Source organism: uncultured Croceicoccus sp., from assembly GCF_947496385.1.
Taxonomy (GTDB): domain Bacteria; phylum Pseudomonadota; class Alphaproteobacteria; order Sphingomonadales; family Sphingomonadaceae; genus Croceicoccus.
This window is the reverse complement of the sequence record NZ_CANMCP010000003.1, coordinates 168,400-282,669: the sequence shown is the minus strand read 5'-3', so window position 1 is coordinate 282,669 and position 114,270 is coordinate 168,400. Positions and strand designations below refer to the sequence as shown.

The 114,270-nt window shown below is 66.6% G+C and carries 103 protein-coding genes, 3 tRNA genes, 1 other RNA gene, 1 pseudogene and 1 riboswitch (2 of these 109 cut by a window edge); of the genes and pseudogenes, 53 read left to right on the top strand and 55 right to left on the bottom strand.

The genetic code is table 11. The features are described from left to right. The 7 genes from Q0897_RS07160 to Q0897_RS07130 form a co-directional block, all read left to right on the top strand. Positions 1–599 carry the final stretch of a cytochrome b/b6 gene (locus tag Q0897_RS07160; RefSeq protein ID WP_239805009.1) on the top strand. 724 nt of this gene lie to the left of the window's left edge, so only the last 599 of its 1,323 coding nucleotides appear in the window; its start codon lies off the left edge, out of view; it ends in the stop codon at positions 597–599. Between the two features lie 30 nt (positions 600–629). Further along, positions 630–1,484 (top strand): cytochrome c1, encoded by an 855-nt coding sequence (locus Q0897_RS07155; RefSeq protein ID WP_299308527.1) that lies wholly within the window; start codon positions 630–632, stop codon positions 1,482–1,484. Between the two features lie 132 nt (positions 1,485–1,616). Next, on the top strand, positions 1,617–2,330 hold the full coding sequence (gene gntA, locus Q0897_RS07150) for a guanitoxin biosynthesis heme-dependent pre-guanitoxin N-hydroxylase GntA (RefSeq protein WP_299308526.1): 714 nt from the start codon (positions 1,617–1,619) through the stop codon (positions 2,328–2,330). Continuing rightward, complete coding sequence (locus Q0897_RS07145) at positions 2,327–2,917, top strand: urea carboxylase-associated family protein (RefSeq protein WP_299308525.1); 591 nt, start codon at positions 2,327–2,329, stop codon at positions 2,915–2,917. The genes gntA and Q0897_RS07145 overlap by 4 nt, the downstream gene beginning before the upstream one ends. Before the next feature lie 48 nt (positions 2,918–2,965). Beyond that, positions 2,966–5,050, top strand: coding sequence for a TonB-dependent receptor (locus tag Q0897_RS07140; protein WP_299308524.1), 2,085 nt, complete (start codon positions 2,966–2,968; stop codon positions 5,048–5,050). A 100-nt stretch (positions 5,051–5,150) separates the two neighbouring features. Next, positions 5,151–5,224 (top strand) — tRNA-Gly (locus tag Q0897_RS07135). Between the two features lie 791 nt (positions 5,225–6,015). Continuing rightward, positions 6,016–7,182 (top strand): nucleotide sugar dehydrogenase, encoded by a 1,167-nt coding sequence (locus tag Q0897_RS07130; RefSeq protein WP_299308523.1) that lies wholly within the window; start codon positions 6,016–6,018, stop codon positions 7,180–7,182. Between the two features lie 8 nt (positions 7,183–7,190). Here the strand turns inward: Q0897_RS07130 and acs are convergent, their stop codons facing one another. Next, positions 7,191–9,155: an acetate--CoA ligase gene (gene acs, locus Q0897_RS07125; RefSeq protein WP_299308522.1), complete on the bottom strand. Its 1,965-nt coding sequence runs from the start codon at positions 9,153–9,155 to the stop codon at positions 7,191–7,193. 112 nt (positions 9,156–9,267) lie between these two features. Then, a tRNA-Gly gene (locus Q0897_RS07120) sits at positions 9,268–9,342 on the bottom strand. A 180-nt stretch (positions 9,343–9,522) separates the two neighbouring features. On the opposite strand from Q0897_RS07120, the gene Q0897_RS07115 reads away from it, so the two are divergent. Beyond that, entirely contained in the window at positions 9,523–10,443 is a 921-nt protein-coding gene (locus tag Q0897_RS07115; RefSeq protein WP_299308521.1) for a tetratricopeptide repeat protein, read from the top strand. Positions 10,444–10,459: 16 nt separating this feature from the next. Next, positions 10,460–11,071, top strand: a complete 612-nt coding sequence (locus tag Q0897_RS07110; RefSeq protein ID WP_299308519.1) for an LON peptidase substrate-binding domain-containing protein — start codon at positions 10,460–10,462, stop codon at positions 11,069–11,071. Between the two features lie 28 nt (positions 11,072–11,099). Here the strand turns inward: Q0897_RS07110 and Q0897_RS07105 are convergent, their stop codons facing one another. From Q0897_RS07105 to Q0897_RS07045, 13 genes are all read right to left on the bottom strand, one after another. After that, entirely contained in the window at positions 11,100–11,720 is a 621-nt protein-coding gene (locus Q0897_RS07105; protein ID WP_202082848.1) for a MarC family protein, read from the bottom strand. Between the two features lie 7 nt (positions 11,721–11,727). Then, entirely contained in the window at positions 11,728–12,459 is a 732-nt protein-coding gene (locus Q0897_RS07100) for a hypothetical protein (RefSeq protein WP_299308518.1), read from the bottom strand. Continuing rightward, positions 12,459–13,343, bottom strand: coding sequence for a bifunctional methylenetetrahydrofolate dehydrogenase/methenyltetrahydrofolate cyclohydrolase FolD (gene folD, locus Q0897_RS07095; protein WP_299308517.1), 885 nt, complete (start codon positions 13,341–13,343; stop codon positions 12,459–12,461). The genes Q0897_RS07100 and folD overlap by 1 nt, the downstream gene beginning before the upstream one ends. Before the next feature lie 4 nt (positions 13,344–13,347). Further along, entirely contained in the window at positions 13,348–13,641 is a 294-nt protein-coding gene (locus tag Q0897_RS07090; protein ID WP_239804998.1) for a YggT family protein, read from the bottom strand. 109 nt (positions 13,642–13,750) lie between these two features. Next, positions 13,751–14,269 carry a hypothetical protein gene (locus tag Q0897_RS07085; RefSeq protein ID WP_299308516.1) on the bottom strand — a complete coding sequence of 173 codons (519 nt, stop codon included), beginning with the start codon at positions 14,267–14,269 and terminating at the stop codon, positions 13,751–13,753. Further along, positions 14,266–15,180, bottom strand: coding sequence for an acetylglutamate kinase (gene argB, locus Q0897_RS07080; protein ID WP_299308515.1), 915 nt, complete (start codon positions 15,178–15,180; stop codon positions 14,266–14,268). The genes Q0897_RS07085 and argB overlap by 4 nt, the downstream gene beginning before the upstream one ends. Positions 15,181–15,216: 36 nt before the next feature. Further along, entirely contained in the window at positions 15,217–16,197 is a 981-nt protein-coding gene (locus tag Q0897_RS07075) for a bile acid:sodium symporter family protein (RefSeq protein ID WP_299308514.1), read from the bottom strand. Between the two features lie 30 nt (positions 16,198–16,227). Beyond that, complete coding sequence (locus tag Q0897_RS07070) at positions 16,228–19,014, bottom strand: phosphoenolpyruvate carboxylase (RefSeq protein WP_299308513.1); 2,787 nt, start codon at positions 19,012–19,014, stop codon at positions 16,228–16,230. Further along, a complete protein-coding gene (locus tag Q0897_RS07065) occupies positions 19,011–19,625 on the bottom strand; it encodes a bifunctional 4-hydroxy-2-oxoglutarate aldolase/2-dehydro-3-deoxy-phosphogluconate aldolase (RefSeq protein ID WP_299308511.1) in 615 nt (204 codons plus the stop codon). The genes Q0897_RS07070 and Q0897_RS07065 overlap by 4 nt, the downstream gene beginning before the upstream one ends. A gap of 66 nt (positions 19,626–19,691) precedes the next feature. Next, a complete protein-coding gene (edd, locus tag Q0897_RS07060) occupies positions 19,692–21,521 on the bottom strand; it encodes a phosphogluconate dehydratase (RefSeq protein ID WP_299308510.1) in 1,830 nt (609 codons plus the stop codon). Between the two features lie 125 nt (positions 21,522–21,646). Next, positions 21,647–23,119: a glucose-6-phosphate dehydrogenase gene (gene zwf, locus Q0897_RS07055; RefSeq protein ID WP_299308509.1), complete on the bottom strand. Its 1,473-nt coding sequence runs from the start codon at positions 23,117–23,119 to the stop codon at positions 21,647–21,649. A gap of 105 nt (positions 23,120–23,224) precedes the next feature. Further along, positions 23,225–24,025, bottom strand: a complete 801-nt coding sequence (locus Q0897_RS07050) for a transglutaminase family protein (protein ID WP_299308508.1) — start codon at positions 24,023–24,025, stop codon at positions 23,225–23,227. A 103-nt stretch (positions 24,026–24,128) separates the two neighbouring features. Then, on the bottom strand, positions 24,129–25,502 hold the full coding sequence (locus Q0897_RS07045) for a lipopolysaccharide biosynthesis protein (RefSeq protein ID WP_299308507.1): 1,374 nt from the start codon (positions 25,500–25,502) through the stop codon (positions 24,129–24,131). Positions 25,503–25,651: 149 nt separating this feature from the next. On the opposite strand from Q0897_RS07045, the gene Q0897_RS07040 reads away from it, so the two are divergent. Both Q0897_RS07040 and Q0897_RS07035 read left to right on the top strand, forming a co-directional pair. Continuing rightward, positions 25,652–26,647 carry a diacylglycerol kinase family protein gene (locus Q0897_RS07040; protein ID WP_299308506.1) on the top strand — a complete coding sequence of 332 codons (996 nt, stop codon included), beginning with the start codon at positions 25,652–25,654 and terminating at the stop codon, positions 26,645–26,647. Further along, positions 26,644–27,585 carry a hypothetical protein gene (locus tag Q0897_RS07035; protein WP_299308505.1) on the top strand — a complete coding sequence of 314 codons (942 nt, stop codon included), beginning with the start codon at positions 26,644–26,646 and terminating at the stop codon, positions 27,583–27,585. The genes Q0897_RS07040 and Q0897_RS07035 overlap by 4 nt, the downstream gene beginning before the upstream one ends. Here Q0897_RS07035 and Q0897_RS07030 read toward each other — a convergent pair. From Q0897_RS07030 to Q0897_RS07015, 4 genes are all read right to left on the bottom strand, one after another. Continuing rightward, positions 27,558–27,983 (bottom strand): hypothetical protein, encoded by a 426-nt coding sequence (locus Q0897_RS07030; protein ID WP_299308503.1) that lies wholly within the window; start codon positions 27,981–27,983, stop codon positions 27,558–27,560. The genes Q0897_RS07035 and Q0897_RS07030 overlap by 28 nt on opposite strands. A gap of 64 nt (positions 27,984–28,047) precedes the next feature. Next, the gene (locus Q0897_RS07025) at positions 28,048–28,602 is read right to left on the bottom strand and encodes a DUF924 family protein (protein WP_299308502.1); all 555 of its coding nucleotides are present in this window, start codon (positions 28,600–28,602) and stop codon (positions 28,048–28,050) included. Positions 28,603–28,607: 5 nt separating this feature from the next. Then, the gene (tldD, locus tag Q0897_RS07020) at positions 28,608–30,032 is read right to left on the bottom strand and encodes a metalloprotease TldD (protein WP_299308501.1); all 1,425 of its coding nucleotides are present in this window, start codon (positions 30,030–30,032) and stop codon (positions 28,608–28,610) included. Positions 30,033–30,110: 78 nt separating this feature from the next. Further along, complete coding sequence (locus Q0897_RS07015) at positions 30,111–30,356, bottom strand: zinc-finger domain-containing protein (protein ID WP_239804985.1); 246 nt, start codon at positions 30,354–30,356, stop codon at positions 30,111–30,113. Between the two features lie 119 nt (positions 30,357–30,475). Between Q0897_RS07015 and Q0897_RS07010 the strand changes: the two genes are divergently transcribed. After that, on the top strand, positions 30,476–31,414 hold the full coding sequence (locus Q0897_RS07010; protein ID WP_299308499.1) for an ABC transporter ATP-binding protein: 939 nt from the start codon (positions 30,476–30,478) through the stop codon (positions 31,412–31,414). 13 nt (positions 31,415–31,427) lie between these two features. Here Q0897_RS07010 and Q0897_RS07005 read toward each other — a convergent pair whose 3' ends face one another. Genes Q0897_RS07005 through Q0897_RS06990 form a run of 4 tightly spaced genes read right to left on the bottom strand, consistent with a single transcriptional unit; the run spans position 31,428 to position 34,211 of the window. Next, the gene (locus tag Q0897_RS07005) at positions 31,428–31,985 is read right to left on the bottom strand and encodes an NUDIX hydrolase (protein WP_299308498.1); all 558 of its coding nucleotides are present in this window, start codon (positions 31,983–31,985) and stop codon (positions 31,428–31,430) included. Next, positions 31,982–32,662, bottom strand: coding sequence for a TPM domain-containing protein (locus Q0897_RS07000; RefSeq protein WP_299308497.1), 681 nt, complete (start codon positions 32,660–32,662; stop codon positions 31,982–31,984). Before Q0897_RS07000 ends, Q0897_RS07005 begins: the two co-directional genes overlap by 4 nt. Beyond that, positions 32,656–33,504 carry a YgcG family protein gene (locus Q0897_RS06995; RefSeq protein ID WP_299308495.1) on the bottom strand — a complete coding sequence of 283 codons (849 nt, stop codon included), beginning with the start codon at positions 33,502–33,504 and terminating at the stop codon, positions 32,656–32,658. Before Q0897_RS06995 ends, Q0897_RS07000 begins: the two co-directional genes overlap by 7 nt. 32 nt (positions 33,505–33,536) lie before the next feature. Continuing rightward, a complete protein-coding gene (locus Q0897_RS06990) occupies positions 33,537–34,211 on the bottom strand; it encodes a LemA family protein (RefSeq protein ID WP_299308493.1) in 675 nt (224 codons plus the stop codon). Between the two features lie 126 nt (positions 34,212–34,337). Between Q0897_RS06990 and mscL the strand changes: the two genes are divergently transcribed. Together mscL and ssrA are read left to right on the top strand one after the other, a co-directional pair. Next, on the top strand, positions 34,338–34,865 hold the full coding sequence (gene mscL / locus Q0897_RS06985) for a large conductance mechanosensitive channel protein MscL (RefSeq protein WP_299308492.1): 528 nt from the start codon (positions 34,338–34,340) through the stop codon (positions 34,863–34,865). A 7-nt stretch (positions 34,866–34,872) separates the two neighbouring features. Then, positions 34,873–35,218: a transfer-messenger RNA gene (gene ssrA, locus Q0897_RS06980) on the top strand. A 36-nt stretch (positions 35,219–35,254) separates the two neighbouring features. On the opposite strand, the gene Q0897_RS06975 is transcribed toward ssrA, so the two are convergent. The 8 genes from Q0897_RS06975 to lptD all read right to left on the bottom strand — a co-directional run bounded on the left by Q0897_RS06975 (position 35,255) and on the right by lptD (position 45,012). Further along, positions 35,255–35,467, bottom strand: coding sequence for a hypothetical protein (locus Q0897_RS06975; RefSeq protein WP_299308491.1), 213 nt, complete (start codon positions 35,465–35,467; stop codon positions 35,255–35,257). A gap of 137 nt (positions 35,468–35,604) precedes the next feature. Further along, the gene (locus Q0897_RS06970) at positions 35,605–36,858 is read right to left on the bottom strand and encodes an N-succinylarginine dihydrolase (RefSeq protein ID WP_299308490.1); all 1,254 of its coding nucleotides are present in this window, start codon (positions 36,856–36,858) and stop codon (positions 35,605–35,607) included. Continuing rightward, a complete protein-coding gene (locus tag Q0897_RS06965) occupies positions 36,855–37,868 on the bottom strand; it encodes an arginine N-succinyltransferase (RefSeq protein WP_299308489.1) in 1,014 nt (337 codons plus the stop codon). The genes Q0897_RS06970 and Q0897_RS06965 overlap by 4 nt, the downstream gene beginning before the upstream one ends. Then, positions 37,865–39,082 carry a hydrolase gene (locus Q0897_RS06960; protein WP_299308488.1) on the bottom strand — a complete coding sequence of 406 codons (1,218 nt, stop codon included), beginning with the start codon at positions 39,080–39,082 and terminating at the stop codon, positions 37,865–37,867. Before Q0897_RS06960 ends, Q0897_RS06965 begins: the two co-directional genes overlap by 4 nt. An 87-nt stretch (positions 39,083–39,169) precedes the next feature. Further along, positions 39,170–39,991, bottom strand: coding sequence for a 16S rRNA (adenine(1518)-N(6)/adenine(1519)-N(6))-dimethyltransferase RsmA (gene rsmA, locus Q0897_RS06955; RefSeq protein ID WP_299308486.1), 822 nt, complete (start codon positions 39,989–39,991; stop codon positions 39,170–39,172). After that, the gene (gene pdxA / locus Q0897_RS06950; RefSeq protein WP_299308485.1) at positions 39,988–40,983 is read right to left on the bottom strand and encodes a 4-hydroxythreonine-4-phosphate dehydrogenase PdxA; all 996 of its coding nucleotides are present in this window, start codon (positions 40,981–40,983) and stop codon (positions 39,988–39,990) included. Before pdxA ends, rsmA begins: the two co-directional genes overlap by 4 nt. 21 nt (positions 40,984–41,004) lie before the next feature. Beyond that, a complete protein-coding gene (locus Q0897_RS06945) occupies positions 41,005–42,408 on the bottom strand; it encodes a peptidylprolyl isomerase (protein WP_299308484.1) in 1,404 nt (467 codons plus the stop codon). Between the two features lie 204 nt (positions 42,409–42,612). Further along, positions 42,613–45,012 carry an LPS assembly protein LptD gene (gene lptD, locus Q0897_RS06940; protein ID WP_299308483.1) on the bottom strand — a complete coding sequence of 800 codons (2,400 nt, stop codon included), beginning with the start codon at positions 45,010–45,012 and terminating at the stop codon, positions 42,613–42,615. A 122-nt stretch (positions 45,013–45,134) separates the two neighbouring features. Between lptD and Q0897_RS06935 the strand changes: the two genes are divergently transcribed. The 3 genes from Q0897_RS06935 (at position 45,135) to ndk (ending at position 47,570) form a co-directional block, all read left to right on the top strand. After that, positions 45,135–46,595: a leucyl aminopeptidase gene (locus tag Q0897_RS06935; RefSeq protein WP_299308481.1), complete on the top strand. Its 1,461-nt coding sequence runs from the start codon at positions 45,135–45,137 to the stop codon at positions 46,593–46,595. A 20-nt stretch (positions 46,596–46,615) separates the two neighbouring features. Then, on the top strand, positions 46,616–47,044 hold the full coding sequence (locus Q0897_RS06930; protein ID WP_299308480.1) for a DNA polymerase III subunit chi: 429 nt from the start codon (positions 46,616–46,618) through the stop codon (positions 47,042–47,044). A 103-nt stretch (positions 47,045–47,147) separates the two neighbouring features. Further along, on the top strand, positions 47,148–47,570 hold the full coding sequence (gene ndk, locus Q0897_RS06925; RefSeq protein WP_202082905.1) for a nucleoside-diphosphate kinase: 423 nt from the start codon (positions 47,148–47,150) through the stop codon (positions 47,568–47,570). A gap of 60 nt (positions 47,571–47,630) precedes the next feature. Here ndk and Q0897_RS06920 read toward each other — a convergent pair whose 3' ends face one another. Continuing rightward, positions 47,631–48,848: a sulfotransferase gene (locus tag Q0897_RS06920; protein WP_299308479.1), complete on the bottom strand. Its 1,218-nt coding sequence runs from the start codon at positions 48,846–48,848 to the stop codon at positions 47,631–47,633. Positions 48,849–48,874: 26 nt separating this feature from the next. After that, positions 48,875–49,453 (bottom strand): annotated as a pseudogene (purN, locus tag Q0897_RS06915) (phosphoribosylglycinamide formyltransferase); the annotation flags it as partial. Between the two features lie 167 nt (positions 49,454–49,620). Between purN and Q0897_RS06910 the strand changes: the two are divergent. After that, positions 49,621–50,700 (top strand): AI-2E family transporter, encoded by a 1,080-nt coding sequence (locus Q0897_RS06910; RefSeq protein WP_299308475.1) that lies wholly within the window; start codon positions 49,621–49,623, stop codon positions 50,698–50,700. A 7-nt stretch (positions 50,701–50,707) separates the two neighbouring features. Here the strand turns inward: Q0897_RS06910 and purM are convergent, their stop codons facing one another. Continuing rightward, complete coding sequence (gene purM, locus Q0897_RS06905; protein ID WP_299308473.1) at positions 50,708–51,850, bottom strand: phosphoribosylformylglycinamidine cyclo-ligase; 1,143 nt, start codon at positions 51,848–51,850, stop codon at positions 50,708–50,710. Positions 51,851–51,912: 62 nt separating this feature from the next. On the opposite strand from purM, the gene Q0897_RS06900 reads away from it, so the two are divergent. The 5 genes from Q0897_RS06900 (at position 51,913) to Q0897_RS06880 (ending at position 56,506) form a co-directional block, all read left to right on the top strand. Further along, the gene (locus Q0897_RS06900; RefSeq protein WP_299308471.1) at positions 51,913–53,253 is read left to right on the top strand and encodes a heavy-metal-associated domain-containing protein; all 1,341 of its coding nucleotides are present in this window, start codon (positions 51,913–51,915) and stop codon (positions 53,251–53,253) included. Positions 53,254–53,261: 8 nt separating this feature from the next. Next, on the top strand, positions 53,262–53,876 hold the full coding sequence (locus Q0897_RS06895; RefSeq protein WP_299308469.1) for an ATPase: 615 nt from the start codon (positions 53,262–53,264) through the stop codon (positions 53,874–53,876). 43 nt (positions 53,877–53,919) lie between these two features. Continuing rightward, positions 53,920–54,630: a serine O-acetyltransferase EpsC gene (gene epsC / locus Q0897_RS06890; RefSeq protein ID WP_299308467.1), complete on the top strand. Its 711-nt coding sequence runs from the start codon at positions 53,920–53,922 to the stop codon at positions 54,628–54,630. 34 nt (positions 54,631–54,664) lie between these two features. Beyond that, a complete protein-coding gene (locus tag Q0897_RS06885; protein WP_202082914.1) occupies positions 54,665–55,000 on the top strand; it encodes a DUF2794 domain-containing protein in 336 nt (111 codons plus the stop codon). Positions 55,001–55,096: 96 nt separating this feature from the next. Next, complete coding sequence (locus Q0897_RS06880) at positions 55,097–56,506, top strand: porin (RefSeq protein WP_299308464.1); 1,410 nt, start codon at positions 55,097–55,099, stop codon at positions 56,504–56,506. 6 nt (positions 56,507–56,512) lie between these two features. On the opposite strand, the gene Q0897_RS06875 is transcribed toward Q0897_RS06880, so the two are convergent. The 4 genes from Q0897_RS06875 to Q0897_RS06860 all read right to left on the bottom strand — a co-directional run bounded on the left by Q0897_RS06875 (position 56,513) and on the right by Q0897_RS06860 (position 60,201). Further along, positions 56,513–57,208: an HAD-IA family hydrolase gene (locus tag Q0897_RS06875; protein ID WP_299308462.1), complete on the bottom strand. Its 696-nt coding sequence runs from the start codon at positions 57,206–57,208 to the stop codon at positions 56,513–56,515. A 161-nt stretch (positions 57,209–57,369) separates the two neighbouring features. Further along, the gene (locus Q0897_RS06870) at positions 57,370–58,053 is read right to left on the bottom strand and encodes a carbonic anhydrase (RefSeq protein ID WP_299308460.1); all 684 of its coding nucleotides are present in this window, start codon (positions 58,051–58,053) and stop codon (positions 57,370–57,372) included. A 118-nt stretch (positions 58,054–58,171) separates the two neighbouring features. Then, positions 58,172–59,491: an ATP-binding protein gene (locus Q0897_RS06865; RefSeq protein WP_299308458.1), complete on the bottom strand. Its 1,320-nt coding sequence runs from the start codon at positions 59,489–59,491 to the stop codon at positions 58,172–58,174. Then, positions 59,491–60,201: a response regulator transcription factor gene (locus Q0897_RS06860; RefSeq protein WP_299308457.1), complete on the bottom strand. Its 711-nt coding sequence runs from the start codon at positions 60,199–60,201 to the stop codon at positions 59,491–59,493. The genes Q0897_RS06865 and Q0897_RS06860 overlap by 1 nt, the downstream gene beginning before the upstream one ends. Positions 60,202–60,424: 223 nt before the next feature. On the opposite strand from Q0897_RS06860, the gene glmU reads away from it, so the two are divergent. From glmU to Q0897_RS06835, 5 genes are all read left to right on the top strand, one after another. Then, a complete protein-coding gene (gene glmU / locus Q0897_RS06855) occupies positions 60,425–61,786 on the top strand; it encodes a bifunctional UDP-N-acetylglucosamine diphosphorylase/glucosamine-1-phosphate N-acetyltransferase GlmU (RefSeq protein ID WP_299308455.1) in 1,362 nt (453 codons plus the stop codon). Positions 61,787–61,790: 4 nt separating this feature from the next. Continuing rightward, positions 61,791–63,614 carry a glutamine--fructose-6-phosphate transaminase (isomerizing) gene (glmS, locus tag Q0897_RS06850; protein WP_299308454.1) on the top strand — a complete coding sequence of 608 codons (1,824 nt, stop codon included), beginning with the start codon at positions 61,791–61,793 and terminating at the stop codon, positions 63,612–63,614. 105 nt (positions 63,615–63,719) lie between these two features. Next, a complete protein-coding gene (gene dps, locus Q0897_RS06845; RefSeq protein WP_202082930.1) occupies positions 63,720–64,214 on the top strand; it encodes a DNA starvation/stationary phase protection protein Dps in 495 nt (164 codons plus the stop codon). Between the two features lie 78 nt (positions 64,215–64,292). After that, positions 64,293–65,072, top strand: coding sequence for an SDR family oxidoreductase (locus tag Q0897_RS06840; protein WP_299308444.1), 780 nt, complete (start codon positions 64,293–64,295; stop codon positions 65,070–65,072). 83 nt (positions 65,073–65,155) lie between these two features. Further along, positions 65,156–66,790: a mechanosensitive ion channel family protein gene (locus Q0897_RS06835; RefSeq protein WP_299308443.1), complete on the top strand. Its 1,635-nt coding sequence runs from the start codon at positions 65,156–65,158 to the stop codon at positions 66,788–66,790. On the opposite strand, the gene Q0897_RS06830 is transcribed toward Q0897_RS06835, so the two are convergent. Continuing rightward, the gene (locus Q0897_RS06830) at positions 66,733–67,734 is read right to left on the bottom strand and encodes an alpha/beta hydrolase (RefSeq protein ID WP_299308442.1); all 1,002 of its coding nucleotides are present in this window, start codon (positions 67,732–67,734) and stop codon (positions 66,733–66,735) included. The two genes, Q0897_RS06835 and Q0897_RS06830, sit on opposite strands and share 58 nt — an antisense overlap. 138 nt (positions 67,735–67,872) lie before the next feature. Here Q0897_RS06830 and Q0897_RS06825 point away from each other — a divergent pair, with 138 nt between their 5' ends. From Q0897_RS06825 to Q0897_RS06815, 3 genes are read left to right on the top strand one after another with little or no spacing between them, the layout of a single operon-like run. After that, on the top strand, positions 67,873–68,655 hold the full coding sequence (locus tag Q0897_RS06825) for a Crp/Fnr family transcriptional regulator (protein ID WP_299308440.1): 783 nt from the start codon (positions 67,873–67,875) through the stop codon (positions 68,653–68,655). Continuing rightward, entirely contained in the window at positions 68,652–70,871 is a 2,220-nt protein-coding gene (locus tag Q0897_RS06820) for a DUF305 domain-containing protein (protein ID WP_366519910.1), read from the top strand. The genes Q0897_RS06825 and Q0897_RS06820 overlap by 4 nt, the downstream gene beginning before the upstream one ends. Before the next feature lie 39 nt (positions 70,872–70,910). Beyond that, a complete protein-coding gene (locus tag Q0897_RS06815) occupies positions 70,911–71,663 on the top strand; it encodes a fatty acid desaturase (protein WP_299308438.1) in 753 nt (250 codons plus the stop codon). Here the strand turns inward: Q0897_RS06815 and fghA are convergent. The 4 genes from fghA to Q0897_RS06795 are packed head-to-tail and all read right to left on the bottom strand — an operon-like array spanning position 71,660 to position 74,398. Then, positions 71,660–72,490 (bottom strand): S-formylglutathione hydrolase, encoded by an 831-nt coding sequence (fghA, locus tag Q0897_RS06810; RefSeq protein WP_299308437.1) that lies wholly within the window; start codon positions 72,488–72,490, stop codon positions 71,660–71,662. The two genes, Q0897_RS06815 and fghA, sit on opposite strands and share 4 nt — an antisense overlap. 28 nt (positions 72,491–72,518) lie before the next feature. Then, entirely contained in the window at positions 72,519–72,908 is a 390-nt protein-coding gene (locus Q0897_RS06805; RefSeq protein WP_299308436.1) for a VOC family protein, read from the bottom strand. A 31-nt stretch (positions 72,909–72,939) separates the two neighbouring features. Then, positions 72,940–73,278 carry a hypothetical protein gene (locus Q0897_RS06800; protein WP_299308434.1) on the bottom strand — a complete coding sequence of 113 codons (339 nt, stop codon included), beginning with the start codon at positions 73,276–73,278 and terminating at the stop codon, positions 72,940–72,942. A gap of 13 nt (positions 73,279–73,291) precedes the next feature. Beyond that, positions 73,292–74,398, bottom strand: a complete 1,107-nt coding sequence (locus Q0897_RS06795; RefSeq protein ID WP_299308433.1) for an S-(hydroxymethyl)glutathione dehydrogenase/class III alcohol dehydrogenase — start codon at positions 74,396–74,398, stop codon at positions 73,292–73,294. Positions 74,399–74,505: 107 nt separating this feature from the next. On the opposite strand from Q0897_RS06795, the gene Q0897_RS06790 reads away from it, so the two are divergent. The 11 genes from Q0897_RS06790 (at position 74,506) to Q0897_RS06740 (ending at position 90,875) form a co-directional block, all read left to right on the top strand. Next, positions 74,506–75,429, top strand: a complete 924-nt coding sequence (locus tag Q0897_RS06790) for a LysR family transcriptional regulator (RefSeq protein WP_366519909.1) — start codon at positions 74,506–74,508, stop codon at positions 75,427–75,429. A gap of 88 nt (positions 75,430–75,517) precedes the next feature. Beyond that, positions 75,518–76,636 (top strand): NADH:flavin oxidoreductase, encoded by a 1,119-nt coding sequence (locus Q0897_RS06785; RefSeq protein ID WP_299308431.1) that lies wholly within the window; start codon positions 75,518–75,520, stop codon positions 76,634–76,636. An 84-nt stretch (positions 76,637–76,720) separates the two neighbouring features. After that, positions 76,721–78,262 carry an NAD(P)/FAD-dependent oxidoreductase gene (locus tag Q0897_RS06780; protein WP_299308430.1) on the top strand — a complete coding sequence of 514 codons (1,542 nt, stop codon included), beginning with the start codon at positions 76,721–76,723 and terminating at the stop codon, positions 78,260–78,262. Further along, positions 78,259–79,077 (top strand): SDR family NAD(P)-dependent oxidoreductase, encoded by an 819-nt coding sequence (locus Q0897_RS06775; protein WP_299308428.1) that lies wholly within the window; start codon positions 78,259–78,261, stop codon positions 79,075–79,077. Before Q0897_RS06780 ends, Q0897_RS06775 begins: the two co-directional genes overlap by 4 nt. 2 nt (positions 79,078–79,079) lie before the next feature. After that, complete coding sequence (locus Q0897_RS06770) at positions 79,080–80,036, top strand: alpha/beta hydrolase (RefSeq protein WP_299308426.1); 957 nt, start codon at positions 79,080–79,082, stop codon at positions 80,034–80,036. Positions 80,037–80,098: 62 nt separating this feature from the next. After that, the gene (locus Q0897_RS06765; protein WP_299308425.1) at positions 80,099–81,751 is read left to right on the top strand and encodes a long-chain-fatty-acid--CoA ligase; all 1,653 of its coding nucleotides are present in this window, start codon (positions 80,099–80,101) and stop codon (positions 81,749–81,751) included. Positions 81,752–82,149: 398 nt separating this feature from the next. Then, on the top strand, positions 82,150–82,926 hold the full coding sequence (locus Q0897_RS06760) for an ABC transporter ATP-binding protein (RefSeq protein ID WP_299308423.1): 777 nt from the start codon (positions 82,150–82,152) through the stop codon (positions 82,924–82,926). A gap of 5 nt (positions 82,927–82,931) precedes the next feature. Further along, positions 82,932–84,476: an ABC transporter permease/substrate-binding protein gene (locus Q0897_RS06755; protein ID WP_299308422.1), complete on the top strand. Its 1,545-nt coding sequence runs from the start codon at positions 82,932–82,934 to the stop codon at positions 84,474–84,476. A gap of 119 nt (positions 84,477–84,595) precedes the next feature. Continuing rightward, positions 84,596–85,408, top strand: a complete 813-nt coding sequence (locus Q0897_RS06750) for a Crp/Fnr family transcriptional regulator (RefSeq protein ID WP_299308421.1) — start codon at positions 84,596–84,598, stop codon at positions 85,406–85,408. Between the two features lie 62 nt (positions 85,409–85,470). Beyond that, positions 85,471–89,898, top strand: a complete 4,428-nt coding sequence (locus Q0897_RS06745) for a chemotaxis protein CheB (protein ID WP_299308419.1) — start codon at positions 85,471–85,473, stop codon at positions 89,896–89,898. Further along, complete coding sequence (locus tag Q0897_RS06740) at positions 89,895–90,875, top strand: chemotaxis protein CheB (RefSeq protein ID WP_299308417.1); 981 nt, start codon at positions 89,895–89,897, stop codon at positions 90,873–90,875. The genes Q0897_RS06745 and Q0897_RS06740 overlap by 4 nt, the downstream gene beginning before the upstream one ends. A gap of 40 nt (positions 90,876–90,915) precedes the next feature. On the opposite strand, the gene Q0897_RS06735 is transcribed toward Q0897_RS06740, so the two are convergent. Beyond that, on the bottom strand, positions 90,916–91,845 hold the full coding sequence (locus tag Q0897_RS06735) for a 2-oxoglutarate and iron-dependent oxygenase domain-containing protein (RefSeq protein ID WP_299308416.1): 930 nt from the start codon (positions 91,843–91,845) through the stop codon (positions 90,916–90,918). 11 nt (positions 91,846–91,856) lie between these two features. Next, positions 91,857–93,191: a nucleoside transporter C-terminal domain-containing protein gene (locus Q0897_RS06730; RefSeq protein ID WP_299308414.1), complete on the bottom strand. Its 1,335-nt coding sequence runs from the start codon at positions 93,189–93,191 to the stop codon at positions 91,857–91,859. Positions 93,192–93,334: 143 nt separating this feature from the next. Between Q0897_RS06730 and Q0897_RS06725 the strand changes: the two genes are divergently transcribed. Next, on the top strand, positions 93,335–93,934 hold the full coding sequence (locus Q0897_RS06725) for a phosphatase PAP2 family protein (protein WP_299308413.1): 600 nt from the start codon (positions 93,335–93,337) through the stop codon (positions 93,932–93,934). Here Q0897_RS06725 and Q0897_RS06720 read toward each other — a convergent pair. The 10 genes from Q0897_RS06720 to infA form a co-directional block, all read right to left on the bottom strand. Beyond that, positions 93,931–97,518, bottom strand: coding sequence for a hydantoinase B/oxoprolinase family protein (locus Q0897_RS06720; protein WP_299308412.1), 3,588 nt, complete (start codon positions 97,516–97,518; stop codon positions 93,931–93,933). The two genes, Q0897_RS06725 and Q0897_RS06720, sit on opposite strands and share 4 nt — an antisense overlap. 65 nt (positions 97,519–97,583) lie before the next feature. After that, positions 97,584–98,309 (bottom strand): Crp/Fnr family transcriptional regulator, encoded by a 726-nt coding sequence (locus tag Q0897_RS06715; RefSeq protein WP_299308411.1) that lies wholly within the window; start codon positions 98,307–98,309, stop codon positions 97,584–97,586. A gap of 58 nt (positions 98,310–98,367) precedes the next feature. Beyond that, on the bottom strand, positions 98,368–99,144 hold the full coding sequence (locus Q0897_RS06710) for an ABC transporter ATP-binding protein (protein WP_299308410.1): 777 nt from the start codon (positions 99,142–99,144) through the stop codon (positions 98,368–98,370). Further along, positions 99,141–100,118: an iron ABC transporter permease gene (locus tag Q0897_RS06705; protein ID WP_299308409.1), complete on the bottom strand. Its 978-nt coding sequence runs from the start codon at positions 100,116–100,118 to the stop codon at positions 99,141–99,143. Before Q0897_RS06705 ends, Q0897_RS06710 begins: the two co-directional genes overlap by 4 nt. Then, positions 100,115–100,969 carry an ABC transporter substrate-binding protein gene (locus Q0897_RS06700; protein ID WP_299308408.1) on the bottom strand — a complete coding sequence of 285 codons (855 nt, stop codon included), beginning with the start codon at positions 100,967–100,969 and terminating at the stop codon, positions 100,115–100,117. Before Q0897_RS06700 ends, Q0897_RS06705 begins: the two co-directional genes overlap by 4 nt. A gap of 300 nt (positions 100,970–101,269) precedes the next feature. Continuing rightward, positions 101,270–101,483: riboswitch (cobalamin riboswitch) on the bottom strand. A gap of 65 nt (positions 101,484–101,548) precedes the next feature. Beyond that, positions 101,549–101,624, bottom strand: a tRNA-Phe gene (locus Q0897_RS06695). A 126-nt stretch (positions 101,625–101,750) separates the two neighbouring features. Continuing rightward, a complete protein-coding gene (gene yacG, locus Q0897_RS06690; protein ID WP_239804929.1) occupies positions 101,751–101,924 on the bottom strand; it encodes a DNA gyrase inhibitor YacG in 174 nt (57 codons plus the stop codon). Then, positions 101,921–102,895, bottom strand: coding sequence for a ribonuclease E/G (locus Q0897_RS06685; protein WP_299308407.1), 975 nt, complete (start codon positions 102,893–102,895; stop codon positions 101,921–101,923). The genes yacG and Q0897_RS06685 overlap by 4 nt, the downstream gene beginning before the upstream one ends. Beyond that, a complete protein-coding gene (locus Q0897_RS06680) occupies positions 102,888–103,463 on the bottom strand; it encodes a nucleoside triphosphate pyrophosphatase (protein ID WP_299308405.1) in 576 nt (191 codons plus the stop codon). Before Q0897_RS06680 ends, Q0897_RS06685 begins: the two co-directional genes overlap by 8 nt. Before the next feature lie 41 nt (positions 103,464–103,504). Continuing rightward, on the bottom strand, positions 103,505–103,750 hold the full coding sequence (infA, locus tag Q0897_RS06675) for a translation initiation factor IF-1 (RefSeq protein ID WP_202083068.1): 246 nt from the start codon (positions 103,748–103,750) through the stop codon (positions 103,505–103,507). A gap of 221 nt (positions 103,751–103,971) precedes the next feature. On the opposite strand from infA, the gene Q0897_RS06670 reads away from it, so the two are divergent. The 10 genes from Q0897_RS06670 to mmsB form a co-directional block, all read left to right on the top strand. After that, positions 103,972–106,434: a TonB-dependent receptor gene (locus tag Q0897_RS06670; RefSeq protein WP_299308404.1), complete on the top strand. Its 2,463-nt coding sequence runs from the start codon at positions 103,972–103,974 to the stop codon at positions 106,432–106,434. Between the two features lie 62 nt (positions 106,435–106,496). Further along, positions 106,497–108,455: an excinuclease ABC subunit UvrC gene (uvrC, locus tag Q0897_RS06665; RefSeq protein ID WP_299308403.1), complete on the top strand. Its 1,959-nt coding sequence runs from the start codon at positions 106,497–106,499 to the stop codon at positions 108,453–108,455. A gap of 64 nt (positions 108,456–108,519) precedes the next feature. After that, entirely contained in the window at positions 108,520–109,128 is a 609-nt protein-coding gene (folE, locus tag Q0897_RS06660) for a GTP cyclohydrolase I FolE (RefSeq protein WP_202083073.1), read from the top strand. Beyond that, on the top strand, positions 109,128–109,634 hold the full coding sequence (locus Q0897_RS06655; protein ID WP_202083074.1) for a flavin reductase family protein: 507 nt from the start codon (positions 109,128–109,130) through the stop codon (positions 109,632–109,634). The genes folE and Q0897_RS06655 overlap by 1 nt, the downstream gene beginning before the upstream one ends. Before the next feature lie 86 nt (positions 109,635–109,720). Next, positions 109,721–110,482: a Crp/Fnr family transcriptional regulator gene (locus Q0897_RS06650; RefSeq protein WP_299308402.1), complete on the top strand. Its 762-nt coding sequence runs from the start codon at positions 109,721–109,723 to the stop codon at positions 110,480–110,482. Between the two features lie 45 nt (positions 110,483–110,527). Then, positions 110,528–111,049 carry a hypothetical protein gene (locus Q0897_RS06645; RefSeq protein ID WP_299308400.1) on the top strand — a complete coding sequence of 174 codons (522 nt, stop codon included), beginning with the start codon at positions 110,528–110,530 and terminating at the stop codon, positions 111,047–111,049. A gap of 114 nt (positions 111,050–111,163) precedes the next feature. Beyond that, positions 111,164–112,309 carry an acyl-CoA dehydrogenase family protein gene (locus tag Q0897_RS06640; RefSeq protein ID WP_299308398.1) on the top strand — a complete coding sequence of 382 codons (1,146 nt, stop codon included), beginning with the start codon at positions 111,164–111,166 and terminating at the stop codon, positions 112,307–112,309. A 20-nt stretch (positions 112,310–112,329) separates the two neighbouring features. Next, positions 112,330–113,376, top strand: a complete 1,047-nt coding sequence (locus tag Q0897_RS06635) for an enoyl-CoA hydratase/isomerase family protein (RefSeq protein ID WP_299308396.1) — start codon at positions 112,330–112,332, stop codon at positions 113,374–113,376. Continuing rightward, entirely contained in the window at positions 113,373–114,155 is a 783-nt protein-coding gene (locus Q0897_RS06630; protein WP_299308395.1) for an enoyl-CoA hydratase-related protein, read from the top strand. Before Q0897_RS06635 ends, Q0897_RS06630 begins: the two co-directional genes overlap by 4 nt. Before the next feature lies 1 nt (position 114,156). Next, positions 114,157–114,270, top strand: partial view of a 3-hydroxyisobutyrate dehydrogenase gene (gene mmsB, locus Q0897_RS06625; RefSeq protein WP_299308394.1) — the 5' end (the start) only. 756 nt of this gene lie beyond the right edge of the window; only the first 114 of its 870 coding nucleotides appear in the window; its start codon is at positions 114,157–114,159; its stop codon lies off the right edge, out of view.

The window sequence follows — 114,270 nt, the reverse complement described above, 5'->3', positions numbered from 1 at the left end:
CCTATTACACGGCGAAGGACGGCTTCGGCCTCGCGGTGTTCCTGGTGCTTTACACGGCGTTCGTGTTCTTCCTGCCGAACTACCTCGGCCATCCGGACAACTATATCCCGGCGAACCCGCTTTCGACGCCGGCGCACATCGTGCCCGAATGGTATTTCTGGCCGTTCTACGCCATTCTTCGCGCCTTCACGCAGGATTTCCTGTTCATGCCGGCGAAGCTGATGGGCGTGATCGCGATGTTCGCCTCGATCCTGGTATGGTTCTTTCTGCCCTGGCTGGACAAGTCGCCCGTGCGTTCGGGTCTCTATCGCCCGCTGTTCAAGAAGTTCTTCTGGTTCGGCCTCATCCCCTGCATGGCGGTGCTGTTCTACTGCGGCGGTGCGCCGGCGGAGGAACCCTTCGTCATGTTGAGCCAGATCGCGGCGACCTATTACTTCGCCCATTTCCTGATCATCCTGCCGATCGTGTCGATGATCGAGAAGCCCAAGGCCCTGCCGCATTCCATCACCGAGGCGGTGCTGGGCGAGAAGGCGGGCGCGGACGATGCCGTGCCGCTGGGTGCCTCGGGCGATGGTGCCCACCGTCCGGCGACGGCCTGATCCGAACGAGAGAAGAGAAAGACGCGTAACATGGCCCGCATCATCGGTATCCTCGTCGGCGCAGGTTTCTGCATCGTCCTGCTCTACAGCTTCATCGTCGGCGCCTACACCTGGGCGACGGACGATGCGGAGGAAACGGCAGAGCATGTCTTCCACCTGCATCCGCGCGATGCGGATTTGCAGAGCGCCGGCTGGTTCGGCACTTTCGACGAGCAGCAGCTTCAGCGCGGCTACAAGGTCTACAAGGAAGTCTGCTCGGCCTGTCACTCGCTCCGGCTTGTGTCGTTCCGCAATCTGGAAGCGCTGGGCTATTCCGAGGCGCAGGTGAAGGCCGAGGCCGCCGCCTGGCAGGTGCCCGGCATCGATCCGACCACGGGTGAGGCGACCACGCGCCCCGCGCTGCCGACCGATTACTTCCCGTCGCCCTATCCCAACGACGTGGCGGCGCGTGCGGCGAACAACAATGCGGTTCCGCCGGATCTTTCGCTCATCACCAAGGCGCGGCATGACGGATCGAACTATGTCTATTCGCTGCTGACCGGCTATCGCGATCCGGCGACCTTCTCCGTCGATGGCGAGAGCCTCGCCGAAGAGTTCCCCGATTTCGCGACGCCGAGCGGGCTGCACTTCAACCCGTATTTCCCGAACCTCAACCTCGCCATGGCACCGCCGTTGACGAGCGAGGGGCAGGTGACGTTCGACGACGGTTCGCCGGCAACGATCGACGACATGGCACGCGACGTGTCCGCATTCCTGACCTGGACCGCGGAGCCCAAGCTGGAGCAGCGGCATCAGACCGGGTGGCCTGTCGTGCTGTTCCTGATCTTCGCCTCGGTCCTTGCCTACATGGCGTATCAGAACGTGTGGCGCGACAAGAAGCACTGATCCCTCGCGCTTCATCCGAATCGAAAGAGGCCGTCCGGGCGACCGGGCGGCCTTTTCGCATGGCGGGCCGATGGAACGCGGAACGTTCCGGCACGTTTAACTATTTCCACCCGGCAAGACATGGACCAGTCGATGTTTGAAAACGCAAATGCGTCGGACGGTGCCATCGCAGAATCGTTCGAGGCATTCGTAAAAGATCAGGAATTCCCGTGCGTCGGCGCGAAATCCGCGCTCGCCAGGGGGTGTCTGAAAGTGCTCGTCGCCCGCTCGATCGAAAGCGGATGGGATGATCTTCGCATTCACGAGGCCTTGCTCGCATGGGCGTGGGATTATCGCGCCGACCGCGAAACCAATGACCGCCCGGCGTTTCGCTCGCTCGCGGTGATTTTCCGCGATGTGCCCACCCTTTCGGAGCAGGGGTTCGAGCGCACGCTGTGGTCGCGGATTCAGTCGCTCTCGGACAAGGATGCCTGGCGCGGGCAGGATCACGACCATTCGGTCAGCGCGGACCCCGACGATCCGCATTTCTCGCTCAGCTTTGGGGGCGAGGCGTTTTTCGTCGTCGGCCTGCATCCGGCAGCGAGCCGGCCCGCACGGCGGTTTTCGCACCCCACCATGGTGTTCAACCTCCATGATCAGTTCGAGCAACTGCGCGAGCAGGGCCGCTACGAAACCATGCGGGAGACCATCATCGAACGCGACATCGCGCTTGCCGGATCGGCCAATCCGATGTTGTCGCGCCACGGGCAGAGCAGCGAGGCGCGCCAATATTCCGGGCGCGAGGTTGCCGCCGACTGGGAATGCCCGTTCTCACGTCCGGACCGGGCCGACGTGTCCATCGTATGACCGGCGCCGTGACCCGCATTCCCCCGCGCAGCGGCACGGGGTTTCGCCTCGAAGCAGGCCAGTTGCTGACCGTCATCGATCCCGAGGGGCAGCAGGTTTCGGACCTCCTTGCCTATAACGCGCATGACGTGGCGGAGGTCGTATCGTCGGGCCGGACGCTCGATTATGCCGAAACGATCCGGCTCACCACCGGGCACGCGCTCTATTCGAATCGGTCGAATGTCATGCTCGAGATCGAGGAGGATACGGTCGGGCTCCATGATTTTCTGCTCACGCCGTGCAGCACGGCGACCTTCGCGCATTTTTACATGGACAAGCCCGTGCATCGCGGCTGTTTCGGCAATCTGGCGGAGGCGCTGCGCCCGTTCGGGATCGGGGAGGACGACATCCCCATCGCCTTCAACTGTTTCATGAACGTGCCGGTCGATGGGGAAACGGGGCGCCTGCGCGTGCTCCCGCCGACCAGCAGGCCGGGCGATCACATCGCCTTTCGCGCGAAGATGGGCCTGGTCATCGGGATGACGGCCTGTTCCGCCTATGACAGCAATGGCGGAAGCTTTCGCCCGATCGATTACCGGATCGATTGAACCCGCTTTGGCTTGCGCATCATGCTGCGCGTGGCGCACAGGCGGGGCATGACCATTTCGCGTAAAGCCCTGCTCCTTCGTACCACCCTCTGCGCCGCGGCGATGGCCTTATCGCCGGGGGGTGGCCAGGCGTGGGCGCAAACCGCCGCGCCGGGCACGCAGCCCCCGCGTGCGGACGTCCCCCCGCGCGCGGATATCATCGTGACCGGGCGCGGACTCGATCCGACGCCGGGCGAAACCGCCTATGATACCGTGGTGCTGGACCGGGACGCGCTGGACCGTGCCGCGTCGGGCCGGATCGAGGATGTGCTTCAAGGCGTCGCGGGGTTTCAGCAGTTCCGCCGCTCCGACAGCCGCGCCGCCAACCCTTCGGCGCAGGGGGCGACTTTGCGCGCGCTCGGCGGCAATGCCACGAGCCGGAGCCTGGTCCTGCTCGACGGTATTCCGCAGGCCAATCCGTTCTTCGGCTATATCCCCTATAGCGCACTTCCGCCCGAACGCCTGTCGCGGGTGACGGTGGTGCGTGGTGGCGGATCGGGCGCGTTCGGCGCCGGCGCGGTGGCGGGCACGATCGCCCTCGAAAGCGCAGGGATCGAGGATAAAGGTTCGCTGCGCGCCGGGGCATTCGTGAACGACCGCGGCGGGAGCGAGCTCTACGCCGGCGCCTCCCCCCGGCTCGGCGCCGGTTTCATCGACATGTCGGGCCGGTGGGACAGCGGTCCGGGGTTTTTCACCACGCCCGTCGCCGATCGCGTGCCGGCAAGCGCACGGGCGGCCTATAACAGCTGGTCGCTGGCGCTGCGCGGGGTTGCGCCGGTCAGCCCGGATGTCGAGATGCAGATGCGCGTCGCTGCCTTCGACGATGCACGCACGCTCCGCTTCGACGGCGCCGACAGCCGCTCGCAGGGGCAGGATTTCAGCCTGCGTTTCATCGGTACCGGGGCGTGGCGTTTCGATGCGCTGGGTTACGTGCAATTGCGCGATTTTTCTAATGTGGTGATCTCGTCGTCGCGCTTCACCCGCGTGCTGGATCAGCGTGCGACGCCGTCGACCGGGCTTGGCGGAAAGCTGGAACTGCGCCCGCCGCTCGGCGTGTCGCACACGCTTCGGATCGGCACCGATCTTCGCATCGCGGACGGCGAGCTGCGCGAGGACGCGTATAGCGCCTTCACCGGGGCGCAGACCGCGCGGAGGAGCGCGGGGGGGCGCAATACCGATCTCGGCTCTTATGTGGAGGATGACTGGCGGCTCGGGCGGCTTGTCCTGACCGCGGGGGCGCGGGTGGACCGTTACCGGATCGCGGACGGATTCTATACCGAACGCGACGGCGCCAATGCGCTTACCATCGATGCGCGCTATCCCACCCGCGCGGGTTGGCAGGAATCGCTGCGTGGCGGGGCGGCGTTCGATGCGGGCGGCGGCCTGAAACTGCGCGCGGCGGCCTATAGCGGGTTGCGGCTCCCCACCTTGAACGAACTTTACCGGCCCTTCGTCGTGTTCCCGGTCGTGACCGAGGCGAATGCCGCGCTTCGCAATGAAAGGCTGAAAGGGTTCGAAGGCGGTTTCGATTTTCGCAAGGGGGGGGCGGGTCGGTCTTGGGCCGTGTCGCTGACGGCGTTCGACAACAGGCTCGAAAACGCGGTGACCAATGTCACCATCGGCGACAATCTGCGCCAGCGCCGCAATATCGACGCCATCGTGGCACGCGGGCTCGAACTCACCGCACAGGCGGGGATCGAAATCGTCTCGCTCGCGCTGTCGGCGGCATGGACCGATGCGCAGAACGAGGCGAGCGGGGCCGGTGCCGCGCTCGACGGTCTCCGCCCCGCGCAGACGCCGAAATTCGCGGCCAGCGCGACGGCAGGCGTGACCCCTGTGCGCGGCGTGGAGTTGTCCGCCACGCTGCGGCACGAAGGCGCGCGATTCGAGGATGACCGCAACACCGACATCCTGCCCGCGGCGACGACGCTCGACGCGTTTGCATCGGTGGCGCTTTCCGACCGGTTCCGCCTCGTGCTGCGCGGCGAAAACCTGTTCGATGAGGAGATCGTCACGCGGGCGCAGGACGGGCGCGTCGATCTGGGCACGCCGCGAACGCTATGGGTGGGGCTGCGCACCGAATTTCCGCGCTGATCGACCGGCACAGGCACGGTTCGGCGCATGTCGCGGCGCATTCGTGCAACTCACAGTTGACGAAGCCTGCCAAACGGTGGCAAGCCTCCGCATCGAGCGGGCGGGTATAGCTTAGTGGTAAAGCCCCAGCCTTCCAAGCTGGTTATGCGGGTTCGATTCCCGCTACCCGCTCCACCATTTCATATTCGCAGAACTCGCCACGTTCCGGATGCATCCGTGTGTATCACGGGGCCGTGGAGCGAGCCCCCGGACCAAGGCCGATCGCGTTACGAGCCGTTGATGCAGGCGGTCCGCGGCATCGTCGTGACCGGCCCGAGGCGCGTGGCAACAAAGGCTTCGTCGAGCCGCGCGCAGTGCCCGATCATCACGGCATCGGCGGAGTCTCTACGCCGTTGGTCAAACCACCGTCGGGATCGGTATCGGGAAGACCGGTGCTTGGGGCAACCGCTGCTGAGCGGATGGTGGGGGTGGTGGCTTTCCAGGGGGAGAATGGAAGGGCTGGCTATGCGGCAAGGGGCCTTACGGTTCGGAGATCGACACGACGGGATCGTGGCGCTTTCGTAACGGCCGGAAGCAATCCGTGCCCGCGCTCTCCCCGCACGCGGGAGCTGGGGGAAATTAGCCGCCGTCATCCTCATGGGGCCAGCCTCGCGCAGGTCGTATCGGCGCGTACCGGGGCGCGGCAGATTCGTCATGAAAGCGGTACAGCAAAGACGGATGCTGGCGACCGGGTCATGATGGCCTGGTACGTGCTGCACAACGGAAGCATCCTGCCCCGTGCCAGGTTTCCGCACGGACCGCCGCGCGCCGGCGGCCCTTCGCATCGACGCACCCGGCGTGCGTTCTGCTGCTGCCGCGATGGCCTTGACGCGCGCGGCCTGTTACCGGATTGGGGCGGGCGGCGGCAATGCGGACAGATCCGGGCGGTTCGATCACGCGGCGCGCATCAGGGTTGAGGATGATTGATGAAGATTGCGGTTTTTGGCCTCGGCTATGTCGGCCTGTCCAATGCGATCCTGCTGGCGCAGCACAATGCGGTGGTCGCCACCGATATTTCGGCAGAGCGCGTCGAGATGCTGAATGCGCGGCGCTCGCCGATCGTAGACCCGCGGATCGAGGAATTTCTGGCGCGCCGTGCGCTCGACCTCACCGCGACATGCGACGCGAAGGAAGCCTTGCGCGGCGCGGATTTCGTGGTGATCGCCACGCCCACCAATTACGATCCCGAAACGGGGAAGTTCGATACCTCGTCCGTCGAGCAGGTTATCGCGCAGGCGACCCGCACCAATCCCGATGCGACCATCGTCATCAAATCGACGATCCCCGTCGGCTTCGTCGATGACGTGCGCGACCGGCTGCTCGCGCCGCAGGTGATCTTTAGCCCGGAATTTCTGCGCGAAGGCAGCGCGCTCCACGACAATCTCAACCCGTCGCGCATCATCGTCGGCGAACGGTCGGAACGGGCGCGCGTTTTTGCCGACCTGCTCGTCCAGGGCGCGGAAAAGACCGACATCCCCGTCCTGTTCACCGATGCGCGCGAGGCGGAGGCGATCAAATTGTTCGCCAACACCTATCTCGCCATGCGGGTGGCGTTCTTCAACGAGCTGGACAGCTATGCGCTGGCGGGCGGGATGGATTCGCGGCAGATCATCGCCGGGGTTGGGCTCGCCCCCCGGATCGGCGACCATTACAACAATCCCAGCTTCGGCTACGGCGGCTATTGCCTGCCCAAGGATACGAAGCAATTGCTGGCCAACTATACCGACGTTCCGCAAAACCTCATCCGCGCCATTGTCGAGGCCAATCGCACGCGCAAGGATTTCCTCGCCGAACAGATCCTCGCGCGCGAACCGGAACGGGTGGGCATCTTCCGCCTCATCATGAAGGCGGGGTCGGACAATTTCCGCCATTCCTCGATCCAGGGAATCATGAAGCGGATCAAGGCGAAGGGCATCGAGGTCGTGATCTACGAACCCGCCTTCGAAGGCACCGAATTCTTCGGCGCGCGCGTGATGACCGACCTTTCCGCGTTCAAGGCGCAATGCGACGTCATCGTCGCGAACCGGCAATCGGCGGAATTGTCCGATGTCGCGGGCAAGGTCTTTACCCGCGACCTGTTCGGATCGGACTGAGCGCGGGTTCAGCCTTCCCGGTTGCCGCGCCCCGCAATCAGATCGTCGACCAGCGACGGATCGGCGAGCGTCGACGTATCGCCGAGCGCGCCGAAATCGTTCTCCGCGATCTTGCGCAGGATGCGGCGCATGATCTTCCCGCTGCGGGTCTTGGGCAGGGCGGGGGCGAACTGAATATGGTCGGGTGTCGCGATCGGCCCGATCTCGCGGCGGACATGGGCGCGCAATTCGGCGACGAGGGCATCGTCCTCCGTCACGCCCGCATTGGTGGTGACATAGCAATAGATGCCCTGTCCCTTGATGTCGTGCGGGTATCCGACGACCGCGGCCTCCGCGACCGTATCGTGCAGAACCAACGCGCTTTCCACCTCGGCCGTGCCCATGCGGTGGCCCGATACGTTGATGACGTCATCGACGCGCCCGGTGATCCAGTAATAATCGTCCGCGTCCCGGCGGCACCCGTCGCCGGTGAAATATTTGCCGCGATAGGTGCTGAAATAAGTCTGGATGAAACGGTCGTGGTCGCCGTAAACGGTGCGCGCCTGTCCGGGCCAGCTCTGCGTGATGCACAGATTGCCTTCGGTCGCGCCGTCGAGGACCGCGCCCTCGTTATCGACCAGCTGCGGGGCCACGCCAAAGAACGGCTTGCCCGCGCTGCCCGGCTTCATCGCGTGGGCGCCGGGCAGGGTGGTGATCATGATGCCGCCCGTCTCCGTCTGCCACCAGGTGTCGACGATGGGCGCCTCGCCATGGCCGACATGGTCGTGATACCACCGCCATGCTTCGGGATTGATCGGCTCGCCCACGCTGCCGAGCAGGCGGAGCGAGGTGAGGTCGTGCTTCTCCACATATCCGGCCCCTTCGCGCATCAACGCGCGGATTGCCGTCGGCGCGGTGTAGAAGATGTTCACGCCGTGCTTGTCCACGATTTGCCAGAACCGGTCGTGATCGGGATGGTTCGGCACCCCTTCGAACATCAGCGCCGTCGCCCCGTTGAGCAGCGGGCCATAGACGATATAGCTGTGCCCCGTGACCCAGCCGATGTCGGCGGTGCACCAGTACACCTCGCCCGGCCGGTAATCGAAGACGTAGCGGAACGTGGTCTCGGTCCACACGGCATAGCCGCCGGTGGTGTGGACGACGCCCTTGGGCTTTCCGGTCGAGCCGGAGGTGTAGAGGATGAACAGCGGGTCTTCCGCCGCCATCGGTTCGCACGGGCATTCATCGTCCAGCCCGGCGGAATAATCGTGGTACCAGTGATCGCGCCCGTCGCGCATCGCGACATCGCCGCCGGTGTGCCGGATGACGAGCACGCCGCGCACCGAAACCTTTTCGAGCGCCGCGTCGACATTGGCCTTCAGCGGGATCGTCTTGCCCCCGCGGAGCCCTTCGTCCGCGGTGATGACCCACTCGCTTTCGCAATCCTCGATTCGGCCGGCGATGGCATCGGGCGAAAAGCCGCCGAACACCACCGAATGCACTGCCCCGATCCGCGCGCAGGCCAGCATCGCGACCGCGCCCTCGACGATCATCGGCATGTAGATCGTGACCCGGTCGCCCTTGCTCACGCCCATTTTGAGGAGCGTGTTGGCGAACAGGACGATCTCGCCCTGCAATTCGGCGTAGGTCAGGCGGCGCACCGCCCCGTCAATCGCATCCGGCTCGAAGATCAGCGCGACATCGTCGCCGCGCCCGGCCTCGACATGGCGGTCCACCGCATTGTAGCAGATATTGAGCCGGCCATCCTCGAACCAGCGAATATCGACCGGGTCGAAGCTGGCGCCGCAACCCTTGGCCGGCGTGTCGATCCAGTCGATCCGCGCCGCCTGCTCCAGCCAGAACCCATCGGGATCGGACAGCGACCGCGCATGCATCTCGGCATAGGCCGCCGCGTCGCAGGCCGTGCCCTGGCGCGCAGCCGATGGAACCGGAACGATCGCATCGTCCGCGTCGGCTTGGGGGGCATCGGTCATGGCGGGCATCCTCCTGGTGTGTATCGTGGCAGCGATACATGACGCCGCCGCGCAGCCGCGTAAAGAGGCGGCGCGTGGAATACGCGCAACATGACGAAGGAAGCATGAGAAATGGAGCGGGCGAAGGGATTCGAACCCTCGACCCCAACCTTGGCAAGGTTGTGCTCTACCCCTGAGCTACGCCCGCTCGAACGCCTGCGCCGGAAAGTCGATGCCCTTCCGACCGGGGTGAGGCGCGCAGTTAGCATCGGTTCGATACCCCTGCAACCGGAAAATGACATCGCCGCGCAATTAATGCTCAGGCTTTAAAAGAGCGCCACGTCATCCCACATTATGGCACAACGAACACGCGACAGGAGAATGCACCTTGGCGACCCCCGGCCTGAATATCGAAGAGCAAAAAGCGGTGGACCGGTTCCGCACCAATGTCGTCGAACCCTCGATGCACAGCCTCGTCATCTTGGATTTCTGGGCCGAATGGTGCGGGCCGTGCAAGGCGCTGGCCCCGATGCTCGAAAAGGTCGCCGCCGAATATGCGGACAAGGGCGTGGTGCTGGCCAAGCTCAACGTCGACGAGGAACAGTTCATCGCCTCGCAATTCCAGGTGCGGTCGATCCCCACCGTCTATGCCATGTTTCAAGGGCAGCCGGTCGCCGATCTCACCAGCGCGCGCACCGAATCGCAGCTGAAGCAGATGCTCGACCAGATCTTGCAGCAATTGCCGGTGCAGCCCGGCGGCGCGCCGGCAGAGCAGCCGGAGCAGGATCTCGGCCCGCTCATCGCGATGGGTGAAAACGCGCTCAACGGCGGCGATGCCGAACGCGCGATGGGCATTTTCGCGCAGATCGTGGAGATGAAGCCCGACAATGCGAGCGCGCAGGCCGGGCTCATCCGCGCGATGATCGAGGCCGGCCATATCAACGAGGCCGAGGCCGCACTCGCGCAGATCGACGAGGAGACGGCGAAGGACCCGGCGATCGAACGCGCGCAATCCGCGCTGCAACTGGCCAAGGACGCGCCCGATACGGCGGAGCTCGACAATTTCCGCAAGGCTGCGGCCGAACGGCCCGCCGACATGGATGCGCAATTCGCCTTTGCCAATGCCGCCTTTGCCGCAGGCGAGCGCGACGAGGCGGCGGACACGCTGCTGCGCATGATCGAGAGCGACCGCGAATGGAACGAGGGCGCCGCGCGCACGAAGCTGTTGCAGATTTTCGAGGCAGTCGGGCTGGAAGACCCGTGGGTTGCGGCCACGCGGCGGCGGCTTTCCACCCTGCTGTTCGGATAAGCGGATGCGGTCCGACATGGAAACGGCGCGCATCTCGATCTTTCCGCTCGCGGGCGGGATCCTGTTTCCGGGTCTGCAACTGCCGCTGCATATTTTCGAGAAACGCTATCGCGCGCTCGTCACCGATGCGCTGGCGCGGGACCGGCTGATCGGGATGGTGCAGCCGCAGGGCCCGGGCGAGGGCGCGCCGCTGTTCGAGATCGGCTGTCTTGGCCGGATCGGCGAGGTGGAGGCGCTCGACGACGGGCGCTTTAACATCGTGCTGGAGGGCGTGTCGCGCTTTCGCATCATGCGCGAATTGTCCGTGCAGACGGAGTTCCGCCAGGTGGAGGCCCGCCTGCTCGACAATGGTGCATCCGATTCGCTGATGCCGGCCGAACGCGCCGCTTTCGAAAGCGAGGCGCAGGCCTTTGCCGAGATGCAGGGCTATGCCGTGGAGTGGGACGAGGTTTCCCGCCTCGACGATGAAACGCTGATCAACGGGGTGGCGCAGGTGGCGCCTTTCGACGGCGCGGCGAAGCAGGCCCTGCTGGAGGCCGACGGCATTCGCGAACGTTGCGACCTGTTGATACAGCTCATGCAGTTCTACGCGTTTCGCGGCGACGAGGACAGCGCCACGATGCAGTGACGGGCGGCAACAAGGGCCGCCGCCCGGCCTAGAAGAAGCTTCCGCGCAGGCCGTTGATCACGAATTGCGCCGCCAGCGCGGCAAGCAACACGCCGAGCAGGCGCGTGATGATCGCCTCGATCCGCGTGCCCAGCACCCGCATGATGGGCCGCGCCGCCAGCAATGCGGCCAGGCTCAGCCCCATGACCGCGACCAGCGCGCCGAGCACGGCAATCGTCTGCTCGATCCCTTCGGACCGCGCCATCAACAGCATGACCGATGCGATCGCGCCCGGCCCGGCAAGCATCGGCATCGCCATCGGAAAGACCGAGACATCCTCGTGCGCGGGATCGGCGATGACCTTTTCGGCGCGCTCCTCCCGCCGTTCGGTCCGCTTTTCGAACACCATGTCGAGAGCGATCAGGAACAGCATCAGCCCGCCGGCGATCCGGAACGAATCAAGCTCGATATGCAGCGCGCCGAGCAAAGCCTCCCCGAACAGCGCGAAGACGAGCAGGATCGCGAGCGCGATGGCGCAGGCGCGGATCGCCATGGAGCGAACAGCCTCCGGCGTGGCCTTCGCGACGAGCCCGGCATAGATCGGCGCGCAGCCGGGCGGGTCGATCACCACGAACAGGGTGACGAAGGCGGATACGAACAATTCTGTCACGTCTGGCTCACTGCTCTCTTGCGATGCCGGCGCCCGGCGGGGCCACCGTCTGATGCAGGACGCGGACGAATTCTTCCCCGTCGAACACATCGACCGTCACGATACGGCCGCCCCACGGATCGACCCGCCCGCCCCAGCGCAACGTGCCATCATCCGACGCGCCGCCGAACCAGTCGCCCTCCACCGGGGCGACGGTATTCAGCGCGATGGGCGGCAACCAGTCGCGATCCGGGCATTGCGCGACATGCGCGTCGAGCGCCTCCCCGGTGCGGACGCGCCCCCTCGTGGTGTCGCCATGGTTCATGACATAGCGATAGGAGCCGTCGCGCTGACGCTTCCACACGGTGGTGAACCATCCCTGCGTCCCGTCCCAGCGTTGCCAGCCCCCTTCGGTCACGGCGATGGAGCCGTCGCAGCTGGTCCACAATTCGCGCGGGCGCCAATCGGCGGCGCGGGGCGGGTTGGGGCGGTCGCGAAGCCATTCGCGCGCGCCCACCCGGCCCGGCACGAACAGGATCGCATCATCGGCGGCATAGTCGCGAAACGCCGTCCACTGCCCCTGTTCGCGGGCGGCGCGGGCAAAGGCGATCTCGGTCGCGGCGACGGCGCCCGGTTCCGCAATGGGGGGCAGCGCCATGAACGCCGCATCGTCGGCGCGGGTGGATGCGGCCCCGCCGCCCGGACCCGCGCAGGCAGACAGCGCCGCTGCGGCGAGCATGGCGAGGCCGACGCCCCGCATCACAGCGCCGTGCGGTCCACGCCCTCGCGCCGGCATGCGGCGTCGAGCGTATTGTGCAGCAGGCACGCGATCGTCATCGGGCCGACCCCGCCCGGAACCGGGGTGATGGCGCCCGCGACATCCTTGGCGGAGGCGAAATCGACATCACCGACGAGTCGGGTCTTGCCCTCTTCTTCGCCCGGCACGCGATTGATGCCGACGTCGATGACGGTCGCGCCGGGCTTCAGCCAGTCGCCCTTCACCATTTCGGGGCGGCCCACGGCGGCCACCACGATATCGGCGCCGCGCACCGTTTCGGGAAGGTCGCGCGTGCGGCTGTGCGCGATGGTCACGGTGCAGCTTTCGCGCAGCAGCAATTGTGCCATCGGCTTGCCCACGATGTTGGAGCGTCCGATCACCACGGCGGATTTGCCCGAAAGATCGCCGAGCGCATCCTTGAGCAGCATCAGGCAGCCGAGCGGCGTGCACGCGACGAACCCGGGCAGTCCGGTCAGCAGCCGTCCCGCGCTCGCCGTGGTGAAACCGTCGACGTCCTTGTCCGGGTCGATCGCCTGGATGACCGCGTTCTCGTCCATGCCTTCGGGGAGCGGCAATTGCACCAGGATACCGTCCACGCGGGCATCGCCGTTCAATTGCGCGACGAGGCTGAGGAGGTCGGCCTCGGCCGTATCGGCGGGAAGGCGATGTTCGAAGCTTTCCATGCCCGCGGCGATGCACGCCTTGTGCTTCGACCGGACATAGACCTGGCTCGCCGCATCCTCGCCGACGAGAACGACGGCAAGGCCGGGTTTGCGGCCCGTCTTCGCGGTAAATCCGGCGGTTTCGCCCGCGATCCGCTCGCGCAGCGAGGCGGCGAATGCCTTTCCGTCGATCAGCGTGGCCATCGGGTCAATACCCCGACGCGGCGAGATTGTTGAGCACGATCTGCAGGATCTGCAACCCGATGAGCAGGACCAGCGGGCTGAAATCGATGGCCCCGGTGCTGGGCATGATCCGCCGGATCGGGCGCAGGATCGGATCGAGCAAGGCCGTCACCGCGCTGTAGATCGCGGCGACGAACTGGTTCGAGGTGTTGACCACGTTGAACGAGATCAGCAGCGACAGCACGAATTGCGCAATCACGAGAAACACGATGACCGAAACCAGCAGGTCGACGATCTGTATGAGGGTCAGCAGCAGCACGGCGGCAATATCCTTGGGCTCGATGGCGGTCGGGGAACGGGCCTCGTCTAGCCGAGAAGACGGCGTCGCATCAACTCCGCAATACCCCTGCGTCGTGCGGGGCGGGGCCTTAGTTGTCGAACTTGATGCTCTCGATCCGCCAGCTCAGCTGTCCGGAATCGGCGCCCGGCACGTCATTAACCCGGCGCAGGGTCATCGTGCCCGCGAGCGTCTGATCCGTCTGATCGACGCCGCGGCCCGCGATTTTTACCGGGACCTGGTAATAGGACGAGCCCGCCGCACCCTCGGCCCGGCCTTCGCCGAAGGTCACGGTAATATCGCTCAGATTGGACCAGCGCGGCGCGGTGCCGCCGCCGCGCACGTCGCTGCGCCAGGCGCGCCGGGCGGCCTCGCGCTCGTTCGCTTCGACCGCCTGTTGCCAGTAATCGAGCAGCGCCTGCGGATCGGTTTCGTCCGGGCCGGGCAGATCGGCGTTGAATGCCGTGGGTGTCGGGGTCGGCGTGGGGGTCGGCGTCGGCGTCGGTGCGGGGGCGGCGCTTTCCTGCACCGGCGACGGGTCCGTTCCCCCGTCGCAGGCCGACAGGGCGAGCGCACAAAGCGCGAGGAAAGTAGCGTTTTTCACCATCATTGCGCTCTTATAAGCGTGCCCGCGCCTTTTTCGGTAAAAATTTCGAGCAACATGCCATGCGGCACCCGCCCGTCGAGCACGACGGCCGCCTCGCACCCGGCCTCGACCGCCTGTACGCAGGTCTGGAGCTTGGGGATCATGCCGCCTGAAATCGTACCGTCATCCTCGAGCCGGTCGATGTCCTGCGGCGTGAGATCGGTGAGCAGGGCGCCGTCCTTGTCCATCACGCCGGCCACATCGGTCAGCAGGAACAGACGCGCCGCGCCCATCGCCGCCGCGACCGCGCCCGCCATCGTATCGGCATTGATGTTGTAGGTATGGCCCTCGCGATCCGCCCCAATGGGTGCGATCACCGGGATCAGCCCCGACGACACCGCCGTCTCGATGATCCGCGTGTCGAGATGTTCGGGCTCGCCCACGAAGCCGAGGTCCACGGCCTGCTCGATATTGCTGTCGGGACGCTTGCGCGTGCGGGTCACCTTGCGCGCGGTGACCATGCCGCCATCCTTGCCCGAAATGCCGAGCGCGCGGCCCCCCGCGCCATGGATCCAGCCGACCAGCTCCTTGTTGATCGCGCCGGACAAAACCATCTCGGCGACCTGCGCGGTTTCCTTGTCCGTCACGCGCAGACCGTCGACGAAGCTCGATTCCACGCCCAACTTTTTGAGCATGGCGCCAATCTGCGGACCCCCGCCGTGGACCACCACGACATTGATGCCCACCGCGCCCAGCAATACGACATCCTCGGCAAAATCGCGGGCCGCCTCCGGATCGCCCATCGCATGGCCGCCATATTTGATGACGAAAGTGCGCCCGGCATATCGCTTCATATAGGGAAGCGCCTCGACAAGGATTTCCGCCTTGGCGAGCATGGTGTTCGTGTCGAAAGGGCTGTTTGCGGGTTCGGTCATGTCGGGGATCGGCTTTGCACCACCGGATGCGGCGAATCAATCGGCCTTTTGCGCGGGCGGCGGTCCCATGCGCGATGCGTAACGGCGGGCGAGCCAGGCGCAGGCGATCAATTGCACCTGGTGAAACACCATGAGCGGGAGGATGATGAAACCGACCGTGGCCGCGGGAAACAGCACGCCGGCAATGGGCACGCCGGCGGCCAGGCTTTTCTTCGACCCGCAGAATTGCACGACGATGCGATCCTCCCGCGCGAAACCGAGCCAGCCCGATCCGACCCACGACATGACGAGCACGACCAGCAGCAGCACGACCGACAGCCCAAGGATCAGCGCAATCTCGCCCGGCCCTGTGCGTTGCCACAACCCCTCCACCACCGCGGCGCCGAACGCGGCATAGACCACCATCAGGATCGCGCCCCGGTCCGCATAGGAAACGAGCCGCTTGCGCCCCTCGATCCAGGCGCCGATCCACGGCCGCATCGCATGGCCGATGGCAAAGGGCGCGACGAGTTGCAAGGCGATGGTCACCGCCGCCGCGCCCGACACATGCGCCCCGCCGTCCCCCCCGATCAGCGCGGTCACCAGCAATGGCGTCACCACCACGCCGAGCAGGTTCGACAGCGCCGCCGCGCATACCGCGCCCGCGACGTTGCCGCCGGCGATCGCGGTAAAGGCAACGCTGCTCTGCACCGTGGACGGCGCGGCGGACAGGAACAGCACGCCTGTCGCAAGATCAGGGTCGATCGCGGGCAGCGCGGCCAGTGCAAGACCCAGCAGCGGAAACACCGCGAATGTCATGGCCAGCACGGTGAGATGCAGCCGCCAATGCGTGACGCCCCGCACGATCGCCGCGCGCGACAGTTTCGCGCCGTGGAGGAAGAACAGGAATACGATGGCCGCATCGGCAACGAACGCCACGACGGGCGCCGCCCAACCGCGCGCGGGCAGGACCGATGCGATCCCCACGGTCAGCAGCAGCCCGACCACGAAGGGATCGGGGCGGAAACGCGCCCACATGCCCTGTGCCTCCGCCCCCTTTGCCGATCCCTACCCGTGCGCGCCGAATTCGTTGGCGATCGCCGTCCCGATGCGCAGGACGAGCGCGTAGGCCTGCTCGATCGGTTCGATATAGTCGCGGTGGATCGCGCGGTAGCCGCCGTCGCCGCCGTCGGGATATTCGCTCGGCGCGTCGACGTCGAAATCGTCGATGGACGGGAAGGTGACGGGAAAGGCGCGCCGCATCTGCGCCAGCGCATCCTCGATCCGGAGCGTGAACACCATTTCGAGCACGTCCTCGCGGCTGATGTCGTTCGACCGGCTGAAGGCCGGCATCTGCACCGCGCGCAGGAACATGTGCTGCAACAAGGCCAGCCGGATCGCCTGCAGGACGCCGATGGTGCGGCGCTTGTGCTCCCGGTCGGAGAGCGGCATGCCCCACTCCTCCTTTGCGCCGGGCATCGCCTCCAGCAGCCGGTGGAAATGCAGCGCATCAACGCGCAGACGCGAGGCTAGCCGCCGGAACACGCCCGTGCGGTCATCCTTGGTCAGCATTTCGGCAAGGTCGAGACACGCATCGGTCAGATGCGCTTCCGTGCCGCGATAGGGGCGGCTGGCCCAGTAGGCGGAATTGAACAATTCGCCGAAGGCCGCGACGGTCTTGATGCTGGCGAGCGCATCCGAACTGCGCACGAGGCGGAGCAATTGCTGCCCGCGCTCGCTTTCGCTCAAGAGGTTGGCGATTTCCTCGCGATTGGCGTCGGCGGCGGTGCCGAAACCGGCAATGATGTTCACCGGATAGCCCAGTTGCTGCAGAATCGCATTGTGCGGAATCGCGCGAATCTGGCGCAGGCTCATCTCACGGTCCGCGGACAGGTCGGACTGCCGCCGCGACCGGCGCGAGCCCGTATCGTTGAGCAGGCCGAGGCCAAAGGCCGTGATCGCGCGCGAATAGGTCCGGCTGATCAGATGGTTGTGCTGCACCCGCCGGATCGCGCGGTAGAAATCGAGGCTGAGGTCCGTCCGCCTGTAGAACATGTCGGTCGGCACGTCGGGGTCGGCGGTATTGGGCGGATTGTCCGCCATGCGCGCCAGCGTGGCGAGCGCGAGTTCGGGCGTTCCGAACCACATGTAGCCATCGCCCCCCTGGAAACTCACTTCCGGCTCCAGCCGGATCGCGCGCCGCACGAACCGCCGCCGCGCCCATGGCGACAACGGCCATTCCAGCCTGTCCTTCATCGAGGCGGGATGCGCGCCGCGGCCCATCCCCTCGCCATGGGTGTTGAAGATCAGCGCCGCGACCTCGTTCAGGCCGTTGGCGTCCATCGCCTCGGCCAGCCGCCCCTGCAGCCGTTCGATGGCGAGGCTTGCCGGGATCTGCCCCACGAAACGCCCGGCGTCGGAAAACCCGGTCTGGATCGCGATGCGGCCCCGGCGGCGGGCATATTTCTGAAACACCTCCTCGGCGAGGAGCGCATCGAGGAAGCGCCCCCCATGTTCGAGCGCGGCCTCCGTCTCGAACAAAGGCGACACATCGACCTTGTCCTCGACCCCGAACAATCGCGCGAAATAGAGCGCGGCAAGCACGGTCTGCGGCTGTTCGCATTCCGCGATCAACATGCGGATCGGCGCATCGGCGTCGATATGCGTGAGGATCTGCTGCATGGCGAGGAACTGGCGGATGGCCGTCGAGGCCTCGATCCCCAGCGCGGCGAAATTGCTCTGGAGCGGGGTCAGCTCCTCGATCGCGGTGCGGATCGCGCTGAGCGCCGCCTGGCTCGACAGGTCGAGGCGGTTTTGCGGATCGACGCGGCGGCGGATCGCGTTCTTCAGCTGCGAGGCGTTCACCCGGAAATGGATGTGCCCCATGCCGAGCCCGTCGGCCCGCATCGCCGCCACGGTCGTCAACAGCGTGGTCGCCGTGTCGTCATCGGCATCCTGCGCACGCCCTTCGAGCCCGGCGATGATCGGTTCCAGCGTGGTGATCTTCGCATCATCATCCGCGGTCAGCGAATTGGCCGCGTGCGACAGCGCGGCGGGGTCGGACATGTCCTTCCCGAACAAGACCGCCATGCGCGAGGTATGGTCGGCCGCGGCGGCAAGCTTGCCCGCAATGTCGGGCGCGGCGGCGGACAGCATCCCGGCATAGCCCGCGAGCCGCTCCGCCTTTTCCTGAAGCCGGTAGCGGATCGAGGTGTTCCACCCGATATCGGTGCGCCCGTCCATGTCGTAGCCGACCCATGTCGCCAGCCGCAGCGGCACGGGCTTGAGCGTGCGCCAATCCTCGGGCCAGCGATCGCGCGCGGTTTCGAACATATGGCGCACGACGCGGTCGCGGGCGCCCTGCGCGCGTTCGATGGCGCGCATGGCGGCATCGTGTTCGGAATCCAGCGTGATCTGCACCCGTTCGTGCGGGGCGGTACACACCTGGTCGCCGTCGACGTCGCCCTTGCTCGCCGCCTCGGTCACGGCATTCGCCTGCGCCGGGGTGAGCAGGAAGGTCGGGTGCGCGGTGAACACCACATGCATGAGCGGGGTGCCGAACCGCGCCGCGTAATCGGCGAATGTCTCACCCTCGCGCGGGTCGAAGCTGGCGAGATTGGCGTCGGTCGCGATGGGTTCGAGCATGCGGTGCAGCTTGTGCGCGCGCGCCTGCATCCCCTCGCACTCAAGCGCGGAGACCAGCCCGTCCAGCGCGCGAAGATCGGTTTCGCCCGACTCGAGGTCGCGGCTGAATTCGAGGCCCAGCTGAAACACCGGGTTGAACATCGGCGTTTCGCGCGTGCGCTGATGCAGTTCGCGCAGCCGTTCGTGCAGTTTCTCGATCTTCGGGCTCATGCGCCGAGCTCCGCGGCCTTCTGGGCGAGCGCCACGATCTTGCCCTTGTCCGGCGCACCCTTGGGCGCGACCCAGCTGCCGCCGACGCATAGGATTTGCGGATGGGCGAGCCATTCGGGCGCGGTTTCGGCCGAAATCCCGCCGGTCGGGCAGAAGAACACGTTTCCGAACGGCCCGGCGATCGCCTTCAACGCAGGCAGGCCGCCATTCGCTTCGGCCGGGAAGAATTTGAAATGGGTGAGGCCCATGTCCATGCCGCGCATGATGTCGGAGGCGTTGGCCGTGCCGGGGAGGAAGGGAATGCCGCTCGCGATCGCGGCCTTGCCCAGCGGCTGGGTCAGGCCGGGCGAGACCACGAATTCGGCGCCCGCCTTTTCCACCGCCGCAAGGTCGCGCTCGTTGAGCACGGTGCCCGCACCCACGATGGCGCCGTCGACGCTCTTCATCGCGCGAATCGCATCGAGGGCGCAATCGGTGCGCAATGTCACCTCAAGGCACGGAAGCCCCCCTTCGACCAGCGCTTCGGCCAGCGGGATGGCATGGTCGATATGCTCGACGACCAGCACGGGGATCACCGGCGCCTTTGTCATGATGTCGCGGATCTGGGTCAAGGTCGTGGCTCCTGTGTAGGGCAATCATATAGGCCCGGCGTCATCGCCCGGCGGCAAGGTGAGGCGTCAGAGCCCGGCGTGGGCGAGGATGGCGGAGGCGCCCTTTTCCGCGCCATCGGCACCGGCGCGCATCATGGCGAACAATTCGCGGCCCACGCCCATCGCCGGCTCGGGGGCGGGGGCAGGGGTGCGCGCGGACAGGTCGGCACTGGTGGACAAGGTGCCCGATGCCGCATCGACGCGCACGATATCGCCATCCTGCAACAGCGAGAGCGGCCCGGCATTGCCCGCGGCATCGGGCAGCGCCTCGGGCGTGCAGTGGATGGCGGCGGGCACCTTGCCCGATGCGCCGGACATGCGCCCGTCGGTGACGAGCGCCACGTTGAAGCCGCGATCCTGCAACACGCCTAGCGCCGGGGTCAGCTTGTGCAATTCGGGCATGCCATTGGCGCGCGGCCCCTGGAACCGGACGACGACGACGACATCGCGTTCCAGCTCGCCATCCTTGAACGCCTTGGTGACGGCTTCCTGCGTGTGGAAGACGCGGCAGGGTGCCTCCACCGTCCAACGTTCGCGCTTCACCGCGCTGGTCTTGATCGTCGCACGGCCCAGATTACCGGTGAGCAGGCGCATGCCGCCATCGGGCTGAAACGGGTCGGTCGCGGGTTTGAGCATTTCGTCATCGCCCGATTGCGCGGGTGCGGGGTGCCAGACCAGCGCGTCGCCCTCCATCGACGGTTCGCTCGCATAATCGCGCAGGCTGTCGCCGCCCACGGTGCGGATGTCCTCATGCGCGAGCCCGTTGTCGAGCAGTTCGCGAATGACATAGCCCATGCCGCCCGCCGCGTGGAAATGGTTCACGTCGCCCTGACCGTTCGGGTAGACGCGCGCGATGAGCGGGACCGCCTTCGACAATTCGTCGATGTCCTGCCAGTCGATGATGACCCCGGCGGCGCGGGCAAAGGCGGGGATGTGCAGCACGTGATTGGTCGACCCGCCGGTCGCCAGCAGGCCGGCAACCGCGTTGACGATCGCCTTTTCATCGACGCATTCGGCGAGCGGGCGGGGATCCTCGCCCTTGGTCGAGATTTTCGCGAGCCGGTGCACCGCCGCACGGGTAAGCTGCGTGCGCAGTTGCGTACCGGGCGTGACGAAGGCGGCCGCCGGCATGTGCAGGCCCATCATCTCCATCATCATCTGGTTCGAATTGGCGGTGCCGTAAAACGTGCAGGTGCCCGGCGAATGGTAGGACGCGTTTTCGGACGCCAGCAATTCGTCGCGCCCGACCTTGCCCTCTGCATAAAGCTGGCGCGTCTTCTGCTTCTGGCTGTTGGTGATCCCGCTCGGCATCGGGCCGGAGGGGACGAGGATGCAGGCAAGATGCCCGAACCGCAGCGCGCCGATGAGCAGGCCCGGCACGATCTTGTCGCAAATGCCGAGAAGCGCCATGCCGTCGTACATTTCATGGCTCAACGCGACGGCGGTCGACAAGGCGATGGTGTCGCGCGAGAACAGCGAGAGCTCCATGCCGTCCTGCCCCTGCGTCACGCCGTCGCACATGGCCGGGGTGCCGCCCGCGACCTGCGCCGTGGCGCCGACTTCGCGTGCGAAGAGCTTCATCTGTTCCGGGTACCGGCCATAGGGCTGATGCGCGGACAGCATGTCGTTATACGCGGTCACGATGGCGAGATTGGGCCGGGCCGCATCGGCGACGCCGCCCTTGTCATTGCCCATGCCGGCCATCGCGTGGGCGAGATTGGAGCAGGCGACCTGGCTGCGGTCGGGGGTGCGGTCGCCCTCGCGGCGCATCAGGTCGAGATAGCGTTGCCGGCTCTCCCTGCTGTTGGCGATGATCCGGTCGGTCACGCGGGCGACGGCGGGGTTCAGATCTGCCATGGGCCTCTTTCTTCAATCAGGGGGCGCAGGCCTTCATCGCCGGCGCCTTCGCTTTTAATGCAACACGCGCGGATCGGTGCCCCGAAAGGCGCCGGCATCCCGCGCTTTATTCGTATGCGTGCGCGTCATTCATGCCACGTCACGCCGTCCCGTTCGGCCAGCGCGATCGCGGCGGACGGGCCATAGCTTCCCGCGGTATAGGTCTTGGGCGAAATATCGTGTTCGTCCCAGGTGGCGCGAATCGCGTCGATCCAGTCCCACTGCGCCTCCACCTCGTCGCGGCGCACGAACAGGGTCTGATCCCCCTCGACGAGATCGAGCAGCAGCCGTTCATATGCGATGCGCCGTTCCGGCCCGGCGAACGCATCGGGCATGGTGATGTCGAGCGGGACCGAACGCAGGCGCAAGCCTTCGCGGTCGAGGCCCGGCACCTTCGCCATGAGCGAGAGGCGGATGTTTTCCTTCGGCTGGATCCCGATGACGAGCGTGTTCGGCTGCGTCCGCGCGCCGCGATCGGCGAAGATGGAAAACGGCACGTCGCGGAATTTCACGATGATCTCGGTCGTGCGTTCGGGCATGCGCTTGCCCGTGCGCAGGTAGAAGGGCACCCCCTTCCAGCGCCAGTTGTCCACATGCGCCTTGATCGCGACGAAGGTCTCCGTATCGGAATCCTTGCCCAGCTCCTCGTCATAGCCGGGGACCGCCTTGCCCGCGATGGCGCCGGCGCGATATTGCCCGCGCACGGTCTCATCGCGCGCGACCCGGCGCAGCGAACGCAGCACCTTCACCTTTTCATCGCGGATCGGGGTCGCATCGAAACTCGTCGGCGGTTCCATCGCCACGAGCGCGAGCAATTGCAGCATGTGGTTCTGCACCATGTCGCGCAGCGCGCCCGCCCCGTCGTAGAACCCGACCCGCCCTTCGAGGCCCACCGTTTCGGCGACGGTAATCTGCACATGGTCGATATGCGCCGCATTCCAGAGCGGTTCGAACAGGATATTGGCAAAGCGCAGCGCGAGCAGGTTCTGCACCGTTTCCTTGCCGAGATAATGGTCGATGCGGAAAATGCGGTGTTCGGGAAAGGCCGCGGCGACCGCGTCGTTGATCTGACACGAGGTGGCAAGATCGGTGCCGAGCGGTTTTTCGAGGCCGATGCGCACATTGCCCGACGCAAGGCCATTGGCCTGCAGCCCCGCGATCGTCGGTTCGAACAGGAAAGGCGCGGTCGACAGGAAGATGGAAAGCCCGCGATTGTCGCCGGTGTCGACGCCGCCGACCTTCTTTGCCAGCACGTCGAACCCTTCGGGCGTCGAGGCGTCGAGCGCCTGGTAACTCAGCTTTTCAAGGAACGGCTCGATCTTCACGGCGCGCCCGGCGGGCAGGAACCGGGTCAGCGCATCGCGCGCGAATTCGCGGAAACCGTCGTCGTCATATTCGGAGCGCGCGGTGCAGATGATGCGAATATCGTCGGGCAGCAGCCCATCGGAATCGAGCGCACAGAGCGAGGGCAGCAGCATGCGTTGCGCCAGGTCGCCCGTCGCGCCGAACAGGAGCAGCTTGTTGGCCGTGAAATGCGGTGCGGCTGCCGTTGCGGTCATAAAAGCGAGATACCCCCTTGTGTCGCGGGCCGTTGCGGCCTCCCCCGCGGTTGTTAGCAGGTGCGGCGCGCGGTGCAAGCGCCGCCCGCGCCGATCTGTCCCGGCTTATCCCCGCGTAACCGAAATGCGCTTGTCCTGCATTTGCGCGATGCCATAGCTGGTGAGGAAGCTGACGTCGGCGGCATCGCGCCCGACGCCGATCTTCACGATCTCGCCCGCGGTCGCCATGCGCGTCGCATCGACGAGATGCCAGGCACCCGACCCCGGCTCCCCCGTTTTATCGGCCAGGAACACCTCGGCGACGGCGTGGAAATCCTGCGGCGTGACATCGGGGGCATAGCAGCTGACGAAGCGGGCCGGGATCGCGGACGCGCGCGCCATGGTGCACACGACATGCGCATAATCGCGGCAGATCCCCTGCCGCTCGACAAAGCTGTCGAGCGCGGTCGTGGTCGCGTTGCTGCTGCCGGGGACGTAGCTGAAATTGTCGGCGACCCACTGCACCATCGCATTGATCCGCGCGCCGCCGGACAATTCGCCGAACTCCGCCTCGACAAAGGACTGGAACCGGTCGGCCGGGCAATAGCGCGAATCGAACAGATAGGGCACCGTCGCGCCCGGCAGCTGATGCGGGGGAAGCTGGTTCAGCGCGTCCAGATCCACCAGGTGCCGGTCGATGTCGGCCGTGATCCGGTAATCGGCGGTAAAGTCCCCTTCGCAGCGCAGCCAGGCGCGCGTGCCGATGGCATCCTCGCCCGAAATATGCGCCTCGTGCTCGCTCGCGCTGGTGGTGAGACCGGGGCCGGACAGGGCCTGCTCGGGAATGGCGGCGGCCTCCATCTGCAACAGGAAATCGGTCGGTTCCTCGAAACGATAGGCGATATGCGCGTCGACATGGATGATCATCGGGGGCTCGGGCTCTCTTCGAAAAGGGGGACGCGCGCCAGGGGCACGCTATGGGGTTAACGCGGGGCGGGGGCAAACTATCCGGGCAAAATGTCCGGGCGGGTCATTCGTGCGCGTCGGGATCGGGCGGCAGATCGCTGCCCGCGTGCGCCGGTGCAGGCCCCGCATCCCGGCCCGGCCCGCGCCAGACCGCGATCACGCGCAGGACGAGCGCCGCCACCGTCGAGACAAGCACCGACCACGCAATGCCGAGCGGGCCATGGCGTTCCAGCGACACCGCAATCCCGACGAGCATGATCGCGAGCGTCGCCAGCCGGATCACGACCAGCTGCCGCGTGCGGTCCGTCGCGAGGAGCAGCGGGTCGATCGACACGCTGCCCACCTCCAGCGCCGCGGAAATGCCGAGCAGCAGCAGCAAGGGATACGCCGGCAGGTACTCCGCCCCGCTCATCAACAGGATGAGCGGCTTGCCCAGGAACACGAGCGCCACCGCGATCACCGCCGCGGCCAGCCCCGCCGCCGCGCTCGTCCGTTTCAGCACGTGGGCGATTTCGCGCCGCGAAAGATCGCGGTCGGCATAGGCGTGGCTGCGCGCCATTTCGGTGAAGATCGCGCGGCTCAGCATCTGGCTGACCTTGGTCATGGAATTGGAAAGCTGCGCCGCGAGCCGGTAATAGCCCGCCGCCGCCGCCGCCCCGAAACTGCCCAAGAGCAGGATCGGCGCCTGCGAGATCAGCGTCGTCACGGTGAGGTTGATGTTCGAGGCGAACAGGAACCGCCACAATCCGGGGAAATTGCGATGGATGCGAAACGGGTTGGTCAACCGTATCCGCCGCACGATGCCCGGCGCATGGCGATAGGCCAGCGCCCAGTAGGCGACCGACGTGGCCAGCTCCGATGCCATCCATGCGAGGATGAAGCCGTCGATGCTCGGCGCGAAGGCGAGCGCCACGAGCGCGCCGATCATGCGCACCACCGGCATCGCCGTTTCCGCCGCCGCGCCCGCCCCGAACCGGTCGAGCATGCGCAGCAGCCCCGTCGGCGTCGAATACAGCCCCAGCAGGAGCACCGCGGTATAGATCGCGCCCCAAAGCTGCACCACAGGTTCCCAGCCGAGGAGATCGCCGAGCCCGAAACAAATAATCGGCCCTGCGACCAGCCCGATGGCCGAGGTCACCAGATCCACCGTCAGCGTCGCACCCAGCAGCCGGCCGAGCCGGCCATCTTCGTGCGCATCGCCATATTCGTGCCCGAACTTGACCACGCCCTGCCAGCTGTCGAAGGTGATGAACCGCTTGATGAACTGCGCGATGGTGAGCACGAGTGCGAACACGCCGAAGCCCGACGGGCCGAGCGTGCGCGTCACGATGGCGAGGTAGAACAGCGAGAGCACCGCGCCCACGCCCTTGCCCGACAACAGCCAGCCGGAATTCTTCGCCACGCGCAGGAGCGGGGACGTACCGGACCCGGATGCCATCAATCTGCGGAGCATTGCGAATGCCATGCGCGCCCCTATCCCGGCGGGGCGGAAAATGCCCAGCCTTTTTTCGCCCGCGCACGCACCCGACTTTTTCCGCCCGCGCGCGCAATGCGTTTGCAGGGGTGATTTGCGCATCGCTTGCCGCTATGGCGCGCAGGGTGAACGCCCGCCATCCCATCGAACCCGCCGCCGATCCGCGCAAGGGCCGGATCGTCGTCGTGTGCAATCCGCGCAGCCACCGCATCCGCGCGCGCGGGCTGGCCGTGCCCGACGGGGTGCGCGTCGTCGACCCGCGCACGCGCGGCGACCTGCATGCGATCCTCGCTGAACTCGTGCGCAGCGACGTGTCGCTTGTGGTCATCGCGGGCGGGGACGGAACCATCCGCGACGTGTTGTCCTGCGGCGGATCGCTGTGGGCATCGGGGGGCGGGCCGGCGGTCGCCATCCTGCCCAAGGGCAAGACCAATGCGCTCGCCATGGATCTTGGTATCCCGCGCGACTGGGAAACGGCCGATGCGATCCGCGCCTGGCATGACGGGCGCGGCGCCATTCGCACCCCGATCGAGGTGGTCCGCGACGACGCATCGCCTGGACGCGAGCCGGTTCGCGGGTTCCTGTTTGGCGCAGGGGCTTTCGTCGATGCGACCGACATGGCGCAGACGACGCATCGCCTGGGCGCGTTCAACAACCTCGCCGTGGCGCTGTCGACGGCGGGCACGGTCGCGCGCGTGGCGTTCGGGGGCGACAATTCCCCTTCGCGTGCGGGCAAGCGGATGCGAATCCACTATGGCGAGGATGCGGAACCCATGCACGGTGCTGCCCTCCGCAGCGATGCGATGCGCTTCATCATGCTGGCGACGACGATGCACCGCATGCCGATGGGCGTGCGCCCGTTCGGCGATCCGCGCGGCGGCTTGAAAACGCTTGTCGTGGATGCGCCGCCGCGCCGTTTCATGCGGAATTTCGCCGCCATCGTGCGCGGCAGCACGGCGGAGCGGCTGGAACGCGATGGCATGCACCGGGTCGATGCCAGGAGCATGGAAATCGATCTCGACGGGGGGTTCATTCTCGATGGGGAGCGTTTCGATCCGGGGCGATATACCTTGCGCGAAGGTGCGCCGATCCGGTTCGTCACGCCGTGAGTGCGGACCGCGCCGATCTCGCCGCGCGGGTTGCGGCGGGGCTGCGTGCGCCGGTGCGCGATGAAATCCGGGCGTTCGCCGCATGTCTGGCCCGGCGTTACGATGCGCGCGCGGTGCTGTTCTACGGGTCGAATTTGCGGAGCGGGTCGCTCGACGGGGTGCTCGATTTCTACGTGCTGACCGCCGGGAGGCGTGAACGCGGGTTGTGGCCGCGCGTCGCCTATCACGAATATGCCCATGCGGGGCAGGAGATGCGCGCCAAGGTCGCGGTGATGACGCTCGCCACCTTTGCCCACGCGGCCACCGGGCGCCATGTCGATACGACGATCTGGGCGCGCTTCGTGCAGCCGGTCGCGCTTGCCTGGACAGATGGGGAGGATGCCCGCGATGCGGTGCGCCGGGCGATCGGCGATGCGGTGATCACCGCCGCGACGGTCGCCGCCGCGCTCGGCCCCGACGAAGGGACGGAACGCGAGTACTGGCAGGCGTTGTTCGCCGCGACCTACCGCGCCGAATTGCGGGTGGAAAAGCCCGGACGCGAGCAGCAGATCCTCGATTTCGGTGCGGATCATTTCGACGGGCTGATGATTGCCGGGTGGACGGCGGCGGGGATCGCCCATGACCGGCGCGGCGCCATCCTGCATCCGCATATGCCGGAGGCGATGGGCGATGAAACGCGCGCCCGCTGGCACCGGCGGCGGCGGATGGGCAAGCCGCTCAATATCGTGCGGCTTCTGCGCGCGGCCACCACCTTCGATGGGGGCGCACGCTATCTTGCATGGAAAGTGCACCGGCACAGCGGGATCACCGTGCCGCTCACTCCCTTTCGCGAACGGCACCCGCTGCTATGTGCGCCGGTGCTCGTCGCGGGATATTGGCGCGAGCGGCGCCGGATGCGCCGCGCCGCGGATCAGCCTTCGTCCTCGACCCGTTCATAAGGGACGAATTCGCCGAGGAACACGACGCCGCGCATGAAGCCGGTCTGATCGACCATGCGGATGGTATCGACGCTGCACAGCTGGTTCAGCACCGTATCGGTGACCATGATGTCATTGTCGTCGAGCGCCTCCAGCCCGCTTTCCGGGCGGTTGACGTAAAGCCTGCTGCCGACCTCCCACACGATCGCGGTTTCGTCGTAGATCGTCGTGCGCTGATTGCGGTAATTGGGAATGCAACGGACGGGTTCGCCCGCGACGCGCCCTTCCAGCTTTTCGGCAAGCTTGGCCTCGGCTTTCGCGTTGACGCGGTCCTGCCGGGTTTCGTCGGTGTCGGCCATGGCTGGCGCAGAAAGCAGAGCGCCCGCGGCCATGGCGACGGTCAGTGTCTTCTTGAACATATCTCGCTCCTTCGTTTCGCAACCCTTACGCGATTCGGTGTTAACCATTCATGACGCGCAGCCCCTACCAATCGTTTCCCGCCGCGATGGCACGCCGTTCCGCCGCGCTGCTTTGCCGGCCCAGCACGTCATTGCGATGGGGAAAGCGGCCAAAGCGCGCGATCATGCGGTAATGCGCGCGGGCGAAGGACAGCACCTCGCGATCCCCGAGCCGCGCGAACAGGCGGAGGGAGCGGCGTTGATCCGCGATGGCCTCGCTGTGCATCAGCGGCATGAGGATGAATTGCCGTCCCGCCGTAGTCAGCCCCCGGTCCCAGCCGCGCCGCAGCATGCCATCGGTAATCGCGCGGGCCAGCGGATCGGTCGCAAAGGCGCGCGGATCGTCGCGGAACAGGTTGCGCGGCACCTGATCGAACAGGAGTATCGCCGCGCGCGCAATGTCGGGCGTGTGCAGGAACGCATGCGCCGGCTGCCCCCTCAACATCGCCCATTCGCGGGCAAAGCGCCGCCGCAGCAGGGCATCGACGCCGTCGCCGCCCCCGAACCAGTCGCGCGGCGACAGCACGCCGAACCACACATGCAGCATGTCCGCCGCCCAGGGCCGGGGTGCGAGCGCCACCAGCCTTATCCCGTGCCGCCCACGGTCAGCCCCTCGACCAGCAAGGTTGGCTGTCCGACGCCGGCGGGTACGCTCTGCCCGCCCTTGCCGCATACGCCGACCCCTTCGTCGAGCGCGAGATCGTTGCCGATGCCCTTGACCTGGGTCAGCACGGTCGGCCCGTCGCCGATCAGCGTCGCGCCCTTGATCGGCGCGCCAAGCTTGCCGTTTTCCACCTTGTACGCCTCGGTGCAGGAGAACACGAACTTGCCCGACACGATATCGACCTGCCCGCCGCCGAAGCTTTTGGCATAAATCCCGTCCTTCATCCCCGCCAGCATTGCGGCCGGATCGTCATGGCCGCCCTTCATGAAGGTGTTGGTCATGCGCGGCATGGGCGCGTGGGCGTAATTCTGCCGGCGGCCATTGCCGGTCGGTTCGACACCCATCAACCGGGCATTGAGCCGGTCGTGAATGTAGCCCTTCAATATGCCATCCTCGATCAGCACGGTTTCCCGCGTGGGCGTGCCCTCGTCGTCGATGGTGAGCGAGCCGCGCCGTCCCGGCATGGACCCGTCGTCCACCACCGTCACGCCGGGGGCGGCGACACGCTCGCCGATGCGCCCGGAAAAGGCGGACGTGCCCTTGCGGTTGAAATCCCCTTCGAGGCCATGCCCGACCGCCTCGTGCAGCAGCACGCCCGGCCATCCGGGGCCGAGCAGCACCGCGCATTTGCCCGCCGGCGCCGCCACGCTTTCCATGTTGACCAGCGCCTGGTGCAGCGCCTCGTCGATGGCGCGGTTCCATGTCGCCGGTTCGAACAGATCGTCGTAGAGACGGCGCCCGCCCATGCCGAAGCTGCCGGTTTCGCGCCGTCCGTTCTGTTCCGCCACGATCGAGACGTTGAGCCGGACGAGCGGGCGGATGTCGTTCGCCACTAAGCCGTCGGCGCGCACGATCTCGACCACCGACCAGCTCGCCGCGAGCGATGCGGTCACCTGGCAGACGCGCGGATCGCGCGCACGCGCCGCGGCATCGATGGTTTCGAGCAGGCGCACCTTGTCCGCAAACGCAATCCCGTCGAGCGGGCTTTCATCGGTGTAGAGATGGCGGTTGGTGCCGATCGGCGGCGGGGCGGGGCGGCCCGTCGTGGCATCGAGCAGCGACAGCGTTTCGCCCGCGCGGCGAATCGCATCGACGCTGATCTCGTTCGCGTGGGCGAAACCGGTCGTTTCCCCCGATATGCCGCGCAGGCCAAAGCCGGCCTCCCGCGAATAATCGGCGGTGCGCAGGCGCCCGTCGTCGAAGGCCAGCGCCTCCGACGCGGTGAATTGCAGGAACAGCTCCCCATCGTCGCAATCGCGCAACGTCTCGCGCGCGAGCATCTGCGCGCCATCGGGGTCGAGCAGGCCGGGTTTGTAAAGGAACGAGCGGGGATCGGTTGCTGTCATCCCGCCGATATAGGGGGCAAGGCGGCGTTACGCCAGACAGGGCGGAACGGATGCGGCCATGCGGTGTCCGTCAGGCGGTCAGGCGACGGCGGCATCGCCCGGTTCGGGAAGGTCGCCTGCGCTCAGCTCGTCGATCCCGCGTTCCGCAGGGCCGCCCTTCAACACGAAGCGGCGATCGCAATAGCCGCATTCGACATAGCCCTTCTCGTCGATTTCCATCCACACGCGCGGATGGCCGAGCGCCGCGCCGGTGCGGATATCGGTCGCGCCGTCGCATTTGACGCGGCGCGTGTCGGTATAGACGGTTTCGGGCGGCTGGATCATGGTTCATGCGATTAGCAATGCAATTTCCCGGCGGCAAGATGGATTGCGCGCTGCGTCTGCCGATACTGTCCGCATCGACCCCCTTGTCTCGCCGCGCACTTGCGCGCATGAGGCGATGCGTGACCGATACCGCCGCCATATCCATCCGCAACCTCACCAAACGCTATGCCCCCGCCGGACCGGGCGAGGAGGGCAAGCTTGCGTTGAACGATGTCAGCTTCGACGTGCCGCAGGGCGGGATTTTCGGCCTGCTCGGCCCCAATGGCGCGGGCAAGTCGACCTTGATCAATATCCTTGCCGGGCTGGTCGGCAAATCGTCGGGGAGCGCGTCGATCTGGGGCTTCGACATCGATTCGCAGCGCCGCAATGCGAAGCGCGCGATCGGCATCGTGCCGCAGGAAATCGTCTTCGACCCGTTCTTCACGCCGTATGAGGTGCTGGAGAATCAGGCCGGATTCTACGCCGTGCCCAAGGATGAACGCCGCAGCCGCGAATTGCTCGCCGCCGTGCATCTGTCTGACAAGGCGAACGCCTATGCCCGCACGCTGTCGGGGGGGATGAAGCGCCGGCTCCTCATTGCGAAGGCGATGGTGCATTCGCCGCCGGTGCTCATCCTCGATGAACCGACGGCGGGCGTCGATGTCGATCTGCGCCGGCAATTGTGGGAGCTTGTCACCCAATTGAACGACGAGGGCGTGACCGTGGTGCTGACCACGCATTATCTCGAAGAGGCGGAGCAGCTTTGCGACCGCATCGCCATCATCAACCATGGACAGCTGATCGCCGATACCTCGACGCGAGAATTGCTCGAAACCGCGCGGGAAAAAGTGGTGGAGGTCGTGCTCGACAACCCGATCACCGCCGCGCCGACGCATCCGGCGTTTCACAAGTCGGAGCTGATCGGCGAACGCTCGGTGGCGATCACCTATGACAAGGACCGGATGACCGCGGGCGAAGTGCTCTCCATCCTTCAGGATCAGGGCCGCGCCATCGTCGACGTAACCACGCGCGAGGCCGATCTGGAGGAAGTGTTCGTCAACCTCACCCGCGACCGGTAAGCGGCGCGGGGTTTCAGCCCGCCATTTCCTGCGCCCGGGCGAGCAGACCCGGCGACAGCAGCATCAGCAACCGCACGTCGATCCCCTTGCCCTGCGCGCGCTGTTCATCGAGGAAAGCCTCGATCCCGGAAAGCGGCACGCGGTGGACGGTGATGTTCTCCATGTCGGTGCCGCCGCCTTCGCCCACCTGGGTCAGGCCGCGGGCCAGCACCATGGTGAAGCTTTCGCTGACCATGCCGGGGCTGGAATAGAAATCGCCGATGTCGATGAGTTCTGCGGCGCGATAGCCCGTTTCCTCGATCAGCTCGCGTCCGGCGGCGGATAGCGTATCCTCGCCCGCGACGCTTTCGTAATCGCCGACGAGGCCAGCGGGCATCTCGATGCTGAACCGGCCCATCGGCACGCGATATTGTTCGACCAGGATCACGTCGCCCGCGTCAATGGCGAGGATCACCGCGGCGCGCATGTTGCGCGGGCGGGTGACATATTCCCACCGTCCGCGCGTCTTGGCGACGACGTAATCGCCCTGCCACTCGATACGTTCGGGGGCGTCGTGGTCGGGAACGCTCATATCTCGATCAACCTGTCGGGAATTTCATTGGGATTGGTGTGGTCGGCGGGCAGATGCTCGGTCAGGACCGCGCCCACGCGCTCGATCGCGGCGACCATGCCCGCCGTCGTGTCCCCGCGTTTCAGATGGATCAGCATCGCGGCCATCGCCTCGCCCCAGATGTCATCGGAAACCTTTGCGGCAATGGCCTCGTCGGCGAGGATTTCGGCGCGGTGTTCCTGCATGGAGAGGTAGATCAGCACGCCGGTGCGGCCGTGGGTGCGGCGTTCGGCCCCGACGCGGAAGATCGAGATGGCGCGTTCGTGCACCCGCTGCGTCCGCACGCGACCGGGCACCGTGGCAAAGCGCAGGCGGTCGAACCCCAGCGCGAGCCACAGCCCGAGAAAGCCCACGATGCCAAGCGCAGCCCCTGCCTCCAGCACGGGGCCGGGGGCATATTGCGTGTCCCATCCCCCCTGCACCATGTCGAGCAGGGCCAGCAAAGGCGCGGGAAACAACCCCGCCAGCACGATTAGGCCGAAGCCGAACAAGGCCGCCCAGGCAAGGGCAATATCGCTGTAACCGTCGGAGCGGTCGGCGAGCACGGTCACGATTTCGCCCGAGGTGCGTGCCTCCGCCCGGCTGACCGCCGCCGAAATCGCATCGTGGTTGGCGGGGGTAAGGATCGCGCTCACCATCCGCCCCCGGCGCCGCCGCCGTTAAAGCCGCCACCCCCGCCGCCGAAACCGCCGAAGCCGCCGCCAAAACCGCCATCGCCGCCGCCGAAGCCGCCCCCGCCAAAGCCGCCGCCACGATCATGGCCGCCGCCTACCGCATTGCCGATGGCGGACCACAGGATCACGTCGGCGACCGCATTGCCCGCGCCGTAACGCCGCCGCCGGCCGCGCCGCCCGCGACCCCCGCCGCGCCCGAACATGAACATGAAGGCCACGATCATCACGACCCAGAAAATCGCGCCGCCGATGGTGCCCGCGTCGACCTCGTCCTCCTGCGCCGCGGCGGCGGCCTCGGCCTCCGCGATGGCTTCGGCCTGCGCCGGCTCCATGTTCAGCCGTTCGATGATCGCGTCGACGCCCGCGGCGATCCCGCCGGGCAGGTCCCCTTCGCGAAAGGCGGGAAGGACGACATTGCGCACGATGCGCCCTGTCGAAATATCGGTCAGCCGCGTCTGCACCCCGCGCGATGTGGTGATGAACACCTCGCGTTCGTTCGGCGCGACGAGCATCAGCACGCCCTGCTCCGTTTCCTCGCCGCCGATGCCCCATGTCTCGGCCAGCCCCTGCGCATAGGCGAAGGGTTCCTCGCCATCGAGGCTCTGCACCGTGGCGACGATAACCGCATTGCCGGTTTCACGGTTGTAACGCCGCAGCCTCCGGTCGAGCGCCGCCTCTTCCGCGGTGGGGAGGACATTCGCCGCGTCCAGCACCGGGCCATCGGGGCGGGCGGGATAATCCTGCGCCCCGGCGGGTCCGGCAACCATCGCCACAACGGCGAGCAGCAGGGCGAGAACAAACCGCATGGGCAAACCCGCGGGCAAGGAAAGGCGGGCGGTCAATTCGCCGCCGCTGCGGACGCCTGCGTGCTGTTGTCGTTGGCGGGGGCGGCACCGGGTGCCATGCCGGGCGCGCCCATGTTGCCGAAATCGACATCGGGCGCCGTCTGCGCCGACGGTTCGGCGGTGAACGCCTGCATCGGTTCGGCGCCGTGAATGATCTTCGCCCCGATGACGGAGGGGAAAGTGCGGATCTCGGTGTTATATTCCTGCACCGCGTCGTTATAGCGCGTGCGGGCGGTGTCGATGCGGTTCTCGCTGCTTTCGAGCGAAACCATCAGATCGGCGAACCGGCCCTGGCTCTGCAGCTGGGGGTAGTTTTCGACCACCGTGCGCAGCTGGCCCAAGGCCTGCGTCAGCTGATTCTGTGCCTGTTGAAACCGTTGGAATTCCGCGGGGTCGGACAGGTCGTCGGTCGTGACGGTGATGCCGGTCGCGCGGGCGCGCGCCTCCGTTACATTGGTCAGGATCTGCGTCTCCGACTGCGCGGCGGCGCGGACCGTCGCGACCAGATTGGGAACGAGATCGGCGCGGCGCTGATACGCGCTTTGCACGTCGGCCCAGCGCGCCTTGGCGTTTTCCTCCGCCGTGGGGACGGAATTGATGCCGCACGCGGAAAGGCCGAGCGCGAGAAGACCGGCCACGGCGATGCGAAAGCTGCGCAGAACAGGCATTGACGAAAGATTCCTTGCAATAAAATCCGCCGCCCGAAAAACCGGCGCGGCAGGTGTATTGCCAATATAAGGCGGCTGTGCGCGCACGCAATGGTTTTCGCCCCGGATTGCATGGCTCGCGGGGCCATGCCACATGGTCGTTTCGACCAGACGGGCGTGCGGAACGCCGGCATACGGGGGACATCGGTGTTCAACGAGTTCAAGAAATTCATCGCGCGCGGCAACGTGCTCGACCTCGCGGTGGGCGTCGTGATCGGCGCGGCGTTCGGCAAAATCGTGACCTCGCTTACCGAGAGCATCATCATGCCGATCATCGGCGCGATTTTCGGGACGATCGATTTTTCCAACCATTTCCTGCGGCTCGGCCCGATCCCCGAAGGATATAGCGGCGCGCCCGACAATTATGCCGCGCTCAAGGAAGCGGGCGTGCCGATGCTCGGCTATGGCGATCTCGCGACGCAGGTGGTCAATTTCCTGGTGATCGCGGCGGCGCTGTTCCTGCTCGTGAAATCGGTCAATCGCGCGCTCGACGCGATCGAGGAGGAGAAGAAAGCCGCCGATTCGACCTCCGACACGAACAAGGCGCCCACCGATTCGCAGCTCGACGTGCTCAAGGAAATTCGGGATGCGTTGAAAAATCGCGACGCCACCTGACCGTCTTCCCCTTCACATTGCGCGCCGATGCCCTATATGGGGAAGTGCCGGTTTCGACCGGCTATGGCGATAAATTGTGATGTGCAATAGGCACAGCGGACCCGGGGGCAGTACCCGGCGGCTCCACCATATACCCCGTTTCGATGGGGTGCATGACGGGGCCGAACCAGGATCGACGTGTGTTGAAAGACATTATTTTTGCCCGGGCTGAGTAACCCGTAAAACTGTTCAAAACACACAAGTGCCAACGATAACGAAGCACTCGCTCTCGCCGCGTAATGTGACGGCCTAACGGCCTGAATTTACAAAGCTAAAGCGCGGTTGGACCCACCGGGCAACAGAAGTGGATTCCGGGGCTCCGGGGGTAGCTAGCAACAGAAACCCCCACCTTATTCCTGCATCGTCGTGCTTTCGTCCGCCTGGTCGGCCTCCGCCGCCCGGGCCGCGGCCTCATGCGCGAGGCAATCGAACAGCTTCACCCCCGCCATGAACACCGAACCCGTGCAGGCGAGGAACAGCAGCCGTCCGCCCCAGCCGGGATATTCGACGAGATAGGCCGAACCACGCTCCGCCGCGCCGAGCGCGAGGGCGTAGATCACCATCGACGCCTCGAACCGCGTCTTGATGACGAAAAGCCTGCCGACTTTCCTCAGCCTGTCCCGTAGCTTGCCGATTCCCGATCACCCTTTCGCCGTAGAATATGCGAAAGGATAGGCGGCCCACCGGCGTTGACAAGCTGTTAACCAAGCTCCTCGATATCGAGCGCGGTCAGAAGCGCATTTCGTGCCGTTTCAACGGTTTGCGCCAGCGCATCATCGCCCAGCCGGTCTGGCGCGATGGTTTCAGGCCAGTGTTCGGCAATGACCGATTCGATTCGCGCGGCCTTCTCCTCGTTCAGCAGAAAGCGCGGATCGACATGGGCGGGATCGCACGCTACGCGCAGGCGCAGGCACGCCGGACCGCCGCCATTGGCCATCGATTGGCGCACGTCCACGGGCAAGACCTGCCGGATCGGGCCATTGCCCGCCAGCACCGTGTCGAGCCATTGTCGCACCTCCGGATCCTCCCAGGTTTCGAGCGGTACGATCAAGGCCATGCCCCCTTCGGGAAGCGTGACGAGCTGCGCGTTAAAGAGATAGCTCGCCACCGCCTTTTCGAGGCTGACGGCGCTGGCGGGGACGATGACGAATTGCGCGGCCGGCAGGATGGCGCGGATCGCGTCATAGGTGCCTTCGGGATCGGCGAAGGCCTGTTCATGCGCGAACAGCACGGTTTCATTGGCCACCGCGACGACATCGTTGTGGAACGCGCCGGCCTCGATCGCCTCGGGCGCCTGTTCGACGAACAAGGTGCGTTCGGGGGAAAGGCCGTGCAATCGGGCGACGGCGTGGCTCGCCTGTTCATGCTGCCGCGCGGGAAAGCGGCCACCCTGACGCCCATAGACGAAGATTTCGAGCGCGCGATCGGCATGGCCGGTGCCCATCCGCATGTGATTGGCCGCGCCCTCGTCGCCATAGGTGGCGGGCACCGGCCCATGCACCGCGAAATGATCGTCGGCAAAGGCAAGCCGCAATTGCCGCAAGGTGTCGGGCCATTCGATCGAGCGATGCGCCATGGTGACGAGATTGGCGACGGTCAGGTGACAGCGTCCGTCCGCGGTATCGGGCGCGGGCGAAACCGTTGCGGCATTGGCGGTCCACATGGACGACGCCGACCATGCGGAGGCGAGCAGCGCCGGGTCGAAATCGCGCCCCTCCGTAACCCCCATCGCGGCGGGAAACGCACGGTTGGGGCGGGGCAGGGGCAGGAAAAACCCCTGCGCCAGGCCCAGCGCCATGTTGTGCCGCATTTTCGCCACGCCCTGCAACGCGGCGGCGCGCGGGTGCGAGACATCGCCCTTGTGCCGGGTCGCGGCCAGATTGCCGAGGCTCAGCCCCGCATAATTGTGCGAGGGGCCGACGATGCCGTCGAAATTGATCTCCCGAATGCTCATCGCGCCACGCTCCAGATTTCGTCGCCGGTTGTCACGTTCAGCAGGCGCTTCGCCTCCGCATCGATGGCGACGCCGTCCTCCTCCACCTTGCGATGGCCATAGCAGCACCGAAAATCGCCAAGCCTTCCCGTCGCGATCAGCGCGCGTTCCCCGTCCGCGCCATCGGCGTCGAGCAGGGGGGCGGCGTGTGCGTCCGCGATCGTGCGGACATTATCCGTGCGCGCCGTCATGGTCGGCCCGCCGTCGAAGATGTCGACATAGCCTTCCGCCGCGAACCCCTCGTTTTCGAGCATGCGCATCGCCGGGCGCCCGGTTTCGTGCGGCACGCCGATCGCCTCGCGCGCGCTGTCCGAAATCATCGAGACATAGATGGGATGGCGGGGAAACAGGTCGGCGATGAACTGGTTGCCGTGCACCGCATTGAACTCGTCCGCCTCGCGAAAGCTCATGCCGAAGAACCGCCCGGCGACCCCGTCCCAGAACGGGGAATTGCCCTGCGCCCCGACGATACCGCGCAATTCGGCGAGCAGGCGTTCCCCGAACCGGTCACGGTGCATGGCAATGAACAGGTACCGGCTGCGCGCCAGCAACATGCCCAGCCCGCCCGCGCGCGCATTGGGATGGAGGAACAGCCCGCCGACCTCGCTCGCCCCTTCGAGATCGGTGACGAGTTGCAGCGTCTCGTTGCGGAAGGTCCGGTCGAGCTCGCGGCTGTGCTGCGTCTGGCTCGTGATGCGGTAGGAATAGAAGGGGAGATCGCCGCCGATGCTGCTGAAAATCTGGCAGGTGCCGCGCACCGCGTTGTCCTCGCTATCCTCCAGCACCATGACGAACAGATCGTCGCCGACGCCCGTCGCCGCGCGGCCCGTCGCCTCCGCCGAACGGGACAGCTTCTTCATCAATGCGTCGCGATGCGGCGGCAGGTTGGTGAACCCGCCGCCCGTCAGCTTCGCCATTTCATAGAGATGCTCCAGATCGTCGGTGCGCGCGGGCCGGATGAGATAGCTCATGCCAGTTCCCCCGCGGCGATGCGGTGCAGGACCAGCGCCGACAAACCCGCACGCTCCGCCAGCGAATCGACGATCATGAATTCGTCCGCCGAATGGATGGAGCCGCCGCGCACGCCCATCGTGTCCACCACCGGCACGCCGCAGGCCGCGATATTATTGCCGTCGCACACGCCGCCTGTATCCTTCCGGCCGAATTTCTGGCCAAGGTCGCGGCCGGTGCGCTGCACCAGGGCGAAAAGTTTTTCCGCCCCTTCGTCGACCGGCTTGGGCGGGCGCGAAATGCCGCCGTGCAATTGCATGGTGACGCCGTGCGCACGCGCGATATTCGCGATCATCCCGTCGAGCGCGCGGGTAAAGCTTTCCGCCGCAGCGTGGCTCTTGGGCCGGATGTTGAAACGCAATATGGCAAGGTCGGGCACCACATTATTGGCCCCGCCGCCGTCGATCCGCGCCGGATTGATGGGAATGTCGGCGTTCTGCAATTCCTTCAGCCGCACGGCCAGTTCCGCCGCCGCCACGATGGCATTGCGCCCGTCGCCGGGGTTGCGGCCCGCATGGGCGGACTTGCCGGTGACGGTCACGCTGTAATTGCCGGACCCGCCGCGCGCGCCCGCGAGCGTGCCATCGGGAAGCGTCGCCGGTTCATAGGTCAGCGCCGCGTGCTTGCCCCGGGCGAGCCGGTCGATGAGCGCGGCACTCCCCGCGCTTCCCGTTTCCTCGTCCGAATTGATCATCACGTCATAGCCGAGCCGGCCCGCATCGGCGCTGCTTTCGAACGCCTTCAAGGCTTCCAGTATCACGCACAGCCCGCCCTTCATGTCGGCGAGGCCGGGACCGTTGAGCACGCCGGGTTCCAGTTCGGCAATATCCTGAAACGCGGAATCGGCGGGAAACACCGTGTCCATGTGTCCGGTGAGGAGGACGCGCCGCGCCGCATCGGGCCGGACGGAGAGGACCATGTGGCGCCCGCGCTGCACCTCTTCCTCACGGCCGTCGGGGGCGATGGCGGTGACGGGGTCGGGTTCGATCATCGTGACTTCGCCGGGCAATTGGGAAAACGCCTCGGCGAGAAGGTCCGCCTGGTGCGCGAGGCCGTCCAGATTGGCGGTGCCGGTGTTGATCCGGCTCCACGCCAATGTGCGGTCCAGCATGGCGGAGGCGTCGATGGTGTCCAGAAGCGCGGCTTCGGTCGGATTGAGTGATGCTGCTTTCATATGCGACCAACTCCTAAGCCGCGCGGAGCGAATTGGCCAGTGCGGTTGAATCAGGCGCGTGCCCGGATCAGGGGCGGATGGCGTGCATCACGACAGCGCGCGCGCGATCGCGGTGAATTCCGCGATGGTGAGCGTTTCGGCGCGCCGCTGCGCATCGATGGCAAGCGTGTCGAGCGCTGCCAAAGCGCCCGGCACACCCTTCAGGCTTTGGCGCAGCATCTTGCGCCGCTGGCCGAAGGCCGCCTCCGTCACGCGGGCGAGGACGCGCATGGACACGCCCGGCGGCGCATCGGCGGGGGTCACGTGGACGATCGCGCTCATCACCTTGGGCGGCGGGGTAAACGCGCTCCGGTGCACCTTCATCGCGATTTTCGCGCGCGCCCTCCACCCGGCCAGCACCGACAACCGGCCATAGGCACCCGTGCCCGGTTCGGCGACGATACGCTGCGCCACTTCCTGCTGAAACATCAGGGTGAGCGAGGTCCATTGTGGCGGCCACTCCTCCTGCCCCATCCAGCCCGTGAACAGCGCCGTGCCGACATTATAGGGCAGGTTCGACAAGATCGCATAGGGACCGGGAAAGAGCGTCGCCGGGTCGATGGCCATGGCATCGCCCTCGATCACGCGGAGTTGTCCGGGAAACGCATCCTGCAACTCGGCAAGCGCGGGGAGGCAGCGGCGGTCCATCTCGATCGCCGTGACCTGCGCGCCCGCCCGCAACAACGCGCGCGTCAGCCCGCCGGGCCCCGGCCCGATTTCCAGCACGTCGCGCCCGGCAAGATCTTCCGGTATCGCCGCGATACGGTCGAGCAATTGTTCGTCGAGCAGGAAATTCTGACCCAGCGCCTTGCTCGCCGACAAACCGTGCCGCGCGATCGTTTCGCGGATGGGCGGAAGGGTTTGCGTCACGCGGCCAGCCGGCGAAGGGCGCATTCGTGGGCCATGCGGATCGCGGCGATGGTTGGGCCGGCGTGGGCCGCATCGGTGCCCGCGATGCCGAAGGCCGTGCCGTGGTCGGGCGAGGTGCGCACGATCGGAAGGCCCAGCGTGACATTCACCCCGGCATCGAAATCGAGCACCTTGAGCGGGATCAGCGCCTGGTCGTGATACATGCACGCGGCGAGATCATAGCCTGCGCGTGCGGCGGCGTGGAACATCGCATCGCCCGGATGCGGGCCGGTGATGGCCATTCCCGCATCGCGCAGCGCGGCAATGGCGGGGGCGATAATGCGCGCTTCCTCGTCGCCCATGCGCCCGTTCTCCCCGGCATGGGGGTTGAGCCCGGCGACCGCGATGCGCGGGGCGGCAATGCCGAAATCGCGGGTGAGCGCGGCGGCGGCAATGGCGATCCGCTTCTCGATCAGCGCCGCGCTCAGCCGCCCCGGCACCTCGGAAAGCGGGACATGCACGGTCAGCGGCACCACGCGCAGCGACGGCCCGGCCAGCATCATCACCGCGTCTTCGGCCGGTACGCCGCAGGCCTCGGCGACGAATTCGGTCTGTCCGGGATGGGCGAAACCGACGTCCTGCAACGCTGCCTTCGCGATCGGCCCGGTGATCAGCGCCGATGCCTCGCCCGTGACGGCCAGCCGCGCGGCCTCCCCCAACGCGGCGAGGGCGAGGCTTGCGCCATCGCGGTCCGGGTGGCCGGGGCGGTAGGGGATGGCGCCGAGGTCCAGCACCGGCATCGCATCGCCCGCCGCGTCCATGTCGGACAGGCTGGCGATGGGTGCGATGTCGACCGCCAGCCCGTGATGCGCCGCGACGCCGCGCATCAATTGCGCGCTACCGACGATGGCGAAGGGCGGGAGACCCTGCGCCGCGCGGTCGCAAAATGCCTGCGCGAGCAATTGCGGCCCCACGCCCGCCGGATCGCCGACGGAGGCCACCAAGGGGCGCATGCGCGGCGTCACGTGCGCGGATCAATTATATTCGATGACGGCATCGCGGCGCAGGTCGCGCAGGTAGATCTGCGCCCGCTTGTTGATGCGCTCGTCCTCGATCTGCGACATGAGCTGATCGAAATCGGGGCCGGACGCGGCGGTCGGCTCGCTCCGCCCGCACAGCATCAGCACGCGCACGCCTTCCTCGACCGAACCGAAGGGCTGCGTCACGCCGCCCGGCGGCAGGGTCATCATCGTATCCTGCAACGGGGCGGGAAGATCGCGCACGCGGACATTGTCATTCGACACGACCTCTGCGCCCAGCTGTGCCGCCGCGGCATTGACGCCGCCGCAACCGCCGAGATTCTGCACCCCTTCGGAAAAACGTTCGGCCCGCGCCGCCGCTTCGTCCTGCGAAATGCCGGCGGGGAAGGCGATCGAAATCTGCTTCAGCGAGAGCAGCGCATCCTTCGGATCGGAGACGAGCACCTGGCGCTTGTCGATGAGATAGAGGATGGAATAGCCACCGGTGAGCGGGATCGGCCCGACGAGCTGCCCCTGCTGCATCTGTGCTGCGGTGCGGGCGAGTTCGGGCGGCAGCGTGCCGAGCCGGACCCAGCCGAGATCGCCGCCGACCGCCGCGGTCGAGGCCTCCGAATATTGCCGGGCATAGGCGACGAAACTGCCGCCCTGCTGAATCTGCTGCATCACCTGCTGCGCGCGCTGTTCGACGGCGGCGGCGTTTTCGCTGGTTGCCGAAAGGAAAATTTCGCCGACGCGATATTCCTCGGTCCCCTTGTCCGCCTCGAGCCGGTCGAGCCGTTCCTGGACCTCTTCTTCCGACACGTTGATGAAAGGCGCGATATTGCGGCGCAGCAGGCGCTGCCACGCGAGTTCGCCGCGGATCTGCTGCTTCATCGAACGGGGCGAGGAGCCGATGGATTCCAGATAGGCATCCAGCTCCGCCGGGGTCAGGTTGAAATTCTGCTGCGACACGCGGTTGTAGGTCGCCTCCACCTCGGCGTCGGAGACCGGGACCTCGGACGCGGTCGCTTCCTGAATCTGCAGCGTTTCGTCGATCAGGTTCGTCTGAATCTGCGCGCGCAGGCGTTGCCGGTCTTCGGGCGAAAGCTCCGTTTCATTCGCGGCCAGCACGATGGCGAGCCGGTGGTCGATATCGGTGCCGGTGATGATGTCGCCATTGACGATCGCGGTCGCGCCGCGGAACCCGCCGCCCGTGTCGCCGCTGGTGAAAACCTGCGGCTGTGCGGGAATGTCGAGCGGTTGCGTCGCGCCGGGATCCTCGCGATTGGCGGCCTGCGCCGCATCGGAGGCAACCTGCGACAGCACCGGCGTCACCGTGAGCGCCATCGCGCCCAGCGCGCAAGCGGTGCGGGAAAAGGCGCGCAGGCCAACGCCCATCGCCCCGGTTTTTTTCGGCAAGGAAGAACTGTTGCTCATCATGTCCATTCTGTCGTTTCGCCGCCCCATGGGCCGGCCCCTATCTGCCGTCATTTGCCGCGCCGGCGGTGAACGGCGCATGAGTGAACCGCCCCTGCCGCCGGGCGATAGCCGCTTTCACCCGGAGTGAACAGGCCCGCGGCATATATCGCCCGTCATCGCGCGCCCATCATCGAAGGTCGATGGTCACAGGCCGAGATTGCGGAGCGCGAAATCGAACAGGAACGTGCTGCCGCGCTGTACGTCGCCCGATTCGAAATTGTCGTAGCGCCATGTGACCGCGAATTGCAGGCACTCATCGTCATAGGCAACGCCGAGCCGCGTGCGCAACGCCTCGAACCCGTCGGAGGCGAATTGCGGATTGATCGCCTGATCGGTGAGGTTGATGACGGTCGATCCGAACACCGACCAATAGCTCGCGAAGGCATAGCGCCCGGCGAGGCGCAATTCCTCACGGTCCTGCAAATCCTCCAGCACGACGGGGATGTTGCGATCGAGCTTGAGATAGCCGATTTCCGCATAGGTTTCGCGCGTGCCGACGGTGAGATCCCATTCGTTGCGGCGAAAGGCGAGATTGTCCTTGTCGATGCGAAAGCGATAGGCCGCCTTGACGAAATCGCGGAACCGCAATTCGGCGCGCCCGACCACGTCGGAGGTGCGATTGACCAGCCCCGTGCCGTCGGGAAGCAGCGTATCGTCGCGCGTGATGCGATAGCTTTGCCCGATCGTCGCCAGCGCGCGCCAGTCCGGCCGGGTCCAGCGCCAGTCGAGTCCGTAGGTGAAGCGCGTCCCGTCCTCCACCCGGTCATAGCCGGGAAAGCGGTTGAGCGCGAAGAGATTGGAATCCTCAAGGTCGATCGCGCGCGAATCCTCGTTCGGGATGACGCGGTTGCGAAATTGCGGCGCCGCGACGAGCTGCACCCGCGGGGTCAGCACCTGCTGCCCGCCGAACAGCCCGCCGGTGAGCGGCCATTTCACGTCCACCGCACCGAGCGCGATCCCGCGCCCGTGCCAGCCCGGATCGCCGCGATATTGCAGGATCGTGCTGCGGTCGTTCTCATCCGAATGATAGACATCGCCGCGCAGCAAGGCCGTCGCCGTCACCTGCTGTCCCCAGGGGGTGACCGCGTGCCGGCTCCACGTCGCGCCGGCAAAGGCGCGCTGCGTATCCTGCCCGTCGGTGCGGACGAGCGCGAGCGAGTTCGCCTGCAGCATGATGCGCCCGCCCAGCAGCGGATCGTCCACCCGGCGGCGATAATCGATGAGCGGGAGCGCGAAGGGGACCTGCCCCTGATCGTCGCCGAAGCGCAGCGTCTGCGCACCCCAGCCGGTGAATTCGAAAAAGCTGTCGTCGTCGATCCGGCGCAGCGATACGGTCGAGCGGAGCCGGTCGTCCCGGCTGATGTCATAGCGGCGCAGGAACGTGCGGTCGGTCGTGACGCGCACCGAACCCGTGACCGAGAGATGCTCGTTCAGGTTGTAGCGCCCGTTCCCGTCGAGATAGCCGCGAAACGATTCCTGCTCCGTGCGGGTGGGGTTGTTGCCGACCGGCACGCGCGAACTGCTCGTCGCGTATCCGGTGACCTGATACGCGCCCTTTTCGGTCAGGGCGCGATAGCGGGCCGACACCATCGGGAGCACATCGGAATAGACGTTCGCGCCCAGCGTCAGCTCGCGATTGGGGGCGATGCGCATGTAATAGGCGGCGGAAACCTGCACCCCGTTCGATTGGGTAAAGCGCAGGTTCGGGCTGGTGATGCCGGACACGGCGCGGTCCGCCGCGAGGATGGACAGCGTCGGCAGCGGGAGCGCCACAGTGTCGAACAGGACGAGCCGTGCGCCGTCGAAATCGATCTTCTGCGTGGCGGGATCGTAATGCACCTGCCGCGCCGTGATGCGCCAGCTCGGTCGTTTGGGGCATCCATCGCCCGTCTCGATCGCGCAGGCGGTGTAATTCGTGGAATCGAGCGTGATGCTGCCATCGTCGGCGCGGGTGCCCGACCGCGCGGCCAGCCGCCCCCCTTCGCCCAGCACGATGAGCAGGTTTTCAAGCGCACCCGCCCGCAATTCCTCGGTCAGGGCGATGCGGTCGGTGTAAAGGACATTGCCGCCATCGTCGACCGACCGCACATTGCCGGCAGCGACGATCGCCCCGCTCGCCCGGTTCCATTCCACCGTATCGGCGCGCACTTCCTGGCGCCCCCGGCGGAGCAGGACATTGCCGCTGGCGGTGACGATCTGCTGCTCGGTATCGTATTGCAGTTCGTCGGCGGCGAAACCCACCGTGCCGTCGGCCGGTTCGTCCAGCTCGAACGCGGGGACGTACCAGCGGTCGTCGCCGGGCGCGGCGCCATCGGGGCGATTCTCGTCGATTTCCGGCTGGTTGTCGGGGTCGCCTTCGTCCCAGAATTGGGGCGCATCGGGGCCGGTGGCCTGTGCCAATGCCGGTGCCGCGCACACCGCCATCGCGCCCAGCGACGCCGCAGTCAGCCAGTGGCGCGCGCAAGGGGATGCCCGAACCGGCGATCGGTCCGGGGCGGCAGTGCGGTCAAACGGTGTCGTCACAGGGTCGGCGCGGGGCGGCATGGCTTGCCTATCGCACCGACGATCCTTAACTGCAATCCACGATCACGCGGCCCCGCGCATATGCAAACGGCATGGGCGCCGGGCCGCGACCAGAACAGAACATAAAGCCCGCAGGAGCTGCCATGAAAACCCGTTTCGAAAGCGCCATCCCCAATGATGCGCGCACCGTCGCCTATATCGTCGATACCGATTCCTTGCCGGGCGACCTGCCCGCATCGTTGAAGGACGGCGCCGGCATCAGTCGCTTTACCGGCAAGGCGGGGCAGGTCTTCGAAGGGTTCGGCGAGGCCGGCGGCAAGACCCGCCGCACCGTGCTGGCCGGCGCGGGCAAGCCCGATGCGAACGACCGCCAAGCCGCCCTCGAAAAGGCGGGCGCGGCGCTGGTCGCGAAATATCTGACCTCCGGTGAGAGCATGCTGGCCATCGATTTCGGCACCGGCTCGCTGGGTGCGCAGGATGCGGCGGCGGTGCTGACGGGCGCACGGCTCCGCGCGTTCCGCTGGGACAAATACCGCACGAAGATGAAGGACGAGCAGAAGGTTTCGCTGACCGAGATCGTCGCCGTAAACGCGCCCGACGGGACCGAGGCGGCATGGAACGACGATGCCGCCGCCGTCGCCGCCGGTGTCGAATTCACGCGCGAGCTGGTCACCGAACCTGCGAACATCATCTATCCCGAAAGCTTCGTCGAACGCTGCCGCGAACGGTTCGAGGGCACGGGCGTCGAGATCACCGTGCTCACCGATGAAGACATGAAGCGCATGGGCATGGGCGCCATCCTCGGCGTGGGGCAGGGTTCGGCCCGCCCGCCGCGCATCATCGCCATGCACTGGAAGGGTGGTGGCGACGAGGCGCCCATCGCGTTCGTCGGCAAGGGCGTAACCTTCGATTCGGGCGGCATTTCGATCAAGCCCGGCGCCGGCATGGAAGACATGAAGTGGGACATGGGCGGCGCCGGCGCGGTCGCGGGCGCGATGCTGGCCGTGGCGGGGCGCAAGGCGAAGGCCAATGTCGTCGGCATCTGCGGCCTTGCCGAGAACATGCCCGACGGCAATGCGCAGCGGCCGAGCGACGTCGTCACCACGATGAGCGGGCAGACGGTAGAGGTCATCAATACCGACGCCGAAGGGCGCCTCGTGCTCAGCGATTCGCTCACCTGGACGCAGCAGACGTTCAAGCCTTCGCGTATCGTCGATCTCGCCACGCTGACCGGGGCGATCATCATCACGCTGGGCAACGAACACGCCGGATTGTTCAGCAATGACGACGCGCTGGCGGGCGAGCTGACCGCGGCGGGGCAGGCCGTGGGCGACAAGATCTGGCGCCTGCCGGTGAACGATGCGTATGACAGGCTGATCGATTCGCCGATCGCCGACATCCGCAATGTCGGCCCGCGCGGGGCAGGCTCCATAACCGCGGCGCAATTCCTGCAACGCTTTATCGAGAACGACACCCCCTGGGCGCATATCGACATCGCCGGCATGGTGTGGGCGGACAAGGCCGGCGCGACCTGGGACAAGGGCGCGACCGGGTTCGCCGTGCGGCTCATTGACCGGTTCGTGCGCGACACGGCGGAAGGCTGAACGACCGGAAGGGGCGGGACATGCGCGTCGATTTCTACCATCTGACCCGCGATCCCGCCCCGCAGGCCATCGCCGAAATCGCGCCCAAGGCATTGGCCCGCGATCTGCGCATGCTGATCGTGAGCGGCCATGCGGAGCAGCGCGACGCGGTGTCACAAGCGCTTTGGAATGCGCCCGGCTTTCTCGCCCATGGGGAGGCGGGCGGCGCGGCGGATGCGCGGCAACCGTTGCTCCTTTCCGACCGGGTCGATCCGGCCAATGGCGCGCGAATCGTCGGATTCGCCGATGGACAATGGCGGGAGGCCGACGGGTTCGAGCGCGCGATGCTCTTCTTCGACGAAAGCGCGATCGACGCGGCGCGCGAAACCTGGCGTTCGCTCAAATCCCGCCAAGGGGTCGAGCGGCACTACTGGAAACAGGAGGAGGGCGGCTGGCGCGAAATGGGGTGAGGCCCGTTTTGCCCTGCGCACTTGCCCGTGGCGCCGCTCCCCGCTAGGGGCGCGCGCAACCCATTCGCGTAATTTCATTTCGATTCTGCAAAAGGATATACCCATGGCTGCCACGCGCACCTTTTCGATCATCAAGCCCGACGCCACCCGCCGCAACCTGACCGGCGCCGTCACGAAAATGCTGGAGGATGCCGGCCTGCGCGTCGTCGCGTCGAAGCGTATCCAGATGACGAAGGAACAGGCCGAGGGCTTCTACGCCGTGCACAAGGAACGCCCGTTCTATGGCGAGCTGGTCGATTTCATGATCAGCGGCCCGGTCGTGGTCCAGGTGCTCGAAGGCGAGGACGCGGTGAAGCGCAACCGTGACGTCATGGGCGCGACCAACCCCGCCGACGCGGACGAAGGCACGATCCGCAAGGCCTACGCCGAATCGATCGAAGCCAATTCGGTCCATGGTTCGGACAGCGAAGAAAACGCGAAGACCGAAATCGCGTTCTTCTTTGACGAGAACGAAATCGTCGGCTGATCGCCCGCGCGGTTTGAACGATTGAAAGGCCGCTCCGTCACCGGGGCGGCCTTTTTCGGTTCAGCGTGCCGTGCCCGCGCGCGGCAGGCCGAAATCCGCCGGGTCGTAGCGGTGCCGCCGGTGCGGCGAATGGCGCGCGCGTTTCATGCGGGCGGCCATCGCCGCCTCTGCCCCCGCCGAAAGGGGCAGGTCCAGGCCATCGTAACACCGCCCGATCGCCGCGCGCCAATCGGCATCGAACTCGGCAAAGGACAGGCGCACCAGCGGGCCGTCCCAATGCTCTAACGCCGCCTCCATCCGCGCCTCGCGCAGCGCGACCTTGCGCGTCCATTCCGCGCCGATCCACGCCGGGTCGACATGGTCCGACTGCACGATCATCTGGTTCGCGACGAGGGAGGCCGCGCTTGCCGTGACGTCGCGGCGGGCGCGGTCGATCGTGACGATGCGGGCATCGGGAAATGTCGCCATGACGGCGGCGAGGTCTTCGCTGAATTGCGGGACCTTCAACACCCGCGGGCGATCCGCATTGCCGCGGTGCGCCGCATCACTGGCGAGGATGCGGGCAAATTCGCGGTAGCACGGGGCGGGATCGCGTGCCTCGCTCCATGCCGAAAAGGACGGAATGCGCCATTGCGCTTCGAGCGCGGGGTGCAGCAATGCGGTGGTGAGCCAGCCCAGCTCCTCGTCCACCCGCGCCGCGCCGAAGGGGTGCAGCGAGTCGATCCACGGGTCGAGCCGCCGCGCGACCCACAGCATGAACCCGCCCATCACCGGGCGCAGGTCGGGCGTCTGCGGCACCGGCGACCAGCTGTCGCAGAACCGGGTCGCCGAAAGCGCCGGATCGGCGGCGAGCAGGCGGTGCAGACGCGTCGTACCCGACCGCATCTGCCCCACCACGATGATCGGCGGCGCCATGGGTGTGCGCGCCATCTCCGGCCTGTCCCGCCACAGCCGTCCCAGTGCGAGATGCTGCCGCATGATCCGCACGATCTGCCCATGCGCCATCGCCCGGCCCAGCGGATTGAGCCGGGCCTCCTCCTCCAGCGCGGTGGTCAGGCGGCGCACACGCTCGGCAAAATCGGCGACGTCGGCGGCGCTGCGCCCGAAATTCTCGCAATCGGCCGGAAACCCGCGCCGCGCCTTCGCCCACAGCGCGTCCGGGTCGAGCGTGGGATAGGGCAGCCAGCCGCGCCGCCACGCCGCCGCCAGCGCATCGCTCGCCCGGTCGGCCAGCCGTCCGCGCGCCAGCGGATCGCGCGCATCGCGCATGTCGCTCATCGCCCGGCCCGCGCGCGATCCGCCTGTACCAACGCGGCGAGACAACGCGCGTAGAGCTGATGCTCCGCAATAAGCACGCGCGCGGCCAGCGACCCCGCATCGTCACCCGGCAAAATCGCGACCCGCGTCTGGCCCAGCACCGGCCCGTCGTCGAGCTCCGGCGTCACCAGATGGACGGAGCACCCGCCATGCGAATCGCCGGCGGCAATCGCGCGGGCATGGGTGTCGAGCCCCTTGTACGCCGGCAGGAGCGAGGGATGGATGTTCACCATGCGCCCGGCCCATCCGGCCACGAAATCCGCGCTCAATATCCGCATATATCCGGCGAGCGCGACATAATCGCACCCGGCGCCGCGCAGCCGTTCATTCATGGCCGCATCGTGGTCGGCGCGCGTCATGCCGCCATGCGGAATGGCAAAGGTATCGATCCCCTCGCCCGCGGCGAGCGCGAGCCCAGGCGCCTCGGCACGGTTCGACCCGACGACCGCGATCTCGAACGGGCAATCCGCAGCGCGCGAGGCATAGAGCAGCGCCGCCATGTTCGTGCCGCTGCCCGAAATGAGCACGCCGATACGCGCTCGCCCCCCGTTTGTGACGGTTGTCATTGCGGGGGGAGGACGGGCATGGGATAGGAGGACGGGCGCATGCGAAGCGGCCGCGCGGCAGAGCGAGGGATCATCATCATCAGACGCCTACACCTATGCGCAGCGGCGCCGCGCGGCAATATGCTGCATGCCCGCGCCGCCATGCAATCGCGGGGGCGGAACTGCACATGCCGATGATCCGCACGCCATTCGCCCCCCGGCCCGAGGACTTGCCCTTCCTGCGCAAGATCGCGTGGCTCGTGGTGATCAGCGCGGCGTTGCTCATCGTGTGGCGCGCGGCGAGCCTGCTCATCCTCGTTTTCGGCTCGGTGCTGGGCGCGGTGGTGTTCCATGCCGCGGCCCGGCTATTCCGGCGCATGGGGATCCGGGGGGAGGGCGCCTCACTCATCCTTGGCATCCTGCTTGTGCTGTCGGTGGTGGGGCTGATTATCTGGCTGTTCGCCTCGCAATTCGGGTATCAGATCCGCAATCTCGGCACCGAACTGCCCGCTGCCCTCGCCGAACTTGCCGACAATGTCGACGATACGCCGCTCGGCCTGACGGCGGTGGCGGCGGTGCGCGATGCGATCGACGGGGCCGCGTTTCGCGAATTGCTCGGCAGCCTGAGCTTTGGCGTCGTGGAGATCTTCCTCAATTCCATCATCGTGCTGGTGGGCGCGCTGTTCTTTGCTGCGAGCCCCGATGTGTACAAGCGCGGGCTGGTGGTGATGACGCCGCCCGGCGCGCGCGAAAAAGTCGGCATCGTGATCGAGGAGATCGCCCTTGCGCTCCGGCTGTGGCTCGTCGCGCAATTGCTGTGCATGGCGTCGATGGGGCTGCTGGTGGCGGGCGGGCTGTGGCTGATCGGGGTCGAGGGGTGGGCGATGCTCGGCCTGCTCGCCGGATTGTCCGAATTCGTGCCCTATGTGGGGCCACTGGCCGCGATGGTGCCGACGCTCGCGCTCGCCGCGCCCGAAGGGGGGCAGATGATCGGCCTCGTCTTCGTCGTCTATTTCGCCGTGCGGATGATACAGACGAACCTCATCACCCCCTTCGTCACGCGGTCGGTCGTGTCGATCCCGCCGGCGCTGACGCTGTTCGTGATCCTCGGCGTGGGGGCGGTGTTCGGGATCTACGGGCTGTTCTTTTCCGCGGCGATGCTGGTCGTGGCGTTTGTCGGCATACGCGAGATCTACCTGCGCGATACGCTCGGCGAGGAAGGAATCGAGGCGATTCCGCAGGAGGTCGACGAGGACGAGCCGCAATAGGCGCGGCTCATGCCTCGTGAACGGCGCTCCACGGCTCCCGTGCGGCCCAGTGCGTGCCCGACACGGTGCAACCGCGCTGGCCCTCGACGATCTCGCCGATGCGATGCACGGTTTCGCCCGCCGCCTTCAGGTCGGCGGTCAGGCTTTCCACCTCGTCCGCCGCCACCGACAGCACCATGCCGATGCCGCAGTTGAAGGTGCGCGCCATCTCCTCGGGCTCGATATTGCCCTGCGCCTGAAGAAACGCCATCAACCGCGTCTGCGGCCAGCTGTCGGCGTCGATGCGCGCGTGCAACCCTTCGGGCAGGACGCGCGGCACGTTTTCGAGCAGGCCCCCGCCCGTGATATGCGCCAGCGCATGGATGCGCCCGGCGCGCACGGGACCAAGCAGGCTCTTCACATAAATCCGCGTCGGCGCGATGAGCGCGTCGATGAGCAGGACATCCTGATCGAAGAGGGCCGGGCGGTCGAGCTTCCACCCCTTGTCGGCGGCGAGCCGGCGGACCAGCGAATAGCCGTTGGAATGCACACCCGACGAGGCAAGGCCGAGCAGCACGTCGCCCGCCGCGACCCGGTCCCCGGTCAGCTGTTCGCCGCGTTCCACCGCACCGACGCAGAACCCCGCAAGATCGTAATCGCCCGGCCCGTACATGCCCGGCATTTCCGCCGTTTCCCCGCCGATAAGCGCGCAGCCCGCCTGTTTGCACCCCTCCGCGATGCCGGCGACGACTCGCACCGCGACATCGTTCTCCAGCTTTCCGGTCGCGAAATAATCGAGGAAGAACAGCGGCTCGGCCCCCTGCACGATCAGATCGTTGACGCACATGGCGACGAGATCGATGCCGATATGGTCGTGCCGGTCATGGTCGATGGCGAGCTTTACCTTGGTGCCCACGCCGTCGTTCGCCGCGACGAGCAGGGGATCGGAATATCCCGCCGCCTTCGGGTCGAAGAACCCGCCGAACCCGCCGAGTTCCGATGTCGCGCCGGGCCGCGCCGTCGATTTCGCGAGCGGGCCGATCGCCTTGACCAGCGCATTGCCCGCGGCGATGGAAACGCCGGCCTTGGCATAGCTGTAGGATTCGTTCGTGCCGTGCGCGCCATCGGGGCGGGCGGCATCGGGGCGGGCGGCGTTGGGTTCGTCGGTCATGTTTGCGCCGGTAATGCTTTCGCGCTTGGATTTCCACGCATCATTGGGCAAAGAGGCGCGAAATGTTGTCCTTTCCCGCCCCCACCCCCGCATTTTCCGGTCTTGGCACGCGTGCGTTGCGTGGCTGGCGGCTCTTGCTCGTCGTGGCGGGCGTGGTTCTGCTCGCCCTGATCGGGTGGCGCGCCATCGCGCAGGTCGAAGGCGACCGCGGCATTCCGCCCATCGCCAGCACCGGCGATTTCGAGATCGGCGGGATTACCGTCAACACCACGGGTAAAAACGCGACCGACGCGCGTCAGAACGGCTGGCGCGAGGCGCAGCGCAAGGCGTGGGGTGTGCTCTACGCCCGCTCCAACGGCGGGGCAGAGGCGCCCGAACTCCCCGATTCGCGAATCGCGTCGATGGTCTCCGCCGTGGTGGTGGAGGAAGAGCGCATCGGCCCGCGCCGCTATGTCGCGCGGCTCGGCGTGATCTTCGACCGGGCGCGTGCGGGCGAAATCCTGGGGTCGGTCGGCGGCGCGCAGGCGCGGTCGGCGCCGATGCTGGTCGTGCCGGTCACATTCTCCGGCGGTGTGGCGTCCCTGTACGAAACGCGTACGCCATGGCAGCGGGCGTGGGCCGAGTTCCGTACCGCGCAAAGCCCGATCGATTATGTCCGGCCGAGTGGATCGGGCTACGAATCGCTTATTCTCAATGCGGGGCAGATGGGCCGGCGCAGCCGCAGCTGGTGGCGGGTCGTGCTCGACGAATTCGGGGCGAGCAGCGTCGTGTTCCCGGTCGCGCGGCTCGAACGGCAATATCCCGGCGGCCCGGTGAAGGGCACGTTCACCGCGCGCTTCGGACCGGAGAACGACTATCTCGGCAGCTTCACCATGACGGCGGAAAGCGAAGAGGCGTTGCCGGTCATGCTGGCACGCGCGACGCAGCGGCTCGACCGGATCTATGCCAATGCGCTTGCGGCCGGGCGGCTCGGCGTCGACGATACGCTCGACATGCAGGAGCAGGCCCTCGACCCCGCCGTGCTCGAGGCGCTCGCCCGCGACCTGCGCCAGGCCGCCGCACCCTCCGCACCGTCGCCGTCGCAAGCACCGCAGCCCTCGCCGTCCGCCGGATCCTCCGCTGGCGAGGGCACGAGCAGCCCGCAACCTGCGCCCAGCACGCCGGCGATCGCGAATTACACCGTGCAGGTCGCCACGCCCGATCCGGCCGCATTCGACGGCGCCCTGTCGGCCATCCGCAGCGTTCCGGGCGTGCAATCGGCCACGGTCGGATCGACGGCGATCGGCGGGACATCGGTCGTGCGGGTCGGCTATGCCGGCGATCTGTCCGATCTCGCCGCGTCGCTTTCGGCACGGGGATGGCGCGTGACGCAAGGGTCGGGTGCGCTCTCGATCAGCCGGTAGGCACGCGCTTGGCCCGTCAGATTCCCCTCCCGCTGGCCGCCGGCGACGGTGAGCAGCGTATCGTCGTCGGCAATGCGAACGAGCCCGTTCTGCGCGCATGTCAGGACGCGGCGAACTGGCCGTTTCGCACCGCATTGCTGTCGGGGCCGCGGCGGTCGGGGCGGTCGCTGATCGCGCGCTGGTTCATGGAATCGGGGCAGGGGCACGCCATCGACGATGCCGAGGACGCGGACGAGGCGGAGATATTCCACGCCTGGAACCGGGCGCAGGCGGGCAATGTCCCGTTGCTGATCATCGGGCGCCCGGTGCCCGACGTATGGCCGGTGCGCCTGCCCGATCTGCGCAGCAGGCTTTCCCCGGCGCTCAATCTCGCCATCGGGGAGCCGGACGATGCGATGCTGGCCGCGCTGATCGAGGCGCATGCCCGGCAAAGGGGGCTTGTCCTCGGCGAAGGGGCCACCACCTATCTGGTTCCGCGCTGCACCCGCAGCTTTGCGGGTGTCGAGGAACTGGTCGCGCGGATCGATCGTATCAGCCTCGAACGCAAGAGTTCCGCCACGCTGGCCATCTGGCGGGAGGCATTGGCCCGACCGCGCGGGCCGGTGCAGGACAGGCCGAAATAGCCCCGCGCTTGCCAGCCTGCGCGGCAAATGAGAGAATGGGCCGATGTTCGAACGCCTGATTGCCTATCTGGACTCCATTCGCGCCCGCGACCCTGCGCCCCGTTCGCGCTGGGAAATCCTGCTGTATCCCGGCGTGCTGGCGGTGGGGCTCTACCGCGTGTCGCACTGGCTTTTCGATGGCGGGCTGTTTTTCGCGGCGCGCTTCGTCAACCATCTCGCCCGGTTCCTCACCGGGATCGACATTCATCCCGGTGCGACGATCGGGCGCAATCTGTTCATCGACCACGGGTTCAGCGTGATCGGCGAAACCGCGGAGATCGGCGACGATGTCACGATCTACCAATGCGTCACGCTGGGCGGGACCAACCCCACCAATGGAAAGGCGGGCAAGCGGCATCCTACCCTGCTCGACGGGGTGATCGTGGGGTCCGGCGCGCAGATCATCGGGCCGGTGACGGTCGGGCGCCGCGCCCGGATCGGTGCCGCGGCGGTCGTGACCGACGACGTGCCCGAAGGGGCGACCATGGTCGGCATCAAGGCCCGCTCCACCGTGGTCCCTGTCGAAACGTGGCAGCGCGAATTCGTCCCCTACGGCACCCCGTGCAAGGATCCGTGCGAGCCGATCAACCCCCGGATCGAGGATCTGGAGGAACAGATCGCCGCGCTTCGTGCCGAGCTGTCCGCGATGCGCCGCGCCGGTCCCGACGCGCAGGACGCCGAGCCCCGGCGGACCGACGAGGCAGGCCACGGATGAATCGCGAGCGCGTGCGAATCGAAGGCTGCGGCGCATGAGCAATATCGTCCCCCTTCCACTGGGCAAGGCCGGCCAGGTCGGGTTCGAGCGGATTGAATTGTCGCGCATCATGGATCTTTACGGGCGCATGGTCGCGGCGGGCGAATGGCGCGATTACGCGATGGATTTCGACAAGGACGCGGCCAGCTTCTCCGCCTTTCGCCGGGCCGCCGAACGGCCGCAGATGCGCGTGGAAAAGCGCCCGTCGCTGCGCGGTCGGCAGGGCATGTGGACGCTTTTCGGGGAGGCGGGACAGGTGCTGAAACGCGGGCACGAATTGCCCGGCGTGCTGGCCGTGATAGAACGCAGATTGCTCAAGATCGTCGAGTGATCGTGCCGTTTGTACGAAATCTGTAGGATGAATGTCAGATTTCTGTAACAAAAACGTCATAGCGGCGATGCTCTCGATCATCGAAGGCCTCTCGCTATGCATAAACGACCGCTCATTGCCCTGCTCGCCGCCGCCACTGCGCTGACCGCGCCGCCTGTGTGCGCGCAGGACAGCGAGGTCGACATCCTGCGCAGCGAGATCGAGGCGATGCGCGCCGAGATGCAGGCGATGAACGCGCGCATGGATGCGCTGCAATCCCGCCTTGCCGAGGCGCAGGCCGACGATCGCGGCAAAACGCAGCTCGCCGCCGATGCGCCGGTCGATACGCCGCCGGGCGTCGCGCCGACCGTGCCGGTCGCGCCCGCCGCCCGCGACACCCCCGTGGCGGTCGCATGGAAGGGCGGCCCGCAGATCAGCGGCGAGGGCGGGTGGAGCTTCAAGCCGCGCGGCCGGCTCAATTACGATTTCGGCTATGTCTCTGCGCCCGACGGGGTCGAAGATGACGGCACCGGCTTTACCAGCGAGGCGCGCCGGGTGCGGCTCGGCATGCAGGGCGAGGTGCCGGGCGGATTCGGCTACAAGGTGGAGGTCGATTTCGCCGGCGATCAGGTGTTCCTGACCGATGCGCTGATCGGATACGAGGTCGGCGACCTCGAAATCATCGCCGGACAGCACAATCCGTGGCAGGGGTTGGAGGAGTTGACCTCCAGCCTGCACACCAGCTTCATCGAACGCGCGGCCTTTACCGATGCGTTTTTCTTCATCCGGCGCGTGGGGTTGAGCGGGCAATATTCCCGCGGCGACGTCCTGCTCCAGGGGGGCGTGTTCACCGACAACAGCGCCGCGCTCAACGACGATGGCAATAATTCGCACGGGGTCGACCTTCGCGCGGTGTACATGCCGCGCATCGGCGACACGCAATGGCATGTCGGCGGCTCGTTCCATCACCGCGATCTGGGCGACAGCATCCCGGCCGTAACCTACCGCCAGCGCCCGTTCGAACATCCCAGCGACACCCGCTTCATCAGCACGGGTTCGATCTCCGCCGATTCGGAAACGGGCTTGGGCCTCGAAGGGGCGGCGGTTTTCGGGCGGCTCCACGTCATGGGCGAAACCTTCTGGCAACACGTATCGCGGCCGGGCCTGGCCGATCCGACCTTTTTCGGCGGGGCGGTCGAAGTCGGCTATTTCCTGACCCCCGACCGGCGCGGATACAAGGGCGGCGTGTTCGACCGCGTGGTGCCGACCGACGGGCTGGAGAAGGGCGGGATCGGCGCGTGGCAGGTCAATGCGCGCTACGACCGGCTCGACCTCACCGATGCGGGGGTGCGCGGGGGCACGCAGGATGGCTACATGCTGTCGTTGATCTGGACGCCGACGGCCTTTACCCGCCTGCTCGCCAATTATGCGCGGCTGGAATATACCGGATCGGTGCTGCCCGATGCGCAGGGTAACCGCGATTACGGCGTGGACGTCATCGCCATGCGCGCGCAGATCGATTTCTGAGCGGGATTAGAGCCGGGCGAGCGTCGGCACCAGCGCATCGTAATGGTCGATGACGGCATCGGCGTTCAGCGCCTCGACCGGCCCGTTGCGATAGCCGAAGCTGACCGCGACGCAGGGCTGTCCCGCCGCGCGCGCCGCACCGGTGTCATAAACCGAATCGCCCACGAACGCCGCCGGCCCGCCGCCGCATAGCTCCACCAAGTGATGCAGCATGTCGGGCTTGGGCTTGGCCCGGTCGGTGCCGAGCGTATCGCCGCCGACGATGGCGTCGAACCTGTCGGCGAGGCCGATCCGGTGCAGCAGGTCGCGCGCGAGCGATTCCAGCTTGTTCGTCGCCACGCCGAGCCGGACGCCCCGCCGCGCCAGATCGTCGAGCGCGGGTTCCAGCCCGTCGAACATGCGCGTATCGACGCAGATATTGCGGCGGTAATGGTCGAGCAGCCGGTCATAGAGCGGGTCGAGCATCGCCGGATCCACGCGCCCGTCCGCCGCAACCCCCAGATGATCCGACAGCGCGCGGGCGAGCAGTTTTTTCGCCCCGCCGCCGACCATGCCGCGAACCTCCGAAAGCGGCAGCGGCGCGATCCCCGCATGGTCGAGCGCATGGTTCAACGCGCTGGCAATATCGGGCACGGTGTCGAGCAGCGTTCCGTCGAGATCGAAACCTACGACGGAAAAACGGATGGTGTCGGCATTGGTCATGGCCACCGACATGCCCGTTTGCCCGCACGATGCAAGCGTAGAAAATGGCATTCGCCCCGCCCTGCCATTCCGGCGGGACGGGGCGAGCGGTGCGCCAAGAAAGAAGGGGGCCGGCGCACCGAGGGAAAGCGAAGCTTATGCCTTATGACGCAAGGGAGGGCCTATTCGGCGGGCTCCGCGACGGCGGGGCGGCGGGCAGGCAGCGCGACGGGAAGATCCTCATCGGCGCGCAGCGGGCGGAATTCGCCCGTCCGGCCATCGAGGCCGAGCACCTGGCCCTCGTGAATGTCGACGAACCACCCGTGCAGCGTCATCTCGCCGCGCGCGATGGCGGTGGCGACGGTGGGGTGGGTGCGAAGATTGGTGAGCTGCGCCTCCACATTGGCGAGGCTGACCTCGCGCACGCGGTCGTCGCCCGACAGTTCGGGGTTGCAGCCATCGACGATATGGCGCGCTGCCGATGCGTGCTTCAACCATGCCGCGACGCTGGGCATCGGGTCGAGATCGGTGGGATCCCCGGCGAGCGCGGTCATCGCGCCGCAACCCGAATGGCCGCACACGATGATGTCCGTCACGCCCAGCGCCGCCACCGCATATTCGATGGTGGAGGACACGCCGCCGTTCTGCGTCACATAGGGCGGCACGATATTGCCCGCATTGCGGCACACGAACAGGTCGCCGGGGTCGGCCTCCATGATCTGTTCCGGCACGATACGCGAATCGGCGCAGGAGATGATCATCGCCTGCGGGCTTTGCCCATCGGTGGTCAGCTTGTTGAACAGCTCGCTGCGATTGGGGAAATTGGTCTTCTCGAAATTGAAGACCCGTCCGATCAGTTCGTTCATGATGGCACGCTCTCGCTTTGATGGCTGTTTTCTCTTGCTCCCGATATAGCGCGAGGCGTCCGACGATGTTTGGCGCGCCTGTAACAAATTGTTGCGAAGGGCGGCCCGCCGCCCGCGATCAGCGCGGCGTTTTCGGTTCGTGCGTGCGGCGCGGCAGGACGATCTTGGCGAGCAGGCCGCCCTCGTGCCGGTTGCGGATGACGAGCCGCGCACCTTCGGCGGCGACGATGTCGCTCACGATGGCGAGGCCGAGGCCCAGCCCCGCCGTGTCGCGGGACCGCGCATTGTCGAGCCGGGTGAACGGCTTCATCGCCTCGGCCAGCCGCTCCGTGTCGATGCCGGGGCCGTCATCCTCCACCGAAATGGTGTATTCCATCGCGGTGATGCGGATCGAGACCATCGCATTGCCGCCGTAATGCAACGCGTTTTCGAGGAGGTTCGAAATCGCCCGCCGCATCGGCACCGGCCGGGCCATGATCTCCAGATGGCCTGGCCCCATGTAGCGCGCATTGCGCCCGGTATCGAGCGCGTCGTCGACCAGCGTCTCGACCATGGCGGCGATGTCGATGCGTTCGCGCGACACGCGGGTATCGGTCCCGCTCGCATAATCCTGAAGCGAGGCGAGCAGGCCGTTCATCTCGTCCACGTCGGCCAGCATGGAACGGCGCGCGGCATAGGGAATGTCGGCATCCTCCACCCGCATGCGCAGGCGGGACAGCGGCGTGCGCAAATCGTGGCCGATGGCCGCCATGGTCGTGGCGTTGCGGCGGATGGAGCGGTGCACGCGGTCCTGCATCACGTTGAAGGCGTTGATGAGCGTGCGGATCTCCGCCGGCCCGCTTTCGTCGAGGGGCCGCGGCTCGCCCGCGCCGACGCGCGTGCTCGCCTCCACCAGCCGGCGCAGCGCCGCCCGCATCAGCACCGCGGCGAGCAGCACCAGCAGGCCGATCGGCAACAGCAAGGTCACCATCCGCTCGATATTCAGCGACCGGGCAAGCCGGGTGTAGGTGCGGAACGACACCTGCGTCCCGTCGTCCAGCAGCATGGACCCTGCAAGATCGCCCGATTGTGCCACGCCGGGCAATTGCAGGCGCAGGTTCGTGCCGAGGAGATCGGGTTCGAGATCCACGACCTGATCGCGCAGTGCGTCGAGCTCGAAACTGCGCGCCGCGCGTTGCCGCGACGGGGTCCAGTCGATGCGGAACCGTTCGGTGCTCAGCTCCCGTGCGATGGCGGGGCGATCGGTGGGCGCGTTGCGTTCGAGCACGCGATGCGCGATCACGAGATGCTCGGCCATGCGCGCGGCGTCTTCCTCGCGCAGGGAGAAATTGTTCGCCCGTTCGAACAGGAACGCATTGGCCAGCGAATCGAGCGCCAGCACCAGCAGGAAAATCGCCAGCAACCGTCCCAGCAGGCCGAACGACGGCAAGCCGCGCATCAGCCGCGCGTCACGCCTTCGGAAAACAGATAGCCGACGCCGCGCACGGTGACGATGGGCGCATCCTTGCCCCCGCGCGACAATTTGCGGCGCAGGCGGCTGACGAGCACATCGACGCTGCGGTCCGAACTGTTGCCGAGCCTGCTGCGCGACAGTTCGATCAACCGTTCGCGGCCGATGACGCGCTGCGGTTCGTGGAGGAACACGCTGAGCAGGTCGAATTCCGCCGAGGTCAAATCGACGATGGCGCCGCTGGGCGAGCGCAGTTCGCGGCGTGCGAAGGACAGCGTCCAGCCGTCGAAATGGGCCTCGTTGACGCGCTCCTCGGTGCCGCGATCCTCGCCTGAATGGCGGCGCAGCACCGCCCCGATGCGCGCGATCAGCTCGCGCGTGCCGAACGGTTTCGGCAGGTAATCGTCGGCGCCCAGTTCGAGGCCGATGACCCTGTCGGGCTCGCTCACCCGCGCGCTGATGAAGATGACGGGCACGTCGCTGTCGCGGCGCAGGCGGCGCAGCAATTCGATGCCGCTCGTCCCCGGAAGCATGATGTCGAGCACGATGAGATCGGCCGGCGCATTGTCGAGCGCGACCCACATCTCCGCCCCGGTTTCGGCGGCGCGCACGTGATAGCCGTGCTGCTGCAACGCGCGCATGGTCAGCACGCGCAGGGAGGGATCGTCCTCGACCAGAAGGATGGAGGGGGCGGTCATGGCGGCGGGGCGGCTTTCCGTTCTTCGATGAATGGGCGACGCTATACGGGGATGGCGCGGCAATCAATGGCGCGCAGTGGGCCGGACCGGGACGGTGCGCGCGGCCCGACGCGGGCGCCATGCGCGGTGGGGGCGGGCCGGGGGGCGGGCCGGGGGCGGATTGTGCGCGGATAGCGGGCCGATGCCTATGGAAACGATGCGCAAATGCTGGCAAGGCGTCGCCATGAGCGAACTGGCCACGATCGTCCTTGCCGCGGGCAAGGGAACCCGCATGAAAAGCAATCGGCACAAGGTGCTGCATCCGATCGGGGGACGGCCGATGCTGCTCCACCTGATGGATGCGGCGGCCTCGCTTTCGGCCAGCCGCACCGTCGTGGTCGTGGGCGAATATCGCGAACAATTGCACGATGCACTGGGCGAAAGCGTGGATTACGCGGTGCAGGAGCCGCAGCTCGGCACCGGGCACGCCGTCGCGCAGGCGAAGGAGGCGCTGCGCGGGTTCACCGGCGACGTGCTCATCCTCTATGGCGATGTGCCGCTGGTGCGGGCCGACACGATGCGGGCGATGCGCGAACGGCTGCACGGCCCGGATACGCCCGCGGTCGTGGTGCTCGGCTTTCGCCCGCCCGAAACCCGCGCCTATGGCCGGATCATCGCGGCGGATGACGGGCGGATCGAAAAGATGGTCGAACATCGTGATGCGAGCGAGGAGGAACGTGCCTGCACGCTGTGCAATTCGGGCGTGATGGCGGTGCGCGGCGATGAGCTGTTCGCCTTGCTCGACCGGGTGGGCAACGACAATTCGCAAGGGGAATATTACCTCACCGACATCGTCAATCTCGCCAATGGGGACGGGCGCACCTGTGCCGTGGTCGAAACCGACCGGCCGGGCGAGGTCGCAGGCGTCAACAGCCGGGCCGAACTCGCCAGCGCGGAGGCGCAGTGGCAAGCCTTTCGCCGGCAAGAGGCGATGGAGCAGGGCACGACGATGCCCGCGCCCGAAACCGTGTTCTTCAGCTGGGACACGAAGCTTGGCCGCGACGTCACGATCGAGCCGAACGTGGTGTTCGGCCCCGGCGTCGTCCTCCACGACAACGTGACCGTCCGCGCGTTTAGCCATCTGGAAGGCGCGGTCCTGCACGAGGGCGCGGTGGCCGGACCTTATGCGCGGCTTCGCCCCGGCGCGGTCATGGAAGAAGGCGCGAAGGTCGGCAATTTCGTCGAGATGAAAGCGGCCGTTCTGGGCAAGGGGGCGAAGGCCAGCCACCTCACCTATCTCGGCGATGCGGAGGTTGGCGAGGGCGCGAATATCGGCGCGGGCACCATCACGTGCAACTATGACGGATATTTCAAGCATCGCACCACCATCGGGCCGCGCGCCTTCATCGGGTCGAACAGCGCGCTCATCGCGCCGCTCACCATCGGGGCCGACGCGATCGTCGCCGCAGGCAGCGCGGTCAGCCGCGACGTCGGCGATGGCGAATTGCGCATGGTGCGCGGCGAACAGCTGGTAAAGCCGGGCTGGGCCGACAGATTCCATGACGCGATGAAGAAAAAGAAGAAAGCCCAGGCGAAGGACGGATAGGCTCATGTGCGGAATTATCGGGATTGCAGGCCGCGAGCCGGTGGCCGACCGGCTGGTCGACGGGCTGCGCCGCATGGAATATCGCGGCTATGACAGTGCAGGGTTGTGCACGCTTCACGATGGCGCGATGATCCGCCGCCGGGCGGAGGGCAAGCTTGCCAATCTGGTCGCCGAATTGCGCGATCATCCCGCGCCGGGCGAGGTCGGCATCGCGCACACCCGCTGGGCCACGCATGGCGCCCCGACGGAGGCGAACGCCCACCCCCATGCCACGGACGAGGTCGCGATCGTCCACAACGGCATCATCGAGAATTTCAGGGCGCTGCGCGAGGAGATGATCGCGCGCGGCCGCGTGTTCGAAAGCGAAACCGACAGCGAGGTCGTCGCCCATCTCGTCTCCGAACAGGTCGAGACCGGCGCATCGCCGGAGGACGCGGTGCGCGAGGTGCTGCCGAGGCTGCGCGGTGCGTTTGCGCTCGGCATCGCGTTTCGGCGGCATCCCGATCTCATCATCGGGGCGCGGCGCGGTTCGCCGCTCGTACTCGGCCATGGGGATGGGGAAACCTATCTCGGCTCCGACGCGCTGGCGCTGGCCCCGCTGACGCAGCGGATCTCCTATCTGGAGGAGGGTGACTGGGTCGTGGTCACCCGCGACGGGGCGCAGGTCTATGACGATGAAAACCGCCCGGTGGAGCGCGCCATCACCCTTTCGGGGGCGAGCGCGGCGGCCACGGAAAAGGGCAATTACCGCCATTTCATGCAGAAGGAGATCTTCGAGCAGCCGACCGTCGTTGCGCAGACGCTGACCTCCTATATCCGGCAGCTCGAACGCGAGGTGGCGCTGCCGCAGATCGATTTCGACCTGTCGGCGATCAATCGCGTGACGATCGTGGCATGCGGCACCAGTTTTTACGCCGCGATGGTCGCGAAATACTGGTTCGAGCAATTCGCCCGCGTGCCTGTCGACATCGATGTCGCCTCCGAATTCCGCTATCGCGAGCCGGTGCTGGAGGAGGGCGGCCTCGCGCTGTTCATATCGCAGAGCGGGGAAACCGCCGACACGCTCGCCGCATTGCGCCATTGCCGCGAGGCGGGGCAGACTATCGCCGTCGTCGTCAACGTGCCGACGAGCACCATGGCGCGGGAGGCGGACCTGTTGCTCCCCACCCATGCCGGGCCGGAAATCGGCGTCGCCAGCACCAAGGCGTTCACGTGTCAGCTTGCCGTGCTCGCCGCGCTGGCCGCGCATTTCGCGAAGGTGCGCGGGCGCATCGATGCCGCGGGGGAAAGCGAGATCGTCGATCATCTGCTGCGCGCGCCTGCCGCGCTCAATGCCGCGCTCGACCATGATGACGACATCGCCGCCATGGCGCATCTCATCGCGCCGGCGCGCGACGTGCTCTATATGGGGCGGGGGCCGGATTATCCGCTCGCGCTCGAAGGGGCGCTGAAACTCAAGGAAATCAGCTATATCCATGCCGAGGGCTACGCCAGCGGGGAGATGAAGCACGGGCCGATCGCCTTGATCGACGAGGATGTGCCGATCATCGTGCTGGCCCCGTCCGGGCCGCTGTTCGAAAAGACCGTCTCCAACATGCAGGAGGTCCGCGCCCGCGGCGGGAAGGTCGTGCTGATCTCCGATGCCGAAGGGCTGGCCGAGGCGGGCGAGGGGTGTATCGCCACGATCGAGATGCCGAAGGTGCACCCGCTGATCGCGCCGCTGGTCTATGCCGTGCCGGTGCAATTGCTGGCCTATCACGTGGCCTGCGTCAAAGGGACCGACGTGGATCAGCCCCGCAATCTCGCAAAATCCGTCACGGTGGAGTGATCGTCGCCCGTATCGGGCCCGTATCCGGAACGCAGCGGCGGGATACCCGTTGATTGGTCAAAGGGCGCAGACCCCATGAAAACCAATCGAAGGAGACATACCCCCATGGCACAATTCTATGCCGCCGGCCTCGACGACAATGCTCGCAAGAATTCGATCGCGCTGCTCAATGCAAGGCTGACCGATTCGATCGACCTGACGCTCGCGGTGAAGCAGGCACACTGGACCATCAAGGGGCCCAGCTTCATCGGCCTGCACGAATTGCTGGATCAGGTGGCGGACCGCATGCTGGAGCGCACCGACACCATTGCCGAGCGCTCGATCATCCTCGGCGGGCAGACGCCCGGCACGTCGCAGGCCGTCGCGGAAAAAAGCGAGCTCGAGGCCTATCCGCAGGACATCTCGGATCAGAAGGACCATGTTGAGGCGCTGACCAAGCGTTTCGTGGCCTTCGGCGCAAAGCTGCGCGAATCGATCGACGCGGCAGGCGAAGCCGGCGACGAGGACACCGCCGACCTGTTTACCGAGATCAGCCGCGGCATCGACAAGGATGCCTGGTTCATCGGGGCCCATTACGATTCGGCCAATGCCAAGGGCTGATGCTTGATCGAAGGGGGCGCGCCGCACGACCGGCGCGCCCCCTTTTTTTATTTTGCGGCCTTGCGAAGGATAGTCGACATGGATCTCATGATTGCGGGCAAGCGCGCACTGATTACCGGCGCGTCCGGCGGGCTGGGCAGCGAAACCGCGCGGTTTCTGCATGACGAAGGTGTCGCGCTCTTCCTGACCGACCGGGACGAAGATGCGCTTGATGCTGTGGCCGACCGGTTCGGCGCGGACCGGGCGGTGGCTGACCTGTCGAGCAAGGAGGGATGCGACGCGCTCGCCGAAAAGGCGGGGACGATCGACATCTGGGTCCACGCCGCCGGCGTCACCGGGGCCAAGGGCGACCCGCTGCGGATGAGCGAGGAGGACTGGCACGACGCGCTCGCCATTGATTTCCTGTCGGCGGTCCGCCTCGCCCGCCATCTGTGCCCGCCCATGGTGGAGCGCGGATGGGGCCGCGTGGTCATGCTCGCCAGCGAAAATGTCGCGCAACCCTATCCCGACGAAACCGTCTACAACTCCGCGAAAAGCGCGCTCGTCAGCTTTGCGAAAAGCGTGGCGATGCAGCATTCGGGTTCGGGCATGCTGGTCAATTGCGTGGCGCCCGCCTTCATCGAAACGCCGATGACCGACGGCATGATGGAAAAGCGCGCCGACGAGATGGACGTGTCGAAAGACGAGGCCGTCGCAAGCTTTCTCAAGGAAGAACGCCCGTATCTCGTGCTCGGCCGGCGCGGGAAACCTGCGGAAGTTGCCGCGGTCATCGCCATGCTGTGCAGCGAACGTGCGTCCTTCGTGACGGGCGCGAACTGGCGCGTGGATGGCGGTTCGGTGGGTTCGATCGATATCTGAAACCGCCGTATCTCTGCCTCTGCACGGCGGATCCGTGGCATTCCATGGTTGAACCCGGCGCGCGGGTGTAGGATGGGGCGCGCATGTCCATGATCCTGCGCCCTGTATTTCTCCTGTTCTCGATCCTGTGTCTGTTGGCCATGCCGCACATGGCGCAGGCGCAATTGCTGCCCGCGACGGGCGGCGATGAGGAAGCCGCCGAGCAGGCGCCAGACCCCTATGGCCGGGAAACGCCGCGCGATGCGGTGACCGAACTGATCCGTGCGCTCGCCGGACAGGATTATGCGCAGGCCTCCCATTATTTCGATTTCGAGAATGCGGACACCACCGCCGGCGAATCGGATGCGCAGGTGCTGGCCGCGACATTGCAGGCCTCGCTTGATGCCGGCGGCAAGCTGCGCAGCTTCTCCGAATTGTCGAGTGATGCGGCGGGCCGCGTCGACGATGGCCTTCCGCCCGATCGCGAACGCATCGGCACGCTGGGCGATGCGGACAACACGCCGATCATCCTGATGCGGTCGGAATCGGCGGACGGCGCGATGGTGTGGCGCATCGCCCCCGAAACGGTCGACGCGCTGGAGGGGCAATCGCGCGATCTGCAACTGACCGACAGCAATATCGACGAGATCGAGGGCGGCTGGGCGATTGCGGGCGCGCCGATTGGCGACTGGCTGATGGTGATCGGCGTGTTCCTCGGCCTGTTCATTGCCTTTCGCCTCGTTGCGGCGGCCATCTTGTGGCTGCTGCGCGCGGCGTTGTCCGATCCGCCTACGAACGGATTGTATCGTTTTCTCGACGCCGCGCTGCCGCCGTTTGCGCTCCTGCTCGCGGTGATCGTGTTTCAGCTTTGGGGCGGGGGCGCCTCCATCTCCATCATCGCGCGTCAGACGGCGCTGCGCTATATCGGCATTGCCGCGTGGGTGGCGCTCGCCTGGTTCGCCCTGCGGTTGATCGACACGGTCGCGCGCACGCTCACCCACCGGATGGAGAAGGCCGAACGGCGACAGGCGGTGTCGGTTGTGACGCTGGCGCGGCGCGCGGCGAAGATCATCCTGCTCGGCATCGCGACGGTGGCCATTCTCGACACGCTGGGCATCGACGTGACGACGGGGATCGCCGCGCTCGGCATCGGCGGTCTGGCGCTCGCTCTCGGCGCGCAGAAGACGATCGAGAATCTCGTCGGCAGCGTGATGGTGATTGCCGACCGTCCGGTGCAGGTCGGCGATTTCTGCCGCGTGGGCGACGTGACCGGCACGGTGGAGGATATCGGCATGCGGTCCACCCGGATCCGCACGCTGGACCGGACGCTGGTGACCATTCCCAATGGCGATTTCAGTTCGCTTCAGATCGAGAATTACGCCGCCCGCGACCAGTTCCTCTTCCACCCGACGATCGGCCTCGAATACGCGCTCACGCCGGAGCAGTTGCGCGATGGCATCCGCATCATCGAAAGCGTGCTTCAGGAGAACGAGCATGTCGCGATCGACTGGCGCGCGCGGTTGAAGAATTTCGGGGCAAGTTCGCTCGATATCGAGGTGTTCGCCTATATCGAGGTGAGCGATTATGCCGAGAGCCTCGCCATTCGTCAGGCGCTGCTGCTCGACATTTACGACCGGCTGCATGCCGCGAACATTGGCGTCGCCTTCCCGACGCAGACGCTCTACCTGCGCCGCGATGCCGAAGGGGCCGAAGGGGACGGAGACGCGGCGGAGGGCTGAGCCGCTGCCGGAGTACCCGGAGCTGCATCGCCGCTTGCCGGGCCGGCGACCGCGCGCACGAAAGCGGCCATGTCGGACAGGGCGGGGCTGTTGCCGCGTAGCGGGCGGGCGAGGCTGGCGACGATGCCGACATGGCCGACGCCGTCGTAGCGCCGCAATGTCGCCGCAACCCCGCCCGCGCGCAGCCTTTGCGCGAGCGCTTCGCTGTTGCGGGGGAGGACGGTCTCGTCCTTCGCCCCGAACATGAGTAGCGCCGGCGGATCGCCCGCCCCGGCCCAGGTGACCGGCTGCGTTTCGGCCGGATCGGGCCACTGGCCAAAGGCGGCACGGCTGGCCTCCACATCGAAGGGCGCGAAATCATATGGGCCGGCCAGCCCTGCAAACCCGCGCACCGCGGCCCGGTCCCTGCCGAGCCAGCGATCGTCGAACGCCAGCATCGCGGCGATATACGCCCCCGCCGAATGGCCGGCGAGCACGATGCGCGATCCATCCCCGCCATAATCGCCCGCATGCGCCCGTGCCCAGCGCACCGCCGCGGCCCCATCCTCGACAAAGGCAGGATAGCGTATGTCGGGCACCAGCCGGTAATCGGGCACGATGGTCACGAAACCCTGCGCCGACAGGGCCCGGCCCACGAAATCATAGCCGCGCCGCGTCCCGCTGCTCCAGCTCCCGCCGTAGAAGAACACGACCACCGGGCGGTCGCCGGCATTCGCCGCCTCGCCCGGCGCGCTATCCCTCGGCGCATAGATGTCGAGCCTTTGCCGCGGGTCGCTGCCATAGGGGACGCCGGTCGCGATCCGCCGTGCGCCGCCGTCCTTGGGCACGAGGCTGTTGAACGTGCGCAGCGGCGAACACGCGGCCACCGCACCCGTGCCGAGCAGGATCGCGGCCATGGCGATCCATGCCGGTGCCTTGCCGCCCCGTTGCCTCGACCGTGTCATTCGCGTCCCCCTGCGCATCGGCACCATCGCCGCTATCCGTGTCCGCCCCGCATTTGGCAAGCGCCTGCAAACAGGAGAAATTAGACTTGTCGCCGCCCCGCGCTTCATTACACATGCAACGGGATGAAAGGGATTGGTGTGAGCAGATCGTTCGGTTCGCTTGAAAAAGCCGGGAAGCATTGCGGCGGACTGCTCGCCATGGACCGGCGGATGCGGCCCCATCTTCCCGATGGTCATCGCTGGAACCTGTCGGACGCGATCCTCGACACCCGCCGGGTGCAGCGCGACACGCAGATTTCCTTTGCGCAACGCATGGCGGAACCGCTCCTGCATATCGAGGAAGGCCTCGCCTACAGCTTCACCACGCTGCCGGACGGGCGCCGCCATGTCGAGGATCTGTTCGGCAGCGGCGGCGTGTGCAACTGGAAGCAGAGCCTGCGCGCCGCTCTCCCCTATGCGCTCATGCTGAAGGCGGGGACCACGATCACCCGGCTCGACAATGCCGCCGTCCTGCGCGAGATGGAGCGCGATCCCCATCTGGCGGAGGCATTCCGCAGGCTCGACCTGTCGCGGCAATGGCGCCTGCGCCAGCGCAGCCGCACCCTCATCAGCGGGGCCATCCATGACGGGCTCATGCATGTCCTCCTTGATCTCAGCTTCGAGACGCACGGCACCTTCGGCCGCTTCGACCCGATGCCGGTGCAGATGACGCAGGAGGAGATCAGCACCATCCTCGGCTCCTCCACCGTCCATGTGAACCGGACGGTGAAAAAGCTCGTGGCAGATGGCCGTTTGCGCCGCCGCAGCCGCGTGTTCGAAATCGTCGACCCGGACCGCGAACGCCAGCGTCTCGCCTATGACACGCCCTCATTCCCGGCTATCGCCGGGCAACCCGCTCTTGTGAAGGAACCATCCGCATGATCGTCACACCTGCCGTTTTTCGCCTTTCATTGCCGGCCATGCTGCTCGCCTCGGTTCCGATGTTCGCCCCGGCCATGGCGCAGACGGCGCCGATCGTGCAGCCCGGCGACGTGGGCGCCGGTGCGCGCAATCTTTCGGCGGAGCAGGCGCGCGCGCTGGCAGGGGCGCAATATTCGCCCGCCGATGTCGATTTCATGCAGCAGATGATCGCCCACCACCGGCAGGCGGTCGAGATGGCCGCACTCGTCGCCGATCGCACCAACCGGGAGGAGATCGTCGCGGTCGCGGGCCGCATCGACGCAGGGCAGGCGGACGAGATCGCCTTCATGACCAACTGGCTCGCCGAACATGGCGAACCGGTTGAAATGGCCGGCATGGGCCATGCGCACCACACCGACATGAAAGGCATGGCCAGCCCGCAGCAGATGGCCCGGCTCGCCGCGTCGAACGGGGCGAATTTCGATGCGCAGTTCCTCACCCTCATGATCGCGCACCACGAAGGCGCGGTCGACATGGTCGATGCCCTGCTGCAACAGCCGGGCACGGCCTATGACCCGGTCATGCTGGAATTCACCGACGATGTGAAGAATGACCAGAACGCCGAGATCGAGCGGATGAACGCCGTCCTCGCCAGCCTGTCGGACGATCCGCGCGCGACATTGACCGCAGGGCTGACCGATGCCGGGCAGGCGATCGAGAACCTGCGCCTCGTCACCAGCCTGCCGAAACCTGCCGGGTTCTTCGACCCCGCCAATCCGGGCGAGTTGCAGCCGCTGAAACCGAAGAAAACGGGCGAGGACGAGGACGCCGCCGTCGCCGCCGATCCGCGTGACGAGGAAGCGGACAAGCCCCAATTCGGCACGCGCAGCCCGCTGCTCTCCTTTGCCAATACCGACATGGCCTTTGCCGGCGACTTGATGGTGGCGGGCAATTACCACGGGTGGAACGCCTATCGCCTGAGCGAGGATGGCGTGCCCGTGCTGGTCAGTTCGGTCGTGTGTCCGGGCGGGCAGGGCGACGTGTCGATCGTCGGCGATCTGTTGTTGATGAGCGTGCAGGACACGCGCGCCCGCAAGGATTGCGGATTGCAGGGCGTGTCCGGAAAGGTCAGCGACGAACGCTTCCGCGGGCTGCGCATCTTCGACATTTCGGACATCACGAAGCCGGTGCAGGTCGGGCAGGTGCAGACCTGCCGCGGCTCGCACACCCATTCGGTCGTGTCGCAGACGAAGGACGCGCTCATCGTCTATAACTCCGGCACCTCGCGCGTGCGGGACGAGGAGGAACTGGCCGGTTGCATCGGGGAGGTGCCGGGCGACGATCGCACGGCCCTGTTCCGTATCGACGTGATCGAGATCCCGCTGGCCGATCCGTCGAAGGCGCGCATCGTCGACAGCCCCGCCGTTTTCGCGGATGAGGAAACCGGGCGGCTCGCCGGGCTGTGGCAGGGCGGCGACCATGGCGACGATACGCAGGATACCAGCCGCACCGACCAATGCCACGACATCACCGTGTTCCCGTCCAAGAACCTCGCCGCCGGCGCGTGTTCGGGCAATGGCATCATTTTCGACATTTCGGACCCGCGCAAGCCGAAGCGCATCGACGAGGTCGTCGACAAGGGCTTTGCCTACTGGCACTCCGCGACGTTCAACAATGACGGGACGAAGGTGCTGTTCACCGATGAATGGGGCGGCGGCGGGCGCCCGCGCTGCCGTGCCTCCGACCCGAAGAACTGGGGCGCCGACGCGATCTATGAAATCGTGGACGGGCAGCTCGAATTCCGCAGCCTGTACAAGCTGCCCGCGCCGCAGGGGGACAAGGAAAACTGCGTCGCGCACAATGGTTCGATCATTCCGGTGCCGGGACGCGATATCTTCGTGCAGGCCTGGTACCAAGGCGGCATCTCGGTCATCGATTTCACCGATCCCGCCAACCCGTTCGAGATTGCCTATTTCGACCGCGGCCCAATCGACGAGGATCAGCTGGTAACCGGCGGATACTGGTCCGCATACTGGTACAACGGGCGCATCTACGCGACCGAGATCACGCGCGGGCTGGACGTGTTCGCATTGGAACCGAGCGAGTTTTTGAGCGCGGAGGAAATCGCCGCTGCCGAAGCCGCCGACCAGGGCAACACCTTCAACCCGCAGCAGCAGTTCCCGGTGACATGGCCCGCATCGGTAACCGCCGCGCTCGACAAGAAGGCAGAAGGCTAAGCCTCACCTTCGCGGCGAAACCGTGCTAGGACACCGGCCATGTCGCATCGCCTCGTCCTTCGTTTCTCCGCAATACCCGATACGGCGGTCAGCATCGCGCTGGCCGCCGGGATCGTGGCGGCGTGGCTCGCGATTCATGTCGGCGCGATCTTCGCGTGGGAGTGGCAATGGGGCACCGCGCCGCTCGCCGTGCTGCTCATCGCGATGCAGACGTGGCTTTCAGTCGGGCTGTTCATCATCGCGCATGATTGCATGCACGGCTCGCTCGCGCCCGGGCATGACAGGGTGCAACATGCGCTCGGCACGTTTGCGCTCGGGGCCTATGCGGCGCTGTCCTATCGCGCGATGCTGCCCGCGCATCACCGGCACCATGCCGCGCCCGGATCATCGGACGATCCCGATTTCCATGCCGGCAATCCGCATGCGCTGCTGCCGTGGTTTGCCGCGTTCTTCCGCCGCTATTACACCCATGGTCAGATCGTCCGGATCACGCTCGTCGCGCTGCTCTACATGGCGCTCGGCGCGCCTCTGATGAATATCGCGGCGTTCTGGGCGGTGCCGGCGGTGCTGGCGCTGATGCAATTGTTCGTGTTCGGCACGTGGTTGCCGCATCGCCACGGCGCCGACGGTTTCGCGGACCATCACAACGCGCGCAGCCTGCGCGGGGGCGGGCGGGGCGCGATGCTGCGCTCGCTCCTCGCTTGCTTTCATTTCGGCGGCTATCATCACGAGCACCACCTGTCGCCCGGCACGCCATGGTGGCGGCTGCCGCGAGTGACGCGGAGGCGCTAGGCTTTCAACCGCTCCGCGTGCCAGGCCACGTGATCCGCCATGAAGGTGGAGATGAAGTAATAGGAGTGGTCGTAGCCCTCCTGCATCCGGATATCGGCGGCAATGCCCGCATCCTTGCAGGCCTGCCGCAGCAATTCGGGCTTCAGCTGCTCGATCAGGAAATTATCGGCGGTCCCCTGATCGATCAGCAATTCGGGCACGCGCGCGCCATCCTCGATCAGCGCGACGGCATCGTATTCGCGCCATTTCGCCCGGTCCGCCCCGATATAGCGGGTGAGCGCCTTGTCCCCCCACGGGCACTGCAGGGGGGCGACGATGGGGGCAAATGCGCTGACCGAGCGGAACCGCGCCGGATCGCGCAGCGCCATGGTCAGCGCGCCGTGACCGCCCATCGAATGGCCGGTGATCGATTGCCGGTCCATGTCGGCGGGGAAATGCGCGATCACCGCGGGCAGCTCGGTTTCGAGATAGGACCGCATCCGGTAATGCTGCGCCCACGGCTGCTCGGTCGCATCGACGTAGAAGCCGGCGCCCTTCCCGAAATCATAGGCCTCGTCATCGGGCACGTCGTCCCCGCGCGGCGAGGTGTCGGGCGCGACGAAGATGATGCCCTGTTCGGCGCAGGCGGCGCGATACTCGCCCTTTTCCGTGACATTGGCATGGGTGCAGGTCAGCCCCGACAGATACCACAGCACCGGAAGTTTCGCGCCCGGCGCATGATCGGGCACGAAGACCGAGAACGTCATCTCGGTCCCCGTTTCCGCGCTGGCATGGGTGTGGACGCTCTGCACGCCGCCGTGCGAACGGTTCTGCGCTGTGGTTTCCATGGGGTCGGTCCTTCTCGCGGGTATCGTATCAGGGGCGGTGGAGGCCGCAGATCTTGTGCCCGTCGAGATCGCGGAAATAGGACAGGTAGATCGTGCCCATGCTCGCCTCGCGCTTGCCCGGGGGGTTTTCGATGCTGGTCGCGCCGTTGGCGACCGCGACATCGTGCAGTTCCTTCACCTGTTCCGGCGAATCGCAGGCGATGCCGATGGTCATGCCGTTCGCGGTGGTGGCCGGCTCGTCATTGATCGGCTGCGTGATGGCCAGCATGGACCCGCCATGCGCGAAGAACACGCGGCGATGTCCGCTGTTGGCGGTGTTGTCCATCCCGCCCTTGCACCCGACGACGGCAAGAACCTTTTCATAGAAGGCCTTCGCCTTGTCGATATCGTTGGTGCCGATCATCACGTGGCTGAGCATGCATTCTCTCCTTATTACGGGGTCCGGCCATTCACGGGGTCCGGCCATTCACGGGGTCGGGGGCGGGCGGGCACCACAGGTCCGAAACGAGGTCGAGGTCCATGCGCTGCACCTCGCGTTCGATGGCGTCCCGCATGGCATCATAAGGCCCGGCGGCGATTTCGGTTCCGGCCAGCGCGGCAAAGGCCGCGTCGCGCGCCGCCCGGTCGGGCCACCGTGCAAACGCGCAGAAATGCCCGGCCTCATTGGTGAAAAGCGCGGAGCCGTGGCTGTTCTTCTTCAACAGCAGCCGCGTCATCGCGTCCCAGCCGTCGCGAAATTGCGTTTCGCGGCCGGGACGGATGCGCCATTCGAAAAAGGTCGCGAGCACGGGCCGCCGGTGATCAGTAGACGACGACGCTGCGGATGGATTCGCCCGCATGCATCAGGTCGAAGCCCTTGTTGATCTCGTCAAGCGTGAGGACGTGGGTGATCATCGGGTCGATGTCGATCTTGCCGTTCATGTACCAGTCGACGATCTTGGGCACGTCGGTGCGGCCCTTCGCCCCGCCGAACGCGGTCCCGCGCCAGTTGCGCCCGGTGACGAGCTGGAACGGGCGCGTCTCGATCGTGGCGCCCGCCTCGGCGACGCCGATGATGATCGAGGTGCCCCACCCCTTGTGACAGCATTCGAGCGCGTCGCGCATCACCTTCGTATTGCCGGTGCAATCGAACGAATAATCCGCCCCGCCGTCGAGCATGTTGACGAGATGTTCGACGACATTGCCGACATCCTTGGGATTGACGAAATCGGTCATGCCGAACTTGCGGCCCCATTCTTCCTTGTCGCCGTTGATGTCGACGCCGACGATGCGGTCCGCGCCCGCCATGCGCGCACCCTGGATGACGTTCAACCCGATCCCGCCGAGGCCGAAGACCACGACATTGTCGCCGGGCTTCACCTTGGCCGTGTTGACCACCGCGCCGACGCCGGTCGTGACGCCGCACCCGACATAGCAGCTCGTCTTGAACGGGGCGTCCTCGCGGATCTTCGCGACGGCGATTTCGGGCAGCACGGTAAAGTTCGAGAAGGTCGAACAGCCCATGTAGTGGTAGATCGTCTCGCCCTTGTACGAAAAGCGGCTGGTCCCGTCCGGCATCAGCCCCTTGCCCTGCGTCTCGCGGATGGCGCTGCACAGGTTGGTCTTGCCCGACAGGCACATTTTGCACTGCCGGCATTCGGGGGTGTAGAGCGGGATGACATGGTCGTCGGGCTTCACGCTGGTGACGCCGGCGCCGATTTCGCGCACGATGCCCGCGCCTTCGTGGCCGAGCACGCTGGGGAACAGCCCTTCGGCGTCCAGCCCGTCGAGCGTATAGGCATCGGTATGGCACAGGCCGGTCGCAATGATCTCGACCAGGACCTCGCCCTCTTTCGGACCTTCGAGATCGAGCTCGACGATTTCGAGGGGCTTTTTCGCTTCGAACGCAACGGCGGCGCGGGTTTTCATAAAGGTGTCTCCTGCTTTGCGCGCGAGTGTAGCGATCCCGCCGGATGGTGATAAAGGGGCATTTGAGAAAAGGATTATCGCAGCACGGTTATAATGACGATGGGCGAATGGCCATGATCGGCGGATGGGACGGCATCGAGGAATTCGTCGCGGTCGCGCAGGCGGGCAGCTTTACCGCCGGTGCCCGCGCATTCGGCGCGTCGGTCACGCATATGAGCCGCGCCGTCGCCCGGCTGGAGACGCGGGTGCAGGCGCAATTGTTTCACCGCACGACGCGCTCGCTCCGGCTGACCGACACGGGGCGCATATTTTTCGAGGATTGCCGCCGCATCGTGGACGAGCGGGAGGAGGCGATCGCCGCCATCACCCGCGACGGCGAACCGCGCGGCGAACTGCGGCTCACCTGCTCCTACGCGCTGGGCGAACAGTTCGTCGCGCCTCTCGTCCGCGAATTCGCGCAGGGGTTCCCGGCGCTTTCGGTGACGGTCGATCTCGACAATGACGTGATCGACCTCATTGCCGAGGGGTACGACATCGCCATTCGTACAGGGCAGCTGAACGATTCGCGCCTGATCGCGACGCGGGTGGCGGAACGCGCGCTGATCACCTGTGCCGCGCCGGAATATCTGGCGGCGCACGGCAATCCGCGCACGCTGGCCGAGCTTTCGGATCACGCCTGTCTCGGCGGGTCGTCGGGGGCTTGGCGGTTTCGCGGCGATGCGGTCGTGCGCCCGGTGGGCCGGTGGCGCTGCAACAGCGGGGCGGCCGTGCTCGATGCCGCGCTGCACGGGATGGGGATATGCCAGCTCCCGGCGTTCTATGCCCGGCGCCATGTGACCGCGGGGCGGCTGATCCCCTTGCTGGAGGACATGGCCCCGCCGCCCGAGCCGATCTGGGCCGTCTATCCGCAGCGGCGGCATCTTTCGCCCAAGATCAGCCAGCTTGTCGCCATGCTGCGCGCGCGTCTGCCGGCGCGGCTGGCGGGGGTGCATGACGTTGCCAGGCATGGAAACGACATACCGGAACCTTGAAATTTCGCATTTGCGGCATAGCTGGCGGATCGATCCGAATTTTCGGACCTGTCCTGACCCCCGCCAGTTTTCCGGAGTATCCGCCGCCATGCCATCCCCTGTCACCGATATCCTGTTTCAGCCTTTCGACCATGCGGGCCTCTCGCTCGACAATCGCATCGTCATGGCGCCGATGACGCGCGCTGCCGCGCCCGATGGCATTCCCGGCACCGCCAATGCCGAATATTACCGCCGCCGCGCCGAAGGGGGCGTCGGGCTCATCCTGTCCGAAGGGACGGTGATCGACCGCCCGGCATCGCGCAATGAAAAGGACATTCCCCTCTTCCATTCCGATGCCGCGCTCGCCGGGTGGAGCGAGGTCATCGACGCGGTGCACGATGCCGGCGGGAAGATGGGGCCACAGATCTGGCATACCGGCGCGACCAAGGGGAACGCCGGCTGGACCCCCGATGCCGAGGTGGAGAGCCCGTCGGGCCTGCTCGCCCCCGGCAAGCCGCGCGGCAAGGCGATGACGGAGGAAGACATCGCCGACACGGTCGCCGCCTTCGCCCGCGCGGCCGCGGATGCCAAGCGGCTGGGCTTCGACACGGCCGAATTGCACGGCGCGCACGGCTATCTCGTGGACGAATTCTTCTGGCCCGGCACGAATGCGCGGCAGGACCGGTACAATGGCCCCACGATTGCCGAACGTTCGCGCTTTGCCGCCGAGATCGTCGCCGCCATGCGCAAGGCGGTCGGCCCCGGCTATCCGCTGATTCTCCGGGTGAGCCAGTGGAAGCAGCAGGATTTCGACGCCCGCCTCGCCGCCACGCCGGAGGAGATGGAGGCATGGCTCGGCCCGCTGGTCGATGCAGGCGCCGATATTCTCCATTGTTCGCAGCGCCGTTTCTGGGAACCGGAATTCCCGGAGATCGATGGCGAGGACGGGCTGAACTTTGCCGGGTGGGCGAAGAAAGTCACCGGCGCCCCGACGATCAGCGTCGGCTCGGTCGGGCTGTCAGGCGAATTCATCGCGGCGTTCGGCGGCGAAAAATCGCAGAGCACCGGCGTCGAAAATCTCGTCGCGCGGATGGAACGGGAGGAATTTGACCTCATCGCCGTGGGCCGCGCGCTCATCAGCAATCCCGACTGGGCGAACCGTATCCGCAAAGGCGACGCGGACGGTTTGAAGGGGTTCGATCCGGCCGATCTCGCCACGCTTGCCTGAACCGGGTGTTCACGCGGCGCGGCCCGGTGCGAGAGTGCCGGCCGCGCCGCTTGACATCGGCGTACCGAGTTTTCAAACAGGGGCATGACCGCTGTTCCCCCGACGCCTCGCGACGATGGCCGGCCCGATGGGGCCGACCGCGGCGTGCAGTCCGGTGGGGAGGCGTGCGAAATGCTCGACGTGCTGATCGTGGGCGGGGGTCTTTCGGGGATCAGCGCGGCCCATGCGCTCATTACCCAATGTCCGCGCAGCCGCTGGGCGATATTCGAATCGCGCGACACGATTGGCGGCACGTGGGATCTGTTCCGCTATCCGGGCATCCGGTCCGATTCCGACATGACGACGCTGGGCTTCCCCTTTCGCCCGTGGCGCGGCGACAAGGCGATCGCCGACGGGGCGGATATTCTGGACTATATCCGCGACACCGCGCGCGAATATGACATCGATCGCAAAGTCCGCTTTGGCCACCGCGTCATCGCCGCCGAGTGGTCGGGCGACAGAGCCCGCTGGCAGGTCACCTACGAAACGGATGCGGGGGCGGGGCGCATCGAATGCCGGTTCCTGTTCCTGTGCGCCGGATATTACGATTACGAAGAGGCGCACCGGCCGCAGTTCGAAGACGAGGACCGCTTCGCAGGCGAAATCGTGCACCCGCAGTTCTGGCCCGAAAACATGGAGGTCGAGGGCCGCCGTTTCGTGGTCATCGGTTCGGGCGCGACGGCGGTGACGATGGTGCCTGCCCTGGCGCAGCGCGGGGCACGGCGGGTCACCATGCTGCAACGCTCGCCGGGCTATATCGTGTCCTTGCCCTCGCGCGACCGGGTCGGGGCGATGCTGCGCCGGGTGTTTCCGCAAAAACTGGCCGATTTCCTCATTCGATGGAAGAATATCGGGCTTTCGACGTTCTTTTATAATTTCGCGCGCAAACGCCCCGATGCGATGCGCCGCCGGGTCAAGGCGATGCAGCGCGACGCGCTCCGCCCCGATTTCGATATCGAGCGGCACTTCACCCCCGATTACGATCCCTGGGATCAGCGGCTGTGCCTCGTGCCCGATGGCGATTTGTTCGAGGCGCTGAACGCCGGGACCGCCGATATCGTGACGGACGAGATCGCGCGTTTTGACGCCGATGGCATCGTGCTGACATCCGGCGGGCATGTCCCGGCCGACGTGATCGTGACCGCGACGGGGCTCAAGCTCAAGGTGATGGGCGGCATGACGATTGCCGTCGACGGGGAGGAGGTGACCCCCGGATCGCGGCTCGTCTACAAGGGCGCGATGCTGGACCGGGTGCCCAATTTCGCCTTTGCGGTGGGCTATACCAATGCGTCGTGGACGCTGAAATGCGACCTGACCGCGCGGCTGGTAGCGCGCTTGCTCAACCACATGGACAGCACGGGGGCGGATTTCGTGCAGCCGGTCGCTGGGCCGGACGATGCGTCGGACGAACCGATGCTCGACCTGCAATCGGGCTATCTGCAACGTTCGGCGGGAATACTCCCGCGGCAGGGGCGCCGGCCGCCCTGGCGCGTGGAGCAGAACTATTTTCGCGACCTTCGCGCCTTCCGCAAGGGGAAGCCGCGCGATGGCGTATTGCAATATGGCAAGGCGGGGGATCAGGCATGAGCAGGCCCATGAATCTGGACGGAAAGATCGCCGCCATCACCGGTGCGGGCGGCGGGATCGGCCGGGCGCTGGCCCGCTCGCTGGCGCGGCGGGGGTGCAATGTCGCGCTGTGCGATGTGGACGAGGCGGGATTGGCCGAAACGGCGCGGCTCGTCGGCAATGCGGTGCAGAATTCGGTCCATGTGCTCGACGTGTCGGACAGGGACGCGGTGGCTGCGCTTCCCGATGCGGTGATCGCGGCGCATGGCGCAGTCGACATCGTGGTCAACAATGCGGGGATCGCGCTGGGCGGTGGTTTTGGCGAGATCAGCACGGCGCAGTTCGACCGCGTGATGGCGGTCAATTTCGACGGGGTGGTGACCATGACGCGTGCGTTCCTGCCGCATCTTGAACAAAGGACGCAGGCGCGGATCGTCAACCTGTCGAGCCTGTTCGGCCTGATCGCGCCGCCGGGGCAGAGCGCCTATGCCGCGTCGAAATTCGCCGTGCGCGGTTTTTCCGAAGCCTTGCGTAACGAGCTTGAGGCAGCAGGCTCGCCCGTCGGCGTGACGGTGGTGCATCCCGGCGGCGTGCGCACCAATATCGCCGCCAACGCGACCATCGGCGAGGGGGTCGACCCGGAAACGCGGGAAAAGCACAAGCGCAAGTTCGAAAAGGCGCTCGTCATGGATCCGGCGGAGGCGGGCGAAATCATCGCGCGCGGGATAGAAGCGCAGCGTCCGCGCGTTCTCGTTGGGAAGGACGCGAAAATCGTGTCCGTGATCGAACGCATCATGCCGGTGGGATACTGGCGCCTGCTGGGACGGAGATTGTAATCATGAGTTTTATGAGACGCATGGCCACGCTGGCCGCGAGCGGCGCCGCGCTGGGCGGGCTGGGGCTTGTCGGGTTCACCGCGCTGACCGCGCGCAAGGCGGAACAGATGGTGCCGCGCGACGGGCGCTTTCTCCGCGTGAACGATGCGCGCATTCATTATGTCGACATGGGTTCCGGCCCGCCGATCGTGATGATCCACGGCCTTTACGGACAGATGCGCAACCTCACCTATGCGCTGGCCGAACGGCTGGTGAAGGATCACCGCGTCATCGTCATCGACCGGCCGGGATGCGGCTATTCCACGTGGACCGGGGCTGAGGACAAGGGGCTGCGCGCGCAGGCCGCCATCATCGCGCAGGTGATCGCCGCGCTCGATCTCGACCGGCCGCTGGTGGTGGGGCATTCGATGGGCGGGGCGGTGTCGCTCGCGCTCGCGCTCCACGCGCCGGACGCGGTGGGCGGGCTGGCCCTGCTGGCCCCGCTGACGCAGCCGGTGGACGAGCCGGGCGTGTTCGCCAATCTCGCCATTCCCTCGCCTGCAAAGCGCGAGGCGGTGGCGTGGACGCTGGCAACGCCGATGTCGCTGCGCCGGGCGGAGGAGCAGCAACGCTTTGTCTTTTCCCCCGATACGCCGCCCGCCGATTTCGCGACTCGGGGCGGCGGGGCACTGGCCCTGCGTCCCTCCGCCTTTCGCGCGGCGTCGTCCGACCTGTGTCATGCGAAGGACGACATGGAGGCGATTTCTCCGCGCTATGGCGAGATCACGATGCCGGTGGGCATCTTGTTCGGGGAGGGCGACACGCTGCTCGACCCGATGGTGCACGGAACGCGCACCGCCGATGCGCTCCCCAATGGCGAGCTGACCGTGATCGAGGGCGGGCACATGATCCCCGTGACCTGGCCGGACAAGACCGCGCAATGGGTGCTGTCCCAGGCCAAGCGCATTTCGCGCGAATGATTGAAACGGCGGGACCGGGCGCATGAAAACACCCGGACCGCATGTGAGAGGAGAATGAACCAATGGCGCTGCGCTATGCCAGCCGGGCGGACGAGGCCTATGATTTTCCGCTGACGATCGGGCATCTGCTCGATGCGGCGCTGGCGACCTCCGCCGAGCAGGAGATCGTCTATCGCGACCGGCTTACCATGACCTATCGCGATCTGCGCGGGCGGATCGGCCGGCTCGCGCGCGTGTTGTCCGACCACGGCGCGGGCGAGGGGACGACCGTCGCCGTCATGGACTGGGACAGCCACCGTTACCTGGAGGCGTATTTCGCGGTGCCGATGATGGGCGCGGTGCTGATGACGGTGAACGTGCGCCTGCCCACCGCGCAGATTCAGTACACGCTGAACCATGCGAAGACCGAGGTGATCGTGGTCCACCGCGATTTCCTGCCCCTGCTCGACGCGGTGCGCGATACGCTTACCGGCGTGAAGGCGATCATCGTCATCGACGAGGATGAGGACGAGGACGAGGACAGCACAGGCGCGGCCCTGCCCGCATATGCGGCAGGCGAATATGAGGCGCTGCTCGCGCAGGTCGAGGAGCCATTCCCGTTCCGCCCCATCGACGAAAACGCGATCGCCACCACCTTCTACACCACCGGGACCACCGGCGATCCCAAGGGCGTGGAATATTCGCATCGGCAGATCGTCCTGCTCACCCTTGCGTCCAACGCGCCGTTCGGGACGACGCGCCGGCCCGGGTTCGGCATCAACGATGTCTACATGCCGTTGACGCCGATGTTCCACGTGCATGCCTGGTGCCTGCCCTATGTCGCGACGATGATCGGGGTGAAGCAGGTATATCCGGGGAAATATGAGCCTGACATGATCTGCCGCCTGCGCCGCGACCATGGCGTCACCTTCAGCCATTGCGTGCCCACCATCCTGCAGATGGTGCTGGGCGCAGCGGCGGAGAGCGAGGTCGATCTCGCCGGCTGGACCATGATCATTGGCGGCAGCGCGCTGACCGAGGCGACGTGGAAGGACGCGACCGCGCGCGGCATGAACGTCAATGTGGGGTACGGCATGTCGGAAACCGGCCCGATGCTGACGCAGTCGCGGGCTGCGCAATACAGGGATGAGAGCGAACCGCTCGACCCGCATGTGATGACCATGGCGGGCGTGACGGTGCCGCTGGTGTCGGCCCGCGTCGTGGACGAGGACATGAACGACGTCCCCCATGACGGCGTGGCGCGCGGCGTGCTGGTCGTGCGGGCGCCCTGGCTGACGCAGGGGTATGTCGGCAATGCCGATGCCTCGGCGCAATTGTGGCGGGGCGGGTGGATGCACACGCAGGACATCGCCACCATCGATGCGATGGGCCGGGTGCAGATCCGCGACCGGTTGAAGGACGTGATCAAGAGCGGCGGCGAATGGATCCCCTCACTCGAGATTGAGGATCTGATCGCGGGGACCAGGGGCGTGGCGGAGGTGGCCGTGATCGGCGTGCCTGATCCGCACTGGGGCGAAAGGCCGGCGGCGGTGATCGTCGCCAGTGGCGATGCGACCCCCACGCTCGAAACGGTGAACGAACCGCTGCAACAGGCGATCGCGAAGGGCCGGCTGAGCCGCTATGCCGCGATCGAGCGGATGGAACTGCGCGATGCATTGCCGCGCACCAGCGTCGGCAAGATCGACAAGAAGCGCATCCGCGCGGACATATCCTGAGCGAAGCGGGCTGCGCGTCGATGCGCGTGCGGCCCGCTTCGCCTTGTCGTGGCGGCATGAAAACGATTCCGGCATGGCCGGGTTGCGCCGGGCCGTATTCTGTCCGCACGCGATAGGACGAACCGCGCGATTTTGCCTTCCCCCCGGCCTCCCGCTGGCGCGCCTCCGCAATCGTGCCCGTAACCATCGTCTCGCCATCAAGGGGCTTGTGGCTCCGGTGACGATGCCCCGCCTGGCCGACCGGGCGCATGGATTGGCCGGCTTCGTTCGAACCAGAGCAGGACAACGCCGGGCCGTGATTCGTCCGCGTGCGGGGCGATACGCGCGAGATGTAGGGGGCCGACCGGCGCACTTATCCCGCGCTTGCACGATGCGGCGCGCTGCGCGAAGGGTGGGGCATGACCGAACCTTCCCCCCGGCTGTCCCTTCGCGGTGTCACGGTTGCCTATGACGGGCATCGCGCGCTCAGCGATGTCGATGTGTCGGTGGGGCGGGGCGAATTCCTGGCGCTGGTCGGGCCGTCGGGCTCGGGCAAGACCACGCTGCTCAAGACCGTGAACCGGCTCGTGGAATGCGATGCGGGCGCGGTGTTCATCGACGGTGCGCCGGTACAGGATCGGTCGGCGGCGGATCTGCGCCGTTCCATCGGCTATGTGTTTCAGGATATCGGCCTGTTTCCGCACATGACGGTCGCGCAGAACATATGGCTGGTGCCCGCATTGACGGGGGCGGACCGGGACGGACGCGATGCGCGGGTGGCGCAATTGCTCGACATGGTGGCGTTGCCGCGCGAACTGGCCGGGCGGAAGGCGACGCAGCTTTCGGGCGGGCAGGCGCAGCGGGTCGGCTTTGCCCGCGCGCTCGCCGCAGAGCCGCAAATCGTGTTGATGGACGAACCGTTCGGCGCGCTCGACCCGGTGACGCGCGGCGATCTTGGCCGGGCCTATCGCGCGCTGCACGACGCCATGGGGCTGACCACGGTGATGGTCACGCATGACATGGGGGAGGCGATGCTGCTGTCCGACCGGATCGCGGTGATGCGGGGCGGGCGGATCGCGGCATGCGGGACGCCGGCGGAGCTGCTGTCCATGCGGTATGACGAAACCGTGGGCGGCCTGCTCGCCGAACCGTTGCGGCAGGCGGAACGGCTGCTCGCCATGCGGGGCGAGGGGTGATGGCCATGTCCGCGCCCCTGTCCCGCGCGCTCGCCGACCTTCCCGACCTGTTGCAGGCGCATCTGGTGCTCAGCCTCGCGGCGATCGCGCTGGCGGTGGGGATCGGGTTGCCGCTCGCCATTGCGGCTTCGCATGCCCCGGGGCTGCGCGCGCCGGTGCTGGCCATTGTCGGGGTGTTTCAGACGATTCCCGGCCTGGCGCTGCTCGCGCTGTTTTATCCCGCGCTCGTGCTGCTTGGCCGGGCGACGGGGTGGGCGGTTCCGGCGCTGGGGTTCCTGCCCGCGCTTCTTGCGCTGTCGATCTATGCGATGCTGCCGATCGTGCGCAATGCGGTGACGGCGATTGCCGGGCTGGACCCCGTCCTGCGCCAGGCCGCCGACGGCATCGGCATGACCGCGCGGCAAAGGTTGCTGCGCGTGGAATTGCCGCTGGGCGCGCCGGTGATCCTTGCCGGCCTGCGGACCGCGGCGGTGTGGACCATCGGGACCGCGACGCTGGCCACCACGGTGGGACAGCCAAGCCTCGGCGATCTGATATTCTCCGGGCTGCAGACAGAAAACTGGGTCCGGGTGCTCGTCGGGTGCGGCGCGGCGGCGGTGCTGGCGCTGATGACCGATGCGCTGCTCGGCCTGATCGAGCGGGGGATCGCGCGCCGATCGAAGGCCATGGTGCTGAGCGGGATCGGCGCGCTGCTTTTCGCGGTGCTGCTGGCGTTCGTGCCGCTTTCGGGCGGGAATGGGGACGCGGACCGGCCCGCCTATGTCGTGGGGGCGAAGAATTTCAGCGAGCAATACATCCTCGCTGCGCTGCTCGAACGGCGGCTGGAGGCGGCTGGGATGCGCGTGGAGCGGCGCGACAATTTGGGCTCCGCGATCGCGTATCGCGCCGTGGCGGCGGGCGATATCGATGTCTATGTCGACTACACCGGCACGCTGTGGGCCAATGTCCTGAACCGGAACGACAATCCCGACCGCGAGACGATGATGCGCGTTCTATCGCGCGGGTTGATGGCGCGTGACGGCGTGCGCGTGCTGGGTTCGCTTGGCTTCGAAAATGCCTATGCCTTCGCCATGCCGGCGGCGCGGGCAAGGGCGCTGAATATCGCGGATCTGGACGATCTTGCGGCGAAGGGGCCGGAGCTGACGCTGGGAAGCGACCTCGAATTCCTGAGCCGGCCCGAATGGCGCGCGGTCGAAGGCGCCTACGGCATGCGGTTCGGCGGCAGCACGGCCTACAGCCCGACCTTCATGTATCGCGCCGTGGCGAACGGGCGCGCCGACGTGATCTCCGCCTTTTCGTCCGACGGGCGCATCGCCGCGCTCGATCTCGTGACGCTTGCCGATCCGCGCGGGGCGTTGCCGCGTTACGATGCGGTGATCCTCCTTTCGCAAAGGGCGGCGCAGGATCCGGAGCTGGTGCGCGCGCTGCGCCCGCTCATCGGGGCCATATCGATCGCGCGCATGCGGGAGGCCAATCTCGCCGTCGACCGCGAGGAGAATGCCATCGATCCCGCAGCGGCCGCCGCGGCGCTCGATGCCGATCTTCGGTGAAGCGGCGGGCGGTGTCTGACGCTCTCGAACTCAATACTTAATCTTGATTAAGTAGCGAAATGGTATTTCAGCGGGGTCTTGCTTTTTTTATTGTAATTTGTTAATGATGCCAATTGCTTATGAACAACCAAGCGAACGTAGAAACCGCGCCGGACGTCTCGGCGGATTTTGGCCCTGCCGCGGGCATTGATTCGTTTGCGCGCCGATTGCTGCCGTTCGAGCGTCGTATCCGGCTCGCCGATTTCGACGATCTTGAGATGACGCAGCGGGTCATCGGATCCGACCGCCCGATCTGGGCGGAGGAGGACAGCGGCGACAATTTCTATGTCCTGCAAAGCGGTTTTGCCTATAGTTTCACGCTTCTGCCCGACGGTCGCCGCTATATCAGCGATATTTTCGGGCCGGGCGCGATCTGCAACTGGACGCGGCCGAGGCAACCCTCGTTTCCCGCCAATATCCTGTTCAAGGCACGCAGCGTGCTGGGCGTGCTGCCGACCGATCGCCTCATCGCGAAGTTCGGCGCGGTGCCCGGCATCGAGAACGCGATCGTGCGCCACGAACACATGCGCGCCCTGCGCTCGTCGCAGCGGACCCGAACGCTGGTCGTGGGGCAGTCGGCGGACAGGTTGCTTCATCTGCTGATCGATCTTGCCGACGAATTGTCGGTGACGGGCGGCGATTGCAAATCGATTCCCGTCCCTCTGACGCAGCGGGAGATCGCGGACATGCTGGGCATGTCGCCGGTGCATCTCAACCGCACGATACAAAGCCTGCGGCAGGAACGCCGGATCGTGCGCTATCGCCGCACCTACTCGATCTGCGATCCGCAGCGGGAAAAGGAATTGCTGGGGTATCGCTCCTTTCGGCGTATCGTCGGGGGGGACGGCACCGGTGCCGCTGTATCGGCACGTCAAGACGCGAAAGCAGGATAGGCTCCGCGACGGAGCGGGCAGGGGGGTAGCATGACGAACAGGGATTGGCGGACGCACGTCCGATGAGCCGGAAAAAGGCGCAAGCCGTTCGTCCTGTGGTTGCCGTGGGCGCCTCTGCCGGAGGGGTGGAGGCGTTGAAGGAATTCGTCTCCTTCCTTCCCGGCGAAATCGGCGCAAGCTTCGTGATCCTGCAACATGTGGCCCCCGATCAGGACAGCCGCATGACCGAAATCCTGGAGCGGGTCAGCCGGCTTCCGGTGGAGCAGGCCCTGCCCGACACCCGCATGATGCCGGGCCATATCTATGTCCTGCAGCCCGACAATTACCTGACGATCGAGGACGGCATCCTGCGTGTCGAGACGCCGATGGATGCACGCGGCCTGCGTCTGCCGATTGACCGTTTCATGGACTCGCTGGCACGGGGCGTGGGCCGTGACGCGGTCGGGATAATCCTGTCCGGAACGGGGAAGGACGGCACCGAAGGGCTTGCCAGGATCAAGGGTGCGGGCGGGCTCACCTTTGCGCAGACGCCCGACACCGCTCTTTATGGCGGGATGCCCGAATCGGCGATCGCGGCAAGGGTCGTGGACCGGGTCGGCACGCTCGGCGAACTGGCCGAGGCGGTCGCGGATCTTTCCCGCAGGATGGACGATACGCCGGACGGCAGCCTCTATTCCCGCCGCGACATGGCGGTGCTGGTCGGCTTGCTGAAGGCGCGGCTCGGCCATGATTTCGGTGCGTACAAGCGAGGCACGATCGAGCGCCGGGTGCGGCGGCGCATGAACCTGCTGCGGTTCGATGCCTTGCCGGATTACATCGAACATCTGCGCGGCAATGCGGATGAATTGCTCCGCCTGTTCGATGACATGCTGATCAATGTGACGGGATTCTTTCGCGATCCCGCGGTGTGGCCCGCGGTGGTGGACAAGGCGATCCGCCCGATGATCGAAGGGCACGACCCCGCCAGCGGCCCGGTCCGGGTGTGGATTCCGGCCTGCTCCACGGGGGATGAGGCCTATACCGTCGCGATGCTGATCGACGAGACCTGCCGTGCGCTCGGCAGCACGGCCGAGTGGCAGATTTTCGCAAGCGACCTCGACAAAGACGCGCTCGCGCACGGGCGGGAGGCGCTCTACCGCGAAAATGCCGCCGCCGACATCGGGGAGGAACGGCTCGAACGGTATTTCACGCGGGAGGCCGATGGCTGGCGCGTGGACAAGCGCCTGCGCGAGCGGGTCGTGTTTGCGCAGCAGAACGTGCTCACCGATCCGCCGTTTTCCCGGCTCAACCTCATCAGCTGCCGCAACCTGCTGATCTATCTCGACACCAGCCATCAGCAGGAATTGATACAGCGGCTACATTTCGCGCTGGTGGAGAATGGCGTGCTCGTGCTCGGCACGTCGGAGACGACGAACGGGCGTTCCCGGCAATTCCGCGCCATCGATACCAAGGCGCACATCTACCGCCGCCTGCCGGGCCGGTCGCAGAATATTCCCGAATCCATCCGCGAAAGGCGGGACAGCTCGGTCGTGGTGCCGCTCAACGGAAGGTACCATGCGTTCGATCGCCGGCACGATCTGTCGGAACGGGTGCGGCGGTCGCTGCTCGAACGCTATGCCCCGGCGACGGTCGCGCTCCACGCCGATGGGCAGATCGCCTATTTCCACGGCCCGGTGCGCCGCTTCATCGACCAGCCCGAAGGCGAGCCGCGCAACAATATCTACGACATGATACCCGGCGCGCTGCGCAGCCGCGTTCGCGAGGCGATCGGTGCCGTCGCGAAGGGCGACGAACCGTCCCATCGCCCGGCGCGGGTCCGCCTGCCCGACCGCGATGCCGAAGTCTGCGTCGAGTGCGAGATGATGGAGGATGGCCACGAGAAGCTGTTCCTCGTCAGCTTTATCGAAAGCGATCCGGCCGACGCCCATGCGGAGGAGGAGACGGAGGTCCAGCGCGAAACTTCGGACCGGTTCGAATATGAACTCGCCATCGTGCGCGAGGATCTCCAGACCACGGTGGAGGAGCTCGAAACCTCGAACGAGGAGTTGAAGGCCAGCAACGAGGAGGCGGTCGCCGCCAACGAGGAGCTGCAATCCACGAACGAGGAGCTGGAAACCAGCCGCGAGGAGCTGCAATCGCTCAATGAAGAGCTGATCACCGTCAACAATCAGCTCGAAGAGAAGATCGGCGAGGTCGAGAAGACCTCCGACGACATGCGCAATCTGCTTACCAGCACGCGCCTGCCCGTATTGTTCCTCGACCCGGAATTCAGGATCAGCGGATTTACGCCCGCGATCCACGAAATCGTGGAGTTGCGCGACAGCGACATCGGCCGCCCGGTCACCGAAATGGCCTTTCGCGTCACGGACGAATGCCTCATCCCCGACATTCGCCGCACGCTGCGCGACCTCGCCCCGGTGCACGCCGAAATCGAAAGCCAGGACAACCGCACGTTTCAACGCCGGATACAGCCCTATCGCACGTCGGACGAACGCATTCACGGCGTGGTCGTCACCTTCAACGACATCACCGAACAGGCCGAGACGCAGGCCCAGTTGCAGCAGCGCGAACGCCAGCAGCGCATCATCGCCGAGCTGGGTCAGACCGCGCTCGCCGCGCGCGATCTTTCGGGATTTTTCAACGAGATGTGTGCCTCGCTGCGGTTTGCGATGGATTGCGATTATGCCAAGGTTCTGCGCCTCAACCGCGATACGGACCGGCTCGATCTCGTCGCGGGGGCGGGGTGGAAGGAAGGGCTGGTCGGCAATGCGTCGGTGGATACCGGCGTGGCGAGCCAGGGCGGCTATACGCTCAAGACCGAGAACGCCGTGCTGGTCACCGATTTCGCGCGCGAACGCCGGTTCGATCCGCCGCCGCTGCTCGTCTCGCATGGCGTGACATCGGGGATCAGCTGCCTCATCCAAGTGGGCGGCACGCCGTGGGGCGTGATCGGCCTGCACGACCGCGACGCGGACGTCTTCGACAATGTCGACCTGTCGATCCTGCAGGCGGCGGCCAATGTCGCGGGCGCCACCATCATGCAGATCGAGCGCGAAATGAACATGATGCGCGAACGGCTGATGCTGTCGCTCGCGATTCGCAGCGCCGACATGGGCGTGTGGAGCTACGACCCGCAGGATGGCGAGGCGGTGTGGGACGAAAGCCTGCGCGACATGATCGGCCGCGCCGACCAGAAGGAGCGCCCCACGGCGGATCAGTTCATCGCGATGATCGTGGAGGAGGACCGCGAGCGGGTGTCCGAAGCGCTGAACCGGACGATCGCGGAGGGTGCCTCCTTTGACGAGGAATTCAAGTTCAGGCGGCCGGACGGGCGCGTCATCTGGCTTTCGGGTCGGGGCGAACGGCTGATCGAGAACGGGCGCACGACCGTGCTGGGCGTGAATGCCGATATCACCGCGCGCAAGCAGAACGAGGAACAGAGCCGCTTCATCATGCGGGAGCTCGATCACCGGGTGAAGAATGTCCTCGCGATCATCCTGTCCATTGCGAAGATCACCGGGCGCGGCGCCGCGGATTTCGACAGCTTCCTGTCCGGCTTTGAAAAGCGGCTCCAGGCCATGGCCCGCACGCATAGCCTCCTGGCCGAGGCGCGCTGGCAGGGGGCCAATCTCAAATCCCTGATCGAGGATGAGCTTGCCCATTCGGCAAACCGCGAAAACGTGCGCATCGCCGGACCGCGGGTGGCGATTTCCGCGGTCGCGGCGCAGGCGTTTTCGATGGCATTGCACGAATTGTGCACCAATGCGCTCAAATACGGGTCGCTGTCGGTGCCCGACGGGGCGTTGAGCGTGGAATGGCATATCGAGGAAAAAGGCGACGATGGCGCGCGGCTGTTCTTCCGCTGGCAGGAAAGCAACGGCCCGCCGGTCAAGGCGCCCGACCATCGCGGTTTCGGCTCGACCGTGATCGAGCGCATCCTGCGGGCGCAGCTCAGCGCGGAACCGCAGATCCGATACGAGGTCGAGGGATTGCGGCTGGAATGCACCATGCCGATGGAGCGGCTCGTCGGGTCCGTTCCGGCGACGGCGGAGGCACGACGGCCAGCGGTGCCGCAGGCCGATCTGAGCCCGCTTCGCGGCAAGCATGTCATGGTGGTCGACGACGAATGGCTCGTCGCCGAGCAGCATGGGCAGACGCTCGTCAGCGCCGGTGCCAAGGTGGTCGGCCCGGTCCACAGCATCGCCGAGGCGCGCAAGATCCTCGCCAGCGGCGCGGAGATCGATTTCGCGCTGCTCGATTACAATATCGGCGGGACGTCGATCGAACCGGTGCTGCGCGAATTGAAGGAGCGGGGCGTGCCGACCATGATCGTTTCGGGCTATGGCTCCGATCTCGAAATCGACCGGCACGATGACGCCATCACCTTTCTGGCAAAGCCTGTTTCGCCCGCGATCATGCTGAACCGGATTGCCGGCATGATGCGCGGCGAAGGGGCGGCAACACCCGGCGGGGGCGGGCATCCTGCATGACGGCACGGCGCAATATCATCGGGATCGGGGGCAGCGCGGGCGGTTTGCCGGCGGTCATCGACCTGTTGAAACATTTCGAACCGGCCAGACCGGCGATCGTGCTGCTGGTCCTGCACCGCGTGAATGAAACCGGGCATCTGGTGGAGATATTGCGCCGTTCCACCAGCCTGCGCGTGTGCGAACCGGACGACGGCGAAACGCTGCGCGACAATTGCCTCTATATCGCGCCGCCCGATGAACATCTGCTGCTGGGCGAGGCGCATCTCCATCTGCGCCGCGGTCCGCGCGAAAACAATTTCCGCCCTGCGATCGACCCGATGTTCCGGTCGCTCGCCGTGTTCGCGGGCGCGCGGGCGACGGGGGTCATCCTGTCGGGCTATCTCGACGACGGGGCGGCGGGCGCGCGCGCGATCGTGGCGGCGGGCGGCCATGTCATGGTGCAGGATCCGGCGAGCGCGGCCTCCCCCGACATGCCCCGCGCCGCGATCAGCGCCGTGGGAGAACCGGAAAACATCGCGCCGCCGGCGGCGCTCGGCCGGGCGCTGTCCCGGGCGGTGGGGGCCGCGGCGGGGCCGGACGGCACGGTCAGCGAAGCGGTGAAACTGGAGCTTATGGTGGCAGGATTGGAGCGTGCGAGCATGACCACCGAGGATCGTGTGGGCGAATTGTCGCCCTATAACTGCCCGGATTGCAATGGCGTCCTTTGGCAGATCGAGGACGGGCCGCTGGTCCGGTTCCGCTGCCACACGGGGCACGCCTATTCGAGCGCGTCTCTCGATGCGCGGCAGGAGGAAATGCTGGAGCGCAGCCTCTACGATTCGCTGCGGTCGCTGCGCGAGAAGGCGCGGCTTTTGCGCGACATGGCGGGGCGCGATCCGGCCTCGGCCGACCGATTGTGCCGGCGCGCGGACGATTACGACCGCGATGGCGACCATGTCGAAGAGATGATCCTGGCGCGGCAGAAACGCGCGGCCTGACCCGGCTTTCGCCCGATCCCGATCCTGCGGCGGGTCGGCCTCAGGCCAGATTGATCTCGCGCAGACGCTGCATCAGGAAATCATGCGCGGTAATCGGCTCGTATTTTTCGGGGTGCTGCGCATCCACGCAGTTTTCGAGCGTGCGGATCGTGAAATCCGGCCTGAAATGCAGGAAGAACGGCATGGAATAGCGCGAACGCGCTGCGGCCTCTCCGACGGGGTTGCGCACCTGGTGAATGGTGGAGCGCAGGCGGTCGTTGGTGAGGCGCGACAGCATGTCCCCGATATTCACGGCCAGCGCGCCCGGTGGCGGCGACACGGGAATCCATTCATCGTCACGCGACAGCAGTTCCAACCCGGCCTCTTCCGCGCCCAGCAGCAGGGTGATCGTGTTGATGTCGCCATGCGGCGCGGCGCGTACCGCCCCCTCCGCATCGTCGATGGGCGGATAATGCAGCAGGCGCATGACCGAATTGCCATGCTCCACCGTCGCATCGAACCAGTCGGCAGGCAGGCCCAGATGCAGCGCGATCGCGCTCAATATCCGGCGCCCGGCGATTTCGAATGCGTCGTAAAGCGTTTCGAAAATGTCGCGAAACTCATCGATTTCCGCCGGCCACACATTGGCGGGCATGAATTCCTCGAGCGGATCGCCATCGGGCAACGTGCGCCCCACGTGCCAGAATTCCTTGAGATCGGTAATCGACGCGCCCTTCGCCCGTTCCGTCCGGAAAGGGGTGTAGCCGCGCGCCCCGCCGCCGCCTTCGATGAAATAGGCGCGCTTCGTATCCTCCGGCAGGGCGAAGAAGGCGCGGCTCGCCTCCTCGGCGCGGGTGATGAGCGCCTGATCGATGCCGTGGTCGGTGACGATGGCGAACCCGTATTGGGCGAAACTCTGCCCCAGCTTCTGCGCAAGCTGCTCCGCCGGTTCGTTGAGCGAGGCGGTGGCGATGGTCGAAAGATCGTTCATGACAAAACCCGTCAGTATGGAAGGAGCAGCCCGGCCAGCGCCGCGCTCATCAGATTGGCCAGCGAGCCCGCCGCCAGCGCGCGCAGGCCGAGCCGCGCGATCACCGGGCGCTGATTCGGGGCGAGCCCGCCCGTCACCGCCATCTGGATCGCGATGGAGGAGAAATTGGCAAAGCCGCACAGCGAGAAGGTGACGATGGCGCGGCTGCGTTCCGACAGCGCCGCCGGTCCCAGATTGCCGAGGTCGATGAAGGCGACGAATTCGTTCAATACGATCTTTGTCCCGAACAGGCCGCCGGCGATGCGCGCCTCGTCCCACGGAATGCCGAGGAGATACATGAAGGGCGCAAAGACATAGCCGATGATGCGCTGAAAACTAAGCCCCTCCAGCCCGACGAGATCGCCGAGGCTGCTCAATATCCCGTTGGCCAGCGCGACGAGCGCCACGAAGGCGAGCACCATCGCGCCGACCGCCACGGCAAGCTTCACGCCGGTCTGCGCACCCTGTGCCGCGGCCATGATGACATTGGCGGGCTTTTCCTCGTCATGGGCGGCTTCGGCGATTTCGGCATCGCGCAGGCTGCGATCCTCGGGCAGGAGCGCGGCGGGGCCTTCGCCGCTGACCCGGTTGGCGGGAAGGTCGGGATAGCCTTCCGCCGCGGCCGATGCGACGCGTTCGTCGGGCATGATGATCTTGGCCATGAGGATACCGCCCGGCGCCGACATGAACGCCGCGGCGAGCAGGAAGGGAAGATACTCCTCCCCCAGCAAACCGGCATAGGCGGCGAGGATCGTGCCCGCCACGCCCGCCATGCCCACGCACATCAGCGTGAAGATCCGGCTCGGCGCCAGAGCGGCGAGATAGGGCCGCACCACCAGCGGGCTTTCCGATTGCCCGACGAAGATATTGGCCGCAGCGCCGAGCGCCTCGACCCGGCTGACGCCCGTGATCCACGCGATGGCGCCCCCGACCCAGCGGATCACGACCTGCATGATGCCGAGATAATAGAGGATCGAGACCAGCGAGGCGAAGAAGATGATGACCGTCAGTGCCGCGATGGCAAAGCTGTTGCCGCCGATCGCGGGGTCGGCGAGCGGGCCGAAGATGAATGCCGTACCCTCGCCCGCATAGCCGAGCAGTTGCGACACGCCGCGCGACATGCCCGCGATGACCGCCGCGCCCCACGTCGTGCGCAGGACGAGCACCGCCATCAACGCCTGCAACGCAAAGGCGGCGGCGGTGATGCGAAGGCTGATGCCGCGCCGGTCGGTCGACAGCGCAAAGGCCAGGAGCAGGATGGCGGCAATGCCGGCAAGATTGATGAGCACGGAGCCTGTCGTTTCCATTCAACGCGGGGTGAGGACAACCGGCCTTAGCCGCGTTTCCCCCCGCCGAAAAGGCCAAGTGCGCGGGCGGCGGCGCATCTTGCATAAGGCGGTCATAGGGATAGGGCATATCCGCCGGCGCGGCCCGGTGATAAGGCACGGCGATGACGGACCATCATGACAATTTCGAAAACGCGGCGCGCGACGGGGACCTGGGCCCGATCGCCCGTGCGGACCTTGCGATTGCCGACGCGGCGGAGCCTTTGGCCGATCTCTGGCCGATCCGCGCGCTGGCCAAGGCGAGCGAGCTGGCCGATCAGCCGCCGCTCGTTGCCGCGACGCTGGCCGTGACGGTGGCGGGAATCGCCGCGCGCGACACGCGGCTCGCCCGGGCGGGGCTGCGCATGCTGACGTCCCATGCGCTCGCCACGGGGCTGAAGACCGTGGCGAAGAACAATGTCGACCGCACCCGCCCGCGCAAGGTCGACGAGGATGGCGAACACGACGCGAAGCCGGGACACAGCAAGGACGGCGATTACCGCTCTTTCCCGTCCGGCCATACGGCGGGCGCGGTGGCGGTGGCGCGCGCCGTGACCCGCGAATATCCGGGCGGGGCAGGCGTCGCCTATACCGCGGCGGCGACCGCCGCGCTCGTCCAGATCCCGAAAAAGGCCCATTTCGCGAGCGATGTGATCGTCGGCGCGGCGATCGGCCTCCTGTCCGAACGGATGATCGACCGGATCGTCAAACGGCTCCTGCGTTAGGGCGCGCCGCTCCCGAATCCGCCGCCGCCGGGCGTTTCGATGGTAATCGTGTCGCCGGGCGCAAGATCGACGCGGGCGTGGCCGGGGAGCATCTGCGTGCTGCCGTCCACACGCTTCACCCATTGCCGCCCGACCGCACCGTCGCCCCCGCCATCGAGGCCGAAGGGCGCCACCGTGCGCCGCGACCCGACCAGCGTGGCGGCCATCGCCTCGCGCGCGCGGATGGCGCGGATCGCACCGTGCCCGCCGCGCCATTCGCCGGTCCCGCCCGATTCGGGGCGCATGGCAAACCGTTCGAGGATGACGGGGTAGCGCACCTCCAGGATCTCGGGATCGGTGATGCGCGTGTTGGTCATGTGGGTGTGGACGCAATCGGCGCCGTCAAAGCCCGGCCCCGCACCCGCCCCGCCGCAGATCGTTTCGTAATATTGCACCCTGTCATTGCCGAACAGGAAATTGTTCATCGTCCCTTGCGAACAGGCCGCCTTGCCCAGCGCGCCGAGCAGCGCATTGCATGCCGCCTGGCTGACCTCGGTATTGCCTGCCACGACGGCGGCCCCCGGTTCGGGCGACAGGAAGGAGCCGTGCGGGATCACGATGTCGAGCGGGCGAAGGCATCCTTCATTCAGCGGAAGATCGCCGCCGGCAAGACAGCGGAATGCATAGAGCACGACCGCCTGCGTCACCGCGCGCGGGGCGTTCATATTGCCCGAATGCTGCGCGCCGGTGCCGGTGAAATCCACGCGGGCGCCCCGCGTTTCGGCATCGATCTCGACCGAGACGCACAGCTTCGCGCCATCGTCCATCACATATTCGAAACGTCCGCCGTCGAGCCCGGCGATCACGCGGCGGATATGCTCCTCCCCATTGGCGATCGCGAAGCCCATATAGGCGGAGAGCACGTCCCAGCCATAGCGTTCGGCAAGGGCCGCAATCTCGCCGACGCCTGCATTATTGGCGGCGAGCTGCGCGCGGATGTCGGCGATATTGGTATCGGGATCGCGTGCCGGCCACTCCGCCCCGCAGAGCAGGTCGCGGAACGCATCCTCGCGAAATTCATCGCCCCGCACGATCAGGAAATTGTCGATCAGCACGCCTTCCTCGGCGATGCGGGCGGAATCGGCCGGGGTGGATCCGGGCGTCGTTCCGCCAATATCGGCATGGTGCCCGCGATTGGCGACAAAGCACCGCAGCGTCGTCCCATCCCCATCGAACACCGGCGTCACCACGGTCACGTCGGGAAGATGGGTGCCGCCATTGAACGGATCGTTGAGCACGATGCTGTCGCCGGGGCAAAGATCGTCGCCCCGCGCGCGCAGCACGCTCCGCACGCTTTCCCCCATCGCGCCCAGATGCACCGGCACATGCGGCGCATTGGCGATGAGCGCGCCGGTCGCATCGAACAGGGCGCAGGAGAAATCGAGCCGTTCCTTGATATTCACGCTGGTCGAGGTGTTGCGCAGGACCGCGCCCATCTGTTCCGGCACGCTGGTGAACAGGTTGTTGAACAGTTCCAGCATGACCGGATCGGCCCGGTCGGTGCGGGGCCGCGCGCGCTCCACCGGCACGGCGCGCGTCATCAAGATCTCGCCGCCGGGCAGCACATCGGCCTGCCAGCCGGGTTCGACCATGGTGGTGGACGTGCTTTCGCGGATCAGCGCCGGCCCCGTCATGCGGTGGCCGGGGGTGAGGTGATCGCGGTCGTGGACCGATGCGCGGTGCATGGCGCCATCGGTGAAAATCTCGACCGCGTCCACCGGTTCGGGCCGGTGCGATTCCGTGCCCGTTTCACTCGGCGCCTGTGCCGGGCGGGGCAGGTCGGGGCCGGGCATTTTGCCCTCCACCATGAGGTCGGCGGCGACGATCGTGCGTTCGGGGGTGCAGAAACCGAAGCGCGCACGGTGCAGCCTTTCGAACTCTGCCTGCATCGCATCGCGACCCGCCATCGCCACGGGCAGGCCGGTATCGCTGCCCTCGTATCGGAGGCGCAGCGTGCGCGTGACCGTCACCGCAGCGTCATGGCCCAGCTCGCCGCGGATATCATGCTCCAGCCGGTCGGCGGCGGCGTCGATCTCGCCGCGCCTGTCGTCCGAGAACGGGATTTCGAGCGTGGTTTCGCGCGCCGCCGTCCGATCGGCCAGCCCGATGCCATAGGCGGACAGAACGCCCGCGAACGGGTGGATCAAGATGCGCTCCATACCCAGTGCGTCCGCCACCATGCAGGCGTGCTGCCCGCCCGCGCCGCCAAAACAGTTCATGGTGAATTCGGTGGCATCGTGCCCGCGTTCGAGCGCAACCCGCTTGATCGTGGCCGCCATGTTGGCCGCCGCGATGCGCAGGAACCCCTCGGCGACCTCGTGCGCGCTGCGGCCATCGGCGATGTCGTCACGCAAAGCCTCGAACTTTGCGGCTGCGGCAGCAATGTCGAGCGGTTCGTCGCCGTCGGGGCCGAAGATCGCCGGGAAATATTCGGGCCGCAACTTGCCGCACATCGCATTGGCATCGGTGATGGTGAGCGGACCGCCCCGGCGATAGCAGGCCGGGCCGGGGTTCGCGCCCGCGCTGTCCGGCCCCACGGTAAAGCGCGCCCCGTCATAAGCTAGGATGGAGCCGCCGCCCGCCGCGATGGTTTCGATGTCCATCATCGGCACGCGCATCGCGACGCCCGCGATCTCGGTATCGTAGGCGCGCTCGAATTCGCCGGCGTAAAGCGCAACGTCGGTCGATGTGCCGCCCATGTCGAAGCCGATGATGCGGTCCTCGCCAATGGCGGCGGCGGTGCGGGCCGCGCCCACGACCCCGCCCGCCGGGCCGGAGAGGATCGCATCCTTGCCCTGAAAATCCGCCGCGGCCGCCGTCCCCCCGTCCGACCGCATGAAGGCGAGCGGCGTATCGCCAAGCTCGCTCTCCACCCGGCCCACGTAATCGCGCAGCACGGGCGACAGATACGCATCGACCACGCTGGTCTGTCCCCGCGCGACCAGTCCGATCAGCGCGGATACCGCATGGCTCGCCGACACCTGCGCAAAGCCTGCTTCCGCGGCGAGCGCGGCGATGCGGCGTTCGGTTTCGGGATATTTCCACGCATGGGCGAGCACGATGGCCACCGCCTCCAGCCCCTCTGCCCGGTGATGGGCGAGCCTTTGCCGCAAGGCGTCCTCGTCAAGCCGGGAGAGCGCCGCGCCATCGGCATCGACGCGGCCCGCCACCTCCTCCACCGCTTCGTAAAGCGGGGCGGGTTTTTCGATGGCCAGCGCGAAGAGGTCGGGCCGCGCCTGATGCCCGATGCGCAGGAGGTCGCCGAACCCTTCGTCGAGGATAAGCAGCGTGCGCGCGCCCTTGCGTTCGAGCAGGGCATTGGTCGCCACCGTCGTACCCATGCGCACGGCCGCGATTCGCTCGACCGGCAATGCGGCATCGAAGGGGAGGCCGAGGATCTTGCGAATGCCGGCCGTGGCTGCGTCGCGATAATGCTCCGGATTGTCGCTCAGCACCTTTGTCGTGTGCAGCGCGCCATTGGGATCGCGCGCGACGATATCCGTGAACGTGCCGCCCCGGTCGATCCAGAATTGCCATTGGGCCATGGTGAAAACCTCGTGAGTTGAACGGCGTCGTGTCGTTGAAGGGGGCGGATTGGCGGGATGCGGTCCTATCCCGCGCGGATGGCGAGCGCCTCCCGGTCGAGGATCGCGATTTCGCGCCGGGAGGGAATGGCGATCAAACCTTCGTTCTTCATGCGGGTGAACTGGCGGCTGACCGTCTCGATGGTGAGGCCGAGCACGTCGGCGATCTGTTGCCGGGAGAGGGGAAGCGCGATGGTGACAGGCTCCGCGCCGGGCGCATCGTCGCCGGGTTCGGGCGCAATCCGCTCTGCCGTCTCGATCAAAAAGCTCGCCAGCTTCTGCTCCGCGTTCATGCGGCCCAGCAGCATCATCCAGCGGCGTGTGCGGTCAAGCTCGGTCAGCGTGCGTTCGAGCAGCCTGTGCTCCAGCCGGGGATGGTCCCGCGCGAAACGGTCGAAATTCGCGCGCTGAAACACGCAGACCTGCACGGGGGTGAGCGCCTCCACGTCATAGGGCGTGCTCTGCCCGAATGGCCGGCCCAGGAAATCGGACGCATAGGCAAGGCCGAGAATCTGCTCCTTGCCCTCCGCCGTCTGCGTCGACAGTTTCAGCACGCCATCGATCACGTTCGCGACGAGGACCGCATCGTCGCCTTCCCACAACAGCGCCTCTCCCACAGCGAGCGTGCGCTGCCGCCCGATGGTGTTGAGCAGACGGATCTCCTCATCGTCGAGATCGGCGCAGATCGCCCGGTTGCGCACCGAGCATGCCGCGCAGAAATTGTTCGGGCGACCGGAAATTATCGTGTCCATGCACGGCGAATAGGGATCGCGGCCGCCGAGGCCAAGGAAAGATCGCCGCGACGGCGGATCACGATGGTCCCGCGATGTCGAGCCGCAGCGTGCGATCCCCCGCTTCCACGACCGCGGCGTCGATGCGGAAAACCTCGCGCAGGCGGCTGGCCGAAACCGTGGCGTGCGGGCTGCCATCGGCGACGAGGCATCCCTCGCTCATCCACAGCAGCCGGTCGGCATAGCGCAGCGCAAGGTCGAGATCGTGCACCACGGTGAGCACCGCCCGCCCCGCGCGCGCCATGTCGCGGAACAGCTGCATCGTCTGATGCTGATGCCGGGGGTCGAGCGCGGCGACAGGTTCGTCCGCGACGATGAGCGGGGTTTCCGCCGCCAGCGCACGGGCGAGGTGGGCACGCGCCAGCTCCCCACCCGAAAGCGTGTCGGCGGCGCGCTCCTCGAACCCTTGGAGATGGAAGGCGGCGAGCGCACGCGCCACCGCGGCGCGGTCCTCTTGCGACAAGCGCCCCGGCGCCGCGCCATAGGCGAACCGGCCCAGTGCCACGATATCGCCTACAGGCTGCGGCCAGACCAGCGGTCGGGCCTGCGGGAGATAGGCGATGCGGCGCGCCCGCGCCATCGGCGACAGCGTCGCGACCGGCGTGCCGCCGATCGTCGCTTCCCCGCCATCTGGCTTGAGCAGGCCGAGCGCGAGGCGCAGCAGCGTCGATTTTCCCGAACCGTTCGGCCCGATCAGCACGCTGAGCGTGCCGGGCTCCAATGCGAAGCTCGCATCCTTCACCAGCGGCCTGTCGCCCGCAAGGTAGCGCAGCCCATCTGCCCGAAGGAGCGTCATGCCAGCCGCCTGCGCGCCGCGATCCACACGAACACCGGCGCGCCAAAGAGCGAGGCGACCACGCCCAGCTTCAGCTCCGCATCGGTGGGAAGCACGCGCACGCCAATATCCGCAATCACCAGCATCACCGCGCCGAGCAGCGCCGAGGGCACGAGCAATCGCGCCGGATCATAGCGCAGGAACGGCCGCACGAGATGCGGCGCCACGATCCCCACGAACCCGATCGCCCCCGCCAGCGCCACCGCCGCCCCGGTGGCCAGCCCCGCGCCCAGAATCACGCAGAGACGTTGCCGCCCGAGGTCGAGACCGAGCCCCTCTGCCGCCTCGTCGCCCAAGGCAAGCGCGGCCAGACCCCGCCGCGACACCATCAATATGGCCGCACCGAGAGCCATGAACGGCGCGGCAAACGCAAGGTCGGCAAGGCTGCGGTTGTCGACCGTGCCCAGCATCCAGTTCACCATGTCGGCAAGGCTGAACGGATTGGGCGCGAGATTCATCAACAATGCCATGACCGCCGCCGAAAAGCTGGACAATCCGACCCCGATGAGGATGAGCGTCACGACCGAACGCGTGACGATTGCCGCCGCCGCCACGACCATCGTCGCGAGCAGCGCCCCGCCCACCGCCGCGAGCGGCAGCACGAGCGGCCCCGCCGTCGCCAGCCCGAAATACAGCACGAAGGTCGCAAAAAGCGCCGCCGTCGCCGACACGCCGAGAATGCCCGGCTCGGCCAGCGGATTGCGCAACAGACCCTGCAGCGCGGCGCCGCTCATGCCGAGCGCCGCACCGACCATCGCGGCGGCCAGCGCGCGCGGCAGCCGGATCTGCCACACCACCAGCCTGTCGCCCGCCGGACCTTCCCCGGCAAGCGCTGCGAGAACGCGCGAAAGCGGCAGGTCCACCGAGCCCAGCAGCAGCGAAAGCAGCAGCGCACCCGCCAGCATGAGCGCGAGAACGCCGGAAACGCGGCTCATCGCGATGCCCTTTCGGCGCGGGCCAGCGCCTCGACCGCGTCGATCAGGAACCATCCGCCGCACGACGTCCACGCCCCGTCGAGCGGGACGACCGGCAATTCGCGCAATTGCGCCTGCGCGACCGGGTGGCGCGCCGCGCTCCAGCTGTCGACATGGTTCGTCGCGCTTTCGAAAAACGCCGCCGCGATGAGAGCGGGCCGGTCGTAGGCGAGCCGCTCGAGCGGGATCGGGTTCCAGCCGGGCCGATCCTGAAAATTCGAAAGCCCCGCGGCCCGCATCATTTCATGGACCAGCGTGCCTTCGCCCGCGGTCACGCCCGCCGGGGTCATGTACAGCGTGGCGCGGTCCGCTCCGCCCTGCTCCGCCACAGCCGCGAGCCGCCGGTCCATCGCGGCGGCCACGGCGCGGGCCTCTCTACCGTTGCCGAGGGCGCCGCCAATCCGCACGACCTCCTCCCGCACATCGGCGAGCGTTTCGGGAAAGCCGATCTGCACCACCGGCACGCCGGCCGTTTCCATGAAGGCCCCGACCGCCGGCCCGCCGCCATAGGACCGCACGACCAGATCGGGCCGCAGCGCCAGCACGTCCGCCGTGCGCGGCCGCACGGTGGGAATGCCCGCGGCTTCTTCTCGCATATAGGAAAACCGTTCCCCGGCATCGGGCGAAAGTGCGAGTATGTCGGCCCGCTCCGCAAAGCGCAGGACATATTGATCGGCACAATAATCGAGGCTGACGATCCGCCGGGGCGCCTCCGCATGCGCCATCGGGGCTTGCGCGTGCCGCTCCGCCGGGGCGCAGGCGAACAGCGGCACCGCCAGCAACGAAGCGCAAATGGCGCGAAACGCGATCATCGGCGATACCGCATGTTGGCGCAGTCCGTGCGCCCCGTCACGCGGTCACGGTGGGTTGCCGCAAAGGCGCCCGCGGGCAAGCGGGCGGCGACATGGCGGCGCGCGGTGCGGATGGGAGGGGTGCGGTGCATGGCGAGCGTTCAAATCCCCGCCATGCGACGGTTCCGGCACCCGCATGGCCTGACATCGACATATGGCCATGCCGGCGATCCATGGGCGAATCGCCGGCACCGAAAAACCGGCCTGGCTGTCGCTTCTGCGGAAAAAACGCTTTTCCTGTCCCAATGGCTGAACCCGGCCCCGGACGAACGACGCGACGGCAGGTTTCCTGGCTTGCCGATCATCGCCTTTGGGAACCGCCTTCCCGGCGTTCTGCCCCGAAAGGCAGGCGGCCAGTGACATGTGGTTCCAGGCTCCCGGCATACAGTTGCGGGCACAGCGCCGGCATCGCACCGGCTTCCCTCTTAGCTCCGGACGCTTTCACGTCCGCAGCACCGTCTTGCCGCGGCCATGCGGCGCGCGGGCGGTCATGTCAACGCGATTTGCGGGAATTGAAGATGGTAAGGAGACACCGGGAAATGGTGCCCGAGGGCGGGATCGAACCACCGACACTACGATTTTCAGTCGTATGCTCTACCAACTGAGCTACTCGGGCATCGCCGTCGTGACAGCGTCACCGCGTTCGCGACCGGTCCGAAGAACCATCCGCGACGGGAGCGCCGCCTATGGCCAAAGCTGGCCTGCGTGTCCAGCCCCAATCGCATGGTTTTTTATGCGCGCTCTAACCATCCTCGTCGGGATCGTGCACCGGCACGTCGGCTGGCGGGCCGGGAATGGCGTAACCATCGCCGAGCCAGTTCGCGAGGTCGCGGTCCCGGCAGCGCGATGAACAGAAGGGCGCATGGTCCGCATGGCGCGGCTTGGCGCAGATCGGGCATTTGCGAAGGGTGGTCATGCCTCCACCGCTTGGGCGAAACCGGCCTCGGGCGCAAGGGCAGGATCGGTCGTGATCCGGGTTGCGCGGCCCGTCCGGCGGGAAAGCTCGGCGATTCGCTCCTCCGACAGATGCGGGGCAAGCGCAGGATGGGCAGTGATCAAGATGGGGCCCGCCCCCGCGACCCGTTCGGCGCGGCGGAGCAAATGGCGCGCGGCGGCGGCCATGCGGCGATGGGCCACGCGGTGCAGGATCGACGGGCCGCCGTTGCGCGAAACGATCTGTACGAAGCCGAAGCCGTTCATCGCCGTGCGTTCGTGCGCGAACCCGGCAAGGGCATGGGCCAGCGCGTCATCGACCGCGCGGCGGTCCGCCTTGTCCGGCAGCGTGGGAAAGTCGATGCCGACCGATCCGCCCATGTCGAATCGGCGCAGAGCCGCCGCGATGGCCGGCACGGCGGCGAGCGATAACGCGCGCGGCGGCAGGGTGCCGTCGATGTCGATCAAGGTCATGGCGGGCGTCGGAGACAGGACGATCGCGCCGCCGGTGAAATCGAGGCGCCGCTCGAACGCCTCGGCCATCAACGCGTCCCATTCGCCGCCGGGAAAGCTTCGCACGCGCACCGGATCGTGCCCTTCTTCGCGCAGCATGTCGAACAATGTCGGTGCGCTGCGCAAAGCGGCGTCGGTCGGGCGGGCCTGCGCGCGTTTCACGCGGCCCGGCTCGCCAATCGCGGCGCGCGTGATGTCGAGCGTGATCTCGGCCCCCTCGCTCGCGTCGCGGGGAAGGCGCGATACCAGCACCTCGGTCCCGTCGGCGAGCCGCGCCGTCCCCCGCGCAGCGCCTGTGTGCCGCGCCACCAGCCGGGCCGCGACGACCGCGCCCGCCGCCAGCTCGCCCGGCCAGCGGATGCGCGCAGCGACAATGGCGTCATTCTCGATACAGGCCGCGCGTTCCTCCGCGATGCCATCCTCGACGCGCCAGTCAGCCAATGGCGAAGCCTGCGGATTTCAGCAATGCGCGCGTTTCGTAGAGGGGGAGGCCGACCACGCCCGAATGGCTGCCCCGGATCCACTGGACCAGCGCCTCGGCCATGCCCTGCAGCGCGTAGCCGCCGGCCTTTCTGTCCCATTCGCCGCTGGCGATATAGGCGGCGATCTCCTCGTGGGAGAGCACCTTGAAACGCACGATGGTCTCGCTCAACCGTTCGCGGATCGTGCCGTCCGGCGCGCGCAGGGCAATCGCGGAAAGCACGCTGTGCCGGCGTCCGGACATGAGCGTGAGACAGGCGCGCGCGGTATCCGCGTCCTCCGCCTTGGGCAGGATGCGGCGGCCCAGCGCAACGACCGTGTCGCCGGCCAGGACATGACCGCTATCGTCGCGGACGGCTTCGGCCTTTTCGCGGGCCATGCGGCGGGCATAGGCGCGGGGAAGCTCGCCATCGCGAGGCGTTTCGTCGATGTCGGCGGGCGCGATGCGGGCCGGCGCGAGGCCCAGGCGCGACAGCAGTTCGGCCCGGCGCGGGCTGGCCGAGGCGAGGATCAGTTCGGGCGCGGACATCGGTTCAGGCGCGGAGACGTTACAGGTGCGCGCGGAGCGGTTCAGCTCGGCCCCGGACCGCCACGACCCGGCATGAAGCGATAGGTGATGCGGCCCTTCGTCAGGTCATAGGGCGTCAGTTCGACGAGAACCTCGTCACCGACGAGAACGCGAATCCGGTTCTTGCGCATCTTGCCCGCGGTGTGGCCGAGAATCTCGTGATCGTTCTCAAGCTTCACCCGGAACATTGCATTGGGCAGCAGTTCGACGACCGTGCCACGCATTTCGAGGAGTTCTTCTTTGGCCATGTGCGGGCTTCGTGCGCCCTTCCTTTCCGCTGCTGTTCGATGAATTCGTTCGTCCGGCCGAAACCGGAACGATGCGCGCCCATAGCGTCGCCGCGCCGAAATGGGAAGCGCCATGGGCAAATTCAAGCGATTACGCCCGTTTGGTGGTGCCATGCCGCACTGCGACAAATTAATACCACCCGTGACTATCTCGCGCAGGGGCGGTCTTCTATCGCACACCCATGATCATTCGTCCGACCTTCGGCGCGAGCGCGGCCATCGCCGTCATCGCATGCAGCAGCCCCGCCCTGGCGCAGAACGGCAGCGATGCGCAGCCGGGCGAAAACGGCGTTGAGGGCGAGCCCGTCACGCTCGACGAGATCGTGGTGATCGCCCCGCGCCTTCGCGGTTCGGTCGATGCGCCGCAAGCGCCCGTGGCCGTGCTCGACGAGGAGGAGATCGCCGGTTTCGGCGCCGGGTCCATCGCCGAGCTGGTCGAGCAGCTCGCCCCGCAGGTCGGATCGGGAAGCGGACGCGGCGGCGGCAGGCCGGTCTTTCTCCTCAACGGACAGCGCGTGTCGAGCTATCGCGAATTGTTCAACTACCCGCCCGAGGCGATCGCGCGGGTCGAGGTATTGCCGGAGGAAGTCGCGCTGCGCTTCGGCTATCCCGCGACGCAGCGGGTCGTGAACTTCATCCTCAAGGACAATTTTTCGGCCCTGACCGCAGAGGTCGAATATGGGCAGCCGATAGACGGCGGCTACGCGACCAACGAACAGGAGGTCAGCCTCGCGCAGATCAGCGGGCGGAACAGGCTCAATATCGCGCTCGAACTCGAAGACAGCAGCGGGCTGACCGAGGCGGAGCGGGGCGTATCCTCCGCGCCCATGCCCGTGTTCGGCGATGATGCGAACCCTGCCCGGTTCCGCAGCCTCGTTGCCGATACGCGCGATTTCGCGCTCAACGGCAACTGGTCCACCGGGCTGGGCGAGGATGGCGGCGGCGGTTCGCTTTCGTTCAACGGGGCGATCACGCGGTCGGACAGCGTGGCGCTCGCCGGGCTGGACACGGTGACGCTCACCGCGCCGGACGGGGCGAGCGCCTATCGCGCGCTTTATTCCGCGGCGCTGGGCTATGGCGCGCGGGTCCGCGACGTGCAGAGCAATGGTTTCGAACTCGGCACTGCGTTCAGCACGCGCCTCGGCGACTGGGACCTGACCGCGACGGGGAAATGGACCCATTCGGAAAACCGCACGCGCAGCGATGTCGGCGCCGATACCGCCGCGCTGGCCGCCGCCGCGCAGGCCGGCGCCGTGGCGATCGGTGCGCCGGTCGGCGATCTTTTGGCCGCCGGGCTGATCCGCCCCGGCGGCAGCGAGCTGTCCCGCACCAATGGCGAGAATGCGACCAGCCTCGTGACCCTCGTCGGCCGCCCCGCCGAATTGCCGGGCGGGGAAATGACCATGACGCTGACCGCCGGTTACGACTGGCAGAATGTCGTGGGGCGCAACACGCGCAACCCGGCCAGCGCATCCGACCTGACGCGGGGCGACGCCAATGCGGGCGTGACGCTCGGCATTCCGATCACCAGCCGGCGCGCAGGCTTCCTCGACGCGGTGGGCGACATCACGCTCGACCTGTCGGGCGGGGCACGGCATCTTTCCGACTTCGGCATGCTCTATTCGGGGAGCGCGGGCGTCAACTGGGGCGTGACGGAGCGGCTGGGCCTCAATGCGAGCTTCAACTATAGGGAGGCGGCGCCTTCGCTGTCGCAGCTCGGCGCGCCGCGGATCGTGACCGTGGGTGCCACGGTGTTCGATTTCGCGAGCGGGCAGACGGTGCTGGCCAACCTGATTTCGGGGGGCAATCCCGACCTCGTCGCCGAGCGGCAGGGCGACTGGAAATTCGGGGCGAATTACGACCTGCCCTTCCTCGACCGGTCGCGCGTCATCGCCGAATATTTCGACGAGACGAGCAAGAACGTGTCCAGCGCCTTTCCCATACTCACCCCCGCGACCGAGGCGGCGTTTCCGGGCCGCGTCATTCGTGATGGCGCGGGCAATCTCGTCGCCATAGACCAGCGCCCCGTGACCTTTGCCGAGCAGAACGGACGCAGCCTGCGTTATGGCTTCGACCTGTCCGACCGGATCGCCGCGCGCGACAAGGACGGCGCGCAAAAGGGCGGGCGCGGCGGCGGGCCGGGGTTCGGACGGAACGAAGGCGGCGGACGCTGGCAGCTGGGGTTCTACCACACGATCCGGTTTCAGCAGGACGTGCTGGTCTCCGACAACGGGCCAAGGCTGGACCTGCTCGACGGGGCGGCGCTTTCGGGCAATCCGACCGCGCGGCACCAGTTCGAGATGAACGGCGGCATTTTTTACGAGGGCATCGGCCTGCGGCTTTCGGGCGATTACGTGGGCAAAAGCGCGATCGACGGCACGCTCACGGGCCGGGACACCACGCTGACCTTCGATCCGATCATCCGGTTCGATGCGCGGATCTTCGTCGATCTGGGGCAACAGGACAGCCTGGTCGAAAAATGGGGCTTCCTCGACAACAGCCGGGTTTCGCTGCGCATCGACAATATCTTCGACGCACAGCAACGCGTGACCGATGCGACCGGCGCGGTTCCGGTCAATTACCTGCCTGATTTCCTCGACCCCGCCGGCACGTTTTTCGAGATCGATTTCCGCAAGCAGTTCTGATCACGCAATGGGAGGCGCGAGGGCGGTTCCATTCCGGCCCTTGCGCCCCTATCTCCTCCGCCATGGCCAAGACCCCCGCCGCCCCGCCTGCAAACGCATCGTCGGACCGCTTTCTCGAGGAGAAGGCGACCCATACCGTGCGCGGGTCGGGTGGCGGCACCGACATCGCCGCCGGCGTGGCCGCCATCCGCGAGGTGCAGCGCACGTTGAAGCCCAAGCCCGGCGTGTATCGCATGCTCGATGCAAAGGGCGAGGTGCTCTATGTCGGCAAGGCCCGCGCGCTGAAAAACCGGGTCGCCAATTATACGCAGGTCGAACGGCTGTCGAACCGCCTGCGCCGCATGGTCAGCCAGACCCGCGGGATGGAGATCGTCACAACCAATTCGGAGGCCGAGGCGCTCCTGCTCGAGGCGCAGCTCATCAAGCGGTTTCGCCCGCCCTACAACGTGTTGCTGCGCGACGACAAAAGCTTTCCGTTCATCCTGCTGCGCAGCGATCACGATTTTCCGCGCATCATGAAACATCGCGGCGCGCGCCGGGCCAAGGGCAGCTATTACGGCCCGTTCGCCAGCGCCGGATCGGTCAACACCACGATCAACGCGCTGCAGAAACTGTTCCTGCTGCGGTCGTGTACCGACAGCTTTTTTTCCCGGCGCGACCGGCCCTGCCTGCTCTATCAGATCAAGCGATGTTCCGCGCCCTGCGTCGGGCGGATCGATGCGGAGGGTTACGACGCGCTCATCCGGCAGGCGAAGGATTTCCTCGGCGGGAAATCGGGCGCGGTGCAAAAGGAGATCGAGGCCGACATGGCGCGCGCCGCCGCCGATCTCGACTTCGAACGGGCCGCCATGCTGCGCGACCGTCTGCGCGCCGCGACCTTTATCCAGGGCAGCCAGGCCATCAATGCGAACGGGGTCGGCGATGCGGACGTCTTCGCTATGGCGGTAAAGGGCGGGCAGACCGGGATACAGGCGTTCTTCATCCGCGGGGGGCAGAACTGGGGCCATCGCGCGTTCTTTCCCCGGCACGACGGCGACATGGATGCCGACGCGGTGATGGCCGCCTTCCTCGCGCAGTTTTACGAGGAGGTGCCACCCGCGCCCATCGTGCTGATCGATCGGGAGCTGGAGGAGCGCGAATTGCTGGAGGATGCGCTGTCCGAACTCGCCGAACGCAGGGTGAGCATTTCGGTGCCGCAGCGCGGAGACCGTCGCCGCCTGCTCGAACAGGCGTCGCGCAATGCGACCGAGGCGCTGGACCGGCGCCTTGCCGAGACCAGCACGCAGGCGAAGATCATGCGCGAAACGGCCGAGTTCCTCGAACTGGCCGAGGTGCCCTCGCGCATCGAGATCTACGACAACAGCCATATTCAGGGCGCGAACGCGGTCGGCGCGATGGTCGTCGCCGGGCCGGAAGGGTTTCTGAAAAACCAGTATCGCAAGTTCAACATCAAGAGCGCGCAGACGAACGACGATTTCGGCATGATGCGCGAGGTGATGAACCGCCGCTTCGCCCGCGCGCTCAAGGACGATCCCGACCGCGAAACGCTGGGCAAGCAGGATGCGGCATGGCCCGATCTCGTGCTGGTCGATGGCGGCAAGGGGCAGTTGTCGAGCGTGATGGACACGCTGGAGGAGTTGGGCATCGAGGATGTCGCCGTCGTCGGCATCGCCAAGGGGCCGCATCACGGGCGCGAGGGGCGCGAGGTGTTTCATTTCCCCGACGGGCGGGAAAAGATGCTGCCCACCAATTCGCCGGTGCTGTTCTATCTTCAGCGCCTGCGCGACGAGGTGCACCGTTTCGCGATCGGCGCCCATCGCGCCAAACGCAGCCGCGCCATCAGCGCCAGCCCGCTCGACGAAATTCCCGGCATCGGCCCGGCGCGCAAGCGGGCGCTGCTGCTCCATTTCGGGACGGCGGGAAAGGTGCGGGCCGCATCGCTCGACGATCTGGCGCGGGTGCCCGGCGTTTCGGAGCAGGTCGCGCGCACCATCTATGATTTCTATCACCCCGGCGGGTGAGCGGGCGCTGGATTTGTCCCGGCCCATACCCTAGACCCCGGATCGGCAAACAGGAGAACGACCCATGAGCAGCCTCGTCGGACCGGATGAAGACAATCCGCTCGGCAAGCCCGATGTCCCGGACGAGGTGCAGGACGCGATCCGCACGCTGATCCGCTGGACCGGCGACGATCCGGAGCGCGAGGGTTTGCTCGACACGCCGAAACGGGTCGCGCGCGCCTGGCTCGAATATTGCCAGGGATACAGGGAGGATCCGTCGATCCACCTGTCCCGCATATTCGAGGAGGTGGGCGGTTATGACGAGGTCGTCCTGCTCCGCGATATTCCGTTTCAGTCGCATTGCGAACACCACATGGCGCCGATCATCGGCAAGGCGCATATCGCCTATCTCCCGCGCGATCATGTCGTCGGCATTTCCAAGCTCGCCCGCGTGCTGCACGGGTTTGCCCGCCGGTTGCAGATTCAGGAACGGCTCACCGCCGAGGTCGCCGAATGCATCTGGGACCATCTGAAGCCGCATGGCGTCGCCGTGGTGATCGAGGCGAGCCATGCCTGCATGACCGCGCGGGGGGTGCGCACGCCGGGCGTCGGCATGACCACGAGCCGCATGATGGGCGTGTTCCGCGACGATGATCGCAGCCGCAAGGAAGTCTTGTCACTGATGGGGTATTGATGAGCGAGCATCCCGAAAATTCCGATTTCTTCCGCAAGGTGCTGGGCCATTGCAGCACCGCGGTCACGGTGATCACCGCGCCCGGCGCCGACGATGGCGACGGGCCCGTCGGCATGACCGTGGGCTCGTTCCTGTCGGTGTCGCTCGATCCGCCGCTGGTCGCGTTCCTCCCCGCGACGAGCAGCAGCACGTGGCCGCGGATCCGCGACGCGGGCAAGTTCTGCGCCAACGTGCTCACGCAGGATCAGATGGACCTGTGCACCCGGTTCACCCGGCCCGTGGCGGACCGTTTCGCCGGGGTCGGCTATCGCATGTCGGACAATGGCTCGCCCATTCTCGACGATTGCCTGGCCTTCGTCGATTGCGACATCGAGGCGGTGCACCCCGCCGGGGATCACGTCTTTGTCGTGGGGCGGGTGCGCGAACTCGCGCTCGAAAAGGAAAGCGAGCCGCTGCTCTTCTTTCAGGGGCGCTACCGCGCGCTTCTCCCGCTGGGCGAGGGGTAGGCGCGTTGACCGGCTTGCCATAATCTGTCGCCTCACATAGCGAAAGCTGCGCGATGCCGACGGGGCAAGAAGCGGAAGGGGGATCAGTGAAGAAGGCGGCAGACACCGACTATCCGGTAACGGGACGATTTCTGAAGGGCAGGCTGCGTCACGCCATGTCACGGCACGAGGCGGACGCGACCGAGGCGATGTTCGATACTGTCGAGCGTTTCGACGATGGCCATGTGCTGTCCCGGCGCGGAGAGCTGGTGAACAGGTCGACGATCCTCGTGGACGGCTATGTCATTCGGGCCGTCGTCGAACGGGACCGCCGCCATATCGTCGGGATCCAGGTGCCCGGCGACTTCATCGACCTGCATGGTTATGCGCTCAAACGGCTGGACCACGATCTCGTCGCGGTGGGGCCGGTGCGCGTGTCCTTCGTCGATCATGAACGGCTCAACCACACGTTGCGCGGCGATCTGCATCTGACGCGGCTGATGTGGTTTTCGACGCTGCTCGATGCCTCGATCCACCGGGCGTGGATCATGAAGATGGAGCAATTGCCCGCCGATGGCCGGCTCGCCCATCTCCTGTCCGAGATATGGGAGCGGCTGCGGCTGGTCGGGCTGGGCGATGCGCAGGGTTTCGACTTTCCCATGACACAGATCGACCTTGCCGATGCGTGCGGCACGACCGCGATCCACATGAACCGCATGGTGCAGAAATTGCGTGCCGGCGGTGTCGTCGATATTCGCCGGGGGCGCGTGAACGTGCTCGATCATGCGCAGCTGCGCAGCATCGCGCGATACGATCCCGATTATCTCTACGGTCCGGGCGATCTCGCGGTTGGCGCCATTTCGACATAGCGGATTGATGCCGGGCGGATTTCCCACAAAGCGAAAGGCGACGCCATGAAACCCATTCCCGCGCTCCTGCTCACCGCGATGCTGTGTGCATGCGGCGCCGCCGATGACGACACGCCCCCGGTCGACAGCGAGGTCGTGGCGGACGATGCGGACGATGGTGCGGCCCTCCAGCCAAGCGACCAATCGCTGGCCGATCCGGCGCCCGGTTCGGTCACCGCACCTGCGGACGGCGTGCGTGGGCCGGGGGACGGCGCCCCCATGGCGATACCGGCATCGATGCGGGGCCGGTGGGGCATGACGCGCAACGATTGCGACGGACCCGCTTCGGTGGCCAAGGGTTTGCTGACTATCGAAACGAACAGGCTGACCTTTTACGAATCGGTGGGCACGTTGGCCGATGTGACGGAACGGTCGGACGATTATCTGCGCGCCGAATTTGCGTTCGAGGGCGAAGGCATGGAATGGCGCCGCGACATGACGCTCCTGCGCGAGGGGGACACGTTGCTGCGCCGCGAATCCGGGCCCGATGCCATGCGCGGGGAGCAAAGATATATGCGTTGCGCGTGAACCGCGCGGCCCGCGATGCGTAGGTAAGGAAACACCCGTCCCGCCGCGCGGCGAAGGCTTCGGCCACAAGAACGATCGACCGCGCCTTCGCGGCTGAAGAGGAAACGAGACACGATGGAAGACCAGTTTTCACTGACCGGCGACCAGATCGCCATTCAGGAGATGGCGCAGCGCTTCACCGCCGACAATATCACGCCCCACGCCGGCGAATGGGACGAAAACGCGATCTTCCCCCGCGATACCATCAAGGCGGCGGCAGAGCTGGGCTTCGGGTCGATCTACGTGTCGGAGGAATCGGGCGGGATCGGGCTCGGCCGGCTGGAGGCTGCGCTCATCATGGAGGCGATGGCCCATGGCTGCCCCTCGACCAGCGCGTTCATCTCGATCCACAACATGGCCGCGTGGATGATCGACCGTTTCGGCGGCGAGGCGGTGAAATCGAAATATCTGCCCGATCTCATCGGCATGGACCGGCTGGCGAGCTATTGCCTGACCGAACCGTCGTCGGGTTCCGATGCGGCGGCGTTGAAGACGAAGGCGGTGGACAAGGGCGACCATTACGAGGTCACCGGATCCAAGCAGTTCATTTCGGGCGGCGGCCAGAATGAAATCTACGTCGTGATGGTCCGCACCGGCGCCGACGGACCGAAGGGCATTTCGTGCCTCGTCATCGAAAAGGACATGGACGGCGTGTCCTTCGGCGCGAACGAGAAGAAGCTGGGGTGGAAGAACCAGCCCACCGCGCAGGTCATCTTCGACAATGTGAAGGTGCCCAAGGAAAACCGCGTCGGCGACGAGGGGCAGGGTTTTTCCATCGCGATGACCGGGCTTGACGGCGGGCGGCTCAATATCGGGGCGTGCTCGCTCGGCGGGGCGCAGCGCGCACTGGACGAGGCGATCGCCTATACCAAGGACCGGACGCAGTTCGGCAAGGCCATCGCCGATTTTCAGAACACGCAATTCACCATCGCGGAAATGGCCGCCGAGCTGGAGGCGGCGCGCGCGCTGCTCTACCTCGCCGCGGTGAAGGTCACGAACGAGGCGCCGGACAAGACGCGCTTTGCCGCGATGGCGAAGATGATCGCGACCGAAACCGGATCGCGCGTCGTCGACCATGCGCTGCAGCTGCATGGCGGCTACGGCTATCTCAAGGATTACCCGATCGAGAAACTGTGGCGCGACCTTCGCGTTCATTCCATTCTCGAAGGCACGAACCAGATCATGCGCATGATCGTGGGCCGCGATCTCCTGCGCGATTGATAGATAAACGAAGGCTGCACATGACCGACGAAGTACATATTCACGCGCATGGGGCGGCGGGGCATATCTCGCTCAACCGGCCCAAGGCGATCCATGCCCTCACCCTCGACATGTGCGAGGCGATGACGGAGGCGCTGCGCGGCTGGGCCGGGGACGATGCGATCCGGGCCGTCCTGCTCGACCATTCGGAGGGGCGCGGTTTCTGCGCGGGCGGCGACGTCACCCTGCTGCGCCGATCGGCGATGGAGGATGCGGGCGTGCGCGGGCGCGAATTCTTCGCCCTCGAATACCGGCTCAACCATCTGATGTTCACCTATGACAAGCCGATCGCGGCGTTCATGGACGGCATCACCATGGGCGGCGGCGTCGGCATCGCGCAGCCGTGCCGGTACCGCGTCGCGACCGAGAACACGAAATTCGCCATGCCGGAAACGGGCATCGGCCTCATCTGCGACGTGGGCGGCGGATGGTACCTGCCGCGCCTGCCGGGGCGCGTGGGGCAGTTCATCGGGTTGACCGGCGCGCGCCTCGACGGGGCCGAATGCGTGTGGGCGGGCATTGCCACCCATTACATCCCGTCCGAAAAGCTCGCCGAGGTGAAGGCCCGCATCATTGCCGAGCCGGGCGACATCGCCGCCATCCTGGATGAGGCAAGCGAAAGCCCGCCCGAGGCCCGCATCGCCGGCAATCGGGAGGTGATCGACCGGCTCTTCGCCTCCGACGATCTGGAAACGATCATCGCCGCGCTGGAGGCCGACGACAGCGACTGGGCGGCAAAGGAGCTGAAGACCCTCCGCAAGAAAAGCCCGACCAGCTGCAAGGCGGTGCTCCGCCAGTTGCAGCTCGGCGCCGAGGCGGAGGATTTCGCCGCGAACATGACGATGGAATATCGCGCCGCCGGGCGCATCATCACCCGTCCCGATTTTGCGGAGGGCGTGCGTGCCCTGCTCGTGGACAAGGACAACGATCCCCAATGGCAACCGGCCACGGCCGACGCAGTGAGCGAGGACGACATCGCCTCTCTGTTCGCACCGATGGAAGGGGAAGAGGAATGGAGACCGCTATGAGCTACGAAACGATTACCGTCGAACAGAAGGGCGCGGTCACGCTGATAACGCTGAACCGGCCCAAGGCGTTGAATGCCCTCAATTCCCAGGTTCTGGAGGATCTAATCGCCGCGTTTGCGGAGTATGAGAAGGACGATAGCCAGCGCTGCGCCGTTCTCACCGGCAGCGGGGAGAAGGCGTTTGCCGCCGGCGCCGACATCAAGGAGATGGTCGACAAGTCGAGCGCGCAATTCTTTACCGAGGATTTTTTCGCCGGCTGGACCAGCCGCCTTGTCAAAGCGGTGCGCAAGCCGTGGATCGCCGCGGTCAACGGGTTCGCGCTCGGCGGCGGGTGCGAGCTTGCCATGATGGCCGACTTCATCATCGCCAGCGACACCGCGATGTTCGGACAGCCGGAGATCAAGCTCGGCGTGGCGCCGGGCATGGGCGGGTCGCAGCGGCTCACCCGCGCGGTCGGCAAGGCAAAGGCGATGGACATGTGCCTGACCGGGCGCAACATGAATGCCGAGGAAGCGGAGCGCAGCGGGCTGGTATCCCGCGTGGTGCCCGCCGCCGAGCTCATGGACGAGGCGATGAAGGCGGCCGAGGCGATCGCCGGCATGGCCCCGCTCGCCGCGATGGTGAACAAGGAAATGGTCGACGCGGCCTTCGAAACCACGCTCGATCAGGGATTGCTGTTCGAACGGCGCGCGTTTCAGATTCTGACCGCGACCGAAGACAGACAAGAGGGCATGCAGGCGTTTGTCGAAAAGCGCGCAGCCCAGTGGAAGGGACGCTGACATGAAAATCGCATTTATCGGCCTTGGCAACATGGGCAGCGGCATGGCCGCAAACCTGGTGAAGAACGGCCATGAGGTCGCCGCATTCGACCTGTCGGCGGATGCGCTGGAGACG

Excerpts from the sequence above, each read along its gene's own strand:
- Q0897_RS07100 (WP_299308518.1), bottom strand. The coding sequence starts at position 12,459 with ATGCGGGGCGTCGGCCTCGCCATGCTCGCCGCAGCGGCGCTGTCTGCC.
- argB (WP_299308515.1), bottom strand. The coding sequence starts at position 15,180 with ATGACCGAACCCGCAAACAGCCCTTTCGACACGAACACCATGCTCGCC.
- Q0897_RS06725 (WP_299308413.1), top strand. The coding sequence starts at position 93,335 with ATGACGGACCATCATGACAATTTCGAAAACGCGGCGCGCGACGGGGAC.
- Q0897_RS06805 (WP_299308436.1), bottom strand. The coding sequence starts at position 72,908 with ATGCTCAGCCACGTGATGATCGGCACCAACGATATCGACAAGGCGAAG.
- Q0897_RS06790 (WP_366519909.1), top strand. The coding sequence starts at position 74,506 with ATGGCCATGATCGGCGGATGGGACGGCATCGAGGAATTCGTCGCGGTC.
- Q0897_RS06720 (WP_299308412.1), bottom strand. The coding sequence starts at position 97,518 with ATGGCCCAATGGCAATTCTGGATCGACCGGGGCGGCACGTTCACGGAT.
- zwf (WP_299308509.1), bottom strand. The coding sequence starts at position 23,119 with ATGACCGCAACGGCAGCCGCACCGCATTTCACGGCCAACAAGCTGCTC.
- Q0897_RS06780 (WP_299308430.1), top strand. The coding sequence starts at position 76,721 with ATGACCGCTGTTCCCCCGACGCCTCGCGACGATGGCCGGCCCGATGGG.
- Q0897_RS06870 (WP_299308460.1), bottom strand. The coding sequence starts at position 58,053 with ATGAACGAACTGATCGGACGGGTCTTCAATTTCGAGAAGACCAATTTC.
- Q0897_RS06750 (WP_299308421.1), top strand. The coding sequence starts at position 84,596 with ATGAACAACCAAGCGAACGTAGAAACCGCGCCGGACGTCTCGGCGGAT.
- Q0897_RS07040 (WP_299308506.1), top strand. The coding sequence starts at position 25,652 with ATGGCGCGCAGGGTGAACGCCCGCCATCCCATCGAACCCGCCGCCGAT.
- Q0897_RS06900 (WP_299308471.1), top strand. The coding sequence starts at position 51,913 with ATGTTGTCCTTTCCCGCCCCCACCCCCGCATTTTCCGGTCTTGGCACG.
- Q0897_RS06785 (WP_299308431.1), top strand. The coding sequence starts at position 75,518 with ATGCCATCCCCTGTCACCGATATCCTGTTTCAGCCTTTCGACCATGCG.
- epsC (WP_299308467.1), top strand. The coding sequence starts at position 53,920 with ATGTTCGAACGCCTGATTGCCTATCTGGACTCCATTCGCGCCCGCGAC.
- purM (WP_299308473.1), bottom strand. The coding sequence starts at position 51,850 with ATGACCGACGAACCCAACGCCGCCCGCCCCGATGCCGCCCGCCCCGAT.
- Q0897_RS06835 (WP_299308443.1), top strand. The coding sequence starts at position 65,156 with ATGTCCATGATCCTGCGCCCTGTATTTCTCCTGTTCTCGATCCTGTGT.
- ndk (WP_202082905.1), top strand. The coding sequence starts at position 47,148 with ATGGCTGCCACGCGCACCTTTTCGATCATCAAGCCCGACGCCACCCGC.
- Q0897_RS06755 (WP_299308422.1), top strand. The coding sequence starts at position 82,932 with ATGTCCGCGCCCCTGTCCCGCGCGCTCGCCGACCTTCCCGACCTGTTG.
- Q0897_RS06865 (WP_299308458.1), bottom strand. The coding sequence starts at position 59,491 with ATGCGCGGCTTGCCGTCGTTCGGCCTGCTGGGACGGTTGCTGGCGATT.
- Q0897_RS06740 (WP_299308417.1), top strand. The coding sequence starts at position 89,895 with ATGACGGCACGGCGCAATATCATCGGGATCGGGGGCAGCGCGGGCGGT.
- Q0897_RS06820 (WP_366519910.1), top strand. The coding sequence starts at position 68,652 with ATGATCGTCACACCTGCCGTTTTTCGCCTTTCATTGCCGGCCATGCTG.
- glmS (WP_299308454.1), top strand. The coding sequence starts at position 61,791 with ATGTGCGGAATTATCGGGATTGCAGGCCGCGAGCCGGTGGCCGACCGG.
- Q0897_RS06860 (WP_299308457.1), bottom strand. The coding sequence starts at position 60,201 with ATGACCGCCCCCTCCATCCTTCTGGTCGAGGACGATCCCTCCCTGCGC.
- infA (WP_202083068.1), bottom strand. The coding sequence starts at position 103,750 with ATGGCCAAAGAAGAACTCCTCGAAATGCGTGGCACGGTCGTCGAACTG.
- Q0897_RS07110 (WP_299308519.1), top strand. The coding sequence starts at position 10,460 with ATGGAAACGGCGCGCATCTCGATCTTTCCGCTCGCGGGCGGGATCCTG.
- folE (WP_202083073.1), top strand. The coding sequence starts at position 108,520 with ATGAGCAGCCTCGTCGGACCGGATGAAGACAATCCGCTCGGCAAGCCC.
- tldD (WP_299308501.1), bottom strand. The coding sequence starts at position 30,032 with ATGACAGCAACCGATCCCCGCTCGTTCCTTTACAAACCCGGCCTGCTC.
- Q0897_RS06770 (WP_299308426.1), top strand. The coding sequence starts at position 79,080 with ATGAGTTTTATGAGACGCATGGCCACGCTGGCCGCGAGCGGCGCCGCG.
- fghA (WP_299308437.1), bottom strand. The coding sequence starts at position 72,490 with ATGGAAACCACAGCGCAGAACCGTTCGCACGGCGGCGTGCAGAGCGTC.
- Q0897_RS06765 (WP_299308425.1), top strand. The coding sequence starts at position 80,099 with ATGGCGCTGCGCTATGCCAGCCGGGCGGACGAGGCCTATGATTTTCCG.
- Q0897_RS06635 (WP_299308396.1), top strand. The coding sequence starts at position 112,330 with ATGACCGACGAAGTACATATTCACGCGCATGGGGCGGCGGGGCATATC.
- lptD (WP_299308483.1), bottom strand. The coding sequence starts at position 45,012 with ATGCCGCCCCGCGCCGACCCTGTGACGACACCGTTTGACCGCACTGCC.
- gntA (WP_299308526.1), top strand. The coding sequence starts at position 1,617 with ATGTTTGAAAACGCAAATGCGTCGGACGGTGCCATCGCAGAATCGTTC.
- uvrC (WP_299308403.1), top strand. The coding sequence starts at position 106,497 with ATGGCCAAGACCCCCGCCGCCCCGCCTGCAAACGCATCGTCGGACCGC.
- Q0897_RS06935 (WP_299308481.1), top strand. The coding sequence starts at position 45,135 with ATGAAAACCCGTTTCGAAAGCGCCATCCCCAATGATGCGCGCACCGTC.
- Q0897_RS06920 (WP_299308479.1), bottom strand. The coding sequence starts at position 48,848 with ATGAGCGACATGCGCGATGCGCGCGATCCGCTGGCGCGCGGACGGCTG.
- Q0897_RS07070 (WP_299308513.1), bottom strand. The coding sequence starts at position 19,014 with ATGAGCCCGAAGATCGAGAAACTGCACGAACGGCTGCGCGAACTGCAT.
- Q0897_RS06655 (WP_202083074.1), top strand. The coding sequence starts at position 109,128 with ATGAGCGAGCATCCCGAAAATTCCGATTTCTTCCGCAAGGTGCTGGGC.
- glmU (WP_299308455.1), top strand. The coding sequence starts at position 60,425 with ATGAGCGAACTGGCCACGATCGTCCTTGCCGCGGGCAAGGGAACCCGC.
- Q0897_RS06960 (WP_299308488.1), bottom strand. The coding sequence starts at position 39,082 with ATGAAAGCAGCATCACTCAATCCGACCGAAGCCGCGCTTCTGGACACC.
- Q0897_RS06830 (WP_299308442.1), bottom strand. The coding sequence starts at position 67,734 with ATGACACGGTCGAGGCAACGGGGCGGCAAGGCACCGGCATGGATCGCC.
- Q0897_RS06840 (WP_299308444.1), top strand. The coding sequence starts at position 64,293 with ATGGATCTCATGATTGCGGGCAAGCGCGCACTGATTACCGGCGCGTCC.
- Q0897_RS06875 (WP_299308462.1), bottom strand. The coding sequence starts at position 57,208 with ATGACCAATGCCGACACCATCCGTTTTTCCGTCGTAGGTTTCGATCTC.
- Q0897_RS06965 (WP_299308489.1), bottom strand. The coding sequence starts at position 37,868 with ATGAGCTATCTCATCCGGCCCGCGCGCACCGACGATCTGGAGCATCTC.
- Q0897_RS06930 (WP_299308480.1), top strand. The coding sequence starts at position 46,616 with ATGCGCGTCGATTTCTACCATCTGACCCGCGATCCCGCCCCGCAGGCC.
- Q0897_RS06885 (WP_202082914.1), top strand. The coding sequence starts at position 54,665 with ATGAGCAATATCGTCCCCCTTCCACTGGGCAAGGCCGGCCAGGTCGGG.
- Q0897_RS06670 (WP_299308404.1), top strand. The coding sequence starts at position 103,972 with ATGATCATTCGTCCGACCTTCGGCGCGAGCGCGGCCATCGCCGTCATC.
- Q0897_RS06760 (WP_299308423.1), top strand. The coding sequence starts at position 82,150 with ATGACCGAACCTTCCCCCCGGCTGTCCCTTCGCGGTGTCACGGTTGCC.
- Q0897_RS07085 (WP_299308516.1), bottom strand. The coding sequence starts at position 14,269 with ATGATGGTGAAAAACGCTACTTTCCTCGCGCTTTGTGCGCTCGCCCTG.
- Q0897_RS06645 (WP_299308400.1), top strand. The coding sequence starts at position 110,528 with ATGAAACCCATTCCCGCGCTCCTGCTCACCGCGATGCTGTGTGCATGC.
- Q0897_RS06730 (WP_299308414.1), bottom strand. The coding sequence starts at position 93,191 with ATGGAAACGACAGGCTCCGTGCTCATCAATCTTGCCGGCATTGCCGCC.
- Q0897_RS06975 (WP_299308491.1), bottom strand. The coding sequence starts at position 35,467 with ATGGTGATCTACGCCCTCGCGCTCGGCGCGGCGGAGCGTGGTTCGGCC.
- Q0897_RS06700 (WP_299308408.1), bottom strand. The coding sequence starts at position 100,969 with ATGATCGCGTTTCGCGCCATTTGCGCTTCGTTGCTGGCGGTGCCGCTG.
- folD (WP_299308517.1), bottom strand. The coding sequence starts at position 13,343 with ATGGCCACGCTGATCGACGGAAAGGCATTCGCCGCCTCGCTGCGCGAG.
- Q0897_RS07000 (WP_299308497.1), bottom strand. The coding sequence starts at position 32,662 with ATGGTGAGCGCGATCCTTACCCCCGCCAACCACGATGCGATTTCGGCG.
- Q0897_RS06775 (WP_299308428.1), top strand. The coding sequence starts at position 78,259 with ATGAGCAGGCCCATGAATCTGGACGGAAAGATCGCCGCCATCACCGGT.
- Q0897_RS07050 (WP_299308508.1), bottom strand. The coding sequence starts at position 24,025 with ATGATCATCCATGTCGACGCGCATATCGCCTATCGTTTCGAGGAACCG.
- Q0897_RS07075 (WP_299308514.1), bottom strand. The coding sequence starts at position 16,197 with ATGTGGGCGCGTTTCCGCCCCGATCCCTTCGTGGTCGGGCTGCTGCTG.
- Q0897_RS06705 (WP_299308409.1), bottom strand. The coding sequence starts at position 100,118 with ATGAGCCGCGTTTCCGGCGTTCTCGCGCTCATGCTGGCGGGTGCGCTG.
- Q0897_RS06680 (WP_299308405.1), bottom strand. The coding sequence starts at position 103,463 with ATGTCCGCGCCCGAACTGATCCTCGCCTCGGCCAGCCCGCGCCGGGCC.
- Q0897_RS06735 (WP_299308416.1), bottom strand. The coding sequence starts at position 91,845 with ATGAACGATCTTTCGACCATCGCCACCGCCTCGCTCAACGAACCGGCG.
- Q0897_RS06745 (WP_299308419.1), top strand. The coding sequence starts at position 85,471 with ATGAGCCGGAAAAAGGCGCAAGCCGTTCGTCCTGTGGTTGCCGTGGGC.
- Q0897_RS06715 (WP_299308411.1), bottom strand. The coding sequence starts at position 98,309 with ATGGACACGATAATTTCCGGTCGCCCGAACAATTTCTGCGCGGCATGC.
- Q0897_RS07030 (WP_299308503.1), bottom strand. The coding sequence starts at position 27,983 with ATGTTCAAGAAGACACTGACCGTCGCCATGGCCGCGGGCGCTCTGCTT.
- Q0897_RS06630 (WP_299308395.1), top strand. The coding sequence starts at position 113,373 with ATGAGCTACGAAACGATTACCGTCGAACAGAAGGGCGCGGTCACGCTG.
- Q0897_RS06995 (WP_299308495.1), bottom strand. The coding sequence starts at position 33,504 with ATGCGGTTTGTTCTCGCCCTGCTGCTCGCCGTTGTGGCGATGGTTGCC.
- Q0897_RS06970 (WP_299308490.1), bottom strand. The coding sequence starts at position 36,858 with ATGAGCATTCGGGAGATCAATTTCGACGGCATCGTCGGCCCCTCGCAC.
- Q0897_RS06710 (WP_299308410.1), bottom strand. The coding sequence starts at position 99,144 with ATGACGCTCCTTCGGGCAGATGGGCTGCGCTACCTTGCGGGCGACAGG.
- Q0897_RS07140 (WP_299308524.1), top strand. The coding sequence starts at position 2,966 with ATGACCATTTCGCGTAAAGCCCTGCTCCTTCGTACCACCCTCTGCGCC.
- Q0897_RS07145 (WP_299308525.1), top strand. The coding sequence starts at position 2,327 with ATGACCGGCGCCGTGACCCGCATTCCCCCGCGCAGCGGCACGGGGTTT.
- Q0897_RS06795 (WP_299308433.1), bottom strand. The coding sequence starts at position 74,398 with ATGAAAACCCGCGCCGCCGTTGCGTTCGAAGCGAAAAAGCCCCTCGAA.
- Q0897_RS07005 (WP_299308498.1), bottom strand. The coding sequence starts at position 31,985 with ATGAGCGTTCCCGACCACGACGCCCCCGAACGTATCGAGTGGCAGGGC.
- Q0897_RS07130 (WP_299308523.1), top strand. The coding sequence starts at position 6,016 with ATGAAGATTGCGGTTTTTGGCCTCGGCTATGTCGGCCTGTCCAATGCG.
- mscL (WP_299308492.1), top strand. The coding sequence starts at position 34,338 with ATGCCACATGGTCGTTTCGACCAGACGGGCGTGCGGAACGCCGGCATA.
- acs (WP_299308522.1), bottom strand. The coding sequence starts at position 9,155 with ATGACCGATGCCCCCCAAGCCGACGCGGACGATGCGATCGTTCCGGTT.
- Q0897_RS06990 (WP_299308493.1), bottom strand. The coding sequence starts at position 34,211 with ATGCCTGTTCTGCGCAGCTTTCGCATCGCCGTGGCCGGTCTTCTCGCG.
- yacG (WP_239804929.1), bottom strand. The coding sequence starts at position 101,924 with ATGACCACCCTTCGCAAATGCCCGATCTGCGCCAAGCCGCGCCATGCG.
- Q0897_RS06880 (WP_299308464.1), top strand. The coding sequence starts at position 55,097 with ATGCATAAACGACCGCTCATTGCCCTGCTCGCCGCCGCCACTGCGCTG.
- Q0897_RS06640 (WP_299308398.1), top strand. The coding sequence starts at position 111,164 with ATGGAAGACCAGTTTTCACTGACCGGCGACCAGATCGCCATTCAGGAG.
- Q0897_RS06815 (WP_299308438.1), top strand. The coding sequence starts at position 70,911 with ATGTCGCATCGCCTCGTCCTTCGTTTCTCCGCAATACCCGATACGGCG.
- dps (WP_202082930.1), top strand. The coding sequence starts at position 63,720 with ATGGCACAATTCTATGCCGCCGGCCTCGACGACAATGCTCGCAAGAAT.
- edd (WP_299308510.1), bottom strand. The coding sequence starts at position 21,521 with ATGGCAGATCTGAACCCCGCCGTCGCCCGCGTGACCGACCGGATCATC.
- Q0897_RS07155 (WP_299308527.1), top strand. The coding sequence starts at position 630 with ATGGCCCGCATCATCGGTATCCTCGTCGGCGCAGGTTTCTGCATCGTC.
- Q0897_RS07045 (WP_299308507.1), bottom strand. The coding sequence starts at position 25,502 with ATGGCATCCGGGTCCGGTACGTCCCCGCTCCTGCGCGTGGCGAAGAAT.
- pdxA (WP_299308485.1), bottom strand. The coding sequence starts at position 40,983 with ATGCGCCCCTTGGTGGCCTCCGTCGGCGATCCGGCGGGCGTGGGGCCG.
- Q0897_RS07015 (WP_239804985.1), bottom strand. The coding sequence starts at position 30,356 with ATGATCCAGCCGCCCGAAACCGTCTATACCGACACGCGCCGCGTCAAA.
- Q0897_RS06910 (WP_299308475.1), top strand. The coding sequence starts at position 49,621 with ATGCCGATGATCCGCACGCCATTCGCCCCCCGGCCCGAGGACTTGCCC.